Genomic DNA, 115343 nt, shown 5'->3' with positions numbered 1-115343 from the left:
CTCACGGCGGCTGTTTCTAAGGACGTTTTTGGGCTCCAGTCGACGGAGGTTTTCTGGCTCCATGGTTGGGCTGGAGGGGGCGTGAGGCGGTGTGATTCACGCCCCTGTAGCAAGGTGATTTGGCCCCACTTCGATCGAGTGGTTCCGCTGGCCCTGGAGGTGGGGTCTCGCGGTGGTTTGGGAGCCTCGGTCAGCCTGCCGTCAGCGTGCCCCCGACAGGTGCGTGGAGGCTGCCGGCCCGGCTCGACTCAGACCGTGGACCGCCCAGTGTCCGCGGTGGCTGGACGAGAACGGGCATTGGTCCGGCCGGCACTGGGACCCGGCGGCCGGACCCGGAACGGCTGCGGCCGGCCCCCGTCAGGGGGCCGGCCGCAGTTGTCGGCGAGGGTTAGCGGCAGTGCCGTAGCTAACCCTCAGCTTGGCGGGGCATGCGCAGGGACGCGTCCAGGATGGTCATGAGCTGTGCTGCACGGCTCTTGCCAGTCGGTGCCAGAGGGTATCTGTTCAGAACATCGATCAGGACGGGTGTGGCGCGTTGTCGAGCCTTCTCGATCAGCCGGAGCCCGACGGCGAAATCATCGTCCGCGTTCAATTCTCCAACGCGCGCGGCGCTTGCGGCGGCTCTCAGGATGTGACCCACTTGGGTGGCTTTCGCGATCGGATGGAGGTAGGCCGCAGAGGCGGCATCTCCCGCAGCGCGCGCAGCGAGCCGTGCAGTGTCCGTGGTCGCTTCCTTCGCCGCCCGGTGGGCGTCCAAGGAGGTGATGCGCTGAAGTTTGGTCCTTCTGGCGCCGTTCACGAACTCCCGCGCAGCGTTAATGGCTGCACGAGGCCGAGGATCGCCGGGGTTGGCCTCCTCGAACACCGGAAGAACTTCCTCAGCGCTCTCCAGAACGTAGTGGGCGACGACTCGCAGTTCGTCCATGGTCAGCTCGAAGTCCCCAGATCCGATCGTCACGGACCCGATTCTCGCATCGAGCGATCATCTGCGGTCTCAGACGGAGACTGTGGGACACAGCCTTGCCGAGGGTCGAGGCAAGGGTCAGCTGCGGCGCCGCCTGCGCTGGGTCTGGGTGAACCGGTAGGACTCGGTGCCGGTCTCAACGATGTGCGCGTTGAACGTGACACGGTCGACGATCGCGGTGCAGAGCCTAGGGTCGCTGAAGGTCTGCTTCCACTCGGAGAACGGTGCGTTCGACGCGATCGCGATAGCGCGACGCTCCTCTCGCTCGGTGAAGATCTGGAAGAGCAGCTTCGCCCCGGCTTTGTCCAGGTCGAGATAGCCGAACTCGTCCAGGCAGAGCAGGTCAACGCGCCCGTAGCGGGCGATGGTGCGCGAGAGCTTCTTCTCGTCGGCGGCCTCGGCCAGTTCATTGACCAGGCCGACCGTGGTCGTGTAGCGGACCTTCAGCCCGGCCTCGGCCATGGCGGTGCCGATCCCGATCAGCAGATGGGACTTGCCTGTGCCGGAGTCACCGATCAGGCAGAGCGGCTGTCCCGCCTTGACCCAGGCCGGGTCCGACAAGGTGCCGACGAGCTCGGGGGTGACGTTCGGGTTCTCCGTGAAGTCGAAGTCCTCCAGCCGCTTGGGCCTGGGGAAATTCGCTTTCCCTGACCAGCCGCGACTTGCGCCTCTCCTCGCGCTCGGCGCACTCGGCCTCCAACAGGTCGGCCAGGAAGTCCTTGTAGCTGGAGCGCTGGCGCATCGCCTCGGAGGCCATGTCCTGGACCCGGCTGCGGATCGTTGGCAGGTGGAGCGTGCGGCAAGCCTCATCGATCGCCGTGTCGACCACCTCCTCCGGCCCGGTGTCGCGGCGGGGCGAAGGGATCTGGGCGGCGGTCTCGGTCGTGGTCATGCGGTCCCCTTCGGTTGGCATTTCAGCAGCTGGTCGTAGTGCGAGACTGTCGGCAACGGTCGCTTGTCCTCGGGCAGCTGGGCCCTGCGGGCGGTCAGGGAGACCACCCCGCTGGGCTCCGCCCAGGGCGGCGGCTCGGTCTCCTCGCCGCTGTCCTCGGCCGATTCGGGGGCCAGAGCGGCCGTCTTGCGGGCTTCGACAGCGACCACGTCCGCAGTGGTGGCGCCCGCCCGGATCGCGGCGGCCATGCCCTGCTGGACAGTGGCCGCGGGCATGCGCCGGTGCAGCAGCAGAACCTCGATCAGTGCCCTGGTGCCGGCCGCGTCGCCGTGCGCCGATCGGGCCGCCGCCCAGAACGCCTCGTGCACTTCGGTAAAGGAGCCGTTCTCCCGCGCGGTGACCAGCGCGGTCGACCCGGCCATGGCCCCCGGCTTGACCAGCAGGATCTCCAAGTAGTGATCCAGCTCGTCGCGGAACTCCCCGCGCCTGGTCAGCCGGGGATGACGGGCAGCGACCTCCCGCTTCTCGAACACCAGCAGCTCGTTGCCCCGCAGCAGGACCCGCACGTTCTGGCCGATGAAGCGGGCCGGGACCGAGTAGTGGCACTGGCGGACGGTGATCCGGCTGCTGCGGTCGACCTTCGGCGTCAGCGTGATACCGCACTCGAACTCCTCGAACGGCAACGGCAGCAGAAGATCGGTCTCGGACACGAAATTGAACCCGATGCTGGTCAGCCGCCCGGACAGCATCCGCTCGTCCTCCTCCGCGTCGATCTCCCTCAGCCGTTCGTTGAGGGCCTCCAGCGAGGCGACGTCGGGAACGGGGACCAGATGCGTGCGCCGGAACCGGCCGCCCTCCTGCTCGACCCCGCCCTTCTCGTGGGCGCCTTCCTGGCCCGGAATGCAGTAGAACGCATCGAAGCCGTAGTGCGACCGGAACGAGGTCCACCGCTCCGACTCCACCCGGCTGCGGCCGGTGCACACCCGGTTGACCGCGGGCTTCAGGTTGTCGTAGCGGATGTGCCGGGACGGGACACCGCCCAGGACGTTGAATGCCTCGACATGGCCCTCCATGAACGACTCCTGGGCCTGCGAGGCATAGACCCGGTGGACAGCCTTGCCCGAATAGGACATCCGCAGCGTGAACAGGTGGCACTTGGTGACCTCACCGGCCAGCCGCACCCAGACGTCCGCGAAGTCCACCTCCGCTTCCTCGCCCGGCAGATGGACCTGCGGGACCATCCCCGCCAGGTGACGGCGTCCCTCCTGGTCCTCCACCTGGATCTGCGGCCGGCGGACCGCGACGTAATCGGACACGGTCGAGTAGGACACCAGGTCGAACCCGTGCTCCTGGGACAGGCGCTGGAAGATCCTGCGGGCTGTGTGCTTCTGCTTGCGCGGCGCGGCCAGGTCCTCCCGCAACATCGCGTCGATCCAGCCCTTGGCCGGGTCCAGCACCGAAGCCCGCGGCGTCGGCTGCTTCCTCGGCGGCGGAACAGCCGAGTTCAACGCCTGGCGAACCGTCCTGCGGTGAACCCCGTACCTCTCGCCCAACGTCCGCTGCGACACCTCCGGATCAACACGCTTGTCCCTCCGGATCGCGGCATACAGATCCGCCCGCGACAAACCCATCCCGGCCTCCCGACATGACCGTGACAACAAACCAGCACAGCCTCCGACAAGACCGTGATCGACTCACAAACCCTGCCGTCGCACAGAGGACGGAGCAGTGCATTCACTCCAAAGAGGGCATGGCGCACAGCCCCTCACGTCGGGTGGGGCCAGATCAACTTCTTACACCGTGGGGCCACTTTCCGTCCGTGCGGTGGAGCCCAAAGAAGTGCTTACAAACAATCAGTGGTCGGCGGTCCGGCGCCGGGTGCTGTCGCGTAGCAGGAGCCACGGTGTGGCCTCGCTTGCGCGGGGTCGAGCCGCGTCCGGCTGCAGGAGTGCGGCGTAGGCGGCTCGCCCTGCCCGTCCGGCGGCAGGCGTTCCGTTCTCCGAGCGGGAGGGCAGCGGTGGGTCTGTCATGCCCTTCCAAGCACTGTCTGCCTGCGAATTCATGAGCGGTGAATCCCCTCAGACCGAATAGGGTCATCGAGTGAAGTACACGCACGCGTGCGTGCATCCCCGGTACGGGTTGACCGTCCACTCGAACGGCATGCGCGAGGCACCCGGCACCCGGTTGAGGATTGAGCGGGCCCGCACCTCGTGGAAGGTGATGCCGCGGAACTCGGGCGCGTCGAAGGTGCGGGTGGTGACGGCGTCCGCGTCGAACAGCGCGGTGTCCGCCGCCCGGGCGTGGGCGGAGTCCGTGAGGTTCTCCCAGCGCATTGCGGCCTCCTCGGTAGCACTGCCCGACACAATAGAACACATGTTCCCTTGATCGTGCGGACGAGTCGCACGGGGCCGCTTCCCGCCCCCCGATTTGGTGGCCGGGCGGTGGGGTGATTGGCTTGCCCCGAACCCGAGAACCAGGCCCTGGAGGAACCCGATGGCGCAGGTCGAGGCGACGACGGAGCGGATCGTCGCAGCGGACGCGGAGACGGTGTTCGACACCCTCGCCGACTACAGCGGCACCCGCGAGAAGCTGCTGCCCGAGCACTTCAGCGAGTACGAGGTGCGTGAGGGCGGCGACGGGGAGGGCACCCTCGTGCACTGGAAGCTCCAGGCCACCAGCAAGCGCGTCCGTGACTGCCTGCTGGAGGTCACCGAGCCGACCGACGGCGAGCTGGTCGAGAAGGACCGCAACTCCTCCATGGTCACGACCTGGCGGGTCACCCCGGCGGGCGAGGGCAGGTCCCGGGTCGTCGTGGTCACCACCTGGCAGGGCGCCGGCGGCGTCGGCGGATTCTTCGAGAGGACCTTCGCCCCCAAGGGGCTGGCCCGGATCTACGACGCCATGCTCACCAGGCTCGCCGCCGAGGTCGAGAAGTAGCCAAAGGGCAGGAACGGGGCGGCCGTTGGCCTCCTCACCGGTTCGAGTGATCTCCGTGCGAAACCGCCGTACGTCCGTAACTCGTCGCACTTGTTCGCAGTTGTCGCCTCAGGCGGCAAATGTGAGCAGGTGTGACGAGGGGAGCGGTACATGGGCGGGGTCACTCTGGTGCAGGACGAACCGGTCGCCGCACCCCCGGCACCGCCCGAGCCCCCCGCTCCCGAACCGGAGCCGCACGCCGGGCTGAGCCCGCGCCGGGTGCGGCTGGTCTTCGTCGGGCTGATGCTGGCGCTGCTGCTCGCCGCCCTGGAGCAGATGATCGTCGCCACGGCGCTGCCCAAGATCGTCGGTGAGCTGCACGGCCTGGACAAGATGTCCTGGGCGATCACCGCCTACCTGCTCACCTCCACCGTCGGCCTGCCGATCTACGGCAAGCTCGGCGACCTCTTCGGGCGCAAGGGCGTCTTCCAGTTCGCGATCCTGGTCTTCGTCATCGGTTCCGCGCTCGCCGGACGCGCGCAGACCATGGACCAGCTCATCGCCTTCCGCGCGGTGCAGGGCGTCGGCGCGGGCGGCCTGATGATCGGCGTGCAGGCGATCATCGCGGACATCGTGCCGCCCCGCGAGCGCGGCCGGTTCATGGGCCTGATCGGCGCCGCCTTCGGACTCGCCTCGGTCGCGGGCCCGCTGCTCGGCGGCTACTTCACCGACCACCTCTCCTGGCGCTGGTGCTTCTACATCAACGTGCCCTTCGGCCTTCTCACCATGGCCGTCGTCGCCGTCGTCCTCAAGCTGCCCAAACCGCGGGTCACCCCGCGCCTCGACATCCTCGGCGCACTGCTGCTCGCCGCCGCCTCCACCTGCCTGGTGCTGCTCACCAGCTGGGGCGGCACCGAGTACGCGTGGGGCTCGAAGGCCATCCTCGGCCTCGCCGCCGGAGCGGCCGGGTCCGCCCTGCTCTTCCTGGTCGCCGAGCGCTTCGCGCCCGAACCGCTGATCCCGCTGCGCCTGTTCCGGGACTCCGTCTTCAACGTCACCGCCCTGGTCGGCCTCGTCATCGGCGTCGCCCTGTTCGGCGCCGCCAGCTACCTGCCGACCTTCCTGCAGATGGTCGACGGCGCCAGCGCCACCGAGTCCGGCCTGCTGATGCTGCCGATGATGGGCGGCATCGTCGGCGCCTCGGTCATCTCCGGACAGCTCATCAGCCGCACCGGGCACTACCGCGTCCATCCGATCCTCGGCAGCGCCCTGTCGGTCGTCGGCATGTGGCTGCTCTCCCGCCTCGACACCGACACGCCCCGCCTGCACTACAGCATCTGGATGGCCGTCCTCGGCGCCGGCATCGGCATGGTGATGCCGGTCCTCGTCCTCGCCGTGCAGAACTCCGTGCGCCCCGCCGACCTGGGCACCGCCACCAGCGCCAACAACTACTTCCGGCAGATCGGCGGCAGCGTCGGCGCGGCCGTCTTCGGCACCCTCTTCGCGGGCCGGCTCACCGACGCCCTGGCCGACCGGGTCCCCGCCCAGGCGGGAGTCCGGCTCCCCGACGCCGAGGCCATCACCCCACAGCTCGTCCACTCCCTGCCCCCGGCGCTGCGCGACGCCTACATCGGGGCGTACGCCGACGCCATGCCGCGGATCTTCCTCTACCTGGTGCCGGTGCTCGTCCTCGGGCTCCTCATCGCCCTCTTCCTCAAGGAGAAACCACTGGTGTCCCACCACGCCCCCGTCACCGAGCCGGAAGCCGTCCAGCCCGCGCGGCCCGGTGCCCAGGTCCCGCCGGCCCGGACGCCCTACGCCGCCGGCATCCCCGTCTGCGGCACGGTGCAGCATCCCGACGGCACCGTCGTGCCCCGCGCGGCGCTCACCCTCATCGACGTCGGCGGACAGCAGATCGGCCGGGGTGCCAGCGGCGACGACGGACGGTACGCGCTGGCCACGCCCGGCTCCGGCGCGTACGTCCTGATCGCCGCGGCCGGCGGCCACCAGCCGCAGGCGGTCTCCGTGACCGTCGGCGAACGCCCGGTGGAGCTGGACGTGGTCCTCGGCGGTGCCGGACGCCTGGCCGGCAGCGTGCTGACCGCCGACGGCAGCCCCGTGCGCGACGCGATCGTGACCCTCACCAACGTCCACGGCGAGGTCGTCGCCACCACCCGCAGCGGCCGCGAGGGCGGCTACGCCATCACGGAGCTGGTGGCCGGCGAGTACACCCTCGCCGCCAGCGCCCCCGCCTTCCGCCCGGCCGCGCTGCCGGTCAGCGTCCAGGCCGCCCGGGAGACCCGCCAGGACGTCGAGCTGGCCGGCGGCGCCGTGCTGCGCGGCACCGTGCGGGCGGGCGGCGGACGGGCCGTGGAGGACGCGCGGGTGACGCTGCTCGACGCCGCGGGCAACGTGGTGGACACCCTGACCACCGGTCCGGACGGCACGTTCCGGTTCGTGGACCTGTCGTCCGGCGAGTACACCGTCATCGCGGCCGGATACCCGCCCGTCGCGACCGTGCTCCAGGTGGCCGGGGGCGGCCGCACGGAACGCGACCTCCAGCTCGGGCACGAGGACTGAGACCGGTCACCGGCGTGCGGGCGCGCGCCGGTGTGTTCGCGCGCCACCAATTCCCCTGTTGCCGCACATGGTCACCGGACACCGCCGTACGGTGGTGACGGCGACACAGATCTTGCGGAGCCGTGGGCAGAGAGGGCCTGACGCCATGGACCATGGCACCGAGCGGGACGCACCTCCCGGCCGTCCGGCCGGGCCTGACCCCGTACCGGCCGACCCCGTGGCGGCCGACCCCGTGGCGGGCCGCGTCCCGTTGGCCGTCGTCGTGGTGGACCGCGACGGCCTGGTGTCCCACTGGAGCCGGGGCGCGGGGCGGCTGTTCGCCCTGCCCAAGGAGGAGGCGATCGGCCGCCCCGCCCCCGATCTGCTCCCCGTCTCGGGCGTACTCCCCGGGGACGGCTCCGACGACGGGGCCGAGCACGACACGGCGTACGGCTACGACGCGGCCTTCGACGGCCTGGGACCCGGTCTGGAGTCCTCCCTCGAAGGACGGCTGTCCTACCCGGCGGCCGGCCGGGCCCGCCTGACCGTGCCGGCCGACGACCGCGTCGACGTGCTCTGGTGGGCGTACCCGCTGGTGGGCCCCGGCCGGGAGCGGCTGCTCGTGCTGGCCGCCGACGCGGACGCGCTGCGGCGGGACCGCGCCCACGGGAGCGGCGAGGCGACCGTCGTCGAACGGATCGCCCCCGGCTTCGCCCTGCACACCGACTTCCCGGGCGCCGACGAACTCGCCCGCCGCCTCCCCGAGATCCTGCCCAGCACGAGCGTCGGCGAGAGCGCCCGCATCGTGGCGCAGGTCCTCGAACTGGGCTATCCCGTTCTGGAGTTCAGCCGGCACGACCGGGTGCCCGTCACTCCCGACTGGGGCGTCCCCCGGCGTGCCGAGCGCCGGGCGCGCCGGGAGCGGGCCGCACGGGCACTGGCGGCCGGCGAGGCGGTGCCGGACGAGCTGCGGGACGAGGCCGGGGATCTGGAGTACGCCGCGGTCCGCGAACGCCTGGAGTTCCTCAACGAGGTCAGCGGCGCGATCGGCACCTCGCTCGACCTGTCCCGGACCGTCGTCGAGGTCAGCAGGGCCGTCGTCCCCCGCTTCACCGACGTCGCCGGTACCTATCTGCGCGAACAGGTCGTCGCCGGCGAGGGTTTCCCCGACGGTGTGCCCGACACGACGACGATGTGGCACCGGGTCGCCCTTGAGCACACCGACGAGCCCGGCCGCTGGGACGACGTCGTACCGGTCGGCGAGGCCATGCCGTTCCCGGCGCACACCCCCTTCTTCCAGTGCATGACCAGTGGCGAACCGGTCCTGGTGCCCCGCATCACCGAGGAGATGGGCCACGCCATCGCCTCCCAGTTCGAGAAGCGGGACATCCGGCCGCTCATCACGGGCCGCTCGATGCTGCTCGTGCCTCTGAAGGCACGCCACGTCGTGCTCGGGTTCATGATCCTGCTTCGGCACCCGGAGCGGCCCGTCTTCAACGACATGGACCGGGTCACCGGCGCCGAACTCGCCGCCCGCGCGGGTCTCGTACTGGACAACGCGCGCATGTACACCCACCAGGAGAACGTCGCCGAGACACTCCAGGACAGCATGCTGCCGAAGATCCCCGCGCGCATGGCCGGCTGCGACATCGCCACCCGCTACCTGCCGGGCACGCTGCTCGGCCGGGTCGGCGGTGACTGGTTCGACTCGGTCAAGCTGCCCGGCGCCCGCACCGCGCTCGTCGTCGGCGACGTCATGGGCCACGGCCTCAACTCCGCCGCGATGATGGGGCAGTTGCGCACCGCCGTCCAGACCATGGCCGGGCTCGACCTGCCCCCGGCCCAGCTCCTGCGCAATCTCGACGACCTCGCCCAGCGGCTCGGCGACACCCACCTCGCGACCTGCCTGTACGTCGTGTACGACCCCATCGCCGGTGAGCTGCACCTCGCCAACGCCGGCCACATCCCACCCGTCCTGGTCCGTGCCGAAGGCGGCGCCGGTGAGCTGATCGACCTGCCGACGGGGGCGCCGATCGGCGTCGGAGGCGTGCCCTTCGAGTCGGTGTCCGTGCCGGTGGCGCCCGGCGACCGGCTGGTGATGTGCACCGACGGCCTGGTGGAGGTGCGCGGCGAGGACATCGGCGTCGGCCTCGCCACTCTCTGCGAGTCCGCCGCGCACCCTGCCGCGTCCATGGACGACGCCTGCGACACCATCATCCGCGCCCTGGGCACCGGCGGCGGCCGCAAGGACGACGTCGCGCTGCTGATGGCCCGGCTGACCGGCATCGAGCCCGGCTCCGTCGCCGAATGGCGCATCGCCCGCGACCCGGCCGAGGTCGGACGGGCCCGCGCGGCGGTGCGCGAACAACTCCACGACTGGGGGCTGCCGAACCTGGCGGGACTCGCGGAGCTGATGGTCAGCGAACTCGTCACCAACGCCGTGCGCCACTCGCACGCCCGGCCCGTCGAACTCCGCCTGGTGCTCGCCGACACGCTGCTGTGCGAGGTGGACGACGACGACCACGACCTGCCGGCGCTGAGGAGCGCGGGCGCCCACGACGAGACCGGGCGCGGACTGCGCGTCGTCAGCACCCTGGCCCGCGAATGGGGCGCCAGCCGCACCGACGCGGGCAAGACCGTCTGGTTCGAACTGACCCTGCCCCGGCGCTGAACGCCGCACGCCGCGCTGGGGGCGCACTCCGGGCACGTCCGGTGAAGGTATGCGCCGGGAGCTTGTGGCCGTGCGCGGGGCGCGGTACACCGTACCCACCCGTCGTCGTCGACGGGCCGTACGTCGTCGCACCTGGGGAGACGGGCATGAGCGTGACGAGCCGGTACCGGGACGCCTGGGAGAGCTTCTGGAGCGAGGCCCCCGACGGCCAGGGGGCGGTGTTCTGGGACGCGGAGCCGGTGCTGACCGCCGGTCGCCACCTGGCCCACTTCGAACCCCACCTGACCGACCCCGGCCTGCCGCTGATCGACCTCGGCTGCGGCAACGGCACCCAGACCCGCTACTTCGCCGAACGCTTTCCGCACGTCGTCGGCGCCGACCTCTCCGCCGCCGCCCTCGACCACGCCCGCCACGCCGATCCGGCCGGCCGGGCCGCCTACCGGCAGCTGGACGCCGCCGACAAGGCCGAGGCGGAGACACTGCACGCGGAGCTGGGCGACGCCAACGTCTATGTGCGGGGCGTGCTGCACCAGTGTGAGCCCGACGACCGGCAGCCCCTGGCCGACGCCCTCGCCGCGCTCCTCGGCGAACGTGGCCGCGCCTTCCTGGTGGAGCCCTCCCAGGCGGCCAGGACCGTTCTGACGGGGCTGGCCCAGGGCCCCGCCGGCCCGCCGGCCAAGCTCGCCCCCGTCCTCCGCCACGGCCTGACCCCCGGCGCGGTCCCCGACGAGGCGGTGCCGGAGCACCTCCGCGCGGCCGGGCTCTCCGTCCTGGCGAGCGGTGAACTCCCGCTGATCACCACGGAGTACACGGGGGAGGGCACCCGGATCGAGCTGCCGTCGACGTGGGTGGTGGCGGGGGCGCGGACGGAGTAGCGAGCCGGCCGCGGCCGCCCGGCCGGATCAGCGCAGCCCGGCGAACAGGTCGGTCTCCGGTACGGCCGCACCGGTGGCGTCATGGACACGTACGAAGGTCTCCGTGCCCATCAGCTCGCCGAACCTCTCCTTGCCCATCTTGAGGAAGAAGATGTTCTCGCCCTGACTGGCGTGCGCGGCCAGCGCGTCGAACTTCTGACCACTGAACGCGGTGGCGTCCACCCAGGTGGTGACCTCGTCGTCCGGGAGCCCGATCTCGGCCAGGGCGGCGGTCTCGGCGGGGTCCGGCTCCGGCATGTCCTCCTGGAACTCGCTCATGATCTCGCCGAAGCGCCGCACCATCGAGTGGGGCATCGTCGTCCAGTACACCTTGGGTGTCAGGTCGGTCATCTCCAGCGCCGCCATCGTGATGCGGTGGGCCTGGATGTGGTCGGGGTGACCGTAGAAGCCGTTCTCGTCGTAGGTGACGACCACATCGGGGCGGTAGTGCCGCATGAGTTCCGCGAGCCGGGCGGCGCCCTCCTCCACGGGGGTCCGCCAGAAGGATCCGGGAGCGTCGTTGCTCGGCCAGCCCATCATTCCGGAGTCGGCGTAGTCCAGCGTCTCCAGATCGCTGATCCTCAGAGTGTCGCAGCTCGCCCCGAGTTCCCGGCGGCGCATCACGGCGACGGCCGCCGGATCATGTCCCGGGTCACCCGGTTTGACACCTCCCGGCCCGTCACCGCAGGCGCCGTCGGTACACGTCACGAGAACCGTGCGGATGCCTTCCGCCGCGTACCGCGCGAGGATTCCGCCGGTCCCGGTGGCCTCGTCGTCGGGATGGGCGTGCACGGCCATGAGTGTCAGGGGCCGGTCGGTCATGAGGCAGTCCTCCTGCGGAAGTACGTCCGGTTCCGAGTGCGCGGCGGCGCCGCTCTCTCCGCCGGTCCAACGGTGCGGGTCGGTCCGACTGTTCCCGTCGCCGTCGTCCGGCCCCCGGGGAAAGCGGAAGCGGCCGGGTGAGTGGTCTGGACCTGTGGCTGTCGTGTGGTCCCTGGCCGGCGTATTCAGCGGCATGTAGCGTCATCCGCATGAAGATCCTCATCAGCGCCGACATGGAAGGCGCCACCGGTGTCACCTGGCCGGCCGACGTGCTGCCGGGGACGCCGCAGTGGGAGCGCTGCCGGTCGATGTTCACCTCGGACGTGAACGCCGCCGTGCAGGGCCTCTTCGACGGCGGTGCCGACGAGGTGCTGGTCAACGAGGCGCACTGGAGCATGCGGAACCTGCTCCTCGAGCGGCTCGACGAGCGGACGCAGATGCTCACCGGGCGGCACAAGGCGCTGTCCATGGTGGAGGGCGTCCAGCACGGAGACGTGGACGGCATCGCGTTCATCGGCTACCACGCGGGCGCGGGCATGGAGGGCGTCCTCGCCCACACCTACCTCGCCAACCAGCTCACCGGCGTGTGGCTGAACGACGTACGGGCCAGTGAGGGTCTGCTCAACGCGCACGTGGTCGCCGAGTACGGGGTGCCGGTCGTGCTGGTCACCGGGGACGACGTGGCCTGCGAGGACGCGCTCGGGTACGCGCCCGAGGCACGGAAGGTCGCCGTCAAGGACCATGTGTCGCGGTACGCGGCCGTGTGCCGTACGCCGGCCAGGACCGCCGCCGACATCCGGGCCGCGGCCGAGGAAGCCGCGGCGCTCGCGGTGCGGTACGAGCCGGTGAGCGGCGGACCGTTCACCCTCGCCCTGGAGTTCGACGCCGAGCACCTGGCGGCCGCCTCGACCGTGGTGCCCGGCGTGGCCCAGGTCGGGGAGCGGAAGGTGGCGTACACCCACGACACGATGTTCGAGGCGATCCGGACGTTCAAGGCGGTCACCACGATCGTCTCGGCGGCGGTGGAGGAGCAGTATGGCTGAGCACGCGGGGACCGACGCGCCTGAGCACGCGGGGACCGACGCGCCTGAGCACGCGGGGACCGACGCGCCTGAGCACGCGGGGACCGACGCGCAGGCGCCGGACGAGGTCGTCCGGTTCACGTCCGAGCTGATCCGCATGGACACCACGAACCGGGGCGGCGGCGACTGCCGGGAGCGCCCGGCCGCCGAGTACGCCGCCGCGCTGCTCGCCGAGGCCGGGATCGAGCCCACGCTGCTGGAGCGGACCGAGGGCCGCACCAACGTCGTGGCCCGCATCGAGGGCACCGACCCGTCGGCCGACGCCCTGCTGGTCCACGGTCATCTGGACGTGGTGCCCGCCGAGGCCGCCGACTGGAGCGTGCACCCGTTCTCCGGCGAGATCCGCGACGGCGTCGTCTGGGGACGCGGCGCGGTCGACATGAAGAACATGGACGCGATGATCCTCGCGGTGGTGCGCGCCTGGGCCCGGCAGGGGGTACGGCCCCGGCGGGACGTGGTGATCGCGTTCACCGCGGACGAGGAGGCCAGCGCCGAGGACGGCTCGGGCTTCCTCGCCGACCGGCACGCCGCGCTGTTCGAGGGCTGCACCGAGGGCGTCAGCGAGTCCGGCGCGTTCACCTTCCACGACGGTTCCGGCCGGCAGTTCTACCCCATCGCCGCCGGTGAGCGCGGTACGGGCTGGCTCAGGCTGACCGCGCGCGGGCGGGCGGGCCACGGGTCGAAGGTGAACGGGGAGAACGCGGTCACCCGGCTCGCCGCCGCGATCACCCGCATCGGCGAGCACGAGTGGCCGCTGCGGCTGACCCCGACCGTGCGCGCCGCCCTGACCGAGATCGCCGCCGTCTGCGGCGTCGAGACCGACCTGAGTGACGTCGACGCGCTGCTGGACAAGCTCGGCCCGGCGGCCAAGCTGGTCGAGGCCACCGTCCGCAACAGCGGCAACCCGACCATGCTGGACGCCGGTTACAAGGTCAACGTCATCCCCGGAGAGGCCGTCGCCCATGTCGACGGGCGGTTCCTGTACGGCGGGGAGGACGAGTTCCGCGACACCCTCGACCGGCTCACCGGGCCGCACGTGGACTGGGAGTTCGCCCACCGCGAGGTCGCCCTGCAGGCGCCGGTGGACTCGCCGACGTACGCCCGGATGCGCGCGGCGGTGGAGGCGTTCGCGCCCGAGGGGCACGTGGTGCCGTACTGCATGTCCGGCGGCACGGACGCCAAGCAGTTCTCGCGGCTCGGCATCACCGGATACGGCTTCGCTCCGCTGAAGCTGCCCGCGGGCTTCGACTACCAGGCCCTCTTCCACGGTGTGGACGAACGGGTCCCCGTCGAGGCCCTGCACTTCGGAGTCCGCGTCCTGGACCGTTTCCTGCGCACGGCCTAGCCGGCGGACCCGGGACCCGCCCGAACAAGGAGCTGGAGGAGAAGTGGGGCAGTCAGTGCGGACTCTGTCGTACGGATCGTGGCCCTCGCCCGTCGACGCGGCCCTCGCCGCCGCGCACGACGGACGGCCCGACGACGTCGGCTTCGTCGGCGACGAGGTGTGGTGGACCGCCCCACGGCCCACCGAGGGCGGGCGGCGCACCCTGGTGCGGCGCCGCGCCGACGGCACCGAGGAACCGGTGCTGCCCGCGCCGTGGAACGTGCGCAGCCGCGTCATCGAGTACGGCGGGCGGCCCTGGGCCGCGGTCACGACCGACGCGGGTCCGCTCGTGGTCTTCGTGAACTTCGCCGACCAGCGGCTCTACGCCTGCACGCCGGGCGGCGGCGAGCCGCGCCCGCTGACACCGCTGTCCCCCGTGGGCGGCGGACTGCGCTGGGTCGAACCCGACCCGCGGCCCGAGCGCGGCGAGGTGTGGTGCGTCCTGGAGGAGTTCACCGGCGACGGGCCCACCGACCTGCGCCGCGTCCTGGTGGCGGTGCCGCTGGACGGCTCCGCGGCCGGCGACCGTGACGCGGTCCGCGAACTCGCGGGCGAGCAACACCGCTTCGTCACCGGACCCCGCGTCTCGCCCGACGGGCGCCGCGCGGCCTGGCTCGCCTGGGACCACCCGCGCATGCCCTGGGACGGCACCGAGCTGATCGTCGCCGAGGTCGGCTCCGACGGCACGTTCCGGGACGCCCGGACCGTCGCGGGCGGGCCCGAGGAGTCGATCGCCCAGGCGGACTGGGCCCCGGACGGCGCCCTGCTGTACGCCTCCGACCGCACCGGGTGGTGGAACCTCTACCGGGACGGGCGGCCACTGTGCGTCCGCGAGGAGGAGTTCGGCGGGCCGCTGTGGAAGCTCGGGCAGCGCTGGTTCGCGGCCCTGGACAGCGGTCTGATCGCCGTCCTGCACGGCCGGGGCGCCGCCGTCCTCGGCATACTCGATCCCAAGACCGGTGAGGTCGTCGACGCCGCGGGCCCCTGGACCGAGTTCGCGCCGACCCTCGCCGCCCACGGGGAGAGGGTCGTCGGCGTCGGCGCCGGCGCGCACAGCGGCTACGAGGTCGTCGAGCTGGACGCCCGCACCGGCCGCGCCCGCGTGATCGGCGCCCCGCACGAGGACGCCGTGGACCCGGCGTACTACCCGCGGCCGCGGATCCGCACCTTCACCGGCCCGGGCGGACGTGACGTCCACGCCCACCTCCATCCGCCGCACAATCCCGGCTGCACCGCCCCGGACGGCGAACTCCCGCCGTACGTCGTCTGGGCGCACGGCGGTCCCACCAGCCGTTCCCCGCTCGTCCTCGACCTGGAGATCGCCTACTTCACCTCCCGCGGCATCGGCGTCGCCGAGGTCAACTACGGCGGTTCCACCGGCCACGGCCGGGAGTACCGCGGCCGGCTGCGCGAGCAGTGGGGCGTCGTCGACGTGGAGGACTGCGCGGCCGTCGCCCTCGCCCTCGCCGCGGAGGGCACCGCCGACCGGGAGCGGCTCGCCGTGCGCGGCGGCAGCGCGGGCGGCTGGACGTCGGCGGCGTCCCTGGCCACCACCGACGTCTACGCCTGCGGCACGATCATCTATCCGATCCTCGACCTGACCGGCTGGGGCACGGGGGAGACCCACGACTTCGAGTCGCGGTACCTGGAGAGCCTGATCGGCCCCTACGCCGAGGTCCCCGGCCGCTACACCGAGCGGTCGCCCGCCGAACACGCCGAGAGCGTCACCGCCCCGTTCCTGCTGCTCCAGGGACTGGACGACGTGATCTGCCCGCCCGTGCAGTGCGAGCGGTTCCTCGCACGCATGGCGGGCCGCGGAGTGCCGCACGCCTACCTCACCTTCGAGGGCGAGGGGCACGGATTCCGCCGGGCGGAGACCATGGCGCGCGCCCTGGAGGCCGAACTCTCCCTCTACGCCCAGGTCTTCGGCCTGACCCCGCCCGGCGTCCCGGCCCTGGAGCTGACCCGATGAGCGGAGTGGGAGAGGGGCGAGAAGCGGCCCGGCCGGCCCGGCTCGCCCCCGGCGCCCGGGTGGCCGTCGTCGCACCCGGCGGGCCCGTGCCCGAGGAGCGGCTCCGGGCGGGCCTGGACGTGCTGCGCGGCTGGGGCCTCGACCCGGTCGTCGCGCCGCACGTCCTGGACCGGCACGGCACCTTCGACTACCTCGCGGGCAGCGACGCCGACCGGGCCGCAGACCTCCAGGCCGCGTGGTGCGACCCGTCCGTGGCCGCGGTCCTGTGCGCCCGCGGCGGTTACGGCGTCCAGCGCATGGCCGACCTGCTCGACTGGGAGGCGATGCGCGCGGCCGGTCCCAAGGTGTTCGTCGGCTTCAGCGACGTCACCGCGCTGCACGAGGCGTTCGCCACCCGCCTCGGCCTGGTCACCCTGCACGGCCCGATGGCGGCCGGGACCGACTTCGTCGCGAGCGCGCGGGCGCGGGAGCACCTGCGGGCCACCCTGTTCGCCCCGGAGACGGTCCGCGTGATCGCCTCCGGCGGCACGGCGCTGGTGCCGGGCCGGGCCCGGGGCGTCACCCAGGGCGGCTGCCTCGCTCTGCTCGCCGCCGAACTGGGCACCCCGCACGCCCGGCCCGCCGCGCGCGGAGGGCTGCTGTGCCTGGAGGACGTGGGGGAGGAGGCGTACCGCGTCGACCGCTACCTCACGCAGTTGCTGCGCGCCGGCCGGCTCGACGGGGTCGGCGGTGTACTGCTGGGCTCCTGGGAGGAGTGCGGCCCCTACGAACGGCTGCGGCCCCTGCTGGCCGACCGGCTCGGCGGCCTCGGCGTGCCCGTTGTCGAGGAGTTCGGGTTCGGGCACTGCGAGGGAGCGCTGACCGTCCCGTTCGGCGTGACGGCGGAACTCGACGCGGACGCGGGCACCTTGACGCTGGACCGGCCCGCGCTGCGCTGACCGTCGTAGGCTGGCCCCATGCCGCACCCCCCGTCCCGCCACCTCGCCGAGGGCCCGCGTGTGGGCATCCGGCATTTCACCCACGCGGACGCCGCCGAGTTCACCGCCCGGGCCCGGCAGAGCAAGGACCTGCACCACCCCTGGCTCTTCCCGCCGGACAGCGTCCAGACGTACGAGGCCTACGCGGCCCGGCTGATCGAGGACCGCACCAAGGCCGGGTTCCTGGTGTGCGAGAGGGACCCGGCCGGGACGTCCCAGGACGCCTCCGGCGGCTCCATCGCCGGATTCGTGAACATCAACAACATCGTCGGGGGCGGCTTCCTCAGCGGCGCGCTCGGCTACGGCGCCTTCGCGCACGCGGCGGGCCGGGGACTGATGCGCGAGGGGCTGGACCTCGTGGTGCGCCACGCGTTCGGGCCGATGCGCCTGCACCGGCTGGAGATCAACGTCCAGCCGGGCAACGCCGCCTCGATCGCGCTGGCCCGCGCCTGCGGCTTCCACCTGGAGGGCTTCTCGCCGAGGATGCTCTACATCGACGGCGCCTGGCGCGACCACCAGCGCTGGGCGATCACCGCCGAGAACGTGACTCCCGGTTGATCCGCATCGTGTCCAGGTCCGTCACCGTCGACCTGAGATCGCGGAACCCGTGGCCGAGCCCGCGCAGCGCGCTCTCCGCCCGGTCCCCGGCGACGGCGCCGCCCGCTCCCCACCGCCCGCCGCGTCGGGCTCACTCACGCCCCGCTCTCACCCGTACGCGGGCCGACCGCCCGACCCCGAGCCCACGCCCGCACCGCGCCCCGGCGGACCAAACGTGAGCCACGTCGCCCCGGCCGGCCTGCGGAGCCCCTGTTCACCGCGCCGGTGAGCGGCTTCCATGGGGAACCGTGACCACGATCCGACGTGAGGTACTGACCCTGCCCGCCGCGCCGCTGGGCCCGGACAACCCCCTGCCGCCGCTGCGTCCCCTGGACGAGGCCCACCGCATCGACGACCGGGACCGGGCGGACCTGCCGCGCGACATGGCCCGCCGGGTCGACTACGAGCCACTGCGCAGCCTGCTGCCCGTCCAGGTCCGGGACGGCTACGACCGCGGTCGCGAACCGCGCGAGCTGGACGCGCTCGTCATCGAGAACGACCGGCTGCGGGCCACCGTCCTGCCGGCCCTCGGCGGCCGCATCGCCTCCCTCCACCACAAGCCGACCGGCCGCGAACTCCTCTACGTCAACCCCGTGCTCCAGCCCGCCAACTTCGCCCTGAACGGCGCCTGGTTCTCCGGCGGCATCGAGTGGAACATCGGCGCCACCGGCCACACCACCCTGTCCTGCTCACCCGTGCACGCCGCGCGCGTCCCCGCTCCCGGTGGCGGGGAGATGCTGCGGCTGTGGGAGTGGGAGCGGCTGCGCGACCTGCCCTTCCAGGTCGACCTGTGGCTGCCGGAGGACTCGGACTTCCTCTACGTCGGCGCCCGCGTCCGCAACCCGCACGAGCGCCCGGCGCCCACCTACTGGTGGTCCAACATCGCCGTCCCCGAGGACCGCCGTGTCCTCGCCCCCGCCGACGAGGCCTGGCACTTCGGCTACGAGCGGCGCCTGCGCCGGGTGTCCGTGCCGCGGTACGGGGGCGTCGACCGGACGTACCCGCTGAACAGTACGTACGCCGCCGACTACTTCTACGAGGTGCCGGACGGCCGGCGCCGCTGGATCGCCGCCCTCGACGAGCACGGCCACGGGCTGGTGCAGACCTCGACCGACGCGCTGCGGGGCCGCAAGCTGTTCGTGTGGGGCACCGGACCCGGCGGGCGCCGCTGGCAGGAGTGGCTCACCGAGCCCGGCACCGGCGGCTACTGCGAGATCCAGGCCGGACTCGTCCGCACCCAACTGGAACACGTCAAGCTGGAGGCGGAGAGCGAGGTGTCCTGGCTGGAGGCGTACGGGCCGCTCGACGCCTCGCCCGAGGGCGACTGGCACACCGTGCTGCGCGGCGCCGAGGAGCGGCTGGAGGCCGCCCTGCCGCGGGCCGACGTCGACGCCGCGTACGACGCCTGGCGGCCGTACGCCGACGGCGAGCCCGGCGAGCGTCTGGCCACCGGGTCGGGCTGGGGCGCCCTCGAAGTGCTGCGCGCAGGCTGGAAGCTGCCCGGCACCCCCTTCGGCGAGGACACCCTCGGCGGGGAACAGCGGCCCTGGCTGCACCTGCTGCGCGCCGGGTCGCTGCCCGAGCCGGAGCACCACGAGCCGCCCGGCGGGACACCGGTCGCCAGGCCCTGGCGGGACATGCTGGAGACCACGGCCGCCACGCCGGTCGCCGAGTACCACCTCGGCGTCGCGCAGTGGCACGGCGGCGACCGCGCCCAGGCGGTGCGCAGCTGGGAGCGCGGCCTCAAGACCGCCGCCGACCGGTGGCCGTTGCTGCGCTGCCTCGCCGTCGCCGACCAGGAGGGCGGTCACCACGAGCGCGCCGCCGCCCAGTACGCTCAGGCTTTCGACGACCTGTGCGCACGCCGACCGGACGGGACGGCCGGGGCCGGCGGGGCGGACACGCGCGGACGGTGGACGGCCGTCGCCGCGGCGCTCGGCCGGGAGGCGATCGGGGCGCTGCTCGCCGTCGGGCGCACGGCGGACGCCCGTGCCGTGTGGGAGCGGCTCGACCCCGTGACCCGGTCCCGTGGCCGCTTCAGGCTCACCGAGGCGGAGCTGCTGGCCGCGGAGGGCCGGCGCGAGCGGGCGCGGGCCGTGTTCGACGAGGGCTTCGAGGTCGCCGACCTGCGGGAGGGCGACGAGGCCATCGGCCTGCTGTGGGCACGGCTCGACGACGCGCCGCTCCCGGCCCGCTACGACTTCCGGATGCGGCCGGACGCGGGGTGAGCCCGCCCGGCCGCCCGGCCGTTCGTGAACCTACGCCGCCCGCCGGTCCACGTACTCGTAGATCGCCCCGTCCGGATGGCGGGCGATCAGGTTGCGGCCCGCGGGAGTGGGGACCGGGCCGGCGATGATGTCGGCGCCCAGCGAGCTGAGGACGCGACGGGTCTCCTCGACGTCCGTCACGGCGATCGTCGCGGCCACCTTGCGCAACACCTCGAGCTGGGACTCGGGTCCGCTCATCAGCAGGAAGCAGCCCACGGCGGCGACTTCGACGCCGCCGCGTTCGAAACGAAGGGCCTCGCCGCCGGCCAGGCCCTCGTAGAAGGGAATCGCCTTGTCCAGGTCGTCGACGTAGACGCGCAGTGTGGCTCCCAGAATGTCCATACGGACGAGCCTAGTTGGGTCCACCGGCCGCCCGCCCCCGGTCCGCCCATGGAAGTCGTGCCCGCGGGTACCCGCGACGTATGGAACGCATGGATCACTTGGAACACCTCGACAGGCAACTGGTCGACGAACTGGCGCAGGTGGCACGCGAGACCGTGCGCGACGAACTGCGTGAGCAGACCCGCAGGCAGCGCCGCAAGGCCACGCTGTACGCCGCGTCCGGAGCCGCCGCCCTGTACGCGGGCGCCGCCGTCGCGCTCACGGTGGGCCTGGCGCTCGCCGTCGTACTCCCGGCCTGGGCCGCCGCGCTGATCACGGCCGTCCTCCTGGGCGTGGTGGCCTACCTGCTGCGCGGCGCGGCCCGGCCCCACGCCTCCGGTCCGGCCTCCGCCCACGGCAGTGGGCACGAGCACGTCGCCGGCGGTGGCCCGCCCGCCGCTCCGCCCGGCGGACTCGGCATGCCGTACCCGCCGATGCCGCCCGTCGCGCCCGGCGGCGTGGGCGGCGCGACCGCCGCCCCGGGCGCGGGGACGCCCGCACCCGGCGCTACCGGGCCTGCGGCGCCGCGCCAGGACGACATCGACCCCGAGACCAGGCACCACCGCGGCTGACCGGCCGCGAACGAAGCGGAGGAGGCCGGAACAACGGAACAGGGGTGCGCCCCGCACGGAAGGCATCCGTGCGGGGCGCACCCCTGTTGCGTGGCGCGCGTCAGGTGCTCTGCTGGAGCTGCGGCAGCACCTTGGTGCGGTAGAGGTCGAAGAAGCCGCGCAGGTCCGGGCCGATCTGGTTGACGTAGACGCGGTCGAAACCGGCGTCGGCGAACTGCTTCAGCTCCGCGACGTGCTCGTCCACGTCGTCGCCGCACACCCGGCTGTCCCGCACCATGTCCTCGGTGACCAGGGTCTGTGCCTGCTCGAAGTGCTTCGGCGAGGGCAGCACCTGGCCCAGCTCGCCGGGCAGCTGCTCGTTGGCCCACAACCGGTGCACGGTGCGTACGGCCGCGTCCTTGTCGGTGTCGTAGCAGACCTTCGTGCCCCCGCTGACCAGCTTTCCGCCGCCCCCGCCCTTGCGGTACTGCTCCACCATCGAGGCGTCCGGCATCATCGTGATGTAGCCGTCGCCGACCCGGGCCGCCAGCTTCGTCGCCGCCGGTCCGAAGCCCGAGATGTCGATCGGGACGGGCTCGTCCGGCACGGTGTACAGGCGGGCGTTCTCCACCGTGTAGTGCGTGCCGTGGTGGTTGACCTCCTCGCCGGTGAGCAGCCGGCGAATGATCAGGATGGCCTCCTCCAGCATCTCCAGGCGTACGTGCGCGGCGGGCCAGGCGTCGCCGAGGATGTGCTCGTTCAGCGCCTCGCCGGTGCCGACGCCGAGCCGGAACCGGCCGTCCGTCATCACCGCGCTGGTCGCCGCGGCCTGCGCCACCACCGCCGGGTGGATGCGCACGGTCGGGCAGGTCACCGCCGTCTCCACGGGCAGCGACACCGCGTCGGACAGCGCGCCGATCACCGACCACACGAACGGGCTCTGGCCCTGTTCGCCGTTCCACGGGTGGTAGTGGTCCGAGATCCACAGTGCCTGGAATCCGGCCTGCTCGGCCATCCGCGCCTGCTCGATGAGTTCCGCGGGACCGTACTGCTCGCACGAGAGGAAATAGCCGTACTCGGGCATGGGGGGTTGCCTCCGGACAGGGAGCGGGTGGGTCCGGGGCCGGGTACCCGGCCCCGGGACCGGAAACCGGCGGCGCGGCGGCTTCCTCGCGGACGTGCCACGGCGCTCCCGCGGACGTTTGGACGCCCGGGCCCAGGGGACGCGGAAGGCTCACGAGGTACGCGACAGCCCGGAGGCGAACCGTGAGCCGACCCCGCATCGTGATCGTCGGTGCCGGCTTCGCCGGGTACCGGACGGCCCGCACCCTGTCCCGGCTGACCCGGCACCAGGCCGACATCACGCTGCTCAACCCGACCGACTACTTCCTCTACCTTCCCCTGCTGCCCCAGGTCGCCGCCGGAGTCCTGGAGCCGCGCCGGGTCAGCGTGTCCCTGTCGGGGACGCTGCCGCACGTGCGGCTGGTGCTCGGCGAGGCCGACGGCATCGACCTCGACGGGCACACCGTGCACTACACCGGCCCGGAGGGCGAGGACGGCACGCTCCGCTTCGACCGGCTGGTGCTCGCTGCCGGCAGCGTCAACAAGCTGCTGCCCGTCCCCGGTGTCGCCGAGCACGCCCACGGCTTCCGCGGGCTGCCGGAGGCCCTCTATCTGCGCGATCACGTGACCCGGCAGGTGGAGCTGGCCGCGGCGGCGGAGGACCGGGCCGAGTGTGCGGCGCGGTGCACGTTCGTCGTGGTGGGGGCGGGATACACCGGCACTGAGGTCGCCGCGCACGGTGCGATGTACACCGACGCCCAGGTCCGCAGGCACCCGATGCGCACCGGCATGCGGCCGCGCTGGATGCTCCTGGACGTGGCGCCCCGGGTCATGCCCGAGATGGACGAACGGCTCTCCCGCACCGCCGAGCGGGTGCTGCGGCAGCGGGGCGTCGACGTGCGGATGGGGACCTCCGTGCAGGAGGCCACGCACGACGGGGTCGTGCTGACCGACGGTTCGACCGTCGACACCCGCACCCTGGTGTGGTGCGTGGGCGTGCGGCCCGACCCGCTGGTGGAGTCCCTGGGGCTGCCCGTGGAACGCGGCCGGCTGCTCGTCGACCCCCACCTCCAGGTGCCGGGGCGGCCCGAACTGTTCGCCTGCGGCGACGTCGCCGCCGTGCCCGACCTGGACGAGCCGGGCCAGTACACACCGATGACCGCGCAGCACGCCTGGCGGCACGGCAAGGTATGCGCGCAGAACGTCGCCGCTTCGCTCGGCATCGGGGAACGGCGGGCCTACCGTCACCGGGACCTGGGATTCGTCGTCGACCTCGGTGGCGCCAAGGCCGCCGCCAACCCGCTCGGTCTGCCGATGTCCGGCCCGGCGGCGGGCGCGGTCACCCGCGGCTACCACCTCGCGGCGATGCCGGGCAACCGGGTCCGGGTCGCCGCCGACTGGCTGCTCGACGCGGTACTGCCCCGGCAGGCCGTCCAGCTCGGTCTCGTACGGTCCTGGTCCGTGCCGCTGGAGTCGTCGTCGCCCGAGGTGGCGCGGGTGCCGGGGCGCCCGGAGCGGACCGGGACGGACCCCCGGCCCGCCGGGCGGAGCCCCGGCGGCGAGCCGCGCGAGCAGCAGCCGGGTGGTGAGCCCGCGAGGAGTCAGCCGGGTGGTGAGCCCGCCAGGAGTCAGCCGGGTGGTGAGCCCGCCAGGAGTCAGCCGCACGGTGAGCGTGCGAAGCGCAGCCGCTCCGACTCACCCCGTGCGTCCGGCAAGCCTCGCCGCACCGTCGAAGCCGCCGGACCAAGCCCCGCCCCCGGTCCCGGCAAGCCGGGCAAGGCGTCCCGGACATCCGATGGAAGCCCCGCCGGCGAACGGCCCACCACCCGCCCCGGACCGAGCCGGTCCGCCGGCCCGCCCGCCGCCCCCGAACCCCCGGCGGGCCAACCGCCCCCCGGACCCGACATCGCCCCCGGCCCCGTCAAACGCACCGACGGACGTGCCGTGGAAGGAGACTCATGAACACCGGTGAACTCGTCGACCTCGGACAGCAGTTGCGCGTCGACAGCGTACGGGCGTCCGCCGCTGCGGGCTCCGGGCATCCGACGTCGTCGATGTCCGCCGCGGACCTGATGGCCGTACTGCTGGCCAACCACCTCCGCTACGACTTCGAGCGCCCCGCCCACCCCGGCAACGACCGCTTCGTGCTCTCCAAGGGACACGCCTCACCCCTGCTCTACTCCGCCTTCAAGGCGGCCGGCGCCATCGACGACGAGGAACTGCTCACCTTCCGGAAGCTGGGCAGCCGCCTGGAGGGGCACCCCACGCCGCAGCGGCTGCCGTGGGTCGAGACGGCCACCGGTTCGCTCGGCCAGGGCCTGCCCGTGGGTGTCGGCATCGCGCTGTCCGGCAAGCGTCTCGACCGTACCGACTACCGCGTGTGGGTGCTGTGCGGTGACAGCGAGATGGCCGAGGGGTCGGTGTGGGAGGCCGCCGAGCACGCCGGGCACGAGCGCCTCGACAACCTCACCGTGATCGTCGACGTCAACCGGCTCGGCCAGCGCGGCCCCACCCGGCACGGCCACGACCTCGACGCGTACGCACGCCGTTTCCGGGCCTTCGAGTGGCACACCATCGAGGTCGACGGCCACGACGTCGACGCCATCGACCGCGCCTACGGCGAGGCCCTGTCCACCAGGGGTCAGCCCACCGCGATCATCGCCCGCACCCTCAAGGGCAAGGGAGTGAAGGCGGTGGAGGACCGCGAGGGACAGCACGGCAAGCCGCTGCCCGAGGCAGAGGAGGCCGTCGCCGAACTCGGCGGTCCCCGCGACCTCAGGGTGCGGGTGCACGAGCCCGAGGCCGCGCGGGCCCTGCACTCCACGGGCACCGGACAGATCGAGCTGCCCCGCTACGACAAGGGCGACGAGGTCGCCACCCGCAACGCCTTCGGCGAGGCGCTCGCCGCGCTCGGCACCGCGCGCGGCGACGTCGTCGCCCTCGACGGCGAGGTCGGGGACTCCACGCGGGCCGAGTTCTTCGCCAAGGAACACCCCGAGCGCTACTTCGAGTGCTACATCGCCGAGCAGCAGATGGTCGCCACCGCCGTGGGAATGGCGGCACGCGGCTGGGTGCCGTTCGCCACCACGTTCGCCGCCTTCCTGACCCGCGCCTACGACTTCGTGCGCATGGCCGCGGTCAGCGGCTCCGGCATCAACCTCGTCGGCTCCCACGCGGGCGTCGCCATCGGCCAGGACGGGCCCAGTCAGATGGGCCTGGAGGACCTCGCGATGATGCGGGCCATCCACGGCTCGACCGTGCTGTACCCGTGCGACGCCAACCAGGCCGCCCGCCTCGTCGCCGGGATGGCCGATCTGGAGGGCATCCGCTACCTGCGCACCTCGCGCGGCGAGAGCAAGGTGATCTACGGCCCCGACGAGGAGTTCCCCGTCGGCGGCAGCAAGGTGCTGCGCTCCTCCGACCGGGACCGGCTCACCCTCGTCGCGGCCGGCGTCACCCTGCACGAGGCGCTCGCCGCGGCCGACGCCCTCGAACGGGACGGCATCCCGGTGCGGGTCGTCGACCTGTACTCGGTCAAGCCCGTCGACCGCGCCACGCTGCGCGCGGCCGCCGAGGAGACCGGCTGTCTGGTGACCGTGGAGGACCACCGCCGGGAGGGCGGCATCGGCGACGCGGTCCTGGACGCGTTCAGCGACGGACGGCCCGTGCCCCGGCTGGTCCGGCTCGCGGTCAAGACGATGCCGGGCTCCGCGAGCCCGGCGGAGGAACTGCGTGCCGCGGGGATCGACGCCGAGTCCATCGAGGCGGCCGCACGGATGCTCGTGGAGCAGGCGATCGTTTCGTGAGCGCCGGCGGGGCACGGACCGTGCGGGCCGGCCGGCACACGGTGGAGGTCCACCGGCCGGACAAGGTGCTGTTCCCCGGGGGCGGCGGCGCGAAGGAGTACACCAAGGGCGATCTCGTCGACTACCACCGTGCCGTCGCCCCGTTCATGCTGCCGCACCTGCGGGGCCGCCCGTTGATGCTGGAGCGGCACCCGGACGGAGTCGACGGGCCGAGGTTCATGCAGAAGAACACCCCGGACCACTACCCGGAGTGGATCGACCGCGTCGAGGTCGGCAAGGAGGGCGGCACCGTCTGCCACACCGTCTGCGACGACTCCGCCACCCTCGTCTACCTCGCCGACCAGGCGGCGCTCACCCTGCACCGCTGGCTGTCCCGGACCGGGCGGGTCGACCGGCCGGACCGGATGGTCTTCGACCTCGATCCGGCCGGTGACGACTTCGAGGCGGTCCGGGAAGCGGCCCGGCTCCTGAGCGAGCTGCTCGACGAGCTGGAGCTTCCATCGGCACCGATGACCACCGGTTCCCGGGGACTGCATGTCGTCGTTCCGCTGGACGGCGGCCAAGACTTCGAGGACGTACGGGAGTTCGCGCGCGCAGTCGCCGACGTCCTGGCCGCGGCACACCCCGGCCGGCTCACCACCGCGACCCGCAAGAAGGACCGCGGCGACCGGCTCTACCTCGACATCCAGCGCAACGCCTACGCGCAGACGGCGGTCGCCCCGTTCACCGTCCGCGCCCGGCCGGGCGCCCCCGTGGCCACGCCCATTTCCTGGGACCAGCTGGACGACCCCGCCCTGCACGCCCGCCGCTGGACCGTCGCGGACGCCGTCGAGCAGGCCCGCACCAGACCCTGGGCCGGAATCATGAACCGCGCCAGGGCCCTGGGTCCCGCGCGGCGGCGGCTGGACGCCCTGCACGGCTGAGCGATCCGATCGGCCCGGGCCGCCCGGGCGAGGTTTGGCGAACAGGCTTGCGGCCATACGGAGGGGGAGGTGGCCATGTCGAACACGAAAAACACATCCGAATCGCAAGGCTCACAACAGAGTTCGCAGAAATCATCCCAGACATCACAAGCATCGCGTTCATCTCAAAAGTCCGAGACATCACAAGAGTCTCGGGAGCCGCGCCGTCCCAAGCCGATGGAGGTTCTGCGCGAGGCGCGCACCCAGCTTGCGGAGCTCACCGGTATGACCGCCGAGTCCGTGTCGTCCTTCGAGCAGACGGAGGAGGGATGGGCACTCGAGATCGAGGTCCTCGAACTGGAGCGGGTGCCCGACACCATGAGCCTGATGGCGAGCTACCAGGTGGAGCTCGACTCCGACGGGCAGCTCACGGGCTACCGGCGCGTCCGGCGCTACGAGCGCGGCCGGTCCGACGCGCGCGGCCGCTAGCCGCCCGACCCGACCGGCCGAACGTCTTCACACCCACCGACACGATGGAGGAACAACCGGCATGACTGTCGTACCGGCACAGCAGACCGGCGGCGGAGGCGGCAGCAGCGGCCTCTACGACGTGCTTGAGCTTGTTCTGGACAGGGGGCTCGTCATCGACGCGTTCGTGCGCGTCTCCCTGGTCGGAATCGAGATCCTGAAGATCGACGTCCGCGTCGTCGTCGCCAGCGTGGACACCTATCTGCGGTTCGCCGAGGCGTGCAACCGGCTCGACCTGGAGGCCGGGCCGCGCAAGGACCCGGGGCTGCCCGACCTGGTCGGTGAGATGACCGAGTCCGGTGCCCGCGGCAAGTCCAAGGGGGCGCTGTCCGGCGCCGCCGAGACCATCTCCGACGCGTTCAAGCAGGCCCGTGACGAGGGCGGCTCCGAGCGCGAGACCTCATCGCGTCCGCGCGCCCGCAAGGCCGCGCCCTCGCGCCGGAAGGAGGAGCAGGAGTGAGTACGTACGTCTACGGCATCACCGCCGCCACGCACCCCGCGCTCCCCGAGGGCACGAGAGGAGTCGGTGACCCGCCGCGCGAGGTGCGGGTCCTCAAGGAGGGCGGCCTGGCGGCCGTCGTCAGCGACGCGCCCGAGGGGCTGCGTCCCAAGCGCAGGGAACTGCTCGCCCACCAGAACGTACTGACCGAGATCGGCGCCGACGGCTGCGTGCTGCCCATGCGCTTCGGCAGCGTCGCCCCGGACGACGACGCGGTCACCGGAGTGCTCGCCGAGCGTGCCGAGCACTACGCGGAACGCCTGGAAGCGCTGGACGGCCGGGTCGAGTACAACATCAAGGCCAACCACGTCGAAGAGGCCGTACTGCACCACGTGATGGCCCAGAACCCCGAGATCCGTGCCCTCGCCGAGTCCAACAGGCAGGCTGGAGGCGGCAGTTACGAAGCCAAGATCCAGCTTGGCGAGATGGTCGCCGCCGCGGTCAAGGACAAGGAGGCCGAGGACGCCACCGATCTGGAGCGCGCCCTGGAGCAGGCCGCCGACGCCGTGAGCGTGGGCCCCGAGTCCACCGGCTGGCTGGCCAACGTGTCGTTCCTGGTGAAGCGGGAGACGGCCGACGAGTTCCTGGCCGCCGTCGAGCAGGCCCGCGGGCGGATGCCGCACCTCGAGGTCCGCGTGAACGGCCCGCTGCCCCCCTACAGCTTCGTCGAGCCCGGCCCGGCGGAGCCCGCGGGCACCGCGGCCGGCGGGGCGGACGCCGGAGCGGGGTGACGTCATGGGACTGATCTCGGAGATCCTGCTGCTGCCGCTCGCTCCGGCGCGCGGCAGCGCCTGGGCCATCAGGCAGGTGTTGAACGAGGCCGAGCGGATCTACTACGACCCCGCCACGGTCAGGGCCGAACTTGCCCGTCTGGAAGAGCAGTTGGAGGCCGGCGAGATCACCGAGGAGGAGTTCGACCGACAGGAGGACGAGCTTCTGGACCGGCTGGAGACCGCTACGCGCACGAGCGCGGGATTGGGCAACGGGACGGCGCCATGAATCGAGTGGGACTGGGCCTCGCGGTAGGGGCCGGATATCTGCTGGGACGCACGAAGAAACTGAAACTCGCGGTCGCCGTGGGCACCATGGTGGCCGGCAAGAAGATGAACCTGACCCCGAAGGGCATCGCCGAACTGGTCTCCGGACAGCTCCAGAACAACCCCCAGTTCAAGGAGATCGGGGATCAGCTGCGCACGGACCTGCGGGGTGTGGGCAAGGCCGCCTCGGGCGCCATGGTCGAGCGGCAGATCGAGGCGCTCGCGGACCGGCTGCACGGGCGCACCGCCGAGGTGCGCGACCAGCTCTCCGGCGTGGCGTCCAAGGCGCCCGGCGCCGGATCCGGCGACTCCCGCGACTCCGAGGACTCGGAGGACTCGGAGCAGGACGCGGAGTACGAGGACGAGCAGGCGGACGACGAGCCCGGGGAATCGAGGGAGCGGCGCGAGCCGCAGCGGGAGCCGCGGCGCCGGCGGCCCGCGAAGAAGGCCCCGTCCGAGGCACGGAAGACGGCCGAGGAGACCGCCGAGGAGACACCCGCGAAGCAGGCCGCGGCCAAGGCCCCGGCGAAGAAGGCCGCGGCGAAGCGGGCCCAGCCCGCCAGGAAGGCGGCCGGCAAGAAGACGGCCGGGGCCAGGAGCGCCGCGCGCGGCGCCGGTGGCCGGCAGCCGAAGGGCGGTGCTGAGCGATGAGCGACACCCTCGGTTCCGCGGCCTCCACGGCGGGAAAGGCCGCGAAGAAGAACCCGCTGGCCGACGTGGCGCGGAGCGAGGCGGCCGACCGCCTCAAGGCGGAGGTGCAGGACTACCTCGCCGCCCAGGTCACCCGGCTGCTGACCGGCGTCGGCACCAAGCTCGGCGAGACCACCGGCAAGCTCAACGACATCGCGGAGGGCAACAGCCCCGGATTCGGCCAGCTCGCCCTCGACGGCGGGCGCAAGCTCGCCGAGGGCAAGGGCCCGGTGCGGGCCGCCCTGGAGGTCGGCGCCGGCAAGGTGAAGGACAACGTGGCCGGTGCCTTCAAGAACCTCACCGGCGGCAAGGGCAGGAAGAAGGGCGGCGGGGGCCAGAAGCCGACCGTCATCATCGAGTACGTCGACGTGGGTGTGCCGCTGCGCACCGCCTACGACCAGTGGACCCAGTACCAGGACTTCAGCACCTTCGCCAAGGGCGTCAAGAGCGCGAACCGCGCCGACGACACGTCCTCCGACTGGCAGCTGAAGGTCTTCTGGTCCAACCGCAGCTGGAAGGCGAAGACCACCGAGCAGGTGCCCGACGACCGGATCTCCTGGACCTCCGAGGGCGCCAAGGGCTCGACCAAGGGCTTCGTCAGCTTCCACCGGCTCGCCGACAGCCTGACCCGCGTGGTCCTGGTCATCGAGTACTACCCGAAGGGCCTGTTCGAGAAGACCGGCAACATCTGGCGCGCCCAGGGCCGCCGGGCCCGGCTCGACCTGAAGAACTACGTCCGTCACATCACCTTCAAGGGCGAGGCGGACGACGGCTGGCGCGGCGAGATACGCGACGGCGAGGTCGTCCGCAGCCACGAGGACGCGGTGGCGGAGGAGGAAGAGGAGCAGGAGCAGGAGCAGGACCAGGAGCAGCAGCCCGAGGGCGAGGCGGACGCCGAGTACGACGAGGAGTCCGAGGGCGAGTACGAGGAAGAGCCCGAAGAGGCCGAAGAACCCGAGGGCGAGTACGACGAGGAGCCCGAGGAAGCGTACGAGGAAGAGCCCGAGGGCGAGTACGAGGAAGCGCCGGAGGGCGAGCCCGAGGAGCGGTACGACGAGGAACCGGAGGGCGAGTACGAGGAGGACAAGGAAGCCGGGGAGGACGAGGACGTGTCCCGTGACGGGTACGAGGACGCCGAGGGCGGGAGCCGTCGATGACCACCCCCAGCCGGCTGCCCGATCCCTACGGCCAGGGACAGAGCGCCAATCTCGCCGACATCCTGGAGCGGGTGCTCGACAAGGGCGTCGTCATCGCGGGCGACATCCGGATCAACCTGCTCGACATCGAGTTGCTGACCATCAAGCTGCGGCTCGTCGTCGCCTCCGTCGACAAGGCCAAGGAGATGGGCATCGACTGGTGGGAGAGCGACCCCGCTCTCTCCTCGCGCGCCCGGCGCGACGAACTGACGAGGGAGAACGCCGAGTTGCGCGAGCGTCTGAGAGAGCTGGACCCGGGCCGCGTACCGAGGGAGGCGCCGTGACCGGTCTGCGCTACGTCTACGCCGTCTGCCGCCCCTTCGACGCGGCCCTCCAGAGCCAGCTCACGGGGGTGGCGGGCGATCCGCCCCGGCTGCTGCCGCACGGCGACCTGGTCGCCGTCGTCAGTCATGTGCCCGAGGCCCACTTCGGCGAGGAGGCGCTGCGCGCCCACCTGGAGGACCTGGACTGGCTGACCGGTACCGCCCGCGCCCACCAGCAGGTCGTCGACGCGCTCACCGCCGTCACCACTCCGCTGCCGCTCCGGCTGGCCACCGTCTTCCGGGACGACAGCGGAGTACGTGTGATGCTGGAGGAGCGCGAGACGGCCTTCCGGCGCACGCTCGACCGGCTCGACGGACGGGTGGAATGGGGCGTGAAGGTGTACGTCGAGGCGGAGCCCGAGCAGCGGGCCGCGCCGGCGCAGCCCGCGCCGAAGCCCGCCTCGGGCCGGGACTACCTGCGGCAGCGGCGCCGGCAGACCCGGGCGAACGAGGACCTGTGGACCAGGGCCGAGGAGTTCGCCACGGGTCTGCACCGGTCCCTTTCCGAGCGGGCCGACGACGCACGGCTGCACGCGCCGCAGAATCCCCGCCTTTCCGGTGCCGCCGGACGGAACGTCCTCAATGCCGCCTATCTGGTACGCCGGGACGCGTCCGAGGAATTCGTGGAAATGGTGGACGGCACGAAGGACGACGCCCCGGGAATTCGAGTGGAACTCACCGGGCCCTGGGCGGCCTATTCCTTCGCCGGTGAGGAGGCTGCCGGTGAAGAGACCGCCGGCGGCGAAGACGCGGGGGAGGGGGAGGGGCCGTGACCGTCGTGGAACGCCGTGAGATCGCCCTCGTGGACCTGCTCGACCGGCTGCTGGCCGGCGGAGTCGTCATCACGGGCGACGTCACGCTGCGCATCGCGGACGTCGATCTGGTCCGCATCGACCTCAACGCGCTGATCAGCTCGGTCGACCGCAACGTTCCCTCACCGTTCGGGGACTGACGTGAACGAACATCCCGAGCCCCGCAAGCGGCGCCTCGACCTCGAACCCGACACGGTCGAGCGCGACCTGATCAAGCTGGTGCTGACGGTCGTGGAGCTGCTGCGCCAGCTCATGGAGCGCCAGGCGCTGCGCCGCGTCGACGAGGGCGACCTGAGCGAGGACCAGGAGGAGCGGATCGGTCTCACCCTGATGCTCCTCGACGACCGCATGACCGAACTGCGCGACCGCTACGGCCTGCGGCCCGAGGACCTGAACCTGGACCTCGGGCCGCTGGGACCGCTGCTGCCCCGGGAGTGAGCACTCCCGGGGCAGCAGCCTCGTCGCCTGTGGTGACCGCTCGCGGTTCACCTCAGGCCCTTCACCACCTGTACCAGCGGCCCCTGCCGCCGCCGGTCTTCGTCCCGCGTGCCAGGAAACCGATCAGCCACAGGACCACGACCGCCAGAGCGATCCACCAGAGAATCTTCACCGCGAACCCGACACCGAAAAGGACGAGCACGAGGAGCAGTACGAGCAGAAGCGGAACCATAGTGTTGCACCTCCTGTCGTACCGGTTTCCCGGAATTCCCCGGACAGGCGTCGGTCATGCTTCCTTTCGGCACAGGATTTCTCCGTGCAGGACGCCGAACCAGCCTTCCGGCCGTTTGCCCCACTCCCGCCAGGCCGCGGAGACGGCGTGCAGGCCTTCCGGCGTCGCATGGCCGCCCTCGGTGGCGCGCTCCGCGTACGCCGAGGCCAGGGTGCGGTCCGCCCACAGGCCGCTCCACCACTCCCGTTCCCCGGGGGTGGTGAAGGTCCAGGTGGCCGAGGTCGCCGTGATGTCGGTGAACCCCGCTTCGAGCGCCCAGGCCTTCAGCCGGCGTCCGGCGTCCGGCTCACCGCCGTTGGCGCGGGCGACGCGGTGGTACAGGTCCAGCCAGTCGTCCAGGCCCGGGGACGCGGGGTACCAGGTCATGGCGCCGTAGTCCGAGTCGCGGACGGCGATGATCCCGTTCGGCCCCGCCACCCTGCGCATCTCGCGCAGCGCCCGCACCGGGTCGCCCACGTGCTGGAGCACCTGGTGGGCGTGGACCACGCAGAAGGTGTCGTCCGGGTAGTCCAGCGCGTGCACGTCCCCGACCGCGAAGTCGGTGTTGCCCAGCCCGCGTCCGGCGGCCGTGGCCCGGGCCCGCTCCACGATCCGCGGTGCCCGGTCCACCCCGGTGACGTGGCCGTCCGGGACCAGTTCCGCCAGGTCCGCGGTGATCGTGCCCGGCCCGCAGCCGATGTCCAGGATCCGCATGTGGGGCCGCAGGGAGCCGAGCAGGTAGGCGGCGGAGTTCTCGGCGGTGCGCCAGGTGTGCGAGCGGAGCACGGACTCGTGGTGCCCGTGTGTGTAGACGGCGGTCTCGTGCGGCTTCGGCATGGTGGATCATCCCCTCTCCCGACGGTGTGGTCACCGTACGCCGGTCCACCGCATGTTGAGATACGCGTCTCACCATCTGGCTCGGCGGTGAGTCAGGAGAGCAGGCCGCCGCCGGGCAGCGGCCGGTACACCGTGAGCGCCTGGGGCAGTTTCTCCAGCGTCAGGTCGCCCTCCGTCTCCGTCAGCTCGCCGTCGAACGCCATCAGCGTGCCGGGCGCGACCCCCGACAGGCGCAGCCGCGGCACCTGCACCGCCGCATGGGCGGGCGAGCGGGTCAGCGGCCCCGCGAGGGCCGCGGAGAGCAGCCGCAGCGCGGGCCGACGGCCCCCGTGCACCACCCGCACGTCCAGCTGCCCGTCCGCCAGATCGAGCCGGCGGCCCGAGGCCAGTCCCCTGCGGTGGTACGTGCCGTTGCCCGCGAACAGCATCCACAGCGGGCGCCTGCGGCCGCGTACCTCCGCCTCCAGCGGGTGCCGGTCGGCGCGCAGCACCCGCACGGCCGCCACCACCCCGGCCGGCCAGCCGCCGATCCGCGGCGACCAGCGCTCCCGCTCGTTGACCAGTTCCGGGTACACGCCGAGGCTGAAGGTGTTCAGGAAGACGCCGCGCCGCCCGCCGGAGGCGAACCGCCCCACGTCCACCCGCACCCCCTCACCCCGCTCCAGCGCCCCGCACAGATCCCGTACGTCCTCCACGCCCAGGTCGTAGGCGAAGTGGTTGAGCGTGCCGCCGGGCAACACCGCCAGGGGCAGCCCGTGGCGGAGCGCCACCTCGGCCGCGGCGTTCACGGTGCCGTCGCCGCCGCACACGCCGAGCACCCGGGCATGATCCGCCGCCCTCTCCAGCTCCGCCCGGACGTCCTTCGGCTCGCACTCCACGACCTCCGCGTCGGGCAGCGCGTCGCACAGGGCCCGCACCCGGTCGGAGGTGCCCGAGCCGATGTTGGCCACCATGACCAGGCCCTCCCCGCCGGGGAGCGCCGGCACCTCGGCGCGCGGCCGGGCCGGCGCGACGTGCTGGGCGCGGGTGGGCACCATCGCCCGTACGGCGAACGCGGCGCCCGCCCCGAGCGCCGCACCGGCCAGCACGTCGCTCGGGAAGTGGACGCCGGTGTAGACCCGGGACAGGGTGACCGCGGCGGCCACCGGGGCCACCGCCGCGCCCCACGCCGGGGACTCCAGCGCGACACCGGTCGCGAAGGCCGCGGCCGACGCGGCGTGTCCCGACGGGAAGGACGTCGTGATCGGCTGCCGCTTCAGCTGCCGGACCAGCGGCACCGGGTCCAGCGCCGGACGGCGCCGGCGCACCGAGCGCTTGCCGAGGGTGTTGATCGTCAGCGAGGCCAGGCCCAGCGAGGCGAGGCCCCGGGCAGCGGCCCGGCGGGCCCTCGGAGTGCGGGACGCGGCCAGGGCGGCGCCCGCCGCGAACCAGAGCACCCCGTGGTTGGCGCTGCGGCTCAGCCGGGGCAGCAGGGGGTCGGCGCCGGGCCAGGTGCGCGCCGCGACGGCCTCGAACACACGCTGGTCCAGCCGCAGGAAGCCATTGCGGAGGAGACGTGGTCCTGGCATCGGGGCGGTGAGGTCTACGTCGGGGCTCATGGATCCCGCCTACCCGGCGGACGGCGATTCCTGCCGGTGGTCCGCGCCCCGTGCCGGGTGCGCGCGAGGCGTACGCGGCGGGCCGGACGAAATCGGTTTGCCCGGGGTGCGGCCGGAGCCGCAGAATCCGGTCCATGGGTCACCTCGAAGCCGCGCACCTGGAGTACCTCCTCCCCGACGGGAGGGCTCTGCTCGGCGATGTCTCCTTCCGGGTGGGGGAGGGGGCCGTCGTGGCCCTCGTCGGACCCAACGGCGCGGGCAAGACCACGCTGCTCCGTCTCCTGGCCGGGGAGCTGAAACCGCACGGCGGAACCGTCACCGTCGGCGGCGGCCTCGGCGTGATGCGCCAGTTCGTGGGCTCCGTACGCGACGAGACGACCGTGCGCGACCTGCTGGTGTCCGTCGCGCCGCCCCGGATCCGCGAGGCCGCGCGCGCCGTCGACGCCGCCGAGCACGCGATCATGACGGTGGACGACGAGGCCGCCCAGCTGACGTACGCGCAGGCACTCTCCGACTGGGCCGAGGTGCGCGGGTACGAGGCCGAGACCCTGTGGGACATCTGCACCACCGCCGCGCTGGGCGTGCCGTACGAGAAGGCCCAGTGGCGGCAGGTGGGCACGCTCTCCGGCGGTGAGCAGAAACGCCTCGTCCTGGAGGCGCTGCTGCGCGGCACCGACGAGGTGCTGCTGCTCGACGAGCCGGACAACTACCTCGACGTGCCGGGCAAGCGCTGGCTGGAGGAGCGGCTCGCCGAGACCCGCAAGACCGTGCTGTTCGTCTCCCACGACCGGGAACTCCTGGCCCGCGCCGCCCAGAAGATCGTCTCCGTCGAGCCCGGCCCCGCGGGCGCCGACACCTGGGTGCACGGCGGCGGCTTCACCACCTTCCACGAGGCCCGCCGCGAACGCTTCGCCCGCTTCGAGGAACTGCGCCGCCGCTGGGACGAGAAGCACGCGCAGCTGAGAAAACTGGTACTGACGCTGCGTCAGGCAGCCGAGAACAGCCCGGACATGGCCTCCCGCTACCGCGCCGCCCAGACCCGGCTGCGCAAGTTCGAGGAGGCCGGACCGCCGCCCGAGCCGCCGCGCGAGCAGGACATCAGGATGCGCCTGAAGGGCGGCCGCACCGGCGTCCGCGCCGTCACCTGCCAACAGCTGGAACTCACCGGCCTGATGAAACCCTTCGACCTGGAGGTCTTCTACGGCGAACGGGTCGCGGTCCTCGGCTCCAACGGCTCCGGCAAGTCGCACTTCCTGCGGCTGCTGGCCGGCGGCGACGTGGCGCACACCGGGGAGTGGAAGCTCGGGGCGCGCGTGGTGCCCGGACACTTCGCGCAGACGCACGCCCACCCGGAACTGCTGGGCCGCACACTCCTGGACATCCTGTGGACCGAGCACTCCCAGGACCGCGGCGCCGCCATGTCCCGGCTGCGCCGCTACGAGCTGACCCAGCAGGCCGAGCAGGCCTTCGACCGGCTCTCCGGCGGCCAGCAGGCCCGCTTCCAGATCCTGCTGCTCGAACTCCAGGGCGTCACCGCCCTGCTCCTGGACGAACCGACCGACAACCTCGACCTGGAATCGGCCGAAGCCCTCCAGGAGGGCCTGGAGGGCTTCGAGGGCACCGTCCTCGCGGTCACCCACGACCGCTGGTTCGCCCGCTCCTTCGACCGGTACCTGGTCTTCGGCAGCGACGGACGCGTCCGCGAGACCCCGGAGCCGGTCTGGGACGAACGGCGGGTCGAGCGGGCCCGGTAGGGTCCGTCCGGCAGCGCCGGAGGCCGGGCGGCCGCCCGGGAGCCCGGCCGTTCACTTCCAGCGCAGCAGCGCCCCCAGGCCGCCCACCGGCGCCCTGTCGGAGGTCTCCGGCGGCAGCACCGGCGTCACCGAGATCGCCGGGGCGCCGGTCGTCACCGCCGAGCGCAGCAGGGCGTCGTCCGCCCGTGCCGACCAGGAGTTCTGCTCGCCGAGCGTCTTCAGTTCCGTACGGCGCACCGCCAGCTGGTCGGCGTCCTCGCCGATCCACACCTCGCGGTGCGTGTCGGGGGCGTCCGGGATGACCAGCAGCTCGTCGATGCGGTGCTCCCGGGCGGCCTCGACCAGCGCGGGCACGCCCTCCGCCGCGCCGGCCCGGCCCTCGTCGTCCGGCGACCGGGCGGCCAGGAACCGCTCCAGATCCTCCCGGGCGCGCGCCCGGACGTGCTCCTCGCGCAGCCTTTCCACCTCGTCGTCCAGCAGCCTGCTGCCGGAGCCGTGCGAGGCCTCGGCGACGCGCTGCTGCAGGCGCTTGGGCAGCCGCTCGTGCACCGAGCGCCGCTCCCGGTCGTCACCCACCAGGATCAGCAGGTCGGCGCCCGTCTCCTCCTGGCACACGGCGAGCGCGTCCGCGATCTCCGCCGCGTTGTGCTCCCAGGTGTTCTCCACCCGCAGCTGGAAGTGGCGCTCCGACCAGTCCGCGCTGCTCGTGCGGTGCAGCGGCCACTGCCTGCCGGACACGCCACCCGCGTCCGAGCTGCCCAGCGCGCTGCGCAGCTCGAAGTCGGCGCCCTTGCGGTCGATGTACGCCACCACGCACAGCGGGTCCTCGCCGGCCAGGTCGAGCAGCGGTGCGACGTGCGGCAGCGGGGCCCAGTCGGCGGTGGTGCCGCCGTACGGCGGCCGGGCCAGCTGCGGGTCCAGGATGACCCGCCCGGCACACGCGAACAGGGCCCGCCCATGCGGGTCGGTTGCGTGGCGCAGCCCGTCCACCGCCTCCCGCACCGCCTGACAGGTGGCGTCGTCCGCGCCCTGCTCAGCCAGCTCCCGGGCCACCGCGGCGGCCGTCAGCTCACGTTCGTGAGGGGTGTCCTCCGTGTGCCGGGAGAGGTCGACGTAGACGGAGGCCCAGGGCCCCTGATGTTCGTAGAGGGGGTGCAGAAACGCGAGATCCATGTGGCTGCCCTCCCGGGTGCCGCTCGGGGGTCGTAGTGCTCCGGCGCGGGTACCCGGACCGCATGAACGAACACGAGACGCGGGACGACACCATGACCGGAGTGGACCCGGGCCGCCTGGACGACCAGCAGCTGATGAAGGAGCTGGAGACGATCCACCGCACGCGCCACGACACCCTGCTGTACGGGTCGAACGACGCGCTGCGGGCCCACAACGACCGCATGGCCCGGCTGGAGGGCGAGTGGCTGCGCCGCAACCCCCGGCGTCCGGTCGCCCCGGGCCGCACCCGTGAGGGAGCCAGGGAACGCGGCTGCGGCCAGGCCGCCACCCCCGGCGGCTGAGAGCGGCGGCGGACCACCGGAAGGGCGTCGGCCGCGCCCTTCCGGTGGCCCGCGTCGGCCGGTGGGCGTCGCCCGCCGGCCCGTCGGTTCCTCAGTCGGCCGCCTTGGCGAACTCCGCGAGGTAGGTCGCGCAGAACGCCTCGAGATCGTCCGGCTTACGGCTGCTGATCAGGACGTTGTTTCCGTGGTCGCAGACCTTCACCTGCTCGTCGACCCAGGTGGCGCCCGCGTTGCGCAGGTCGGTCTGCAGACTGGGCCACGAGGTCAGGACCCGGCCCCGCACGACGTCCGCCTCGACGAGTGTCCACGGCGCGTGGCAGATGGCGGCCACCGGGCGGCCCTGCTCGAAGAAGTCGCGGACGAACGCCACGGCCTTCTCGTCGGTCCGCAGGAAGTCCGGGTTGGCCACGCCACCGGGCAGGACCAGCCCGCCGAACGAGTCGGCGGAGGTGTCGCCCACCACCTCGTCGACCGGGAACGTGTCCGCCTTGTCGAGGTGGTTGAAGCCCTGGATCTCGCCGGACTGGGTGGAGACGAGCACGGGCTCGTGTCCCGCGTCCTTCGCCGCCTGCCACGGCTGGGTCAGTTCGACCTGTTCCACGCCCTCGGGCGCGGTGAGAAATGCGATGCGCATGAGGCTGTATTCCTTTCCGGCGCGTCGGACCCGTGTCGCCGTCCGGCGCGCGTATGTCGTTCGGCCCTGGGTGTCGTGCGGCCAGATGTCGTCCGGCCGTCCGGCCGTATGTCGTTCAGCCGTAGGTGGTTCGGCCGCGTGTCATCGGCCGTGTGCCGTTCGGCCGTGGTGCGGTGCGGTGCGGTCCGGCTCGGCTCCCGTCCGGGTGTCCGGGGCAGCGCTGCCGGGGGCGGCCAGGTCGCCGAGACCCACCGTGCCGACCGGCAGTCCGTCCTCCACGACCGGCAGCCGGTACACGGCGTGCTCGCGCATCAGCGCCTCCACGTCCGCCACCGGGTCGTTGGGCGAGACCAGCAGCGGGTTCCGGCTGCAGACCGTCCGGACACTCACCGCCATCGGGTCGAGTCCTTCCGCCACCGCCCGGACCGCGATGTCCCGGTCGGTGAGCATGCCCACGACTTCCTGCCCGTCCGCGACCACCACGTCACGGATGTGCTGCGTACGCATCAACCGCGCCGCCTCGACCAGGGAGGATCCGGGGCGGACGGCGGCCACGCCCGCAGTCATGACATCCTTCACGTACTCGGCCATCGAGGCCCGCCCTTCCCGGCGCCTACGCGCCCTGCGGCCCGGGCGGACCGGACCGGCCGTCCTCGGTGAGGGCCACCGCCAGTTCCTGGACGTTGTCGTAGCGCGCCTTGTGCGGCAGCCGGTCCAGTCCCTCGACGAGGGCGTCCGGCGCGTTGCCCCGGCGCAGTTCGCGGGTCAGTTCCCGCGGTCCCGCGGGGAAGCTGCCCCGCGTGAGGTTGCGGGCCAGTTCGAGCCGCAGGGCCTCCAGATACGTCGGTCCGCGGCCCGGTGTCACGGGTCCGTAGGTGACGTCCGGATCGTCCTCGGCGGCCGGTTCCGGGTCGTTCCACTCCTCGCTGCGGGTGGGGTGCCCGGACCTGAGCAGGCCCTGCAGTTCGTGCTTCATCTCGTCGTCGCGGTGGACGCTCATCCGGTCGCTGCCTCGCTGCATGTCTCCCTCCATCCTCAGGGTGCCGACCGCGTACCCGGACACCGCCGACCGACACGGAATCGCCCGGACGGGTCCCTTCCGATTTCCTGGAGGCGGGGTGCGTGCCCGGTCCGGGCCGAAAGGCGGCCGAGGACGGATCAGTAATCGAGAAGCGCGGGCCGTCGTGCCCCCTCTAGCGTGTGACCACTGAGGGCGTCACCTTCACCTAGCCCCCGACGGATGGAGACACGATGAGCAGCGTCAAGAGGACGGACCCCCGGGCGCCCGGGTCGCACGTCGCCGACGGCCACGACCTCATCCGCGTGCTCGGCGCCCGCGAGAACAACCTCAAGGACGTCAGCGTCGAGATTCCCAAGCGGCGGCTGACGGTGTTCACCGGCGTCTCCGGATCGGGCAAGAGCTCACTGGTGTTCAACACGATCGCCGCCGAGTCGCAGCGGCTGATCAACGAGACCTACAGCGCCTTCGTCCAGGGCTTCATGCCCACGCTCGCCAGGCCCGAGGTCGACGTCCTCGAGGGCCTCACCACCGCGATCATCGTGGACCAGCAGCGGATGGGCGCCGACCCCCGCTCCACCGTCGGCACCGCCACCGACGTCCACGCGATGCTGCGCATCCTCTTCAGCCGCCTCGGCGAGCCGCACATCGGCCCGCCCAGCGCGTACTCCTTCAACACCGCCTCGGTCCGGGCCAGCGGCGCGATCACCGTGGAGCGCGGCGACAAGAAGGCCGTGAGGGCGACCTACCAGCGCACCGGCGGCATGTGCACGCGCTGCGAGGGCCGCGGCACCGTATCCGACATCGACCTCACCCAGCTCTACGACGACTCCAGGTCGCTCGCCGAGGGTGCCTTCACCATCCCCGGCTGGAAGTCGGACAGCCAGTGGACCGTGCAGGTGTACGCCCAGTCCGGCTTCGTCGACCCGGACAAGCCGATCCGCGAGTACACCGAGAGGGAACTGCGGGACTTCCTCTACGGCGAGCCGGTCAAGGTGAAGGTCAACGGCGTCAACCTCACCTACGAAGGCCTCATCCCCAAGATCCAGAAGTCGTTCCTGTCCAAGGACAAGGAGGCGATGCAGCCGCACATCAGGGCCTTCGTGGAGCGGGCGGTCACCTTCACCACCTGCCCCGAGTGCGAGGGCACCCGGCTCAGCGAGGGCGCCAGATCCTCGAAGATCGGCAAGATCAGCATCGCCGACGCCTGCGCGATGGAGATCCGGGACCTGGCGGAGTGGGTACGCGAACTCGACGAGCCGTCGGTGGCCCCGCTGCTCACGGCGCTGCGGGACGCCCTCGACTCCTTCGTGGAGATCGGCCTCGGCTACCTCTCGCTCGACCGGCCGGCGGGCACCCTGTCGGGCGGCGAGGCACAGCGCGTCAAGATGGTCCGCCACCTCGGCTCCTCGCTCACCGACACCACGTACGTCTTCGACGAGCCCACCATCGGACTGCACCCCCACGACATCCGGCGGATGAACGATCTGCTGCTGCGGCTGCGGGACAAGGGCAACACGGTCCTCGTCGTCGAGCACAAGCCGGAGACGATCGCCATCGCCGACCATGTCGTCGACCTCGGCCCCGGCGCCGGCACGGAGGGCGGCACCGTCTGCTTCGAGGGCACCGTCGAGGGCCTGCGGTCGAGCGGCACCAGCACCGGCCGCCACCTGGACGACCGCGCCTCCCTCAAGGAGTCGGTCCGCAAGCCCACCGGCGCTCTGGAGATCCGCGGCGCGACGACGCACAACCTCCAGGGTGTCGACGCGGACGTCCCGCTCGGCGTGCTCTGCGTCGTGACCGGCGTGGCGGGCTCCGGCAAGAGTTCGCTGATCCACGGGTCGGTCCCAGCCGGCGCGGACGTCGTCTCGGTCGACCAGAGCCCGATCAAGGGCTCGCGCCGCAGCAACCCGGCGACGTACACGGGCCTGCTCGACCCGATCCGCAAGGCCTTCGCCAAGGCCAACGGTGTGAAGCCCGCCCTGTTCAGCGCCAACTCCGAGGGCGCCTGCCCCACCTGCAACGGCGCCGGCGTCATCTACACCGACCTGGCGATGATGGCCGGCGTCGCCGCCCCGTGCGAGGACTGCGAGGGCAAGCGGTTCCAGCCCGCGGTGCTGGAGTACCTCTTCGGCGGCCGGGACATCAGCGAGGTGCTCGCCATGTCGGTGGACCGGGCCGAGGAGTTCTTCGGCACCGGTCAGGCGCGCACCCCGGCCGCGCACCGGGTCCTCGAGCGGCTCGCCGACGTCGGGCTCGGCTACCTCACCCTCGGCCAGCCGCTCACCACGCTCTCCGGCGGCGAGCGGCAGCGGCTGAAGCTCGCCACGCACATGGGTGAGAAGGGCGGCGTGTACGTCCTCGACGAGCCCACCACCGGCCTGCACCTCGCCGACGTCGAGCAACTGCTCGGCCTGCTCGACCGCCTCGTCGACGCCGGCAAGTCGGTCATCGTCGTCGAGCACCACCAGGCCGTCATGGCCCACGCCGACTGGATCATCGACCTCGGCCCCGGCGCCGGCCACGACGGAGGCCGGATCGTATTCGAGGGCACCCCCGCCGACCTCGTCGCCGACCGCTCCACCCTCACCGGCGAGCACCTCGCCGCCTACGTCGGCGCCTGAGCGTGCCGACGGCCCACGGCACCGGCACCGCTACCGGCGGTGTCCGGCGCTGTGGGATCGTGGTCGCGTGACGACGCTGGAGGACCTGGCCCGGCTGCGGCGGGCCCGCGACCTGATGGACCGCGCGTACGCCGAGCCGCTCGACGTTCCGGCGCTGGCCCGCGTCGCCCTCATGTCGGCGGGCCACTTCTCCCGCAGCTTCCGCGCCGCCTACGGGGAGACGCCCTACAGCTACCTGATGACGCGCCGCATCGAGCGCGCCAAGGCGCTGCTGCGGCGCGGCGGCATGAGCGTCACCGAGGTCTGCTTCGCGGTCGGCTGTACCTCGCTCGGTTCGTTCAGCTCGCGGTTCACCGAACTGGTCGGCGTGAGCCCGAGCGCGTACCGGGACCGCGACCACGCCGACGGCGCCGACATCCCGGCCTGCGTCGCCAAGGTCCACACCCGACCGGTCCGCAGCGGTGGGTCGGTCGGGAACGGTGGGCCGGCCCGCGACGGTGGGTCGGTCAGGAACGGAGAAGCGACGCCCGTGCCACCGCCCGTAGCGTGACACGCATGGACATCAACCTCTCGCAGTGCTTCATCGCCGTGGACGACCACGACAAGGCGCTCGCCTTCTACCGGGACGTGCTCGGCATGGAGGTCCGCAACGACGTCGCGTTCGAGGGAATGCGCTGGGTGACCGTCGGCTCCCCGGCCCAGCCCGGCGTGGACATCGTCCTCGAACCCCCGCTCGCGGACCCCAACGCGTCGGCCGCCGACAGGGAGGCCATGGCCGAACTGCTGGCGAAGGGCCTGCTGCGCGGTGTCGTCTTCGCCACCGACGACGTCGACGCCACCTTCGAACACGTCCGTGCCGCGGGTGCCGAGGTCCTCCAGGAGCCGGTCGACCAGCCCTACGGCGTCCGCGACTGCGCCTTCCGCGACCCGGCCGGCAACATGCTGCGCTTCAACCAGCCACGGAGGGGCTGACCGGGTCCGGTCCCGCACGCGGAGATCCGGGTGTTTGGAGTGGCGGACCGGGGGCAGGCGCAAGTTCAGTGCTTCGGACAGGAGGCACGTCCGTGGGAGCGGCGCGACGCCGCCACGGATGCGTCCGTCCGGGGGCTGGACGCCCTCCCGCGGTGACCGCCCGACCCAAGGGCCGTGTGGTCGTACCGGTGCAGCCCGCCCCGGCCGCCGGAGGTTTCCCGACCCCCGGCCGCCTTCCGCGCGGGCCGCGCCGACCGGGCCGCCGCCCGGAGCGACGACGGGACCCCGCACTCCGAGGGAGCTGCGACGCACCATGCCGATCCACGCCAGCGTGAAGCACCCGCACGACGACGCACCCGACACCGCCGGCGCGTTCCGCCGGATCGCCACCCTTCCCGACGGTCCGGAACGCGACGCGGTCCGCGACCGGATCGTCGAGGCGTGGCTGCCCATGGCCGAACGGCTGGCGGGACGGTTCCGCAGCCGCGGCGAGAGCTTCGAGGACCTGCGCCAGGTCGCGGCCCTCGGCCTCGTCAAGGCCGTCGACCGGTACGACCCCGAGCGCGGCAACGCCTTCGAGAGCTACGCCGTGCCGACCATCACCGGCGAGATCAAGCGTCACTTCCGCGACCACATGTGGACCCTGCACGTGCCGCGCCGGGTCCAGGAACTGCGCAACCGCGTCCGCATCGCCCGCCAGGACCTGTCCCAGACCATCCCGGGACGGGCGCCCACCGTGACCGAGATCGCCGAGCGGGCCGATCTGAGCGAGGAGGACGTCCGGGCCGGGCTGGAGGCGCTGGAGAGCTTCACGGCCCTGTCCCTGGACGCCGAATTCCCCGGCAGCGAGGACGGCTACTCGCTCGGCGACGCCCTCGGGGCCCCCGACCCCGCCCTCGACACGGTCGTCGACCGCGAGGCCGTCAAGGAGCGTCTGGCCGCACTGCCCCCGCGCGAGCGCGCCATCCTCTACATGCGCTTCTTCGACGACATGACGCAGAGTCGCATCGCCGAACAGCTCGGCATCTCCCAGATGCACGTCTCCCGCCTGATCACCCGCTGCTGCGACCGGGTCCGTGAGCAGGTGCTCCGCGACCCGGACCCGGGAGCGTGAGGCGGGAACCGGTCCCGGCTCGACGGCGGACCGACGGCGCGAGCGCACGGGTGCGGGGAGGGCGGCTCGAAACCTCCGCGTCACCCGCCCGGACGGTCCGTTCGCGCGAACGGCGCATGGTGACGCGCGTGCCCGTGCCGGGCGGGCTGTGATGGCCGAGGGGCGCGAGTGCCGTGCCCCCGCAGCCGTCGCTCGAAGGAGCCCGCCCCATGCGCCGCACCGCCCGCGCCCTGTCCGTCGCCGTCCTGGCCAGTGCCGCCCTCGGCGTCTTCGCGGGGGCCGGCGCGGCCGACCCGGGCGTGCCGCCGCCTCCCACCGGCGCCGGGGAACCCGTCGAGCCGCCGGCCCCCGACGACTCGGGCGCCGTGCCCCCGCCGTCCGTCGACGAGGGCCTCCATCCGGCTGCCGGGCAAGCCGCCGCGCGGGTCACTCCGGCGGACGTGGCCCCGGGCGGCACCGTCACCGTCTCGGTCTCGTGCGGCCCGACCGGCGGGGCCGCGCCGGCCACGCTGGACGCCACGTCGGCGGCCTTCGACGCGGGCACCGTCGTCCTGCGCAAGGTGGCGGGCGACGAGGGTACGGCGTCCGGGCCGGCCTACCGGGGCACCGCGCGCATAGCCGCCGCCGAGGACTTCGAGGCCGAGGGGCCCACGGAGAACAGGACGGACACGGAGGACGCGCAGGGCGCCACGAAGGACTCGGACGGCGCCGCGGACGACTGGACCGTCGACGGCGCCTGCCCGGACGCCTCCGGCGGCGAGGGCGATCCGTGGAGCGCGACCATGACCGTGCCGGGGGAGGGCGTCGCGGGGGCCGCCGAGCCGGGGTGCCGGGAATCCGCCGAGCCGCGCGCGGGGACCTCCACGCACGGCACGGCCTGTGCGACCGCCGAGCCCGCGTGCCCCGAACCAGCCACCCCGCGAGGCGGTCCCTCCGCGCAGGGCACATCCTGCGGCGGCGCGACGGCGGAGCACGGGGTACGGGCGGGCACCGGCGGGACCTTCGGCGACTCGGTGCCCGCCCTGGTCGCCGGCGGCGTCCTGATCGCGGGCGCGTGCGGCGCGGCCGCGCACCGGCTGCGGCTGCGCGTGCGCGGGGAGGACGGGCAGCGCTGACGAGCACGGGCGCATCACGCGCTCGGCGTGTGATGCGCGCAACCGGAACCGGAGTGATGGCGGGGCCGCACGATGGGTACAGGGATCAACGACCGGCGAGCGAGCACACGGCGCGGCGGCGGCAGGGCACGGCACGGAGAGGCACCACGGACCGCGCGGAGGTACACATGCGGCGCACGGACCCCGGAAGCCCGGCCACCGGACCCGACGGCCGCGACACGGCGGGCCGCAACGGCGCGGGGCGTGCGGGCGCGGACCGTTCCGGCACAGGTCACGACCCCGTGGAACACGACCCCGTGGGACACGACGCCGCGGGTCGTGACCCCGTGGGCCGTGACGCCGCGGGCCGTGACGCCGTGGGTCACGGTCCCGTCCGTTACGGCCCCCACCTCCCCGACGACGGGCTGCCGGTGCTGCCCGAGCTGTCCGCCGTACTCGCCGCCGCCGCGGGCCGCGCCCGCGAGGAGCCGGCCGGTGGTGCCCCCGCCCTCCTGGACGCCGCGAGCGGCTACTGGGACCGGCGCGGCCTGACCACCGAGCCCGGCCACCTGGCCGCCGCCCCCGGCGCCAACGCCCTGCTGCTCGCGCTGACCGCCGCACTGGGCGGCGACGTCCTGGTGCCCCGCCCCTGCGCCGCCTGGTGGGCACCGTACGCACGGCTGCTGGGCAGACCCGTCTTCCACGTGCCGACGCCCGCCGAGTCCGGCGGCGTTCCCGACTCGTACGCCCTCCTGGAGACCGTCCGCCGGGTCCGCGCCGAGGGCGGCGATCCCCGCCTGCTCGTGCTGTCCGTCGTCGACGACCCGACCGGCACCGTCCCGCCGCCCGAACTGCTGCACGAGACCGTCGAGGCAGCCGCCGGCGAAGGACTGCACCTGGTCAGCGACGAAACCTGGCGCGACACCCTGCACGACCCGCACGCCACCGTGCTGCTCAGCCCCGCCGAGATGCTGCCCGAGCGGGTCACCGTCGTCACCGACCTGGCCGGCGCGCTGCTGCCGCCGGGCTGGCCGGCCGCCGTAGCCCGGTTCCCCGCCTCCGCCGCCGGGGACGGTCTGCACGCGCGCGTGCTCGACGTGCTCACCGCGCTCGGTGCCCGCGTCGCCGCGCCCGTCGCCGCCGCGGCCGGATACGCGCTCGACGAGCCCGAGCCGGTCACCGCCCGCCGGGCCGCCGCCGTACGCCTGCACGCGCGCGTGGCCGCCGCCGTGCACGCGGCCGTCGTCACCGCGGGTGCCACCGCGCGGCCCCCGCAGGCCGGCCGTCACCTGTACGCCGACCTCGGCCCGCTGCGCGACGCGCTCGGCGCCGAGGGGGTCGGCGACGCCCAGGAACTGGAGGACTTCCTCACCGCCCGGCTCGCCATGCCCGCTCCCGGCGGTCACCGCTTCGGCGACGACCTGCAGGCCCTGCGGATCCGGCTCGCCACCGGGCCCCTGCTCGGCGCCGGCACCGACGAGCAGCGCGCGGAATGCCTCACGTCCCCCGATCCGTTGCAACTGCCACACGTGCAACGCGCGTTGACCGGTCTGAAGTCGGTCTTCGACGGTCTACGCGACGCTCAGCGATGGGAGCCCCCTCGATGACGCAGCAGCCCCGGTCGACCACGAGCACGCCCGCCTCCACCGGGGGCGCCGACGTGTCCTCCGGGTCCCCGCCGCTCGCCGATCCCCGGCCGCCGGCCGAGCGCCGGGTGTGGCCGCGGACCTTCCACGACCGGCTGACCGCGCCGCTGCCCGGCCTGAAGGCCTTCGCCAGATTCGCCCGCGAGGGCGCGGTGAGACCCGGTCCCGCCGGCCTCGCCGACATCCCCAGGCTGCCCTACGCACCCGGTCCGCTGCCCCGCGTGGACGCCCGCACCGTCGCCGTCACCTGGGCCGGACACGCCAGCTGGGTGGTGCGGATCGGCGGCCTCACCGTACTGACCGACCCCGTCTGGTCCCGCCGCATCCTCGGCACCCCGGCCCGGGTCACCCCCGTCGGCGTCGCCTGGAGCGCCCTGCCCCGCGTCGACGCCGTCGTCATCAGCCACAACCACTACGACCACCTGGACGCCCCCACCCTGCGCAGGCTCCCGCGCGACACCCCCGTCTTCGCGCCCGCCGGCCTCGGCCGCTGGTTCCACCGCCGCCGCTTCACCAACGTCACCGAGCTGGACTGGTGGGAGGCGACCGAGCTGAACGGGGTCCGGTTCGACTTCGTCCCGGCCCACCACTGGTCCAAGCGCACCCTCACCGACACGTGCCGCACCCTGTGGGGCGGGTGGGTGCTCACCGGCCCCGACGGCCGGCGCGTCTACTTCGCCGGTGACACGGGGTACGGGCACTGGTTCGCCCGAATCGGCCGCCGCTACCCCGGCATCGACCTCGCCCTGCTCCCCATCGGCGCCTACGACCCCCGCTGGTGGCTCAGCGACGTGCACTGCGACCCGGAGGAGGCGGTGCGGGCCGCCCAGGACGTCGGCGCCCGGCACATGGCGCCGATGCACTGGGGGACGTTCGTACTGTCGGCGGAACCGGTACTGGAACCCCTCACCCGGGTACGCGCCGCCTGGCAGCGCGCGGGCCTGCCCCGCGAGCGCCTGTGGGACCTGCCGGTCGGCGGCTCCCGCGTGCTGCGCTGACCACGGCCGCACCAGCCCGACGCCCCGGTCGGGCGGCTGCATCCGCCCACCCCCCGGCCCACGGACGAGGCACCCGACGACACCCTCACGCATCGCCCCGCCGCTCACCCCGCCGTGCGCAGTCCTGCCATCGCGAGGTGAGCGCAACGACATGCGGCGGCTCCCGCATCTGCGCCCACAGCGACTGGAGACGCCCCGGCCTCGCGCCTCGCGCCTCGCGCCTCGCGCCTTGCCCTCCGGCCTCGCGCCTTGCCCTCCGGCCTCGCGCCTTGCCCTCCGGCCTCGCGCCTTGCCCTCCGGCCTCGCGCCTCGCACCTCGCGTCCCGTGCCCCGCACCTCGCGTCCCGCCCGCCGTGCGGTGGGACACCCCGCCCGGTGCCGCTCACGACACCGCGGGGGCGGTGGGTCCGGGTCGGCCCGGGGCTCCCCGGCCGACCGCCGGCGGCCTACGCCTTCGCCGGTCCCCGGAACCGTCGCCACACGCCCGGTGCCGTGCTGACCAGCACGGTGAGTGCGATCGCCGCGGCCACACCCTCCCACGGCCTGCTGAACAGCGCCCCGCTGAGAATCCCGATCAGCTGGTACGTCACCGCCCAGGCCAGGCAGGCCGGCAGGTTGCCCCGGGCGAAACGGCGCAGCGGCCACTCGGCCAGCAGGCAGGCGAGCATCACCGGTATCCGGCCGGCCGGCACCAGCCGGGAGAGCACCAGCACGGCGACGTCGTGCTCGGTGAGCTTGTCCCGCGCCTGCTCCAGCCGGTCCTCCGGCGCCCGCGACCGGATGGCCTCCAGCCAGCGCGAGCCGTTCTTCGAGCCGACCCCGCGACTGCCCAGCCAGTACAGCGCCATGTCCCCGCAGAACGCGGCCAGCGACGCCGTCGCGAACACCATCAGCATCGCGAACGGCAGCGTCTGGTGCATCGCCACCACCGCCGCCGAACTGACCAGTGCGCCCGTCGGCACCACCGGCACCAGGGCTCCGAACAGCACCAACAGGAACAGGGACGGATAGCCGAACGCCTGCTGCGCCGGCGCCGTCGGAATGCTCACCGCCGCAGCGCCGAGCCAGCTCACCGCGCGACCTCCACCCGCACACTCTCGCCGTGCCCCAGCCGGTGCACCGCCACCCCCGGCGCGCGCAGCGCCGACAGGCGCACGAACTCCTCGCCCGGCGTGTGGAACTCGTGGGGGCGCACGGCGGCCATCCCGATCGGCCAGTACGTGCCGTAGTGCACCGGCACCGCGACGCGCGGCGCCAGCCGGGCCAGCGCCTCGGCCGCCCGCCCCGCGTCCAGGTGCTCCGCACCCAGGTACGGGCCCCAGCCGCCCACCGGCAGCAGCGCCGCGTCGACCGGTCCGACTTCCTTCTCCATACCGTCGAACAGGTCGGTGTCCCCGGCGAAGTACGTCCGGGCCTCGCCTTCGACGACATAGCCGAGCGCGGGCACACGGTGCCGTCCGACCGGCAGCCGCCGCCCATCGTGCCGGGCCGGCACGGCCCGTACACGCAGGTCACCGACGTCCGTCACCTCACCCGGCGACACCTCGCCCACGTCCAGGTGCCGGAGCCGGCGCAGCCCCGGCACCGCCCGTCGTGCGCCCCGGGGCACGAGCAGGCGCGTGCCCGGCGCGAGCCGCGCGAGGGACGGCACATGCAGGTGGTCGGCGTGCAGATGGGACACCAGTACCACGTCCGCGCGCCACGCGTCCGGCGGCGGCACCGCGCCCCGCCTGCGGCGCAGATGGGCCAGCCGGCGGACGAACAGGGGATCGGTGAGCACCCGGATGTCCGAATCCTCGACCGTGCAGGTGGCGTGTCCCCACCACGTGAGCTCCACCGGCACTCCTTTGCCTCCTTCGCGCGACTGCCCGAAGCCTACGTCCAGGAGTAGGGTCGGCGGCGAAAACGGGGAGGTGACGGGAGGTGAGGGGGGACACCATGAGGCCGGTGCGGGTGACGGCGATCGCGAGTCTGACGCCGTTGGAACAGCTGGACGACGACCCCTTCCTGGTCGACTCCCGCAGCCAGCACGCCATGTGCGCCCGCTGGGCCGCTGAGCACGGCTACGTCGTCGCCAGGGAACTGCTGGTGCGCGGCCTGCGGCACGACCACGGCGCCCTGTGGGACGGAGTGCGTCCCGGGCACGACCTGTTCGTGGCCCCCAGCCACCGGGTGCTGGAGAGCGCGCTGTCCTCCGTGGAGGAGTTCACCGCGGAGTGCGCGCGGCGCGGCGTCCGCGTCGAGACCGTCGGCCACGCGGAACCGTCCTACGACGCCCGGATGAAGGCGTGCGTGCACCGCAGGCTGTCGATGCCGACGGCGGGATACGACGGCCGCTGACCGCCGCCGTGCGGTGTGAAGCGGACCCGGGGGGACAAACGGGCACTCCGGAGCGTTGTGGCAGGGTGGGGACGGCCCGCACGGACGACGGGCCGGGGACGTGAGGTGTGCGGAGCGTGGGTGGAGGCCGTTGGCGCCGGGTCGCCAGTCAGATCGGGCGGAGTGCCACCGTGTGGGCCGTGTCCACCCTCACCATGCTCGTGCTGGCCGGCATCCTGCCGGACTTCCGGCTCCAGTCGCCGGACGGTGACAGCGCCACCGACATCGCCGTGACCGCCGCGGTCGGCGCCGGCGCCTTCGGCCTGCTCTCCGCGCTGGCGTGGCCCCTGATGGTCCGCCTGCTGCTCCTGGTGCCGGCGCTCGTCCTCGGGCTGCTGGTCTTCTTCCTCAACGGCGGACTGCTGCTGCTCGCCATCGACGTGAACCCGGCCGGGAGCGGCGGTGTCGCCCCCGAGACGGCGGTCGTGGTGGCCGCCGTCATGTCCGCCGTCGCCTCCGCCACCGGCGGTGCCCTCGCCGTGCGCGACGACGACGCCTACCGGCGCCGGCTGTACCGCCTCGCCGACCGCCGCCGCGGATCGGGGCCACCGTGCCCGCCCGGCCCCGGCACCGTCTTCCTGCAGCTGGACGGCGTCGGCCACGACGTCCTCAGGGACGCCGTCGACAGCGGCACCCTGCCCACCGTCGCCCGCTGGCTCGGCCGCGACGGCGCCTCCGCGACCCATCGGCTCGACCTGTGGCACACCGACTGGTCCAGCCAGACCGGTGCCAGCCAGCTCGGCATCCTGCACGGCAGCAACCACGACGTCCCCGCGTTCCGCTGGTACGAGAAGGACAGCGGCGAGGTCATGGTCTGCAACCGCCCGACCAGCGCCGCCGAACTCCAGCACCGCGCCGTCCGGCGCACCGGTGACGGCGGACTGCTCAGCTTCGACGGCGCCAGCCGCGGCAACCTGTTCGGCGGCGGCGCCGACGAACAGGCCCTCGTGCTGTCCATAGCCACCCGCCGCCGCAGCCGTGAGACCCGCTCCAGGTCCGGCTACTTCGCCTACTTCTCCGACCCGGCCAACGCCGTGCGCACCGCGATGTCCTTCGTCGCCGAGGTGTTCCGCGAGATCGGCCAGTCCACCCGCGCCCGCGTGCACAAGGTCCGCCCGCGGGTCTCCCGCGGCGGCCTCTACCCCTTCGTCCGCGCCTTCGCGACCGTCGTCGAACGCGACGTAGTGGTCGCCGCGGTGATGGGCGACATGCTCGCGGGCCGTACCGCCGTCTACGCCGACCTGGTGGCCTACGACGAGGTGGCGCACCACTCCGGGCCGGGCGGCCGGGACGCCGCCAAGGTTCTGCGACGGCTCGACCGGGCCCTCGCGCTGATCGAGAACGTCGCCGACCACGCCCCGCGCTCGTACCGGATCGTCGTCCTGTCCGACCACGGCCAGAGCCCCGGCGAGACCTTCCGCGCCCGCTACGGCCTGACCCTGGGCGACCTGGTGCGGGCCGGCTGCGGACTGCCCGTGCCGCGCCGCGCCCAGCGCACCCGCAGCGGCGCCGAGGCCCGCAACACCGTGCGGGCCGCCCTGCACCGCCCGGTCGAGGAGGGCGCCGGACAGCAGCGGCCCGCCGACACCCCCTCCGGACGCGGCACCGAACCGATCGTGCTGGCCTCCGGCAACCTGGGCCTGGTCTCCTTCCCGGACGTGCCGCACCGGATGACCAGGGAGGAGATCGACGCCCGCCACCCCGCCCTGCTGCCGACCCTCGCCAACCACCCCGGCGTCGGCTTCCTGCTGGTGCGCAGCGAGGAACACGGCGGTGTCGTGCTCGGCGCGCGCGGCGCCGAGGTGCCCCTGGACCGGCTCGACGAGGACTCCGGGCCGCTCGCCCCCTTCGGGCCCGGCGCCGCCGACGCCGTACGCCGCACGCACTCCTTCCCGCACACCGCCGACATCATGGTCAACTCCTTCCACGACCCGGCCGACGGGGAAGTCCTCGCCTTCGAGGAGCAGATCGGCTCGCACGGCGGGCTCGGCGGTGCCCAGTCGCGTGCCTTCCTGCTGTCACCGGTCGTGCTGTCCGCACCGGCCGGCCGGGGCGAGGAGATCGTCGGCGCCGAGCGGATCCACCGGGTGCTCCGCCGCTGGCTGCGCGAGTCGAACGGCCCGCAGGTGCCCGTGGAGGGGGACGACGCTCCACGGCCGAACGCCGTCGAAGGCGCGCCTTTCCCCGTCGCGGACGGGTTCGTACAGGACAGAAGCGCCTGAGGGGGAACGACACCGGACCGTGCCCGGACACGGGCGTGGGCGCCCGCTGCGCGGCGGTCCACCAGGGTGCGCTGTCCCTCATGGCGGGCGTGCCGGTCCACGTGGTCACGGCGGCCCGGCGGCAGCGCGTCCCGCACGGAGACCGGTCTTCCGGGTGAGCCGGACCGGAGTGTGATCGGATGGGGGTGAGGAACCCGGGCACGGGCTCCCACCACCCCAGTACCGCAAGGGAATCCGGAAAGGATCCGCCGTGGCAACCACGCGCTCCGCACACACCGTCTGGGAAGGCAACCTGCTCGAGGGCAGCGGCGTCGTCACCTTCGACTCGTCCGGCATCGGCGCGCAGCCGGTGTCGTGGCCGTCGCGCGCCGAGCAGGCCAACGGCAAGACCAGCCCCGAGGAGTTGATCGCCGCCGCCCACTCCAGCTGCTTCTCCATGGCGCTGTCGCACGGCCTGGCCGGCGCCGGCACCCCGCCCACCAAGCTCACCACCTCCGCCGACGTCACCTTCCAGCAGGGTGAGGGCATCAAGGGCATCCACCTCACCGTGGAGGGCACCGTCCCGGGCATCGACAACGACGCGTTCGCCGCCGCCGCCGAGGACGCCAAGAAGAACTGCCCGGTCAGCCAGGCCCTCACCGGAACGACCATCACCCTGTCGGCGAAGCTCGCCTGACCCCGGCCGCGAGGCCCCCCCCGCCAGTGCTCCCTCGCGCCCCGGCGTCGACACCCCGAACCGGTGCCGCGACGCCGATGCCGTGGACACCCCGGCGGGGGGAACGAGCGGCGCGTGTCTCAGCCGAGCGGTGGTGCCGGCGACGGCGACGAAAGCACCGTGCTCCCGGAGGGGGCGAGCCCGCCCCCGGTGTAGGTCCAGGTGCTGCGCGCCAGCCCGGTCGGGCAGCAGTTGGCGTCGTCCGCGCCGTAGAACTGCTCGGTGACCGTGATCCCGCCACGGGTGATCTTCTCGACCCGGAGGAGGTTGGGCGGTTCACCGAGCCGGGGCTGCTGGCCGACGAGGGTGCCGATCAGGCGGAGCCGCCCGGCCGCACCGTCGAACACCAGGACGCCCATGGCCCGTTGCCCCGCGGCGGTGGAGTCGTGATTGGCACAGAGCACGGGCAGGGCCGCCTCCCAGGCGCCGTCCCCCGTGAGGTCCCCGTAGACCACCTCGTTGGTGAAGGCCCCCACGTCCTGGGGCATGTCGGGCTCGGGCCGGTCGAACGTCGAGGACACCCCGGTCGCCGTCCCGTCCCGGAGCCTGATGCCGCCCCGGTGCCTGCACAGGCCGCCCGGGATGGTCGCGTTGGCCCAGTCGTACCCGGACAGGTCGAGAGGGCGCCCCTCCCGCCTGCCGTCCGGCTCACCGGGTTTCGACGGCCCAGCGGTGCCGTAAAGCCACCAGGCGCCGCCCGCGAACAGGAGGGCGGCCACGGCCGTCACCACGGTGAGGAGTGTTCCCCGCCGTGCGGACCGGTTCGTCATCTGCCTCTCCTCGAACGGCTCGGAGTCTCGGGGTGCGCGTGAAGGCCGGAAGACCGCAAGGTCACGGTGAGACGGCTCCGGCGAGTGTCGCCGGATCGCCGGTGAAGGCCCGAGGGCCGGCCCGGACGAAGGCGCCGGCGGCCGGGGAGGCGGCGCCGCCCACGTACAACGCCCGGTAGGCGGAGTAGGGGTGGGACGGGTCGGCTCCCTCGGCCAGTGCGGTGAGCCGGAAGGGGGGACCCTGCTCCGGAACGCGCTGTACGACCGGCTCCTTCTCACCCGGCACCACGACGCGCAGCAGGAACGAGTACCGGCAGTCCTGGCGGCGTGTTATGACGTACAGGCTGAGCGTCTCGGTCTCCCCGGGGGCCAGGACGACGGACTTCCGGGCGAAGTAGTCCTGCCCCTCGGCGTCCGCGGCGAAGAGGGTCTGCGCGTCCAGGTCGTAGGCCAGGCTGATGTTCTCGTCCTCCCCGGAGCCGCCGACCGGGGCGTAGAAGAGGGTTCCGCCTCCCGCCGGGTCCCGGCAGTCGCGCTTCTCGACGTCGATGCGCGTGATCCGCACGGTCTTGGCCGCCGCCCCGCTGAGGGTGACGTCGACGCGGGCGTTCTCCGCCTGGACTCCCCGGTTCCGGTCGAGCCAGGACGAGAACGTCTTCGTCTTCGCGTCGCCGCCCCCGCGCCAGAACTGGTCGTGGTTGATCTGGTCGAGCTGGCCCGGCGTCAGGTCCAGGCGGAGCGGCAGGACGAAGCTCGCCGCCTGGCCGGAGGTGACGACATCGTCCACGGAGACCGGTTCGCCCGCCGGTTCGTCGGAGGACAGCGCCCACCACGTCACCAGCGCGGCCGCTGCCAGAAGCAGCACCGAGACACCGGTGCCCGTGACGCTGCGGGACACCGGCCACGGGCGCCGTGCGCCGTGCCGCCGCGCCGGCACGTCCCCGGCCTCTTCCGGCGCGGCACCGGCGGACGACGCGTCGGACCGCAGCCCTCGAACCGGCTCCGGCTCCGAGTCCGGCAGCGGTCCCGGGCCGTCGTGAGCCGTGGTTCCCGCGGCCCAGGGACGCGACCGCGCCGCGGCGTCGATCCGCTCCGCGTGGTCGTACAGCGTGTGCTGGAACAGCTTGAGCAGGGTCGTTTTGCGCTCTCTGACGGTACGGGGCGTCAGCTTCGACTTCGGGTCCGGGTGCAGCCACTCGCCGGCGATGCCCTGACGTACGTCCCGGTTGCCGCTGGAACCGGAGGCCCACCGGCCCGGTGACTGGTCCGGTGTCCAGGTGACCAGGCCGAACAGAGCGCCCACCGCGAGGGTGTTGCGGACCTCTTCACTTCGCCGCCGGTCGTCATAGGCGGTCTGTGCCTCCTGGACGATGTCCTTCAGAAGGCTGTAGAAGGCGCGGGCACGGTTCAGGGGAGTGTCCGCCGTCGGCACCGAGGCCGCGGGCAGCAGGGCGAGCAGATGCAGACAGTCCTCGATGACGGGTCTGGTCGCCTGCTCGTCGGCCAGGCGCGTCAGCTCCTGCAGATGTTCCGAACCGTGGTCGATGGACGACAAGGCCCCCCCGTTCGCCGTGCCCGGGCCTGCCCGGGAGGTTAGCGCAGTCGGTGGGACGCGGCACCGTATATGCGTGGACGTGCCGCCGGCCGACTGCCAGCCCGCTTCCAGCCCGGCCGCCGAAGCCGCGTTCTGGCAGGTCGGGGGCGGTTCCGGAATTCTTCCGCCGGGTCTCCGGCCAACTGGCGCGCACAGCAGCAGTGTTGTTGCCGGGCGGTGCACGAGGCATGGCCCTGGGGAGTGACCGGGACATCGGAGGATCTCATGCGGTACTGGGAGTACCTGGAAGCGGCGACGCCCGTCGCCGTCGGATACACGCTGGGGCGTCTGCACCAGTGGTCGCGGATGTGGCGCGGCACACCGCTGCGGCGCCGGCTGGAGAAGGCGGTGGACGCCTTCCGCAGGCCGCAATAGCCGGTGGGACCCGAGGAGGCGTCCGCGCGCGGCGGTCGACGGAGCGGCCGGGTCACGGCCCGTCGCTCGGGCCGCTCGGCCGCCCGTACGCTCCCAGCCCCGCCCGCCCGCTCCCGGCCCCGCCGGTCCGGGCGCGGCCCCGGCTGCCCGGGGCCGCGCGACCGGTGGACGACGTAGGACCGGGTCAGGTACCGCGGCGGCGCGCTGACACGCGTACCAGACGGGTGTACGGCGCCAGGGCGATCAGCACCGTCCCGACCACCGCGTGCACGTGGTACGGCACCGGAACACCTTCCATCGGCTCCGTCTCCGAGCCGTGCGGCAGTGCCCCGGCGTGCCCGAGGACGATCGGGTCGTTGGTCGTTGGTAGTTGTCGGTGTTGGTCGTGCGGTGTCGTCTCCTCGCGGCCTCGGTGGCGGGTCGCCGGGTCGTCGCCCGATCAGAAGCTCTCGCGGTACGCGCGCAGAACCTTCTCGGTGCGCTGGGTCGAGGCGGCGCGTGCCGTCATGTGGTCCAGGACCTCCAGGTGCGCCGAGACCTCGGCCCGGGAGTCCAGGTACAGCGCGCCCGTCAGGTACTCGGTGAAGACCATGTCGGGCAGCTCCGGCTCCGCGAACCGGAACAGCGTGAACGGCGCGTACGTCCCGGGGTGCGGCCCGTCCTCGAACTCGGCGACCTGCAACGTCACCCGGTCCCGGGCCGCGAACTCCAGCAGCTTGTCGAGCTGCTCGCGCATCACCCGCCCGTGGATGCTCACCGGGCGCCGCAGCACCGTCTCGTCCATCACCACCCACAGGTGGGGAGGGTCCGGGCGCTCCAGCAGCCGCTGCCGCTCCATGCGCAGGGACACGTGCCGCTCCACCGCGTCCCCGCCCGCGTTGCCGATCGTCCCGGCCTCCAGGACCGAGCGGGCGTAGTCCTCGGTCTGCAGCAGCCCCGGCACGAAGTGCGGCTCGTAGGAACGGACGATCCGCGCCGCGCCCTCCAGACTCACGTACATGCTGAACCAGTCCGGCAGCACGTCGTGGTACCGCTGCCACCAGCCCGGCTGATTCGCCTCCTCGGCGAGTGCGACGAACGCGGAGACCTCGTCCGCGGCGACGCCGTACGCCGTCAGCAGGAGCTGGACATACGGTATTTTCAGCGCGACCTCGGCCGTCTCCATGCGCCGCACCGTCGCCGGGGCCACGCGGAGCACCTTGGCGGCCTCCTCGCGCTTGAGGCCCGCTGTCTCCCGCAGTTCCTGCAGCCGTCTGCCGAGGACCACCTGGCCCACGGTGGGTGCGGCCCGCCGCTCGCTCACGCCACGCCTCCCCAACGCGCCCAAGTCACACCGCAGTCTGTCATGTTCCTCTGTCAGTCTCACAGGGGTGTTCGTGGATCAAACGCACTACCTGCCGGGTAGTCGACCGTTGAGGCCCGGAGCGGGACCGTGGAGCCACCGGGTACCGGTCCGGCGCACGGCCGGCACGCCCAGCACGCCCAGGACGGTCGGCACGCCCGGCACGGCCGGGGTGGTGCGGACGGTGCTCCGGGCGCCGCGGTCACCGGATGCGCGCTGCTTCGGTTCCTCGCCCTGAGGCAAAGTCAGGGCAGCGACGCGCGCAGGTACTCGGCCGTCGCCGGATCGGCCGGGAGGAGTGTCTCGACGGCCAGTTCGGCGACCGTCACGTCCATCGGGGTGTTGAAGGTGGAGATGGACGAGACGAACGACAGGACCCGGCCCCCGTGCTCGATCCGCAGCGGCAGCGCGAAGTACGGCGCCGGCTCCTCCGGCTCCTCGGCCGGCGCGGTGCCGGCCGCGCCCTCCCGCCAGGGCTCCGGCAGGGGATAGGCCGCCACCTCGTCGTGCAGCTCCCGCAGCGGCTCCGAGCGGTGCAGGGCGATCTGCCGCCCCATCTGCTCCAGCAGGTGCCCGCGCCACTCGCGCAGGTTGCGGATGCGGGGCGCCAGGCCCTCAGGGTGCAGGGTCAGCCGCATCGCGTTGAGCGGCGGCGCGAGCAGATGCTCCGCGACGCCCTCCGTCAGCATCGTGATCCCCCGGTTGGCCGCCAGCACCCGGTACGTCGCGTCGACGACCAGCGCCGGATACGGTTCGTAGCCCCGGATCAACCGCTCCACGCCCTCGCGCACCGCGCCCAGTGCGGGGGCGTCCAGCGGTGTCTCGGGGTAGTGCGGGGCGTAACCGGCCGCGAGCAGCAGCGCGTTGCGTTCCCGGACGGGGACGTCCAGGTGCTCGGCGAGGCGCAGCACCATCTCCTCGCTCGGCCGGGAGCGGCCCGTCTCGACGAAGCTGATGTGGCGGGCGGAGGAGTCGGCGCGCAGCGCCAGTTCCAGCTGGCTGACCCGCCGCCGCACCCGCCAGGCCCGCAGCAGCGGGCCCACGCCCCGGTCGGTGGGGACGGTGCCGGACACGAGTGCGGTCATGGGCCGAACGGTAGTCGACGGCGGGCCGCGCCGGGGGTGCCGTGCCTCCCGGCCGACCCTCCCGATCGGACCGCCTGACCAGCCCTCTCGACCAGGGCTCCGGTGGCCGTGCTGTGGCAGGCTGAAGGGGGCCCGCCCATCGGACCCCGTGCCTCGGACTGTCCGCCGGGCCCCGTCCACCGGACCCGTCCACCGGCCCCGTCCACCGGACCCGTCCACCGGCCCCGTCCACCGGACCCGTCCACCGGACCCGTCCATCGGCCCCGTCCACCTGACCCGACCACCGGAGCCCGCCCGTCGGGAACCGTCAGCAGAGGAGCGCAGCCCATGCCCGTCGAACCGCTGTCGCCGCAGGAGATCGAGGAGCGGCTGGCCGGGCTCCCCGGCTGGTCCCTCGACGCGGGCCGCCTCACCCGCTCCTACCGGCTCGGCTCGCACTTCGCCGCGACCGCGATGGTCGTCCACATCGCCCAGGTGCAGGAGGAACTCGACCACCACTCCGATCTGACCCTCGGCTACCACACGGTCGCCCTCGCCGTGCACACCCACAGTGCGGGCGGCGCGGTCACCGAGAAGGACATCGAGCTCGCCCGCAGGGTGGAGGACCTGGCCGCCGGTCACGGGGCACACTGACGGTGTGCTCGACTACGACAAGGAAGCGGAACGCTACGACGACTCCCGCGGCGGTGAGCCCCGGGCCGCGGCCGCCGCGGAGGCCGTGCTGAGCCTGGTGCCGCCGCGGTCCCGTCTTCTGCTCGACGTGGCCTGCGGCACCGGCATCGTCACCCGGCGCCTCGCCGCCGCACGCCAGGGCGTCCGAGTGGTGGGCGTCGACCTCGCTCCCGCCATGGCCGGACGCGCGGCCGCCCGGCTGCCCGGAGCCGTCGTGCTGGCCGACAGCCGCCGACTGCCCTTCCGGCCGCAGGAGTTCGACGCCGTCACCAGCGTGTGGCTGCTGCATCTCGCCGGGGGCGGCGACCATGCGCGGGCGATCGTCGGTGAGTGCGCCCGCGTGCTGCGGCCCGGCGGGGTGTACGTGACCACGGTCGACAAGGGCGCCTCGCACAACGTGGGCAGTGACATCGATGCCGTGCTCGCCACTCGTCCGCCCAGCACCGCCCACGACGCCGCCCGCCTCGTCGAGTCGTACGCCCGCGAGCAGGGCCTGCTCCCCGCGGGACGGGCCCGCTTCACCGGCCACGGCCAGGGCCGCAGCCCCCGCCGGACAATCGCGGACCTGCGGCGCGGCTGGTTCGTCACACTGCCGCCGGGCGAGCCGCTCGCGGAGGAGTTCGCCGCCCGGCTCGCCGCCCTGCCGGACCAGGACCGGCCCCGGCCCGACCCCGTCTTCACCCTCGCGGCGTTCACGAAGTCGTAGGCGGTGAGCGGCAACCCGGCCGCCCCGGGCGGCGACTGAGAGGCGGAACCCATCCGTCCTCCAGGAGGTTCGTCCCGTGAGGCACCCCCACACGTACCGCAGACGCCCGCTCGCCCCGGCCGCCGCACTCGCCGCCGCCGCGCTCGTCGGCGCGGGTCTGACGACGCTGGCCCCCGGCACCGCCGAGGCCGCCACCGCACGCCAGGTCGAGGCCCTCGACCGGGGCGTCGTCAGCGTCCACACCGGCGACGGCAACCTGGTCAGCTGGCGCTGGCTGGGCACCGACCCGGACGACGTCGCGTTCAACGTCTACCGGGCCGGCACGAAGGTCAACGCCGGGCCGATCACCGGCTCCACCACGTACTTCCACCCCGGTGCGCCCTCCCAGGCCGACTACACCGTCCGCGCCGTCGTGAACGGCACGGAGCAGGGCGACTCGGTCCACGCGATCCAGTTCCGGGCCGGCTACAAGGACGTCCCGATCAGCCCGCCGCCGGGCGGCACGACCCCAGACGGCGTCTCCTACACCTACGAGGCCAACGACGCCTCCGTCGGCGACCTCGACGGCGACGGCGCGCTCGACATCGTCCTCAAGTGGCAGCCGACCAACGCCAAGGACAACTCGCAGTCCGGCTACACCGGCAACACGGTCGTCGACGGGATCACCCTCGACGGCACCCGCCTGTGGCGCGTCGACCTGGGCCGCAACATCCGCTCCGGCGCCCACTACACCCAGTTCCAGGTGTACGACTACGACGGCGACGGCGAGGCCGAGGTCGCCATGAAGACCGCCGACGGCACCAAGGACGGCACCGGCGCGGTGATCGGCGGTCCCTCGGCCGACCACCGCAACTCCTCCGGCTACGTCCTGTCCGGCCCCGAGTACCTGACCATGTTCAACGGCCGGACCGGCAAGGCCATGGGCACCGTGGACTACGTCCCCGCCCGGGGATCGGTCGCCTCCTGGGGCGACTCCTACGGCAACCGCGTCGACCGCTTCCTGGCGGGCACCGCGTACCTGGACGGCTCCCGCCCCTCCCTGATCATGGCGCGCGGCTACTACACGCGCACGGTGATCGCCGCCTGGGACTGGCGGGACGGCCGGTTCACCCGCCGCTGGACCTTCGACACCAACTCCTCCACCAACAGCGGCAAGGGCTACGACGGCCAGGGCAACCACCAGTTGTCCGTCGCGGACGTCGACGGCGACGGCAGGGACGAGATCGTCTACGGCGCCATGGCCGTGGACGACAACGGCTACGCCCTGTGGACCACGAGGAACGGCCACGGCGACGCCATGCACGTCGGTGACCTCGACCCGTCGCGCGCCGGCCTGGAGGAGTTCAAGGTCGACGAGGACGGCTCCAAGCCCTCGTCCTGGATGGCGGACGCCCGCACGGGCCGCATCATCTGGTCCACCGGCGCGAGCGGCGACAACGGCCGGGGCGTCTCCGGCGACATCTGGTCGGGCAGCGCGGGCGCCGAGTCCTGGTCGTCCGCCGAGAGCGGCATCCGCAACCCCAGGGGCGCGGTCGTGAACAGCCGCAAGCCCTCCAGCGCCAACTTCCTGACCTGGTGGGACGGCGATCCGGTCCGCGAACTCCTCGACGGCACCCGCATCGACAAGTACGGCACCTCGGGCGACACCCGCCTGCTCACCGGCTCCGGCGTGGCCTCCGGCAACGGCACCAAGGCCACCCCGGTCCTGGCCGGCGACATCCTCGGCGACTGGCGCGAGGAGGTCGTCTGGCGCACGTCGAACAACACCGCCCTGCGCATCTACTCCACCCCGTACGACACGAGCACCCGCATCACGACCCTGCTCCACGACACCCAGTACCGCACCGCTCTGGCCTGGCAGAACACCGCCTACAACCAGCCCCCGCATCCGAGCTTCTTCCTCGGCGACGGCATGGCCACGGCCCCGAGGCCGTCGGTGCACACACCGTGACACGGGCCCGGCCCGACGATCAGTGCGGCAGTTTCACCACGTAATCTCCACATGAGGACCTCCCGGGGAGATGATGCGACACGCACCTGCGTCGCCCCCCCGGGGAGCATGAGTAACACCACCACACCACCGCCCACGCGCCCACCGGCGCCGAGACGGCGGCACGAGCGAGGGCGACACCGCCGTGGCCGAGGAGGAGACCGCCCCGGTCCCCGAGGAATCCGGCCCGGCCCCCGAGGAGACCGGTGCGGCCTCCGAGGGCGCCGGTGACGGCGTCCACGCGCCGGACGAGTCGGTCACCCACGGGTCCGATGCCGAGGCCGGCCCGTCCGGAGCGAGGCGTATCCCGCAGGCGGGCCCGAGACCGGGCTTCTCGCCCGACGGCCGGTCAACGTGCCGTGGGGCTGCGAGATGCCGAAGGGCGAGAAGCTCGTCCGGACCGGGGTCGTCCCCGCTACGAGTCGGAGACGGCCGTCTTCACAGGACAGGTCAAGTAGCGACCGAGCACGTCCGGCCGGCCAGCTCGAACACGGACGGTGCCGCGTTCGTACCCGACCGGCTCCCCGTGAAGCCGAAGCTCACCGAGGCGCCGGGTGCGACCGTGGCGTTCCAGGCGGCGTTCCCCGCCGTCACCGTCGTACCCGACTGGGTGTGCTCGGCGTTCCACATCCGGGCCACCTCCTGGCCGCCCGCGAACGACCAGCCGAGGGACCAGCCGTTCCAGGCCGACGCGCCGGTGTTGGTGAGCCGCACGTCCGCCTGGAAGCCGCCCGGCCACTGGTTCGTGATCGTGTACGTCACCTCGCAGGCGCCGGTGGGTGCCGGGCCGGGGTCCGGCCCGGGGTCGGTGCCGCCGTCGCCGCCCGCCGTGTCGCCGTAGACCACCCCGCGGCCGTTGGTCGCCACGTACACCCGGCCGTACACCCGCGGATCACCGGTGATCGCGGCACCGGTCCAGCCCCACTGGTGGGCGTCGTCGTTGACGCGGGTCCAGGTCGCGCCCTCGTCGGTGGAGCGGAAGATGCCGCGGACGCCGTCGATCTCCGCGCTGGTGAAGAGGGTCTGGTAGGAGGCGTCCGGGGCCGCCTTGCCGAAGCCGACGGTGTCGGCCGCGTCGACGTTCGGCAGCTTGGTGAAGGCCGCTCCGCCGTCCGTGGAGCGCCACAGCCCGTACGGGCCGTCCGCCGCCCCGCCGGCCAGCCAGATGTCCCCCTCCCCGCCCGGCAGCGCCTTGAAGCGGACGCTGTCGCCGGCGGGCAGGCCGGTCGCCGCCGAGGCCGTGAAGGTCGCACCGCCGTCCCTGCTGACGTAGAACTTCCCGGACTTGAAGCCGTAGAAGGTGGCGGGGTCCACGCGGTCGGACTCGACGACCGCGCCGGCCGGGATGCCGGTGGAGGCCTGCCAGGACGTGCCGAAACCGGTGGTGTGCTGCACGCCGGCGCCTTCGGGGCTCCACACGAAGCGGCCGCCGTCCGCGCCCGCCGCGACCGTGCCGCCGCCGCTCACCCCGGACGGGTCGGTGCCGCCGAACCAATGGGCTCCGTTGTCCGTGGAGAACGCGATGTGCGGCCCCGAGTCGAGGTTGCCGGCCCGGACCACCGTGTCCGGGTTCCTCTCCGCGAAGTCCAGGCTCGTGGTGGAGGTGAAGTTCGGCGAGGTGTACATCATCGAGGGGACCTCGGTCAGGCTCGTGTGGCGGAAGCCGCCGATGTCACCCAGCGCACTGAGCAGCGGGGCGCCCGACGGGGGCGAGGCCAGGTCGTTGACCGCCGTCTCCTCCAGGCCCCGGACCATGGGCTCGATCGCGAAGACGCCGCCCTCGTCGTCCCAGTTCGTGAGGTTCTCCGTGCCGTAGACCGTGGCGCCCGTCCCGTACATCATCCGGTCCGGGTCGAACGGGTCGATCTCCAGAGCCTCCGTCATCCAGCCCAGCTTCGGTGTCTGCTCGGGCGGCGTCGGGTTCGCGCCCCAGGTGAGCCACGGGGACGACGACACGTCCATCGTGTAGCGGTTCACGCGGTCGGGATACGACGTGTAGCTCCATGCCCGCGTCCAGGTGCCGCCGCTGTCCGTCGAGCGGAAGATCTGCGTGTCCGGCCACCAGGAGCTGTACGCGGTCGCCATCACCGTCCCCGGATGCTGCCGGTCGACCGTCAGGCCGCTGAAGCCGTAGGAGGTGTCCGCCTCCGCGACCGGGCTGACGTCCGTCCAGGTGCCCGTCGCCGTCGCGTACCGGTAGAGCCGGCCCTTGCCGCCGTCGTACGGGCCGCCCGTGTCGCTGTAGGCGAGGTACAGGTATCCGTTCTCGGTGTCCAGCACGCCCTTGTGGGCCAGGTAGCCCGTGGGCTGGCCGGCGATCCGCTCCCAGGTCGCGCCCGCGTCCGTCGAGCGGTAGACCGCGTTCTCCTTGTCGGCGACCCCGACGTAGACCGTCCTCGTGGCCGTGCCCGCGCCGCCCGTGGACTCGTCGAAGGCGACCCAGGTGATGCCCTGGTTGTCGGAGGCGTAGCCGGACGTGTCGCCGGGGTCCTGCGCGTAGTCGCCGGGGTTCGGGAAGGCCGTCACCTCGGACCAGGTGACGCCCGCGTCGGTGGACCGCCACAGGCCGTGGCCGCTGGGGGCGCCCAGGTAGAGCACGTCGTTGTCGTGCGGGTCGACGGCCAGGCGCTCGCCCATGCCGCGGCCCGGCATGTTGCCGCCCAGCTTGAACGGCAGGTCCGTCTTCTCCCAGGTCGCGCCCCGGTCGGCGGAGCGCAGCACCGCGCCGTTCTCCGGGTCCCAGTCGTTGGTGTACGTGCCGACCGCCGCGTACACCCGGTCGGGGTCGACCGAGTCGGAGGCGACGCTGACCACGCCCGTGTGGCCCCAGTCGTCCCAGCCGACATGGTCCAGCAGCGGGGTCCAGGTGTGGGACGCCTCCTGCCAGCGGTAGGCGCCGCCGATGTCGGTGCGGGCGTAGGCCAGGTCCTTCTCGGCGCGGCTGAAGACGATGCCGGGGACGAAGCCGCCCCCGTCGATGCGGGCGTTCTTCCACGTGTAGGTGTCGGCGGTGACGGCCGCCTGCGGTGCGTCGGCGGCCAGCGCGGTGGGCGGGCCGCCCGTCAGGAGGCCCGCCGCGAGGGCCAGCAGCACGGTGAGGATCCGGGTTCTTCGCACAGTGGGGAACCGTCCTTCCGTCAGGAGGAGAGCGCATGCGAGGACCGGGCGGCCCCGGCGTGGTCGGGGCCGCCCGGTCGAGTGGTCCCGTCGTCCGGTGACGAGACCGAGCACGCGGAGCCGTCAGGCGCCACCGGGAAGGAAGCGGTCCCCCCGCGCCCCCGAAGGGGCGCGGGGAACTGCGCGGCCGGCCACGCACCGGCCCCGCAGCAGAGGAACCGCCCGTCCCGCGGAGCGCCCAGCGGGGGCTATTCGAGCAGCTCCGCGTACGAGCCCATGGCGAGGGCTATGTCCGCCTGGGCCCAGAACCGGTGGTACGTGAACGTGGGCGCGGCGCCGCCCTGGAGATAGCTCTCGATCTTCGACCACGCCGGGTCGTCCTGGTAGAAGGAGCGGATCGAGGCGAAGGTCGACGAAGCGTCGATCGTGTCGCCGTTCGGCATGGTGCCGCTCCAGCCGCTCGGGACGTATATCCCGTCGTCGAACCGGTTGTAGTCGGCGCGGGTCTCCGGGACGGCGATGCCGAGCGCGTCCTGGTCGTTCTCCCACATGCCGTCGAGCAGTGCCTTGGCGGTCGAGGCCGCCTCCGTGTCGCCCGAGCGGTCGGCGTAGTACGTCAGGGTCTTGGCGTACGCCGCCGCCACGCCGACGTCGTCGGTGTAGTCCGCGACCGTGACGTGCAGGCCGCCGTTGTCACCGGGCGACGAGGCGTTCCAGGTGTCCGGCTGCCCCGACCACTGGAGCGTCGACGGAATCCGGAAGGTGCCGTCCGGGTTGACGGTCGTCTCGGACAGCGCCCAGTCCACCCACTTGTCCAGCACCGCCTTCGCGTCGGCGTCACCGCTCTGCTGGTAGTACTCGGCGACCCGCTCCATGGACCACGCCTGGAAACCGAACCACTGGTTGGACGGCGGGTCGTGGTAGACCGGCTTCTCGTCGTAGTACATGCCGTAGAAGGTCGGCGTGCCGGCCGGCGGTGTCGCGTAGCGGCCCGCCCAGCTGTTGGTGGCGCCGCCCGCGATGGCGCCTTCGTCGGACTGCAGCCAGCGGTAGAACTCCACCTGCCGGCCGAGGGACTTGGCCCAGTCCGACGCGCCGGTCGCCGACTTCGGCTTCAGGTCGGCGTCGGTGCTCAGCGCGTACGCGGCCAGCGGGTTCTGGTAACCGCCGTGGGTGTGGCTGGAGCCGATGCGCCAGGCCCAGCCCGCCGAGGTGTCCACCGCACCGCCCCAGGCGTAGTACCAGGACAGCAGGTAGTGCGAGGAGTCCTTGCCGGTGCCGGCCGGGCAGCTCGCCGGTCCCACGCAGTTGCCGATCTTCTTGAAGTACTTGTCGAACATGGCGTAGCGCAGGTAGTCGCCCATCTTCGCGGCCTTGTCGAGCGTCGCGGAGATCTCGTCGCTCCTGCCCTGCTCCCCGGCCCAGATGTCCGCCCAGTAGGCGGCCTGCACGGCTCGCGCGTCGGCGTCCGGGGCGTTGGTGAACTTCCACTGCTTGGCGTAGGAGGCGTCACCGGTGAAGAGGTCCAGGTAGCCGTTGGTGCCGCCGTACTTGAAGGCGTCGCAGGTCGGCTGCGGAACCGTCTCCCACACCGACTCCTGTGCGCCGCGCTGGAAGGTGTTGATGTACGACGGGCCGGTGTCCGAGGGCCCCGCCTCGCATTTGCCGGGCGAGTTGCCGTAGCCGTAGGTGTTGTCGACGTCCTGGAGCCAGTGCATGCCGTAGACGTCGTCCGTGCCGTACGCCGACTTCAGCTCACCGGCGATCGGGTCCGGGCCGACCGGCACGGTGCCGTCCAGCGGCGCCGGGTACTCGTTCGGCGTGTCCAGCTCGGGCGCGTACGTCGCCGGCTTCGAGGCGTTGTAGGCCGAGTTGGTCGGCTGGTCGGCGTGGGTGGGGATCATGTAGGTCTCCATGATCTCCCAGGCGTTGTTGAACTTCGCCCAGTCGCCGGTCACCTTGCCGTACATGGCCTGGAGCCACAGCAGGTAGCTGTACGCCTCGGACGTGGTCTCGTGTCCGTGGTCCGGCGCCTCGACGATCAGTGTCTCGACCGAGTGGTACGGGATGCCCTCGGGTGAGAAGTAGCCGTTCGCCGGGTCGGTGATCTTGCCGTACAGCTCAAGGAAGCGGGCGTCGTAGTCCTTCGCGGCGGCCAGCTGGGTCACGGTGACCGTGGCCTTGCCGTGGCCGGGTGCCGTCGACTCGAAGACCGCCGAGCCGGTGCCGGAGGCGTCGGCCGAGACGGTCACCCGCTGGGCGGTGTCCCAGTTCGACGGGGTGAAGGTGAGGCTCGCCCCACCGGTGGCGGTGAGGCCGGTGTTGCCGCTCACGCGAGACGTCGTGACGGTCACGTTCGCGGTCGGCTGCTTCGACAGCCTGACCTCGTACGTCCCCGACTCGCCCTGCTGGACGCCCAGTTGCCCGGGAGACGCGACCACGGTCGGTCCGGAGGCGACCGTGATGCCGACCGGTGTCGAGTCCGCGGAGGCGCCCAGGCTGTCGTAGGCCTTCGCCACCAGGGAATGACTGCCCACGGTCAAGCCGGAGGCGGAGTACGTGTAGGGCGAACTGGTGTCGGTGCCCAGCAGAGTGTCGTCGTCGTAGAACTCCACCTTGCCGATGGTGGCCCCGTCGGCCGCGGCCGCCGTGGCCGCCAGCGGCACCGCCTCGCCCCGCGAGTACACCGCACCCGCCTCCGGGCTGGTCAGCACGGTGATCGGCGGCTGGTGGGCGCCGGTGCAGGAGGTGCCGTTGACCGCGAAGTCCGTCGGCGCGGCGTTGCTGCCGCTGTACGTGAACTGCCCGCCGGTGGAGACTGCGGCGCCGGCGGCGATCCGCGCGTTGTACGGGGCGTTCTTCACGGTGACGTTCCGGCCGGACTGGGACCAGGCGCCGTTCCAGCCGTTCGTCAGCTTCTGGTTGCCCGCGTACGAGTACGTCAGCGTCCAGCCGTCGATGGCGTCCGAGCCGTGGTTGGTCAGCGTCAGCTCCGCGGTGAAGCCGGCGCCCCAGTCGTTGGTCTTGTAGTCCACGCCGCACTGAAGTGCGGCCGCCTGGGCCGGAGTCGAACCTGTGCCCAGCATCGTGAGGGGCAGTGCGAGCGCCGCCAGTGCGGCGGTCCACCATCGCCGCGCGGTGCGGCGTCTGCGTCTGTGTCCTGAGTGCATGGTGCTGGTTCCTCCTTGCGGCTCGGGGAGGGGGTGAGGGAGGAGCAACAAGCCTTGAACCAGTGGGAGCGCTCCCATAGTGGGGAGAGCGCCCTGTGCGGTCAAGATGTGTGAAGAGTCGAAAAGATTCGACGGGTCCGGCCGGGAGAAAGTCGGTAACTCCTCTGTTCTTTGCCGTCACTTGGCGCTACCTTCGCTGCACCAGTGGGAGCGGTTCCATCAGTCGACGCGTCCGAGACGGCGCGCCCGAACTGCAAGGAGTCGCTCATGCGACACCCCCCGCTCCACCCCCGCGTTCAGGACTTTTAGCCGCAGCCGCGGCCTGTCCGACGCTTCCTCGGCCGGCGTGCCGGCTCGCACCTCCCCCGGGCGATTCCACCGTGCCCGCGGGCCGTTCCTGATCTCCGATCACCCGGGCACCCCCATGCCGATCGGCAGTGGGCCGCGCCGACGGACGCGCGGCTCCGGACGACAGCACCCGCACCCCACGAAAGAAGGAACCCGCACTCATGACCCGTACCAGAACCGCGATGCTCGCTGCCCTGACGCTGGTCGCCGGCGCCTCCGGCACGGCCCTGGCCGCGCATTCCGCGAGCGCCGGAGCCGCGGCGGCCGCCTGTACCGTCGACTACAAGGTGCAGAACGACTGGGGAAGCGGCTTCACCGCTGCCGTGACCGTCGTCAACAACGGTGCCGCCACGTCCAGCTGGTCGCTGGGGTGGACGTACGCCGGCAGCCAGAAGGTCACCAACGGCTGGAACGCGAAGGTCAGTCAGAGCGGTGCCGCCGTCACCGCGGCCAACGAGTCCTACAACGGAACGCTGCCAACGGGGGGTTCGGCGAGCTTCGGCTTCCAGGCCACCTACAGCGGCAGCAACGCGATCCCGGCCACCTTCACCCTCAACGGCGTGACCTGCAACGTCGACGGAGGCCCGACCGACCCGACGGACCCCACCGACCCGACGGATCCGACCGACCCCACCGACCCGTCCGACCGGGTGGACAACCCCTATGACGGCGCCCAGGTCTACGTGAACCCCGAGTGGGCCGAGAATGCGGCCGCCGAGCCCGGCGGCGACCGCGTCGCCGACCAGCCGACCGGCGTGTGGCTCGACCGGACCGCCGCCATCGAGGGCGTCGACGGCGGCATGGGCCTGCGCGACCACCTGGACGCCGCGCTGGAGCAGAAGGGCTCCGGCGAGATGGTCGTCCAGCTGGTCATCTACAACCTGCCCGGACGCGACTGCTCCGCCCTCGCCTCCAACGGCGAGCTGGGCCCGACGGAGATCGACCGGTACAAGACCGAGTACATCGACCCGATCAAGGAGATCCTCGGCGACTCCAAGTACGCCGCGCTGCGGATCGTCACCACCGTCGAGATCGACTCGCTGCCCAACCTCGTGACCAACACCGGCAGCCGCGCCACGGCCGTTCCCGCCTGCGACACGATGAAGGCCAACGGCAACTACGTGAAGGGCGTGGGCTACGCCCTGAGCCAACTGGGTGACGTGCCCAACGTCTACAACTACATCGACGCGGGCCACCACGGCTGGATCGGCTGGGACGACAACTTCGGCGCCAGCGCCGACGTGATCAAGGAGGCCGCGACCGCCGAGGGCGCCACCGTCGGCGACGTGCACGGCTTCATCACCAACACCGCCAACTACAGCGCCCTGAAGGAGGAGAACTTCGGGATCGGCGACAGTGTCAACGGCACCTCCGTGCGCCAGTCGGGCTGGGTCGACTGGAACCGGTACGTGGACGAGCTGTCCTTCGCCCAGGGCTTCCGGAACGAGCTGGTCTCCAAGGGCTTCGACTCCGGCATCGGCATGCTGATCGACACCTCCCGCAACGGCTGGGGCGGCTCGGCCCGGCCCGCCGGACCCGGACCGCGGACCAGCGTCGACGCCTACGTCGACGGCGGGCGCTTCGACCGGCGCATCCACCCCGGCAACTGGTGCAACCAGTCCGGAGCCGGCCTCGGCGAGCGTCCGCAGGCCAGCCCCGCCGCCGGGATCGACGCGTACGTCTGGATGAAGCCCCCGGGCGAGTCCGACGGCGCGAGCGAGCTGATCGACAACGACGAGGGCAAGGGCTTCGACCGGATGTGCGACCCCACCTACGGGGGCAACGCCCGCAACGGCAACAGCCCCTCCGGCGCACTGCCGAACGCCCCGGTGTCCGGGCACTGGTTCTCCGCGCAGTTCCAGGAGCTCATGAAGAACGCCTACCCGCCCCTGTCGTGAGCGGGATTCCGCGCGGGATGCGCGGGTGAGCCGTCGGGGTCCGGTCCTCGCGGGCCGGGCCCCGGTGTTCCCTCCCCTTTTTGCGGAACCGGCAATGTCGGTTGCCCCGGAACGGTGAGTCGTCGCACTCTGACGGCACCGCGAACGGGAGGCTGACGACATGGCACATGACGACCATCACCACGACACGCACGGGCCCGGCCACGAGCACGGCCACGGACACCGGCACATGCACGACCACGGTGACATCGACTGGGCCGGGATGGCCCCGCTGCTGGAGGCGCAGGCCGAGCTGTACACGCCCCTGTACCGGCAGGCCCTGACCTGGCTGGCGCGTGAGGTGACCGAACCCGGCCTCGTCGTGGACGTCGGCAGCGGCCCCGGCGTCGTCTCCTGCCTCTTCGCCGACACCTTCCCCGGCGCACGCGTCGTCGCCGCCGACGGCGCCGGACCACTGCTGGAGCTGGCCCGCGCCCGTGCCGACCGGCTCGGTGTCGCCGACCGCTTCGACACCCTCGCCGGAGACCTGCCCGGCGCGCTGGCCGAGCTGGACTACCCCGCCGATCTGATGTGGGCCGGCCAGAGCCTGCACCACCTCGCCGACCAGCGCGCCGCGCTCGCCGCCCTCGGCGGGCACCTCGCACCCGGCGGCACGCTGGCGATCCTGGAGGGCGGCCTGCCCGCCCGGTTCCTGCCCCGCGACATCGGGATCGGGCGCCCCGGGCTCCAGGCCAGGATCCGCGCCGCGGAGGAGGACGCGTTCGCCGAGATGCGCGCGGACCTGCCGGACTCCGTGGCCGAGACCGAGGACTGGCCCGCGATGCTGACCGCCGCGGGACTGAAGCACACCGGCACCCGCAGCTTCCTGCTCGACCTGCCCGCGCCCGCCTCCGACGCGGCCCGCGACCACGTCACCACCTCCCTGTCCCGGCTGCGCGAGCGGATCGGCGAGCGCCTCGACACCGAGGACCGCGCCACCCTGGACCGGCTGCTCGACCCCGCGGACGAGGCGAGCGTGCACCGGCGCCAGGACGTGTTCGTGCTGGTGGCGCACACCGTCTACACGGCGGTACGGCCGCTCTGACGCCGGGCCGTCGCCGGGTCCGACGCGGGCACTTGACTTCGAGGGCGCTCGAACTGATGGACTCCGCGGTTCACAGGAGCCAGAGGTTCGGACACAGGGGTGACCGGCGGGCTGGACGGAGATGGTGCTCCGGGGGTGTGAACGCTCAGGAGTTGACGTCCGCCGGGTCCGGACCGACGCGCCGGTCCTCGTTCAGCGCGCTGATCGCCGCGAGGTCCTCGGTGTCCAGGGTGAAGTCGAACACGTCGATGTTCTCCGCGATCCGGGACGGCGTCACGGACTTCGGGATCACCACGTTGCCCAGCTGGAGGTGCCAGCGCAGCACGACCTGGGCCGGGGTCCGGCCGTGCTTCCGCGCGATCGCGACGATCGCGGGGACGTCCAGGACGCCCTTGCCGGAGCCGAGCGGGGACCAGGCCTCGGTGGCGATGCCCTGCTCGGCGTGCATCTCGCGGGCAGCCTGCTGCTGGAGGTGCGGGTGCAGCTCGATCTGGTTGACGGCCGGGATCACCGACGTCTCGGCGGTCAGCCGCTCCAGGTGCTCCGGCAGGAAGTTCGACACGCCGACGGCCCGGACCCGGCCGTCGGCGAGGAGCCTCTCGAACGCCTTGTAGGTGTCGACGTACTTCTCCCTGGCCGGCATGGGCCAGTGGATCAGGTAGAGGTCGAGGTACTCCAGGCCGAGCTTCGCCAGCGAGGTGTCGAAGGCGCGGAGGGTGGAGTCGTACCCCTGGTCGCTGTTCCAGAGCTTGGTGGTGACGAAGAGGTCCTCGCGCACCACACCGGAGGCGGCGATCGCCCTGCCGGTGCCCTCTTCATTGCCGTAGATCGCCGCTGTGTCGATGCTGCGGTACCCGGCCTCCAGCGCCCTGGCGACGGCCGTCTCGGCCTCGTCGTCCGGCACCTGCCAGACGCCGAAGCCCAGCTGGGGCATCTCGACGCCGTTGTTCAGGATGATCGGGGGGACCTTGCTGCTCACGAGCTCTTGATCCTTCGGTTGTGGTCAGGTGGTACTCATACCGTCAACGATCACGAGCCCCGCCGCATTCCGGACCGGGAACTCATGCTCGGTAGAGTGCCTCGACCTCGCTCCCGTATGCGTTCTCGATGGCCTTGCGTTTCAGCTTCAGCGACGGTGTCAGCAGCCCGTGCTCCTCGGTGAAGGGCTGGGCGAGGATGCGGAAGGTGCGGATCGACTCGGCCTGCGACACCAGCGTGTTGGCCGCGACGACCGCGCGCCGCACCTCGGCCTCCAGGTCGGCGTCGTGCACCAGGTCGGCCGGCGACATCCGCGGCTTGTTGCGCATCGTCAGCCAGTGCTCGACCGCCTCCTGGTCGAGGGTGATGAGGGCGGCGACGTAGGGGCGGTCGTTGCCGACGATGATGCACTGGTTGACCAGCGGATGGTCGCGCACCCGCTCCTCCAGCAGACCGGGGGAGACGCTCTTGCCGCCGGAGGTCACCAGGATCTCCTTCTTGCGGCCGGTGATGGTGAGGTAGCCGTCCTCGTCCAGGGCGCCCAGGTCGCCGGTGGCCAGCCAGCCGTCGTGCAGGGTCTCGTCGGTGGCCTTCGGGTTGTTCAGGTAGGCCTGGAAGACGTTGTCGCCGTTCAGCCAGATCTCGCCGTCGTCCGCGATGTGCACGGTGACGCCCGGGACGGGCAGCCCGACGGTGCCGTAGCGGGTGCGCTCGGGCGGGTTGGCGGTGGCGGCCGCCGTGGACTCGGTCAGACCGTAGCCCTCGTAGATCTGCACGCCCGCCCCCGCGAAGAACAGCCCGAGCCGCCGGTCCATCGCCGAGCCGCCCGACATGGCGTTGCGGATGCGTCCGCCCATCGCGGCCCGCACCTTCGCGTAGACGAGCTTGTCGAAGAGCTGGTGCTGCATCCGCAGCCCCGCGGACGGTCCCGGCCCGATGCCCCAGTCCTTCGCCTCCACCGCCTCCGCGTACTTCACGGCCACGTCGACGGCCTTCTCGAAGGGACCGGCCTTCCCCTCCTTCTCGGCCTTGCGGCGGGCCGCGTTGAACACCTTCTCGAAGATGTACGGCACGGCCAGGATGAAGGTCGGCCGGAAGGCGGCCAGGTCGGGCAGGAGCGCCGCGGCGTTGAGCTGCGGCTGGTGGCCGAAGCGGACCCGGCCGCGGATCGCCGCGACCTCCACCATCCGCCCGAAGACATGGGCGAGCGGCAGGAAGAGCAGCGTCGCGGCCTCGTCGCCCCGCTTGGAGTGGAACACCGGCTCCCAGCGCTCGATGACGGTGTCCGCCTCGTACATGAAGTTGCCGTGCGTCAGGACGCAGCCCTTGGGGCGGCCGGTGGTGCCCGAGGTGTAGATGACGGTGGCGACCGAGTCCGGCGTGACCGCCTGGCGGTGCCGGTGCACCACCTCGTCGTCGAGGTGCGCGCCGGCGTCGTACAGCTCCTGGACGGCCCCGGAGTCGAGCTGCCACAGCCCGCGCAGGTGCGGCAGGCGGTCGATGACCGTGGCGATCGTCATGGCGTGGTCCTCGTGCTCCACGACCGCCGCCGTCACCTCGGCGTCGTACAGCATCCACATGCACTGCTCGGCCGAGGAGGTCGGGTAGACGGGCACCACCTGGGCGCCGATCGTCCACAGGGCGAAGTCGAAGAGGGTCCACTCGTAGCGGGTGCGGGACATGATGGCGACCCGGTCGCCGAAGCGGATGCCCTGGGCCAGCAGGCCCTTGGCGAGGGCGAGCACCTCGTCGCGGAAGGCGCCGGCGGTGACGTCCCGCCACTGACCGGCATCGTCCTTGCGGCCGAGGGCGATGTGCCGCGGGTCCTCCCGGGCATGCTGGAAGACGACGTCGGCCAGACCGCCCACCGGTGGTGCCAACGCCAACGGAGGACTGGTGAACTCGCGCAAACCCCGCTCCCCGCTTTTCTGGTGACGCCCCCGCACAGCGCGGTGAAAGCTACCCCACCCGGCGCGGGGGCGGGAGGGGTGCCAAAATCGAACAGGGCTCATGTTCACGCTGGTCAGCGAGAGGAAATGCGCGCACATGGGGAAGGGTCGGACAGATTCCTGACGGTTGGGCGAGTTTCGGTGCCGTAATCTCCACCGAATCTGTACGGCCCGCTTACCGCCGGTAGGGCGCCGCCGGAGCGGCCTCCTCCTCATTCAGCGCGGGCGCCGCGGATTGCGTCACACCAGCCTTCCGGCCCGGGCAGCCGGCCCCGACCAGGACGAGCACCAGCACCCCGGCGACCGCCGCGACGGCGCCCGCGGCCACCGCCGCCGCGTTCAGTCCGGAGGCGAACGCGGCCCGCAGCGCGTGCTCACCGAACACGTCCCGCAGGGCGCCCGCCGCACCGCCCGCCAGACCGTGCGCCGCGTCGTGCGGCAGGGTGTCCTCCATCCGGGAGGTCAGCACCGTGCCGAACACGGCGATACCGAGCGCGTACCCGAGCTGCCGGAAGGTGTTGACCGCGCCCCCGGCCATGCCGGCCCGCTCCGCCGGGACCGCCGCCAGCGCGGCGCCCGCGATCCCGGGCGACACCAGGCCCGTTCCGACGCCCACCAGCAACAGCCCCGGGACCAGGGCGGAGGCACCGGAGCCCGCGTCCAGGAAGGCCATGCAGAACTGTCCCGCCGCGATCAGCAGCAGCCCGCCCCCGATGGTGAACCGCGCAGGCACCCCGTGCAGCAGCCGTCCGCCCGCGGCGGCCACCACGAAAGACGCCAGCGACAGCCACACGAACACCAGCCCGCCGCGCACCGGGCTCATCCCGAGCAGCGTCTGCAGCCATATGGAGGTGTACGCCATCACGCCGAAGGCCGCCGCGTTGAAGGCCAGCCCGCCCAGCATCACGCCCGAGAACGCGGGCCGCAGGAACAGCCGCGGGTCGAGCAGCGGATCGGCGACCCGGTGCTCCACGACGGCGAACGCGCCCAGCGCCACCGCCGCGAGCACGAAGGCGACGAGCGTGCCGCCCTCCGTCCAGCCGTGCGACCCGGCCCGCACCGCCCCGTACGTCACCGCACCGGCGAAGGCCGCGAACGTGGCCGTACCCGCCCAGTCCACGCGGCGCCCGCGCGCCCCGCGCGACTCCGGCACCACGCGCAGCGTCAGCCAGACCGCGGCCACGCTCACCGGCAGGTTCACCCAGAAGATCCACCGCCAGCCCGGACCGACCGTCAGCAGCCCGCCCAGCACCGGGCCCACCGCCGCGGCCGCGCCGCTGACCGCGCCCCACACGCCGAGCGCCATCGACCGCCGGCGCCCCTGGTAGACCGAGCCGAGCAGCGGCAGCGTGGTGGCGAACATCGCCGCCGCACCCACTCCCTGCAGCCCGCGCGCGGCGACCAGCATCCCGGGTCCGGTGGCCAGCCCGCACAGCAGCGACGCCGCCGCGAACAGCACCACGCCCGCCACGTGCACCCGGCGCCGTCCCAGCACGTCGGCCGCGGCGCCCAGCCCCAGCAGCAGCGCGGCCAGCGCCAGCGCGTAGCCGTCCATCACCCACTGCAGATCGCTCAGCGACGCGTGCAGCCCCCGGGCCATGTCCGGCAGCGCCACGACCGCGATCGTCACGTCCAGCAGCAGCATGAACGTCCCCAGGCACACCGCCGTGAGCGGCCCCCATGTACGCATGTTCCGTCTTCTTTCCTGTGTCGTCTTACCTGCGTCGTCTCAACCGTGTCGTCCGCGCAGGCGCCGAACCGCGCGTCGCGTCCGCCTGTGCGCTTGCGCCGTCCTCCGCGTCCACGTGTCCCCGTACGATGGGCCGTGCCCGGCAGATCGCACCGGTTCGCGGCAGCGAAGTGACGGAAACCGACGGGAGCGGCCGCCATGCGGATGGAATCCGACACCTTCGACGAGCTGGACCTACGCGTGCTGGACGCGCTGGAGGTCAACGGCCGCGCCTCCTTCAGCCGCATCGGGGCGGTACTCGGCGTCTCCGACCAGACCGTCGCCCGCCGTTACCGCAGGCTGTGTGCCGAGGGCGGGCTGCGGGTGGTCGCCGTCCGGGACGCCGAGCGGCTCGGCCTGGACCACTGGACGCTGCGGCTGCGCTGCGTCCCGGACAGCGCCCTGGCCATCGCGGACGCCCTCGCCAAGCGGCCCGACACCAGCTGGATCGGGCTGGCGGCGGGCGGCACCGAGGTCATCTTCGGCACCCGGCCGAGCAGCCCGGGGGACCGCGACGACCTGCTCCTCGGCAAGCTGCCGCGCACCCCGCGCGTCCTGGAGATCCACGCCTACCAGATCCTGCACCGCTTCTACGGCGGCCCCAGCGGCTGGCTCCACAAGTTCGGCGTGCTCGGCGACGACGAGATCGCCGCCCTGCGGCCCGGGCCGGGCCCGTCCGCGCCTGGCCCGGCCCGTATCGAACCGGAGGACGAACCGCTGCTCTCCGTCCTGGAGCGCGACGGGCGGGCCGGCTGTCCCGAACTCCAGCGGGCCACCGGCCGTTCCGAGTCAGCCGTCAAGCGCCGCCTCGCCGCGCTGCTCGGCTCCGGTGCGGTCTACATCGACGTGGAGTACCGCGCCGAGATCCTGGGCTACCCCACGGCCGCCGTCCTGTGGCTCACCACCGGCCCGGCCGCCCTCCACCGGGTCGGTGAGGCGCTCGCCGCCCACGACGAGATCGCCCACGCCGCCGCCACCGCGGGCCCGTCCAACATCATCGCCACCGCGGTGGTCCGCAGCACCGCCGACCTCTACTCCTACCTCAGTGGTCCGCTCGGCCGCCTGGAGGGCGTCCAGCACGTGGAGGCGTCGCCCTTCCTGCGCCGGGTCAAGCAGCTCACCTATCCGAGGCCCGCCCGCTGAGGCCGGTGCAGCCGGTCGCCGCCCGCCAGGATCGCCGCCGCCAGCGCGTCCGCGGCGCCCTGTGCCGAGGGGCGGCGCCGGCCGTGCACCAGTACGAAGTCGACGCGGCCCAGCTCGGGCAGCCCGGCCCGGTCCGGCACCCTTACGAGCCCGGGCGGGACGAGGCCGCGCGAGTGCGCCATCACGCCCAGGCCCGCACGGGCGGCCGCGATCAGGCCGTTGAGGCTGCCGCTGGTGCACGCGACGCGCCACGCGCGGCCCTGCCGTTGCAGGGCGTCCAGGGCCAGCGCGCGGGTGATGCCCGGCGGCGGATAGACGATGAGCGGCACCGGACGGTCCGGATCGAGGCGCAGCCGCTCCGCGCCGATCCACACCAGCCGGTCGCTCCAGACCGGCTCGCCCCGCGGGTCCTCGGGCCGCCTCTTGGCGAGCACCAGGTCCAGCTTCCCGGCCGTCAGCTGCTCGTGCAGCGTGCCCGACAGCTCCACCGTCAGCTCCAGGTCGACCTCGGGGTGCTCATGCCGGAAGCCCTCCAGGATCTCGGGCAGCCGGGTCAGCACGAAGTCCTCGGAGGCTCCGAACCGCAGCCGCCCGCGCAGCCGGGTGCCCGTGAAGAAGGCCGTCGCCTGCTCGTGCACCTCCAGGATCCGGCGCGCGAACCCGAGCATCGCCTCCCCGTCCTCCGTCAGCTCCACGGAATGCGTGTCACGGCTGAACAGCTGCCGCCCGGTGGCGTCCTCCAGCCGCCGCACGTGCTGGCTCACGGTCGACTGGCGCAGACCGAGCCGCCGGGCGGCCTGCGTGAAGCTCAGTGTCTGGGCCACCGAAAGGAACGTACGCAGGTGGGAGGGGTCGTACATTCCGCCAGCTTATCGGCGGGCGTGATGACAGTCAGAGCGGTGTACCGGATTCCCGATCACAGCGTGGGGGAGCAGGATGGAGCGGGGACCCGTGACCCCTTCGAGCGAACAAGCAGTGAGTACACAGAGAACGAGCAGAGAGCAAGTGGAGCACCGTGAGACGCCTGCGTTGGCCGCGTTGGATGCCGATCGACCCGTACCTCGTGCTGCTGCTCGGCACGGTCGGCCTCGCGGCGCTGCTGCCGGCCCGCGGCGCGGGCGCGGACGTCGCCTCCGGCGCCTCCACCGGCGCGATCGCGTTCCTCTTCTTCCTCTACGGTGCCCGGCTCTCCACCCGTGAGGCGATGGACGGTGTGCGGCACTGGCGACTCCATGTCACCGTGCTGGCCTGCACCTTCGTCGTCTTCCCGCTGCTCGGCCTCGCGTCCCGCGGTCTCGTCCCGGTGTTCCTGACCGACCCCCTGTACCAGGGCCTGCTCTTCCTCACCCTGGTCCCGTCGACCATCCAGTCGTCGATCGCCTTCACCTCCGTCGCCCGCGGCAACGTGCCCGCGGCCATCTGCGCCGGGTCCTTCTCCTCGCTGGCCGGCATCGTCGTCACGCCGCTGCTGGCCGCCGCGCTGCTGGGCAGCGGTGGGGGCGGGTTCTCCGCCGACTCGGTGGTGAGGATCGTGCTGCAGCTGCTGGTGCCGTTCGTGGCCGGGCAGGTGCTGCGCCGGTGGATCGGGGGCTTCGTCGCCCGGCACAAGAAGGCACTCGGGCTCGTCGACCGCGGCTCGATCCTCCTGGTCGTCTACACGGCGTTCAGCGAGGGCGTGGTCCAGGGCATCTGGCACCAGGTGAGCCCGGTCCGGCTGGCCGGGCTGCTGGTCGTCGAGGCGGTCCTGCTGGCCGTGATGCTGGCGCTGACCTGGTACGGGGCGAAGGGGCTGGGCTTCGGGCGGGAGGACCGGATCGCGATCCAGTTCGCCGGGTCCAAGAAGTCGCTCGCCGCGGGGCTGCCCATGGCGAGCGTCCTGTTCGGCGCCCACGCCTCGCTGGCCGTGCTGCCGTTGATGCTCTTCCACCAGACGCAGCTCATGGTGTGCGCGGTGATCGCCAAGCGCCGGTCGCACGATCCGCAGGCGGTCCCGCCCGGGGAGTCCGCCGACCCGGCGCGCACCGCGGTCGGCACCGCGAGCCGCTCCGGCTGAACCGCCCGCACGGCTCCGGTGACGGTCAGCCGCCCGTGTCCACCCGGTCCGTGGGGAAGCGCGGGCCGGTGTTCCCGGTGGCCGAGGGCGGATCACCGGCGGCGATCTCCTCGTCGGTCGGGGCCCGGTCCCACACGTACGCGTCGTCGAGGGCGCCGGCGCAGCGGGCCCGGCTGACGGACGCGGTCCGGCGGGTCGCCGGTGCGGGGGCAGACGGCTGACCGGGTCGAGGCGGGGCCCCTGCGGCGCAGGGGGCGCTCCCCGCCGGCCGGGGCCCCGCCGCCGTGTCGCGGGAAGACGGGTCAGCCCCGGGCGGCCGCGGCCCGCAGGGCGACGCGGTCCTCACCCGCGTACACGTTCATGGAGCTGCCGCGCAGGAAGCCCACCAGCGTCAGCCCCGTCTCGGTTGCCAGGTCGACGGCCAGCGAAGACGGTGCCGACACCGCGGCCAGCACCGGGATGCCCGCCATCACGGCCTTCTGCGCCAGTTCGAAGGAGGCCCGGCCCGACACCAGCAGGACGGACCTGGACAACGGCAGGCCCCCGTTCTGCAGGGCGCGCCCGACCAGCTTGTCGACCGCGTTGTGCCGCCCCACGTCCTCCCGTACGTCCACCAGCTCGCCGTCCTCGGTGAACAGGGCCGCCGCGTGCAGCCCGCCGGTCCGGTCGAACACCCGCTGGGACGCGCGCAGCCGGTCGGGCAGGCCCGCCAGCAGCTTGGGGGTGACGCGGACCGGGGGAGTGTCGGAGATGGGCCAGCGGGCCGTCGTCCGCACCGCGTCCAGGCTCGCCTTGCCGCACAGTCCGCAGGAGGAGGTGGTGTAGACGTTCCGCTCCAGCGTGATGTCCGGGACGGGCACGTGCGCGCCCGTCCGCACGTCCACCACGTTGTACGTGTTCGATCCTCCCCCGTCCGTGGCGCCCGCGCAGTAGACGATGTTCTGGAGGTCGGTCCGCTCGGCGAGCACGCCCTCGCTGACCAGGAAACCGGCCGCCAGCGCGAAGTCGTCGCCCGGGGTGCGCATCGTGATGGCGAGCGGTTTGCCGTTCAGCCGGATCTCCAGCGGTTCCTCGGCGACGAGCGTGTCGGGGCGCGTGGAGACGGCACCGTCCCGTACGCGGATCACCTTGCGTCGTTCCGTGACTCGTCCCATGTCCATGCCCCTCGTGCCGGTCAATCCAGGTTCTGTACGTGCTGGTAGCCGAAGCGGCCCTTGATACACAGGTTGCCGTGGGTCACCGGGTTGTCGTGCGGGGAGGTGACCTTCACGATCTCATTGTCCTGCACATGGAGCGTGAGGTTGCAGCCCACACCGCAGTACGCGCACACCGTCGTCGTCTCGGTCTGCCGCTCCTCGTCCCACGTGCCGGCCGCCCGCATGTCGAACTCCGACTTGAAGGAGAGGGCCCCCGTGGGGCACACCTCGATGCAGTTGCCGCAGTAGACGCACGCCGAGTCGGTCAGCGGACCGTCGTGCTCGACCGAGATCCGGGCGTCGAAGCCGCGGCCGGAGACGGAGATGGCGAAGCTGTTCTGCCACTGGCTCCCGCAGGCGTCCACGCACTTGTAGCAGAGGACGCACTTGCCGTAGTCGCGCACGTAGAGGTCGTTGTCGACGCGCGGTCCCTCTTCGACGCGGGCCGCGTCCGGGCCGAAGCGGCCGGGCCTCGCCTCGTACTCCTCGATCCACCGGGCGACCGCGGGGGTCGTGGAGAGGTCGACCGAGGAGGCGAGGAGTTCGAGGACGACCTTGCGGCTGTGCCGGGCGCGCTCGGTGTCCGTGCGCACCACCATGCCCGGCTCCGCCCGGCGGGAGCAGGCCGGCGCGAGGGTCCTGGCGCCCTCGACGTCCACCACACAGAGCCGGCAGGCGTTCTTCGGGGTGAGCGTGTCGCCCTCGCACAGGGTCGGGACGTCCTTCCCGGCCGCCCGGCAGGCGTCGAGGACCGTCGCCCCCTCGGGCACCCGGGCCTCCTGCCCGTCGAGGGAGAACTCCACCAGCCGACGCGGCACTCCGAGCGGTATCGCGGTCATTCGTACGCCCCCAGACGGTCGATGGCGGATTCCACGGCGTTCCACGCGGTCTGCCCCAGACCGCAGATCGAGGCGTCCCGCATCGCGCGGCCGACCTCCCGCAGCAGCGCGATGTCGTCGGCGGCTTCGGCACCCGTGCGCTCGGCGATCCGGTGCAGGGCCTCCTCCTGGCGCACGGTCCCGACCCGGCACGGCACGCACTGCCCGCACGACTCGTCGCGGAAGAACTCGGCGATGCGCAGGAGAAGACGGGGGAGCGGGACGGTGCCGTCGAAGGCCATCACCACTCCGGAGCCGAGGGTCGTGCCCGCCTCGCGGGTGCCTTCGAAGGTGAGCGGGACGTCCAGCTCGTCCGGGCGTACGAAGCCACCGGCGGCGCCGCCGAGCAGGACCGCGCGGAGGTTGTCCCGGACACCGGCGAGGGCGAGCAGCTCGCCCAGCGTCGCGCCGAAGGGGAGCTCGTAGACGCCGGGCCGGGCCACGGTACCCGACACGCAGAACAGCTTCGGCCCGGTGGACGCCGGCGTGCCGATCGCGGCGTACGCCTCGGCGCCCATCGTCAGAATCGGCAGGACGTTGACCAGTGTCTCGACGTTGTTCTCCACCGTGGGTCTGCCGAACAGGCCCTTCTCCACGGGGAACGGCGGCTTGGAGCGGGGCTCGCCCCGATAGCCCTCGATGGAGTTGAACAGGGCCGTCTCCTCGCCGCAGATGTACGCGCCCGCGCCCCGCCGGATCTCGATGTCGAAGGCGTAACCCCGGCCGAGGACGTCGTCGCCGAGCAGGCCGCGGGTGCGGGCCTGGGCGATGGCGTGGGTGAGGCGGGCGAGGGCGCGCGGGTACTCGCCGCGGAGGTAGAGGTATCCCTTGTGCGCGCCGGTCGCGTACCCGGTGATGGTCATCGCCTCGACCAGGGCGTACGGGTCTCCCTCCATGAGGACGCGGTCCTTGAAGGTGCCCGGTTCGGACTCGTCGGCGTTGCAGACGAGGTAGTGCGGGTGGTCGGGCTGGGCGGCCGTCGCCTGCCATTTGCGTCCGGTGGGGAAGGCGGCGCCGCCGCGGCCGACCAGGCCGGCGTCGGTGACCTCGCGGATGACGCCGGCGGGGCCGAGGGCGAAGGCGCGCCGCAGGGCGGTGTAGCCGCCGTGGGCCCGGTAGTCGTCCAGGGAGGCGGGGTCGGTGGTGCCGATGCGGTGGAGGAGGGTGAGGGCGGGGTCGCCGGCCTGGGGGACCGCCAGCGCGGGGGCGGGTTCGGCGGGGGCGCGCTCGGGGGCGGTGGCCGCGTGGACGGCGGTGTCCGGGGTCGCGGGGGCGCACACGGCCGTTGCGTGGAGGGTGCTCCGCCCCCGCCGCCCCTTCCCGCCACCGGGGACTGTGCCCCCGGACCCCCCTTCGGCCTGGACGGCCTCGGCCTCGAACGGCGGACGGGCTGGATCGCCCGCCCGGACGACCAAGGCGGCCGGGGCCCGTTCGCACAGGCCCAGGCACGGGCTGCGCTCGACCCTCACCCCGCTCTGCGGGCCCAGCCGTGCCTCCGCGTCCGCGCACAACTCGCTCGCCCCCGCCGTCGTGCACGCCAGGTCGGTGCAGACGTGCAGGACGGTCGCGGGGCGGGGGCGGACCGAGAACATGGCGTAGAAGGTGGCCACCCCGTACGCCTCCGCCGGGGGCACCGTCAGGCGGCGGCACAGGTAGTCCAGGGCGCCCTCGCTGATCCAGCCGACGCGGTCGTTGAGCGCGTGCAGACCCGGCAGCAGCAGGTCGCGGCGGTCCCGGGCCTCGCGTCCGCCCCGCGCCCACCTGAGGTCGGCGTCACAGCGGTCGGCGCCCTCCCAGGACGACTCGGGCGGGCCGAGCAGGGCGTCGACGGCCGCGCGTTCGTCGTCCGTGGGCTTGCTGTCACCGAAGCGCAGGTCCACCGGTGCTCACCTTCTCGATCCGGATCGCCGAGGCCTTGAACTCCGCCGTCCCGGCGATCGGGCAGTTGGCCTCGATGGTCAGCTGGTTGGTGTCCACCTCGTCGGGAAAGTGGAAGCTCATGAAGGCGAGCCCGGGACGCAGCGCGGTGTCGACCCGGACGGGCGCGAGCAGCGATCCGCGCCGCGAGGTCACCCGCACCTCCTCGCCGGCCACCACCCCGTAGCGTTCGGCGTCCTCCGGGCACAGCTCGACGGACTCGCCGCGGCGCAGCGGGGATGCGTAACCGCCGCTCTGTACACCCGTGTTGTAGGAGTCGAGCCGTCGGCCCGTGGTCAGCCGGATCGGGTACTGCTCGTCGGTGAGGTCCACGGGCGGGTCGTGCCGGACGATGCCGAAGGGGGCGGGCGGGCCGCGGCGCGCCGGGTCCGCGTCCCACAACCTGCCGTGCAGGTACGTCGGTTCCAGCTCGTCGGTGCTCGGGCACGGCCACTGGATGCCCTGGTGTTCATCCAGGCGGGCGTACGTCATCCCGTGGTGGTCGGGGGAGAGGGAACGCAGTTCGTTCCAGACCGCCTCGGCGCCGGTGTACTTCCAGTCGTGTCCGAGGCGGGCCGCGAGGTCGCAGAGGATGTCGATGTCCTCCCGGGCCTCCCCCGGCGGGCTCACCGCCCTGCGGACCCGCTGTACCCGCCGTTCGCTGTTGGTGGTGGTGCCGTCGGTCTCCGCCCAGCCGGCGGTCGCCGGGAGGACCACGTCGGCCAGTTCGGCGGTCCTGGTGAGGAAGATGTCCTGGACGACCAGGAAGTCCAGTGCCCGCAGGCGGCGTACGGCCTGTTCGCCGTCCGCCTCCGACTGGGCCGGGTTCTCGCCGATGCAGTAGACGGCGCGCAGGCCGCCGTCGTCCATGGCCTCGAACATCTCCGTCAGGGTGAGGCCGTGGCGCGGCTGGATGACGGTGTCCCAGGCCGACTCGAACTTCAGCCTCACCTCCGGGTCGAGCACGTCCTGGAAGCCGGGCAGCCGGTTGGGGATCGCGCCCATGTCACCGCCGCCCTGCACGTTGTTCTGGCCGCGCAGGGGTTGCAGCCCGGAGCCGTAGCGGCCCACGTGACCGGTGAGCAGGGAGAGGTTGATCAGCGCGCGGACGTTGTCCGTGCCGTTGTGGTGCTCGGTGATGCCGAGGGTCCAGCACAGCTGGGCGCGTTCGGCGCGGGCGTAGGCGTGCGCCAACTGGCGGACGGCGGCCGCCGGCACACCCGTCACCTTCTCGGCGAGGGAGAGCGTCCAGGGTTCGACGAGCGCCCTGTACTCCTCGTAACCCGTGGTCGCCCGCTCGATGAACGCCTCGTTGGCCAGGCCCGCGTGGATGATCTCACGGCCGACCGCGTGCGCCAGCGGGATGTCCGTGCCGACGTTCGGCCCCAGCCAGCTCTCCGCCCACTCGGCGGTGGAGGTCCGGCGCGGGTCGACGGCGTACATGCGGGCGCCGTTGTGGATGCCCTTCAGCACGTGCTGGAAGAAGATGGGGTGCGCGAAGCGGGCGTTGGAGCCCCACATCACGATCACGTCGCTGTGCTCGATCTCCTCGTACGACGAGGTGCCGCCGCCCGAACCGAAGGCGGCCGACAGGCCCGCGACGCTCGGCGCGTGACAGGTGCGGTTGCAGGAGTCGACGTTGTGGGTGCCCATGACCACCCGGGCGAACTTCTGCGCCACGTAGTTCATCTCGTTGGTCGCCCGCGCGCAGGAGAACATCCCGAACGCGCCGCGCGCCGCGGCCAGGCCCCGGGCCGTACGGTCCAGGGCCTCCTCCCAGGTCGCCCGGCGCAGCGGCGCGTCGCGCGCCTCCCGGACCAGGGGGTGGGTGAGGCGGGTGTAGGTCTTGGGGCTTCGGTCGCGTTTCCTCATGCGGCGCTCCTCAGCGCGAGCAGGTCCGACAGGGCGTGCACGGTGCGCAGGGTGGGCACCGGGACCCCGGTGATCTCCGCCAGTTCGACGACGGCCGCGAGCAGCACGTCGAGTTCGAGCGGCTTGCCGCGCTCCAGGTCCTGGAGCGTGGAGGTGCGGTGGTCGCCGACCTTCTCGGCGCCCGCGAGCCGGCGCTCGACGGAGACGCCGACCTCGCAGCCGAGGGCCCGGGCGACCGAAAGCGTCTCGGTCATCATGGTCTCGATGACCTCCCGGGTGCCGCCGTGCAGGCACATCTGCCGCATGGTGGCGCGGACCAGGGCGCTGATCGGGTTGAAGGAGATGTTGCCCAGCAGCTTCAGCCAGATGTCGCCTCGCAGGTCCGGCTCGACCGGGCACTTCAGGCCGCCCGACCGCATCGCCTCGCTGAACGCCAGACACCGCGCCGAGACCTCGCGGCCGGGCTCGCCGACCGAGAACCGGGTGCCTTCCACATGGCGTACGACGCCCGGCTGTTCCAGTTCGGTGGCCGCGTACACGACGCAGCCGACGGCCCGTTCGGGCGCGAGCACCGCACTGACCGCGCCGGCCGGGTCCACGCTCTCGAGACGGCGCCCGTCGTGGGGGCCGCCGTGCCGGTGGAAGTACCACCAGGGAATGCCGTTCTGGGCGGCCACGACCGCCGTGGTGTCGTGCAGCAGCGGCTCGATCAGCGGCCCGCACGCCGCGTACGAGTTGGCCTTCAGGCCCAGGAACACGTAGTCGGCCGGGCCGACCTCGGCCGGGTCGTCGGTGGCGCGCGGGTGCGCGGTGAAGTCGCCGCGCGGGCTGCGCACCCGTACTCCGTACTGCCGCATGGCCGCCAGATGCGGTCCACGGGCGATGAGGTGGACGTCGGCGCCCGCACGGTGGAGCGCGGCACCGACGTAGGCGCCGATCGCCCCGGCGCCGAGGACTGCGACCTTCATGGCGGGGGAGCTCCGTTCGGTCGAGGGATACCGAGGAACCGAAGAGATTCTGGAAGTGAGCCGACGATGTCGACGAAATATTGTCTACAGTATGGAAGTTGGTGCGGCAAGGCTTTGTGCAGCAGTAGTGGTTGTCTGTAGTTGTCTGCTCAACAGTCTTCTCAAGCGCTTTCCGCATGCCTACGGTTGGGGACTCATGAGTCCCCCCGTCGCACCCCCGGGCTGGAGCCGCTGGCTCGTTCCCCCAGCCGCGCTCTCGGTCCACCTCTCCATCGGGCAGGCGTACGCCTGGTCCGTGTTCAAACCGCCCCTGGAGTCCGCGCTCGGCCTCAGCGGCACGCAGAGCGCGCTGCCCTTCCAGCTCGGCATCGTCATGCTCGGGCTGTCGGCCGCGTTCGGCGGCACGCTCGTCGAACGGCACGGGCCGCGCTGGGCGATGACCGTCGCCCTGGTCTGCTTCTCGTCCGGCTTCCTGCTCTCCGCGCTCGGCGCGGCGGTGGAGCAGTACTGGCTGATCGTCCTCGGCTACGGCTTCGTCGGCGGCATCGGCCTCGGCATCGGCTACATCTCACCCGTCTCTACGCTGATCAAGTGGTTCCCGGACCGGCCTGGCATGGCCACCGGCATCGCCATCATGGGCTTCGGCGGCGGGGCGCTCATCGCCTCGCCCTGGTCGGCGCAGATGCTGAAGTCCTTCGGCACCGACAACTCGGGGATCGCCCTCGCCTTCCTCGTGCACGGGCTGACGTACGCCGTCTTCATGCTGCTTGGCGTGCTGCTGGTGCGGGTGCCACGGCCGAAGGAGCGGGCGGACGGCCGGCCGGTCCCGCTCGAGGGCGTCCAGGTCTCGGCGCGGGCCGCCGTGCGCACCCCGCAGTTCTGGCTGCTGTGGACCGTGCTCTGCATGAACGTCACGGCCGGCATCGGCATCCTGGAGAAGGCCGCGCCGATGATCACGGACTTCTTCGCCGACACCTCCACACCGGTGTCGGTGACCGCCGCCGCCGGATTCGTGGCCCTGCTGTCGGCGGCCAACATGGCGGGTCGGATCGGGTGGTCCTCCACCTCCGACCTGATCGGCCGCAAGAACATCTACCGCCTGTACCTCGGCGTCGGCGCGCTCATGTACACGCTGATCGCGTGGTTCGGCGACTCCTCCAAACCGCTGTTCGTCCTGTGTGCCCTGGTCGTCCTGTCCTTCTACGGCGGCGGCTTCGCCACCGCTCCCGCCTACCTCAAGGACCTCTTCGGCACCTACCAGGTCGGCGCGATCCACGGACGGCTGCTCACCGCCTGGTCCCTGGCCGGCGTCCTCGGGCCGCTGATCGTGAACTGGATCGCCGATCGCCAGGAGGAGGCCGGACGGCACGGCTCGGCCCTGTACGGTACGTCCTTCCTCATCATGATCGGGCTGCTGGTCGTCGGCTTCGTCGCCAACGAACTCGTCCGTCCCGTCCACGCCCGCCACCACGAACCCGCCACCGAGGCCCGCGCGCCGAAGGAGGGCAACGATGTCGTCCGACAGCAGCCAGAGTCCGCGTGACCTCCCCGATCCGCCGGACCGGCGGCCGCTGATCGCCTTCACCTGGCTCTGGGTGGGCGCACCGCTCGCCTACGGTCTGTACGAACTCGTCCGCAAGGCGACGCAGCTCTTCACCGGGTGAGAACGGGGGCCGGGACGCGGGGACGGCCGAGGGCGGCGGAGGACGCTGACCGAAGCCGACAACCGGGGCGCCCGTTTCCTGTCGTATCACCTGCCGCCGTACCCGTCGGTCACTGATCACACTGGTGGATCCCGTACCCCGAGGCAGCGAGGACTCCACCCATGCACCATGGCTCCCGCATCACCGCCGTCGGCCACTATCAGCCCGCCGGGATCCTCACCAACGAGGACCTGGCGGGCATGGTCGACACCAGCGACGAGTGGATCAGGAGCCGGGTGGGGATTCGTTCGCGCCGGATCGCCGGCCCCGACGAGCCGGTGGACGAGCTGGCCGGCCACGCCGCCGCGAAGGCGCTCGCGGCGGCGGGGCTGACCCCCGTCGACGTGGACATGATCGTGGTCGCCACCTCCACCGCGATCGACCGGTCCCCGAACACCGCCGCACGCGTCGCGGCCCGCCTCGGCGTGCCCGGCCCCGCGGCACTGGACCTCAACGTCGTCTGCGCCGGCTTCACCCACGCGCTGGCCACCGCCGACCACGCCGTGCGGGCCGGTTCCTCGGACCGGGCGCTGGTCATCGGCGCGGACAAGATGTCCGAGGTGACCGACTGGACCGACCGCACCACCTGTGTGCTGGTCGGCGACGGCGCGGGGGCCGCCGTGGTGGAGGGCTGCGCCCCGGGCGAGGAGGCGGGCGTCGGCCCCGTGCTGTGGGGATCGGTGCCCGAGATGGGCAACGCGGTCCGCATCGAGGGGACGCCCCCGAGGTTCGCGCAGGAGGGGCAGAGCGTCTACCGCTGGGCGACCACCCGGCTGCCGGCCATCGCGCGCCAGGCCTGCGAGCGGTCCGGTCTCGAGCCCGCCGACCTCGCCGCGGTCGTCCTGCACCAGGCCAACCTGCGCATCATCGAGCCCCTCGCCGCGAGGATCGGCGCGGTCAACGCCGTCGTCGCCCGCGATGTCGTCGAATCCGGCAACACCTCCGCGGCCAGCATCCCCCTGGCGCTGTCGAAGCTGGTGGAGCGGGGCGAGATCACCACCGGCGACCCGGTGCTCCTGTTCGGCTTCGGCGGCAACCTCTCCTACGCCGGACAGGTCGTCCGCTGCCCCTGAACGCCCCACGCCACCCCACGATGTGACGTGGCCTACACCCGGCCTCCTGCCCGGAGCTGCGCCGTAGACTGTAGACGAAAGACAATCAATACTTCGGGTACTGGTTGTTCCGGCCGTCGAGGGGGGACCGATGTTGTCCGCAGGACTGCCGCAGGGCGCGGTGCCCAGGCTCGAACGGCCCGGCCCGCTGCGGGACCGTGTCTACGAGGCACTGCTCGAACTCATCACCACGCGGGCCCTCCGGCCGGGCCAGCACCTCGTCGAGAGCGAACTCGCCGGTCACCTCGGCGTGTCGAGGCAGCCGGTGCGCGAGGCGCTGCAGCGGCTCAACACCGAGGGCTGGGTCGATCTGCGCCCCGCGCAGGGCGCGTTCGTGCACGAGCCGACGGAGGAGGAGGCCGACCAGCTCCTGACGGTCCGTACCCTGCTGGAGGCCGAGGCCGCGCGGCTCGCCGCGGCCAACGCCTCCAGCGCGGGGGTGGCCGCCTTGGAGGAGCTGTGCGAGGAGGGGGAGCGGGCCGTCGCCGCGGAGGACGTGGACGCCACCGTCGCCTTCAACGCCCGCTTCCACGGCAAGGTCATGGAGCTGGCGGGCAACGCCGTCCTCGCCGAGCTCGCCGCGCAGGTCGACCGCCGGGTCCGCTGGTACTACACCCCGGTCGCCCGGCAGCGTGGCCGGCAGTCCTGGATCGAGCACCGCAAGCTGATCGCCGCCATCACCGACCGGGACGAGCAGTCGGCGACCCGGCTGATGCGCGAGCACACGGAGCACACCAGGCGCTCGTACCACGCGCGGGGAGAATCCTGAGGTCGGAACCTGCTCCCGGCCCGTTCACAGGCCGCCCGGCGTCAAGGCCGGGCGGCCTCCTCGTGTCCTGACCCGGTGGCCGCCGCGCGCTTCTTTGTCCACTCAGAGGAGAAAGTTCGCAGCAATTCATGCGTGACTTCTTCCCACACTCGGCGCCCACTGCTACGTTCCCTCCGAAAGCAAGCCACGGGCGCAAGTCACGGTCGTGGCCGGAAACCGGCGGACTCGAGGCCGATCGAGGCGGGGAGGGGCTCGTGAGACGCATGACCGCACGACCCGCGAACGCCCACCAAGCGCGTCTGCTCCAGCTGTTGCGCGACGGCGGGCCCAACTCCCGTGCCCAGCTCGGCGACCAGGTCGACCTCTCCAGGTCCAAGCTGGCCGTCGAGGTGGACCGTCTGCTGGAGACGGGTCTTGTCGTGGCCGACGGGCTGGCCGCCTCGCGCGGCGGGCGCCGCAGCCACAACGTCCGACTCAACCCCGGACTGCGCTTCCTCGGCGTCGACATCGGCGCGACCTCCATCGACGTCGCCGTCACCAACGCCGAGCTGGAGATCCTCGGGCACATCAACCAGCCCATGGACGTGCGCGAAGGCCCGGTCGCGGTCTTCGAGCAGGTGCTCTCCATGGCCGCCAAGCTGCGGGCCTCGGGGCTCGCGGAGGGCTTCGACGGCGCCGGCTTCGGCGTCCCGGGGCCGGTCCGCTTCCCCGAGGGGGTGCCGGTGGCTCCGCCGATCATGCCGGGCTGGGACGGCTTCCCCGTACGGGAGGCGCTCAGTCAGGAACTCGGCTGCCCCGTCATGGTCGACAACGACGTGAACCTGATGGCGCTGGGTGAGCAGCACGCGGGCGTCGCCCGCACCCAGCACGACTTTCTCGTCGTCAAGATCGGTACCGGCATCGGCTGCGGCATCGTCGTCGGCGGTGACGTCTACCGGGGGACCACGGGCAGCGCGGGCGACATCGGGCACATCCAGGCCGTGCCCGACGGACGCCAGTGCGCCTGCGGCAACCGGGGCTGTCTGGAGGCCCACTTCAGCGGCGCGGCCCTGGCCCGCGACGCCATCGAGGCCGCCCAGCAGGGCCGCTCGGCCGAACTCGCGAACCGGCTGGAGGCGAACGGGGACCTCAGTGCCGCCGACGTCGCCGCCGCGGCCGCCGCGGGCGACGCCACCGCACTGGACCTGATCAGGGAGGGCGGCCGCAGCACCGGCCAGGTCATCGCCGGCCTGGTCAGCTTCTTCAACCCGGGCCTGGTGGTGATCGGCGGCGGGGTGACCGGTCTCGGCCACAACCTGCTCGCCGCGATCCGTACCCAGGTCTACCGCCAGTCGCTGCCCCTGGCGACCGGCAACCTGCCCATCGTTCTCGGGGAGCTGGGGCCCACCGCCGGAGTCATCGGCGCGGCCCGGCTGATCAGCGACCACCTGTTCTCACCCGCGTAGGCACTCTTCCACCCGCATAGGCACCTTCCGGTACCCGAGCACCACCAAGCACAGCGCTCTGCCCCGCCATGCCCTGCTCCACCCTGCCCCACCTCGCTCTGCGCCACCTCACTCTCTGCTCCACCCCGCCCCGCCCCGCCCTGCTCTGCCCTGACACCGGCCCGCACGCCCGCCGAGGGGACCTCACATGGCACCAGAACCACCGCTGCTCAGCATGTCCGGCATCACCAAGTCGTTCCCCGGAGTCCGGGCCCTCGACGGCGTCGACCTCGACGTCCAGGCCGGCGAGGTGCACTGCCTCCTCGGCCAGAACGGCGCCGGGAAGTCCACCCTCATCAAGGTGCTGGCCGGCGCCCACCAGCCCGACACCGGCACCATCCGCTGGCGCGGCGAGGACGTCACCCTGCGCTCACCCATCGCGGCCATGCGCCTGGGCATCGCCACCATCTACCAGGAACTCGACCTGGTCGAGCACCTGTCGGTCGCCGAGAACGTCCACCTCGGCCACGAGCCGACCGCCGCCGGCTTCGTCGTGCGGGGCCGGGCTGCCAAGGCCTCGACGGCAACTCTCCTCAAGCGGCTTGGCCACCCCGAGGTAGACCCGGGACGGCTGGTCGGGGAGCTGTCCGCGGCTCAGCAGCAGATCGTGTCCATGGCACGGGCGCTCTCGCACGACGTACGGCTGATCGTGATGGACGAGCCGTCGGCCGCCCTCGACCCGGACGAGGTCGACAACCTCTTCCGCATCGTCGCCGACCTCACCGCCGCCGGGGTCGCCGTCGTCTACATCTCGCACCGCCTGGAGGAGATCCGCCGCATCGGCGACCGGGTCACCGTCCTCAAGGACGGCCGGGCCGTCGCCGGCGGACTCCCCGCCGAGTCGACACCGACCCGCGAGGTGGTGGAGCTGATGACCGGACGCAACGTCGCCTACGTCTTCCCGGACCGGCCGGCCGCACCGCCGGCGGGCGGACCCGTGCTGAGCGTGAGGGGGCTGTCCCGCGAGGGCGAGTTCGCCCCCCTCGACCTGGAGGTGCGCCCCGGCGAGATCGTCGGCCTCGCGGGGCTGGTCGGCTCCGGCCGCTCCGAGATCCTGGAGACGGTCTACGGGGCCCGGAAGGCGAACACCGGCCAGGTCCTCGTCGACGGGCGTCCGCTCCGGCCGGGCAGTGTGCGCGCCGCGGTACGCGCCGGTCTCGGGCTCGCCCCCGAGGAACGCAAGGCACAGGCCCTGCTGATGCTCGAGTCCGTCACCCGCAACGTGTCGGTCTCCGCCATGTCCCGCTTCTCGCGCGGCGGCTGGGTCGACCGCGGCGCCGAACTGGGCGCGGCCCGCGCGGCGACCCGTGAGCTGTCGCTGCGGCCCGACAACCCCTCCGTGCCCGTGCGCACCCTGTCCGGCGGCAACCAGCAGAAGGCGGTCCTCGCCCGCTGGCTGCTGCGCGGCTGCCGGGTCCTGCTGCTCGACGAACCCACCCGCGGCGTCGACGTCGGCGCCCGCGCCGAGCTCTACGCCGTCATCCGGCGCCTCGCCGACGAGGGCCTCGCCGTCCTGCTGGTCTCCAGCGAGGTGCCCGAGGTTCTGGGTCTCGCCGACCGCGTACTGGTGCTGCGCGAGGGCCGCGTCGTGCACGAGGCCCCCGCCCGCGACCTCGACGAACACCGCGTACTCGACCTCGTGATGGAAGGAAGCCCGGCGTCATGACGCAGCACGTGTCCCCGCCACGGGGCGGCACCGGCAAGGCGGCACCGGTGGACGGTCCGTCCGCCCGGCGGGTCCGGTTGGGCCGCGCCGACGTCCGCACCCTCACCCTGCTCGGGGTGCTCGCCGTACTGGTCCTCATCGGCGGCATCACCCAGCCCGACGCGTTCCTCGACACCCGCAACCTCCAGCTGGTCCTCACCCAGGCTTCGGTGATCGGTGTCGTCACCGTCGGCATGACCTTCGTCATCGTCTCCGGCGGCATCGACCTGTCCGTCGGCGCCATCGTCGCCCTCGCCTCGGTGTGGGCGACCACGGTCGCCACCCAGGAGTACGGGTTCGCCGGCATCCTCTTCACCGCGATCGTGGTGGGAGTGGGCTGCGGACTGGTCAACGGGGTGCTCATCGCCTTCGGCCAGATGGTCCCGTTCATCGCCACCCTCGCCATGCTGGCCTCGGCGCGCGGACTCGCGCTGCAGATCACCGACGGCCGCACCCAGGTCGTCACCATCCCCAGCGTCCTGGACCTGGGCGAACGTGACTCCTACGTCCTCGGCATCCCGCCGCTGGTCCTGGTGTTCGCGGCCGTCACCGTCGTCGGCTGGCTGGTGCTCAACCGGACCACGTTCGGACGCCGCACCGTCGCCGTCGGCGGCAACGCGGAGGCCGCCCGTCTCGCCGGCATCGACGTCCGCCGCCAGCGGCTCTACCTCTACCTGCTGTCCGGGCTGTGCTGCGGCATCGCCGCCTTCCTGCTGATCGTCCTGGCCGGCTCCGGCCAGAACACCAACGGCAACCTCTACGAACTCGACGCCATCGCCGCCGCGATCATCGGCGGAACGCTGCTGACCGGGGGGCGGGGCCACATCCTCGGCTCCGTGCTCGGCGTCCTCATCTTCACCACGATCACCAACATCTTCGCCCTGAACAACCTGCAGAGCGACGTCCAGCAGATCGCCAAGGGCGCGATCATCGTCGCCGCCGTACTGGTCCAGCGCCGTACCGCAAGCACGCATTGAGGAAAGGGTTCACCGTCATGACGAAGCTCACGAGTCGCAGAGGGCTGTTCTTCGGAGCCGCCGCCGTGTCCGCCGGTGCCGTCCTCACCGGGTGCACGAGCAACGACCCCGACGACGGCGGCGACAAGGCCGCCGCGGACACGCGGCCGGCCGCCGACGACAGGCCGGGCAAGCAGGTCACGATCGGCTACGCCGGCCCCCAGGCCGACCACGGCTGGCTCAACGCCGTGAACGACAACGCCCACAAGCGCGCCGAGAAGTACTCGGACGTCACCCTGGAGGTCACCGAGGGTTCCAACGACACCGCCCAGCAGATCGGCCAGATCGAGACCCTCATCAACAAGAAGGTCGACGTCCTGGTGGTGCTGCCCGCCGACGGCAAGGCGCTCACCCAGGTCGGGCTGAAGGCCATGCGTGCCGGTATCCCCGTCGTCAACCTCGACCGCATCTTCAACAGCCCCCAGGCCTACCGCTGCTGGGTCGGCGGAGACAACTACGGGATGGGCCTCAACGCCGCCCACTACATCGGGGAGAAGCTCAAGGACACACCCGACGCCAAGGTCATCGAACTGGCCGGTCTGGACAACCTGGAACTGACCCAGCAGCGCACCAAGGGCTTCGACGACGGTCTGAAGAACTACCCGAACATCAAGAAGGTGGCCCGTCAGGCCGCCGAGTTCACCGTCGAGTCCGGCCAGGCCAAGATGGCCCAGCTGCTCCAGGCCCAGTCGAGCTTCGACGCCCTGTGGAACCACGACGACGACCAGGGCGTGGGCGCACTGCGCGCCATCGAGCAGGCCGGACGCGACGACTTCCTGATGGTCGGCGGCGCGGGCGCGCTGTCCGCCTTCCAGGCCATCAAGGCGGACAGCGGCGTCCTGAAGGCGACCGTGCTGTACCCGCCGACGATGGCCGCCTCGGCCATCGACCTGGCCCGTGCCCTCGGCCAGGGCAAGGGGATCAGCGGCCTCGCCGAGTTCGAGATCCCCTCGACCGTCACCTGCTACTCGGCCGTCGTCGACAAGGAGAACGTCGACCAGTACATGCCCACGGGCTTCAAGTGACGGTCGCCGCTCCGGCAGCGGCCTGACCAGCCGGCCGGGGCGGGGCCATCCCCACCGCGCCACCACGACGAGGAGGACATCCGCATGGGACAGCCGCAGCAGCCCGAGGGGGCCGGGGCATCGGCCGCCGGGACCGCAGCCGGCAGCGGGACCGATACCGGGCCCGACGACGGGAGCGGGGCGGCGACGGGGGCGTCCGCCACCAGACCGCCCCTGCGCGTCGGCATGGTCGGCTACGCCTTCATGGGCGCCGCCCACTCCCAGGGCTGGCGCACCGCCGGCCGGGTCTTCGACCTGCCGCTGAACCCGGTCATGACCGCCATCTGCGGACGGGACGCCGACGCCGTCCGCACGGCGGCCGACCGGCACGGCTGGGCGAGCACCGAGAGCGACTGGCGGGACCTGGTCGAACGGGACGACATCGACCTCGTCGACATCTGCACGCCCGGTGAAAGCCACGCCGAGATCGCCCTGGCCGCGCTCGCCGCCGGGAAACACGTCCTGTGCGAGAAGCCGCTGGCCAACACCGTCGAGGAGGCGCAGGCGATGACCAGCGCCGCCGAGCAGGCGGGACGGCGCGGCCAGCTGGCCATGGTCGGCTTCAACTACCGTCGGGTACCGGCCACCGCGCTGGCCCGGCGGATGGTCGCCGAGGGCCGCGTCGGCCGGCTGCGGCACCTGCGGGTGACCTACCTCCAGGACTGGCTGGTGGACCCGAAGGCCCCGCTCACCTGGCGGTTGCGCAAGGAGCTGGCCGGTTCGGGGGCGCTCGGCGACCTGGGCGCCCACATCGTCGACCTCGCCCAGTACCTGTCGGGGGAGCGGATCGCGGGCGTCTCCGCCCTCACCGAGACCTTCGTACGGGAACGCCCGCTGCCCGCCGGCGCCCCCCGGGGCCTGTCCGCGGGCTCGGCGGACGGGGTGACGGGGCAGGTCACCGTGGACGACGCCGCCGTCTTCACCGGCCGCCTCACCTCCGGCGCCCTGGTCTCCTTCGAGGCCACCCGGTACGCCACCGGCCGCAAGAACGCTCTGCGCATCGAGCTCAACGGCGAGCGCGGCTCGCTCGCGTTCGACCTGGAGCGGCTCAACGAGCTGTCGTACCACGACGGTACGGAACCGGGGGAGCTCGCGGGCTTCCGCCGGATCCTGGTCACCGAACCCGAACACCCCTACCTGGACGCCTGGTGGCCCCCGGGCCACGGACTCGGCTACGAGCACACCTTCGTGCACCAGGCGCGCGACCTCGTCCACGCCGTCGCCGAGGGCCGCGGGCCGGAACCCTCCTTCGCCGACGGGCTGCAGGTGCAGCGCGTGCTCGCGGCCGTGGAGGAGAGCGCCGAGAAGAACTCCGTCTATACCCCGATCACCCCCTGAGGAGGCCGGCAGCGACATGCCACGCAACTTCACTCTCTTCACCGGACAGTGGGCGGACCTGCCGCTGGAGGAGGTCTGCCGACTCGCCCGCGACTTCGGCTACGACGGCTTGGAACTGGCGTGCTGGGGCGACCACTTCGAGGTCGACAAAGCTCTCGCCGACCCCTCCTACGTGGACTCCCGGCACCAGCTGCTCGACAAGTACGGCCTCAAGTGCTGGGCGATCTCCAACCACCTGGTCGGCCAGGCCGTCTGCGACGCCATCATCGACGAACGCCACCGGGCGATCCTGCCCGACCGCATCTGGGGCGACGGCGAGGCCGAAGGCGTACGGCAGCGCGCCGCGGCCGAGATCAAGGACACCGCACGGGCCGCCGCCCGCCTCGGCGTCGACACCGTCATCGGCTTCACCGGCTCGGCCATCTGGCACCTGGTCGCCATGTTCCCGCCCGCTCCCGAGTCCATGATCGAGCGCGGCTACCAGGACTTCGCGGACCGCTGGAACCCGGTCCTCGACGTCTTCGACGCCGAGGGCGTGCGGTTCGCGCACGAGGTGCACCCCAGCGAGATCGCCTACGACTACTGGACCACCCGGCGTGCCCTGGAGGCGGTCGACCACCGGCCGGCTTTCGGCCTGAACTTCGACCCCTCGCACTTCGTGTGGCAGGACCTCGACCCCGTCGGCTTCCTGTGGGACTTCCGCGACCGGATCTACCACGTCGACTGCAAGGAGGCCCGCAAGCGCCTCGACGGCCGCAACGGGCGCCTCGGCTCCCACCTGCCGTGGGGCGACCCGCGGCGCGGCTGGGACTTCGTGTCGGCCGGGCACGGCGACGTCCCCTGGGAGGACGTCTTCCGCATGCTGGGCTCCATCGACTACCAGGGGCCCGTCTCCGTCGAGTGGGAGGACGCCGGCATGGACCGGCTGCAGGGCGCACCGGAAGCCCTGACCCGGCTCAGGGCATTCGACTTCGATCCGCCCAGCGCGTCCTTCGACGCCGCCTTCAACAGCTGATCGCGCGCCCCGACCGCAGGTCGGGGCCGGGGACCGGACCACCCGCCGGTCCCCGGTCCGGCCTGCCCGAATCCCGCTTTGTCCTGAGTTGGGAAAAAGTTGAACAAGTCCCGGCGCAAGGGGTGTTGGCCCCGGAAGAACGCGGTTACCGTCCCTGAAGTGTTCAGGACATTCACGCCTCCGGGGTGACGGCGCACCCCGGCGCCCGCATCGCACGTCTTCGCACCCATCCCGTACGGCCCACCCGTTCCCGGAGGGACTTCGTGCACAGAACCAGACTCAAAGCCACCAGGACCGCAAGGCGTCCCGGGCTTCGCACCGGCCTCGCCCTGTTCACCGGCCTGCTGCTGGCCGTGGGCACCCCGGCCACCGTCGCCGGCGCCCACCCCGGCCACCCGGAACACGACGAGACGGCAGCCGCCGCCGAGGGGCAGTTCCAGCAGGTACCGCTCGCCAAGGGCGAACCCGAGATGGGCGAGCCGATGTCGCTCGCCGTCCTCCCGGACCGCAGCGTCCTGCACACCGCCCGCGACGGCACACTGCGCCTGACCGACCAGGGCGGCGTCACCAAGGTCGCCGGCAGGATCCCCGTCTACAACCACGACGAGGAGGGCCTGCAGGGCGTCGGCATCGACCCGGACTTCAAGGACAACCGGGCGATCTACCTCTACTACGCCCCGCCGCTCGACACCCCCGCGGGCGACGCCCCGGAGAACGGCACCGCCGAGGACTTCAAGAAGTTCGACGGCGTCAACCGCCTCTCCCGCTTCGTGCTCAACGCCAACGGCACGCTTGACATGGCCAGCGAGAAGAAGGTCCTGGACGTCGCGACCTCCCGCGGCACCTGCTGCCACGTCGGCGGCGACATCGCCTTCGACGCCGACGGCAACCTCTACCTCTCCACCGGCGACGACACCAACCCCTTCGCCTCCGACGGCTACACGCCGATCGACGAGCGACCCGACCGCAACCCTGCCTTCGACGCCCGCCGCAGCGCCGGCAACACCAACGACCTGCGCGGCAAGCTCCTGCGCATCAAGGTCGCCGAGGACGGCTCGTACACCGTCCCGGAGGGCAACCTCTTCGAGCCCGGCACCGAGAAGACCCGCCCCGAGATCTACGCGATGGGCTTCCGCAACCCCTTCCGGATCAGCGTCGACAAGAAGACCGGCACGGTCTACGTCGGCGACTACGGCCCCGACGCCGGCGCCGCCGACCCGAACCGCGGCCCGGGCGGACAGGTCGAGTTCGCCAAGGTCACCAAGGCCGCCAACTTCGGCTGGCCGTTCTGCACCGGCGACAACGACCCCTACGTCGACTACGACTTCGCCACCAAGACCTCCGGCGAGACCTTCGACTGCGCCGCCCCGAAGAACACTTCGCCGCACAACACGGGTCTCACCGATCTGCCGCCCGCCCAGGCCGCCTGGATTCCGTACGACGACGACTCCGTGCCCGAGTTCGGCAGCGGCTCCGAGTCCCCGATGGGCGGCCCGGTCTACCGCTACGACGCGGACCTCGACTCCAAGGTGAAGTTCCCCGAGGAGTACGACGGCGACTTCTTCGCCGGCGAGTTCGGCCGCCGGTGGATCAAGCGGATCGAGCAGAACGGGGACGGGACGGTCGCGAAGATCAACGACTTCCCGTGGACCGGCACCCAGATCATGGACATGGAGTTCGGCCCCGACGGCGCGCTCTACGTCCTGGACTACGGCCTGTCCTGGTTCCAGGGCGACAAGGACTCCGCCCTGTACCGGATCGAGAACGCCGAGGACGGCTTCTCCCCGATCGCCGAGGTCAGCGCCAACAAGACGTCCGGCGCGGCCGGTCTCAAGGTCGCCTTCACCGCCACCGCCAAGGACGCCGACTCCCCGGATCTCACCTACGGCTGGGACTTCGGCGACGGCACCGAGGGAGAGGGCCTCACTCCCACCCACAAGTACAAGAAGGTCGGCACCTACACCGCGACCTTCACCGCCAGGGACCCCGAGGGCAACACCGGCAACGCGAGCGTCCGGATCGTGGTCGGCAACACCGAACCCAGAGTGAGGATCGACGTCCCGGGCAACGGCACCCTGGCCGCCTTCGGCGAACCCGTACCGTTCAAGGTGACCGTCACGGACCCGGAGGAGACGATCGACTGCTCCAAGGTCAAGGTCGCCTACAGCCTCGGCCACGACTCCCACGCCCACGAGCTGACCAGCGAGACGGGCTGTGAGGGCACCCTGAAGCCGCCCGCCGGGGACGGCGGACACGACCCGAACGCCGACATCTACGGCGTCGTCGGCGCCGGCTACACCGACGGTGGGGCCAACGGCCAGGAGGCCCTGACCGGCACCGCCCGCACCGTGCTCCAGCCGCTGCACCGCCAGGCCGAGCACTTCACCACCCAGCAAGGCGTGTCGACCATCGACAAGACCGGTGCCAACGGCGGCAAGACCGTCGGTGACATCAACGACGGCGACTGGATCTCCTTCAGCCCCTACAGGTTCGACGGCCAGAAGAAGATGACCGTGCGTGCCTCTTCCGGCGGCAGCGGCGGCTACATCGAGCTGCGCACCGGCTCACCCACCGGCAAGCTGCACGGCTCGGCGTACATCCCGCCGACCGGCGGCTGGGAGACGTTCCAGAACGTCGACGTACCGCTGCGGTCCCTGCCCAGGAAGACCACCGAGATCTACCTGGTCTTCAGGGGCGGCGACGGCGCGCTGTACGACGTGGACGACTTCGAGTTCTCCAAGGAGCCGTTCAATGCGGGCAAGAAGGTCCTGGTCTTCTCCAAGACCGCCGGCTTCCGCCACGACTCCATCCCGGCGGGCATCGCCGCCCTGAAGGAGCTGGGCACCCCCGCCGGCATCTCGGTCACCGCCACCGAGGAGGCCGGGCAGTTCACCACCGCCAACCTCGCCAAGTACGACGCGGTCGCCTTCCTGTCCACCACGGGAGACGTCCTGAACGCCGATCAGCAGAAGGCGTTCGAGAACTACGTCAAGAACGGCGGCGGCTACATGGGCGTCCACGCCGCCGCCGACACCGAGTACGACTGGGAGTTCTACGGAGGCCTCGTCGGCGCCTACTTCAAGTCGCACCCGGCCATCCAGAAGGCCACCGTCCGCGTCGAGGACCACGACCACCCGGCCACCGCGCACCTCGACGACACCTGGGAGCGCACCGACGAGCTGTACAACTACCGCACCAACCCGCGCGAGCAGGCCAAGGTCCTCGCCACCCTCGACGAGACGACCTACTCCGGCGGCACCATGAAGGGCGACCACCCGATCGCCTGGTGCCAGAGCTACGGCGGCGGCCGCTCCTTCTACACCGGCCTCGGCCACACCAAGGAGTCCTACGCGGACGAGACCTTCCGGGGCCACCTGCTCGGCGGCATGCAGTACGCCACCGGCCAGGTCAAGGCCGACTGCAAGCCGGCCAAGGGCTACCGGGACATCTTCAACGGCCAGACCCTGGACGGCTGGAAGCAGGCCGGCCCCGGCAGGTTCGACGTCAAGGACGGCACCCTGGAGTCCGAGGGCGGCATGGGCCTGCTCTGGTACCAGGCCAAGGAGCTGAAGTCGTACTCCCTCAAGCTCGACTGGAAGATGCGGGGCGACGACAACTCCGGCGTCTTCGTGGGCTTCCCGGCTTCCGACGACCCCTGGTCCGCGGTGGACAGGGGCTACGAGATCCAGATCGACGCCACGGACGCGGCGGACCGCACGACGGGTTCCGTCTACTCCTTCAAGTCGGCCGACATCAAGGCCCGCGACCAGGTTCTGCGGCCGCCCGGCCAGTGGAACTCCTACGAGATCAAGGTCCGGGGCGAACGCCTCCAGGTGTTCCTCAACGGAGTCAAGATCAACGACTTCACCAACAAGGACCCCGAGCGGAGCCTGACCGACGGCTACATCGGCCTTCAGAACCACGGAGCCGACGACCAGGTCTCCTTCCGCAACATCCAGCTGAGGGAACTGCCCTCCTAGGGCGACCCGCCCCGGTGGGGTGAGCCCCCTCCGGGGCGGACCGCCCCCTCCGGCGCGACCCGCCCCCCGGGGCAACCGGAACGGCGGCGGGCGGAGGACGCCGGACCTCCGCCCGCCGTCCCGCCGGGTCAGTGCACCCGGCACCCCGCTCGTTCCTCCGGCGCTCGCACCCGGTTCGCGTACGACAAGGAGGCTGCCCATGTCCGCCGAACCGTCCCCGCCCACCCCCTCAACGGCCCCGCGCTACGGGGTCTGGTTCATCGGGGCGCGCGGATCCGTCGCCACGACCGCGATCGCAGGCTGCGCCGCGGTCGCCGCGGGGCTCCACCCGCCGACCGGCATGGTCACCGAGACGGCGCCCTTCGCCGCGTGCGGTCTGCCATCGTTGTCGTCGCTCGTCTTCGGCGGTCACGACACCGTCGACTGCCCGCTGCCCAAACGCGCCGAACACCTCGCCGAGGGCGGCGTCCTGCCGCACGGCCTGCCCTCCGCGGTGCACGCCGAGCTCGTCGCCGCCGACCGGGAGATCAGGCCCGGCGGGCCCCTGCCGGGGGACACCGACCGGGATTCGGGCCGGGGCGACGAGGCACTGATCGACGTGTTCGCCACCGACATCCGCGACTTCGTCAGCCGTCAGGGCCTGGCCGGCGCTGTCGTGATCAACGTCGCCTCCACCGAGCCGGCCCCCGCCGACGGCACGCTGCCGCCCAGCTCCCTCTATGCGGCGGCCGCTCTGCGCGCCGACTGTCCCTACGTCAACTTCACCCCCTCAGCGGGCCTGCACCACCCTGCGCTGGCCCCGCTCGCCGAGTCCTCCGGCCTGCCGTACGCGGGCCGCGACGGCAAGACCGGGCAGACCCTGCTGCGGTCCGTGCTCGGCCCGATGTTCCTCCAGCGCGCCCTCGCCGTGCGCGCCTGGTCCGGCACCAACCTCCTGGGCGGCGGCGACGGTGCCGCCCTCGCCGACCCGGCGGCGGCGGCCGCCAAGAACGCCGGCAAGGCGCGCGTCCTCGCCGACACCCTCGGCGCGCCCGTCCAGGGCGAGGTCCACATCGACGACGTGCCCGCGCTCGGCGACTGGAAGACGGCCTGGGACCACATCGCCTTCGACGGTTTCCTCGGCGCCCGCATGATTCTCCAGACCACCTGGCAGGGCTGCGACTCCTCCCTCGCCGCCCCGCTCGTCCTCGACCTCGCCCGCCTGGCCGTCCGCGCCCGCCAGAAGGGCCTGACCGGCCCGCTGGGCGAACTGGGCTTCTACTTCAAGGACCCGGTCGGCGACGGCCCGTCGTCCCTGGCCGGGCAGTACACGGAGCTGAAACGCTTCGCCGTGCGGCTGTGCGACCGTGCCGAAGGAGACGCAGACGGCGGGCATGCCGGGGACGCCGGGGACGCCGGGGGCACTGGGAGCGCCGGGAGCGCCGGGAGCGCCGGGAGCGCCGGGAGCGCCGGGAGCGCCGGGAGCGCCGGGGGCACCGTGGACACTGGGAGCGCCGTGGACACCGGGGGCACCGGGGGCGCTGGGAGTGCCGGGGACACCGTGGGCACTGGGAGTGCCGGGAGCGCCGTGGGCACTGGGAGCGCCGGGGACGCCGGGGACGCCGGTGCCGGGGGACTCGGCAGCTACGCCGACGAGCGCGGGGGCGCCCGGCTCGACGACGGCGCCGACGAGCGCGGGGCACGGCGATGAGCCGCACCGTCGCCGCGGCGCGGGACACGGCCGGGTCGTCCGCGTCGGCCGGAACATCCGGGGTGGAGGGCCCGGCACCGGAGAACGCCTCACCGCCCTCCGGCGCCGGGGAGTCCCATGCCGCGTCCCGCCCCCACTCCGCCCGCGCGGGGGCGTGGGCGGAACTGCTGCGGCTGCCCGCCCTGTTCACCGTCCCCGGCGACGCCCTGGCCGGAGCGGCGGCGACCGGTGTACGCCCCGGCCCCCGCATCCTGCTCGCCATCGGGTCCTCCCTGTGCCTGTACGAGGCAGGCATGGCCCTCAACGACTGGGCCGACCGCGCCGAGGACGCCGCGGAACGCCCGCACCGCCCGCTGCCGTCCGGCCGCATCCGCCCGACCGCCGCTCTCGCGGCCGCCGGTGCCCTCACCGGCGCCGGACTGGCGCTGGCCGCCGGCGCGGGACGATCCGCCCTCGCGGTCGCCGCGCCGCTGGCAGCCGTCGTCTGGGCCTACGACCTCGCCCTGAAGCACACGCCGGCCGGTCCCGCCGCCATGGGCGCCGCCCGCGGACTGGACCTCCTCCTGGGCGCCGCCGCCACCGGCGGCGCCACCCGGGCCGCGCTGCCCTCGGCCGTGCTGCTCGGCAGCCACACCCTCGCGGTCACGGCCGTCTCCCGCCGGGAGACCACCGGCGGTTCCGTCCTGGCCCCGCTGACCGCCCTCGCGACGACGGGGGCGCTGACCTCGCTGGTCGCCCGCCGCCGCACCCGGCCCCCGGCAGGCCGGCGGGCAGCAGCCGCCCCCGGCCTGCCGGGCTCCGACCCGGCGCCCACTGCCACCGACGTCCTCACGGCCGCCCTGGGCGCCGCCTACGCCGCCACAGCGGCCCGGCCCTACTTCCACGCCGCGCTCAACCCGTCGCCCCCGCTCACCCAACGCGCCGTGGGCGGCGGCATCAAGGCCACGATCCCGCTCCAGGCCGCGCTCGCCGCCCGCTCCGGCGCGAGGACCACGTCCCTCCTGGTCGCGGCCCTCGTCCCGGCCGGCCGGCTGTTCGCGAGGAGGGCCGCCATGAGGAAGGTGAGCATCACGTGAGCCCCGCCCCGTACCGGAGGCCGGAGGAGAGCGACTCCGAAAGCACGGCCCCGGACCCGTCGAACGCGGCACGCCCCGCGCGGCAGCGGCATGCGGCCCCGGCCGCCTCCGCACCCGCCGGGCCGGGCCTGCCGTCGGGCCCGGACGGGAGCACGCCCGGGACGGCTGCGCCGGAGCCGCCGTCGGGCCCGGAGGCGAGGGCCGGGAGGCCCTCCGCCCCGGACGCGCGGCCGGACCGCGACGGCACCCCTCCGCCCGCGCTCCGCTTCGGCTACGGCACCAACGGTCTCGCCGACCTCCGCCTCGACGACGCCCTCGGCCTCCTCGCCGACCTGGGATACGACGGCGTCGGCCTGACCCTCGACCACATGCACCTCGACCCGCTCGCGGACGACCTGGCCGCCCGTACCCGCCGGGTCGCGGGGCGGCTGGACGCCCTCGGTCTGGGCGTCACCGTGGAGACCGGCGCCCGCTATGTGCTCGACCCCCGCCGCAAACACGGTCCGTCCCTGCTCGACCCGGACCCGCAGGACCGGGCCCGCCGTGCCGACCTCCTCGTCCGTGCCGTGCACGTCGCCGCCGGCCTCGGTGCCCACGCCGTGCACTGCTTCAGCGGCGTCACCCCGGCGGGCACGGACGAGGACACGGCATGGAAGCGGCTGGCCGAGACCCTCGCCCCGGTCCTGGACGCCGCCGCCATCGCGGGCGTCCCCCTCGCGGTGGAGCCCGAACCGGGGCATCTGCTCTCCACCCTCGCCGACTTCCACACCCTGCGCCGTACCCTCGGCGACCCCGAACATCTCGGTCTCACCCTGGACATCGGCCACTGCCAGTGCCTCGAACCCCTCCCTCCCGCCGACTGCGTGCGCGCCGCCGCCCCCTGGCTGCGCCACGTACAGATCGAGGACATGCGCCGCGGCGTCCACGAACACCTCCCCTTCGGTGACGGCGAGATCGACTTCCCGCCCGTCCTCGAGGCCCTCGCCGCCACCGGCTACCAGGGCCTGACCGTCGTCGAACTGCCCCGCCACTCCCACGCGGGCCCCCACTTCGCCGGACACTCCCTCCCGTTCCTGCGCCGGGCCGCGCAGGCGTCCCCCCGCACCAGCCGCTCGGGCGAGCCCTCCGCCACCCGCTGAAGGGAGCCACACCATGACGCAGCCACACGCCACCCCCGTCACCCCCGACCCCCAGGGCGCGGACGGCACCCCCGCCGGGCAGGACCCCCAGGGCACCACCCCCGCCCACATCCCGCCCGCCGACCTGCGCGCCGCCCTCTGCGCCCGGCTCGGCGGAGCCGCCCGCGCCTGGCTCGACCAGGCCCTGGACGAGGCCGCCGCCCACCCCGGCACCCACGGCCCCATCTCGGTGTGGGAGCTGCGCCTCGCCGAGGCCGGCCGCCGCTGCGGATCCGCCCACGCCGACGCCGCCCGGGTCCTGGTCCTGCACGCCGCCCGCGCCGACAAGGACGCCCTGTCCCGGGTCTACGCCCAGGGCACCGCCGACGAACGCCGCGCCGTCCTGCACGCGCTGCCCCACCTCGTGCCCGGCCCGGACGCCCTCCCACTCGTCGAGGACGCCCTGCGCACCAACGACACCCGGCTCGTCGCCGCCGCCCTCGGCCCGTACGCCGCCCGGCACCTGGACGCGCACCAGTGGCGGCACGCCGTGCTGAAGTGCCTGTTCACCGGCGTCCCCGTCGACCGGGTGGCGGACCTCGCCCGCCGGGCACAGGGGGACGACGAACTCGCCCGGATGCTCGCCGACTACGCCGCCGAACGCACCGCCGCGAGCCGCACCGTCCCCGAAGACCTGCACCGCGTCCTGGCCCTGACCGAGTCCGGGCCGTCCTCGCCCGGCACGGCCGACCCCCACGGCAAGGAGTCCTGATGCGCATCTTCGACCCCCACATCCACATGACCTCCCGGACCACCGACGACTACGAGGCCATGCACGCCGCCGGCGTCCGCGCCGTCGTCGAACCCTCCTTCTGGCTCGGCCAGCCCCGCACCTCTCCCGGCTCCTTCCGCGACTACTTCGACGCCCTCCTCGGCTGGGAACCATTCCGCGCCGCCCAGTACGGAATCGCCCACCACTGCACGATCGCCCTCAACCCCAAGGAGGCGAACGACCCCCGGTGCCTGTCCGTCCTCGACGAACTGCCCCGCTATCTCGTCAAGGACCGGGTGGTGGCCGTCGGCGAGATCGGCTACGACTCCATGACGCCCGCCGAGGACACCGCCCTGGCCACCCAGCTCCAGCTCGCCGCCGACCACGGCCTGCCCGCTCTCGTGCACACCCCGCACCGGGACAAGCTCGCCGGCCTGCGCCGCACCCTGGACGTGGTCCGCGAGTCCGCGCTGCCCACGGAGCGGGTGCTGGTCGACCACCTCAACGAGACCACCGTCGACGAGGCCAAGGACAGCGGCGCCTGGCTCGGCTTCTCCGTCTATCCGGACACCAAGATGGACGAGGCCCGGATGGTCGCCCTGCTGCGCGAGTACGGGCCGGAGCGGGTGCTGGTGAACTCCGCCGCCGACTGGGGCAGGAGCGACCCTCTCAAGACCCGCAAGGTCGGCGACCTGATGCTCGCCGAGGGCTTCACCGAGGACGACGTGGACCGGGTGCTGTGGCGCAACCCCGTCGCCTTCTACGGGCTCAGCGGACGGCTGGCACTCGACGTGACCTCGGGCGGCGCCACGCACGAGGGCAACTCCATCCTGCGCGGCGGGGAGTGAGCCATGCGCTTCCGGCACCCCGACGGCTCCACCGTCCACCTCGCCTACTGCACCAACGTCCACCCCGCCGAGACCCTCGACGGCGTCCTCGCCCAGCTCCGCGACCACTGCGAGCCGGTCCGCAGGCGCCTCGGGCGCGACCGTCTCGGCATCGGGCTGTGGCTCGCCCGCGACGCCGCCCACGCCCTGGTGACCGACCCCGCCGCCCTGCGCGGCCTGCGCACCGAACTCGACCGGCGCGGCCTGGAGGTCGTCACCCTCAACGGCTTCCCCTACGAGGGCTTCGGCGCCGAAGAGGTCAAGTACCGCGTCTACAAGCCGGACTGGGCCGACCCCGAACGACTCGACCACACCACCTCCCTGGCCCGCCTGCTCGCCGGGCTGCTGCCCGACGACGTCACGGACGGCACCATCTCCACCCTGCCGCTCGCCTGGCGCACCGCCCACGACGAGACCCGTGCCGACAAGGCCCGTGCCGCCCTGCTCACCCTCGCCGAACGCCTCGACGCCCTCCAGGAACTGACCGGCCGGTCCATCCGCATCGGCCTGGAACCCGAACCCGGCTGCGTCGTCGAGACGACCCACGACGCCATCGCCCCGCTGACCGCGATCGCCCACGACCGCATCGGCATCTGCGTCGACACCTGCCACCTCGCCACCTCCTTCGAAGACCCGCACACCGCTCTGGACGCGCTCACGGCCGCCCGCGTACCCGTCGTCAAGTCCCAGCTGTCCGCCGCGCTGCACGCCGAACACCCCGCCGACCCCGCGGTCCGCGAAGCGCTCGCCGCCTTCGCCGAGCCGCGCTTCCTGCATCAGACCCGCACCACCACACCGTCCGGCGGCCGCCACGGCACCGACGACCTCGACGAGGCCCTCGCGGACGGCGGCCCGCTGCCCGTCACCGCGCCCTGGCGCGCCCACTTCCACGTCCCCCTGCACGCGGCCCCCGCCGCGCCCCTCACCTCCACCCTGCCCGTACTCGAGGCCGCGCTGACCCGACTCGTCGGCGGCCCGCACCCGCTGACCCGTCATCTGGAGGTCGAGACGTACACCTGGCAGGCCCTCCCGCCCGAGCTGCGGCCCCGTGCCCGCGCCCAGCTCACCGACGGCATCGCCGCCGAGCTGACCCTCGCCCGCGACCTGTTGACGGACCTCGGCCTGAAGGAACTGCCATGACGCGACCCACCCCCTCCGACGGACCCACCCCCCTCCTCGTCCTGGACGTCGTCGGCCTCACCCCCCGCCTCCTCGACCACATGCCCCACCTCAAGCGGCTCGGCCAGTCCGGCTCCCGCGCACCGCTCGGCACCGTCCTGCCCGCCGTCACCTGCGCCGCCCAGTCCACCTTCCTCACCGGCACCCACCCCTGCGAGCACGGCATCGTCGGCAACGGCTGGTACTTCCGGGAACTCGGCGACGTCCTGCTGTGGCGCCAGCACAACGGACTCGTCACCGGCGACAAACTCTGGGATGCCGCCCGCCGCGCCCACCCCGGCTACACCGTCGCCAACATCTGCTGGTGGTACGCCATGGGCGCCGACACCGACATCACCGTCACCCCCCGTCCCGTCTACTACGCCGACGGCCGCAAGGAACCCGACTGCTACACCCGGCCCCCGGACCTGCACGACGAACTCACCGGCAAACTGGGCACCTTCCCGCTCTTCCACTTCTGGGGGCCCGGCGCCGACCTGGTCTCCAGCCAGTGGATCATCGACGCCACCCGGCACATCACGGCCACCCGGCATCCCGACCTGGCCCTCTGCTATCTCCCTCACCTCGACTACGACCTCCAGCGCTTCGGCCCCGACGATCCGCGCTCCCTGCGGGCCGCCGCCGACCTGGACACGGCGCTGGCCCCGCTGCTCGACGACGCCCGCGCCGAGGGCCGCACCGTGGTCGCGTTGTCCGAGTACGGCATCACCCCCGTCAGCCGGCCCGTGGACATCAACCGTGCCCTGCGCCGCGCCGGACTCCTGGAAGTGCACACCCAGGACGGCATGGAGTACCTCGACCCGATGGCCTCCCGTGCCTTCGCGGTCGCCGACCACCAGGTCGCCCACGTGTACGTCCGCCGCCCCGAGGACCTGGACGCGGCCCGCGCCGCCCTGGACGGGCTGCCCGGCATCGAGCAGCTCCTCGACGACGAGGGCAAGAAGGCCCAGCACCTCGACCATCCGCGCGCCGGCGAGCTGGTCGCCCTGGCTGAGCCGGACGCCTGGTTCACGTACTACTACTGGCTCGACGACGACCGCGCCCCCGACTTCGCGCAGCTCGTCGAGATCCATCGCAAACCCGGCTACGACCCGGTCGAGCTGTTCATGGACCCACTCGACCCCTACGTCAAGGTCAAGGCGGCCACCGCCCTGGCCCGCAAGAAGCTCGGCATGCGCTACCGCATGGCGGTCGTGCCCCTGGACCCCTCACCTATTCGAGGCAGCCACGGCCGCCTCCCCGCGAGCGACGACGACGGTCCGCTCCTCATCTGCTCCACCCCCCGCGCCGTCGGAGACCGCGTCGCGGCCACCGACGTGAAACAACTCCTGCTCCGGCTCGCCGGACTCGGCTGACGCGCCACCGGGCGCGGCCTCCGAGATCCGACTACTGAGAGTGAAACACACGGCACTGACAATGGCCCGCCCGAGTCGCATCGGCGCAGGCCACGACCCAGAAGGCAGGTACCCGTGACCCCGTTCACCGACCCCTCCCGCACCGACGCCGGCACCGACCCGGCCGCCGACGGCCCCGGCGAGAGCCTGCGCCGCACCCTCGGTGTGGACCGGCGCCGTTTCCTCAGCACCTGCACCGCGGTGGCGGCCGGAGCCGTCGCGGCTCCCGTCTTCGGCGCCGCGCCCGCCCTCGCCCACGGCCGGGGCAGAGACCACGGTCACGGTCATGGCCACGGCCACGGCCAGATCCTCGTCCCGGCGGACAAGCGCGGCATCATCCTCTACACCGTCCGTGACGCCACCGCCCGCGACCCCCTCGCCTCCGACCTGCCCTCCGGCTTCCGCGAGGTGTTCAAGCAGCTGGCCCGCCACGGTTACCGCCAGGTGGAGTTCGCCGGGTACAACCAGCACGCCAACGCGCCCGGCGGCGCCAGCCTGGAGTCCGTCGCGGGCGCCCGGCTGCTGCGCTCCTGGCTCGACGACTACGGGCTGCGGGCCCAGGGCAACCACGGCTTCATCCCGTCCTCCTGGCCGCTGACGACGGCGGACAAGGACACCTTCAAGAAGCACCTGGAGATCGCCAACATCCTCGGCATGGACCACATGGGCACCGGTGGCGACCCCACCGGCAGCTCGTACCGCGCCGACTGGGACGTGGCCGCCGACAAGTGGAACGCCCTCGGCGCGATCGCCCACCGGGAGGGCATCAAGCTCTACACCCACAACCACGACAGCGCCTACGGCTTCCTGCTGGACGGCGGTCCGCTGGACGACCAGAACCGGCCGACCCGCAGTTCGGGCATCCGGAAGCTGGAGTACTTCCTCAAGATCACCGACCCGAGGGTCGTCTGGCTGGAGATGGACATCTTCTGGGCGCACGTCGCCCAGTACAAGTTCCACACGTACACCGCCCACGACGGCTCCACCCGGGAGAACGTCTTCGACCCGGCCGGACTCGTCGTCCGCAACAACAGGCGCTATCCGCTGTTCCACGCCAAGGACGGTGTCGTCAGCACGACCAACGGGATGGGCTACGACATGGTGCCCTTCGGAACCGGGGTCATCGACTACACGACGTTCTTCTCACGGGTCGGACAGCGGAACTACCACAACCCGATGATCGAGGACGACAACTCCCCGAGCGCCACCGATCCCGCGCAGTCGCTGCGGGAGGCCAAGATCAGCTACGACAACCTGGCGGCCCTGCGCAAGTGCCGCCACTGACCCGCGACACGGACCGGGCGGCCCTTCCCGCGTGCTGCGGGAGGGGCCGCCCGGTCCGTGCGAAGGCGGCCTCGTCGGGTCATCCCTCGCCGAGCGGCCGCGGATTGGGTGTGATGCGCTTGTCCTTCGAGCGTCCCGGCGGTCGCAGGAACAGCGCCATGAATCCGGCGAAGATGGAGATGCTGCCTGCCAGGCTGAAGGCGCCGTTGTAGCCCCAGGCACCGACTACCACGGAACCCATGCCCGCGCCCAGGCCGGAGACGAGCTTCGAGCTGTAGACCATCCCGTAGTTGGTGGCGTTGTTGTTCACACCGAAGTAGTCCGCCGTCAGCGCCGCGAACATCGGGAAGATGGCACCGCCGCCGAAACCGGAGACGGCGGAGAAGAGCAGGAACAGCGGCAGGTTCCTGATCCCGGCCGACCAGATGATGCCGAACTGGGCGACGCCCAGGATCGCGCAGACGCAGAGCAGGCACTGCTTGCGGCCGTAGAGATCGGACAGCCAGCCGATGACACCGCGCCCGGTGCCGTTGACGATCGCCTTCAGCGACATGGCGGTGGCCACGATTCCGGCCGCGAAGCCCGCCTCCTCACCGATGTCGACCTGGAAGGCGATACCGAAGATGTTCACGCCGGAGGTGCAGGCGAGGCAGAACCACATCAGCGCCACCCGGCCGGTCCTCCAGGCCTCCAGCGGGGAGAACTGCTTGGCGGCCGGAGGGTTCCTCTCCAGCGAACGACGGGCCCGCGGGTCGTCCGGCGGGTTCAGCGGGTCGATGGAGGACGGCCACCAGTTCTTCGGCGGGTCCCGGAAGTAGAAGCCGGCGAAGGCCACTGTCACGGCGAGGAAGACACCGGCCGAGACCAGCACCCAGCGGAAGTTGGAGCCGTCCATGTAGCCGTGGAAGATGAAGACGAACGGCACCGAGCCGTAGGCGAAACCGCCGTTGACGAAGCCGGTCTTCCCACCCCTGCGCTCGGGGTACCACTTGCCGACCATGTTGACGCAGGTCGCGTACACCATGCCGGCACCGATGCCGCTGAACACGCCGAACCCGATGAAGGCGAGCGAGACGTGCGGCGCGAACGCCAGCGCCAGATAGCCGAGCAGCGTGCCCACCGAACCCAGCATCATCGCCCAACGCGCCGGCAGCTTGCCGCTCTCACGCAGCCGGCCCGCCGGAAAGGCGACCGCGGCCTGGCAGAAGATCCAGGCGGTCATCATCCAGTAGATGCTGCCGCTGGGCCAGTGGTGGGCCTCGTGGAGCGTGTCCTCGGCGGACGCGAACGCGTACTCGGCGGAGGAGATGCCCATCATGCCGATCCAGGGCAGAATCACCATCCACTTGCGCTTGCGCCCCATGATGTCGATGTCGGACTCGCCCACGCGATAGACGCGTCCGTTCCTGTCGGTCACCTCCCGGTGGACGGCGACCCGTGTGACGTCGGTGGTTGTCATGTCGTTTGCACCCCTTGCGTCGAAAGTTCTGGCCAGCGCCCCCTGTCCAATGCCTTTCGTGCGCGCGCGGGTCCTCGGGTCCGGCCGACGCGCACCCGTCGGCCGGACCCCCGCCGGCTCAGGTCATGAGCCGCCTCCCAACAGCCCCGCGGCCCGCGCCCACCGGTACTTGGCGCCCAGCACGGCCACCGGCTTCTCGGTCGTGTACGGATACGCCACGACCCCGCGCTCGAAGAGGTACTGGCACGCCTCCTCCACCTCGACGTCGCCCGCGAGAGAGGCCACCACGGGCTTCTCGACGCCGCGCTCACGGAACTCGGCCACCACGCGCGCGGTGAGTTCGGCGAACACCATGGGAGGCGTGACGATGGTGTGCCAGTAGCCGAGGACGAGCGCGTGGACGCGCGGGTCCTCCAGGCCGAGCCGGATCGTCGCCTCGTACGTCGACGGCGGCTCGCCCCCGGTGATGTCCACCGGGTTGCCCGCCGCCCCGAACGGCGGGATGTACGCGCGGAACGCCGTGTCCAGGTCGGGCGGTATCTCCATCAGCGACAGCCCGTTGTCCGTCACCGCGTCGGAGAGCAGCACCCCGCTGCCGCCGGCCCCGGTGATGATGACGACGTTGTCGCCCTGTGGAGCGGGAAGCACCGGCAACGCGCGCGCGTACTCCAGCATCTCGTTCAGCCCGGGCGCCCGGATGACGCCGGCCTGCCGGAGGATGTCGTCGTACACGGCGTCGTCCCCGGCGAGTGCCCCGGTGTGCGACCCGGCGGCCTTCGCGCCCGCCGCCGTACGACCCGCCTTGAGCACCACGACCGGCTTCCTCGGCACCGTCGCCCGCGCCGCCTCGACGAAGGCGCGGCCGTCCTTGAGGTCCTCCAGGTGCATCGCGATGCACTCGGTGTGCGGGTCCTCGCCGAACCAGGTCAGCAGGTCGTCCTCGTCCAGGTCCGACTTGTTGCCCAGGCCGACGATGGCCGACACACCGGTCTTCGTGGTCCGCGCGAAGCCCAGGATGGCCATCCCGATGCCGCCCGACTGCGAGGTCAGCGCGACGCCGCCCTTGACGTCGTAGGGCGTGCAGAACGTCGCGCACAGGTCCTGCCACGTCGAGTAGTAGCCGTAGATGTTCGGACCGAGCAGCCGGACGCCGTGGCGCTCGGCGATCGCCACGATCTCGTCCTGGAGGGCGTGTTCACCGGTCTCGGCGAAGCCGGAGGGGATGAGTACGGCGTTGGGGATCCGCTTGCGGCCCACCTCCTCGAGGGCCGCCGCCACGAACCGCGCGGGGATCGCGAAGACCGCCACATCCACCTCACCGGGAACGTCGGTGACACTCTTGTAGGCCTTGCGGCCCAGGATGTCATCGGCCCTGGGGTTCACCGGATGGATCTCCCCCGCGAAGCCGCCGTCGATGAGATTGCGCATCACCGAGTTGCCGATCTTCCCCGGCTCGTTCGACGCGCCGATCACCGCGACCGACGCGGGCTGCATCAGGCGGCGCATCGAGGTGAGGATCTGCTCGCGCGTGTACCGTCGCCGTTCCTTCGGCCTGTCGGTCGCGAGGATCACCCGGATGTCGGCGGCGACCGCGCCCTCGGGCGTGGCGATCACCGGGTTGAGGTCCACCTCGGCGATCTCCGGGAAGTCCGCGACGAGTTCGGAGACCCGGCGGATCTGCTCCGCCACCGCCCACCGGTCCACGCCGGCCCGTCCGCGCACCCCGCGCAGTACCTCAGCCGCCCGGATCGAGTCCAGCATGGACAGCGCCTCGTCGGCGTCCACGGGAGCCAGCCGGAAGGTGACGTCCTTGAGGACCTCGACCAGCACCCCGCCGAGCCCGAACGCCACCACCTTCCCGAACGTCGGGGTCCGTCACCGCCCCGACGATGACCTCCTGCCCCTGCGGCAGCAGCTCCTGGATCTGCACGCCCTCGATCCGTGCCGACGCGTCGTACGCGCGCGCGTTGTCGACGATCCGGCAGAACGCCCCCCGCACGTCCGCCGCGCCCTCCACCCCGACGACCACACCGCCGGCGTCGGTCTTGTGCAGGATGTCCGGCGACACGATCTTCATCACGACCGGCCCGCCGAACCGCGCCGCACACGCCACCGCCTCGTCGACGTCCCGCGCCAGCTCCTCACCCGGTACCGCGATCCCGTAGGCGTCGGCGAGCACCTTGCCCTCGGGCGCGGTCAGCGCGGTGCGCCCCTCGGCCCGTACGGACGCCAGGAGCCCGCGCACCCGCGCAACCCGGTCCTCGGCCATCACGTCAGATCACCCCGTTCGACTTGAGCAGCCGCAGTTCCTCGTCGCCGAGGCCCAGCTCACCGACGTAGACCTCTTCGTTGTGCTCGCCGAGGAGCGGCGAACTGGTCACCTTCACGGGGGAGTCCGAGAGCTTGAGCGGACTGCCGACGGTCACGAACTCGCCCCGCTCGGGATGGGGGACGGTCACGACCATCTCGTTGGCTGCCAGCGAGCCGTCCTCGATGATCTCCTTGGTGGACAGGATCGGCCCGCACGGGATGTTGTGGGCGTTCAGCCGCTCCAGCACCTCCCACTTGGGCAGGGTGGACGACCACTCCTCGATCAGCTGGAACATCTTGTTCAGCTTGGGCAGCCTGGCCTGCGGCGTCGCCCACTCCGGGTCCTCGGCCAGCTCCGGCCGGCCGATCAGCTCGGTCAGCGGCTGCCAGCCGACCGGCTGGACGATGACGTACACGTAGTCGTTCGGGGACCTGTCCCCGAGTGGTGGACACCTCTGAGCCCGGCCCCGGCAGGGGCCGGGTAGGAGGGATCTCTTATGGTGATGAAGGTCTACTCGCCCG

General features: G+C 72.5%; 97 protein-coding genes and 4 pseudogenes (1 of these 101 running past the window's edge). 64 read left to right on the top strand and 37 right to left on the bottom strand.

Going from position 1 to position 115343, the window contains the following annotated elements:
• Positions 1-459: the 3' portion of a methyltransferase domain-containing protein gene (locus ACGFYH_RS22095; protein WP_393804860.1), read on the top strand. The gene continues 825 nt to the left of window position 1, outside the view; 459 of the gene's 1284 nt are visible here — the last part of the coding sequence; its start codon lies off the left edge, out of view; its stop codon occupies positions 457-459.
• Here ACGFYH_RS22095 and ACGFYH_RS22090 read toward each other — a convergent pair.
• From ACGFYH_RS22090 to ACGFYH_RS22070, 5 genes and pseudogenes are all read right to left on the bottom strand, one after another.
• Complete coding sequence (locus ACGFYH_RS22090) at positions 407-958, bottom strand: putative immunity protein (protein WP_393804859.1); 552 nt, start codon at positions 956-958, stop codon at positions 407-409. The genes ACGFYH_RS22095 and ACGFYH_RS22090 overlap by 53 nt on opposite strands.
• An 84-nt stretch (positions 959-1042) precedes the next feature.
• Entirely contained in the window at positions 1043-1582 is a 540-nt protein-coding gene (locus ACGFYH_RS22085) for an ATP-binding protein (RefSeq protein ID WP_393804900.1), read from the bottom strand.
• Positions 1473-1856, bottom strand: coding sequence for an ATP-binding protein (locus tag ACGFYH_RS22080; RefSeq protein ID WP_393804858.1), 384 nt, complete (start codon positions 1854-1856; stop codon positions 1473-1475). Before ACGFYH_RS22080 ends, ACGFYH_RS22085 begins: the two co-directional genes overlap by 110 nt.
• The gene (gene istA / locus ACGFYH_RS22075; RefSeq protein ID WP_393804857.1) at positions 1853-3487 is read right to left on the bottom strand and encodes an IS21 family transposase; all 1635 of its coding nucleotides are present in this window, start codon (positions 3485-3487) and stop codon (positions 1853-1855) included. The genes ACGFYH_RS22080 and istA overlap by 4 nt, the downstream gene beginning before the upstream one ends.
• A gap of 474 nt (positions 3488-3961) precedes the next feature.
• A pseudogene (locus ACGFYH_RS22070) lies at positions 3962-4189 on the bottom strand (radical SAM protein); the annotation flags it as partial.
• A 160-nt stretch (positions 4190-4349) separates the two neighbouring features.
• Here ACGFYH_RS22070 and ACGFYH_RS22065 point away from each other — a divergent pair.
• The 4 genes from ACGFYH_RS22065 to ACGFYH_RS22050 all read left to right on the top strand — a co-directional run bounded on the left by ACGFYH_RS22065 (position 4350) and on the right by ACGFYH_RS22050 (position 10877).
• Entirely contained in the window at positions 4350-4793 is a 444-nt protein-coding gene (locus tag ACGFYH_RS22065; protein WP_393804856.1) for an SRPBCC family protein, read from the top strand.
• Between the two features lie 150 nt (positions 4794-4943).
• Positions 4944-7352, top strand: a complete 2409-nt coding sequence (locus tag ACGFYH_RS22060; protein ID WP_393804855.1) for an MFS transporter — start codon at positions 4944-4946, stop codon at positions 7350-7352.
• A gap of 145 nt (positions 7353-7497) precedes the next feature.
• On the top strand, positions 7498-10002 hold the full coding sequence (locus tag ACGFYH_RS22055; RefSeq protein WP_393804854.1) for a SpoIIE family protein phosphatase: 2505 nt from the start codon (positions 7498-7500) through the stop codon (positions 10000-10002).
• A gap of 146 nt (positions 10003-10148) precedes the next feature.
• The gene (locus tag ACGFYH_RS22050) at positions 10149-10877 is read left to right on the top strand and encodes a class I SAM-dependent methyltransferase (RefSeq protein ID WP_393804853.1); all 729 of its coding nucleotides are present in this window, start codon (positions 10149-10151) and stop codon (positions 10875-10877) included.
• 27 nt (positions 10878-10904) lie between these two features.
• On the opposite strand, the gene ACGFYH_RS22045 is transcribed toward ACGFYH_RS22050, so the two are convergent.
• Positions 10905-11738: a PIG-L family deacetylase gene (locus ACGFYH_RS22045; protein WP_393804852.1), complete on the bottom strand. Its 834-nt coding sequence runs from the start codon at positions 11736-11738 to the stop codon at positions 10905-10907.
• Positions 11739-11947: 209 nt separating this feature from the next.
• Between ACGFYH_RS22045 and ACGFYH_RS22040 the strand changes: the two genes are divergently transcribed.
• The 5 genes from ACGFYH_RS22040 to ACGFYH_RS22020 are packed head-to-tail and all read left to right on the top strand — an operon-like array spanning position 11948 to position 17711.
• Positions 11948-12781, top strand: coding sequence for a M55 family metallopeptidase (locus tag ACGFYH_RS22040; RefSeq protein ID WP_393804851.1), 834 nt, complete (start codon positions 11948-11950; stop codon positions 12779-12781).
• Positions 12774-14165 carry a M20/M25/M40 family metallo-hydrolase gene (locus ACGFYH_RS22035; protein WP_393804850.1) on the top strand — a complete coding sequence of 464 codons (1392 nt, stop codon included), beginning with the start codon at positions 12774-12776 and terminating at the stop codon, positions 14163-14165. The genes ACGFYH_RS22040 and ACGFYH_RS22035 overlap by 8 nt, the downstream gene beginning before the upstream one ends.
• Before the next feature lie 43 nt (positions 14166-14208).
• Entirely contained in the window at positions 14209-16176 is a 1968-nt protein-coding gene (locus ACGFYH_RS22030; RefSeq protein WP_393804849.1) for a prolyl oligopeptidase family serine peptidase, read from the top strand.
• Entirely contained in the window at positions 16173-17114 is a 942-nt protein-coding gene (locus tag ACGFYH_RS22025) for an LD-carboxypeptidase (RefSeq protein ID WP_393804848.1), read from the top strand. Before ACGFYH_RS22030 ends, ACGFYH_RS22025 begins: the two co-directional genes overlap by 4 nt.
• 18 nt (positions 17115-17132) lie before the next feature.
• A complete protein-coding gene (locus ACGFYH_RS22020; protein WP_393804847.1) occupies positions 17133-17711 on the top strand; it encodes a GNAT family N-acetyltransferase in 579 nt (192 codons plus the stop codon).
• On the opposite strand, the pseudogene ACGFYH_RS22015 reads toward ACGFYH_RS22020, so the two are convergent.
• A pseudogene (locus tag ACGFYH_RS22015) lies at positions 17683-17811 on the bottom strand (DUF6204 family protein); the annotation flags it as partial. The gene ACGFYH_RS22020 and the pseudogene ACGFYH_RS22015 sit on opposite strands and share 29 nt — an antisense overlap.
• A gap of 187 nt (positions 17812-17998) precedes the next feature.
• Between ACGFYH_RS22015 and ACGFYH_RS22010 the strand changes: the two are divergent.
• Positions 17999-19978, top strand: a complete 1980-nt coding sequence (locus ACGFYH_RS22010; protein ID WP_393804846.1) for a DUF5107 domain-containing protein — start codon at positions 17999-18001, stop codon at positions 19976-19978.
• Between the two features lie 30 nt (positions 19979-20008).
• Here ACGFYH_RS22010 and ACGFYH_RS22005 read toward each other — a convergent pair whose 3' ends face one another.
• Positions 20009-20359 carry a VOC family protein gene (locus tag ACGFYH_RS22005; protein WP_393804845.1) on the bottom strand — a complete coding sequence of 117 codons (351 nt, stop codon included), beginning with the start codon at positions 20357-20359 and terminating at the stop codon, positions 20009-20011.
• An 80-nt stretch (positions 20360-20439) separates the two neighbouring features.
• Between ACGFYH_RS22005 and ACGFYH_RS22000 the strand changes: the two genes are divergently transcribed.
• Positions 20440-20970, top strand: a complete 531-nt coding sequence (locus tag ACGFYH_RS22000) for a phage holin family protein (RefSeq protein WP_393804844.1) — start codon at positions 20440-20442, stop codon at positions 20968-20970.
• A gap of 100 nt (positions 20971-21070) precedes the next feature.
• Here the strand turns inward: ACGFYH_RS22000 and ACGFYH_RS21995 are convergent, their stop codons facing one another.
• Complete coding sequence (locus tag ACGFYH_RS21995; RefSeq protein ID WP_393804843.1) at positions 21071-22033, bottom strand: LLM class F420-dependent oxidoreductase; 963 nt, start codon at positions 22031-22033, stop codon at positions 21071-21073.
• A 182-nt stretch (positions 22034-22215) separates the two neighbouring features.
• Here ACGFYH_RS21995 and ACGFYH_RS21990 point away from each other — a divergent pair, with 182 nt between their 5' ends.
• From ACGFYH_RS21990 to ACGFYH_RS21930, 13 genes are all read left to right on the top strand, one after another.
• Positions 22216-23973, top strand: a complete 1758-nt coding sequence (locus tag ACGFYH_RS21990; protein ID WP_393804842.1) for an FAD-dependent oxidoreductase — start codon at positions 22216-22218, stop codon at positions 23971-23973.
• Complete coding sequence (locus ACGFYH_RS21985) at positions 23970-25817, top strand: transketolase (RefSeq protein WP_393804841.1); 1848 nt, start codon at positions 23970-23972, stop codon at positions 25815-25817. The genes ACGFYH_RS21990 and ACGFYH_RS21985 overlap by 4 nt, the downstream gene beginning before the upstream one ends.
• On the top strand, positions 25814-26740 hold the full coding sequence (gene ligD / locus ACGFYH_RS21980; RefSeq protein ID WP_393804840.1) for a non-homologous end-joining DNA ligase: 927 nt from the start codon (positions 25814-25816) through the stop codon (positions 26738-26740). The genes ACGFYH_RS21985 and ligD overlap by 4 nt, the downstream gene beginning before the upstream one ends.
• 75 nt (positions 26741-26815) lie before the next feature.
• A complete protein-coding gene (locus ACGFYH_RS21975) occupies positions 26816-27208 on the top strand; it encodes a gas vesicle protein (protein WP_393804839.1) in 393 nt (130 codons plus the stop codon).
• 61 nt (positions 27209-27269) lie between these two features.
• Positions 27270-27707, top strand: a complete 438-nt coding sequence (locus ACGFYH_RS21970; RefSeq protein ID WP_030178468.1) for a gas vesicle structural protein GvpA — start codon at positions 27270-27272, stop codon at positions 27705-27707.
• Positions 27704-28477: a GvpL/GvpF family gas vesicle protein gene (locus ACGFYH_RS21965; RefSeq protein ID WP_393804838.1), complete on the top strand. Its 774-nt coding sequence runs from the start codon at positions 27704-27706 to the stop codon at positions 28475-28477. Before ACGFYH_RS21970 ends, ACGFYH_RS21965 begins: the two co-directional genes overlap by 4 nt.
• A gap of 4 nt (positions 28478-28481) precedes the next feature.
• Complete coding sequence (locus ACGFYH_RS21960; RefSeq protein ID WP_393804837.1) at positions 28482-28745, top strand: gas vesicle protein GvpG; 264 nt, start codon at positions 28482-28484, stop codon at positions 28743-28745.
• Positions 28742-29434 (top strand): DNA primase, encoded by a 693-nt coding sequence (locus ACGFYH_RS21955; protein ID WP_393804836.1) that lies wholly within the window; start codon positions 28742-28744, stop codon positions 29432-29434. The genes ACGFYH_RS21960 and ACGFYH_RS21955 overlap by 4 nt, the downstream gene beginning before the upstream one ends.
• A complete protein-coding gene (locus tag ACGFYH_RS21950) occupies positions 29431-30630 on the top strand; it encodes an SRPBCC family protein (RefSeq protein ID WP_393804835.1) in 1200 nt (399 codons plus the stop codon). The genes ACGFYH_RS21955 and ACGFYH_RS21950 overlap by 4 nt, the downstream gene beginning before the upstream one ends.
• On the top strand, positions 30627-30953 hold the full coding sequence (locus ACGFYH_RS21945; protein WP_055419336.1) for a gas vesicle protein: 327 nt from the start codon (positions 30627-30629) through the stop codon (positions 30951-30953). Before ACGFYH_RS21950 ends, ACGFYH_RS21945 begins: the two co-directional genes overlap by 4 nt.
• A complete protein-coding gene (locus ACGFYH_RS21940) occupies positions 30950-31765 on the top strand; it encodes a GvpL/GvpF family gas vesicle protein (protein ID WP_393804834.1) in 816 nt (271 codons plus the stop codon). The genes ACGFYH_RS21945 and ACGFYH_RS21940 overlap by 4 nt, the downstream gene beginning before the upstream one ends.
• Positions 31762-31944 (top strand): gas vesicle protein, encoded by a 183-nt coding sequence (locus ACGFYH_RS21935; protein ID WP_393804833.1) that lies wholly within the window; start codon positions 31762-31764, stop codon positions 31942-31944. Before ACGFYH_RS21940 ends, ACGFYH_RS21935 begins: the two co-directional genes overlap by 4 nt.
• 1 nt (position 31945) lies before the next feature.
• Entirely contained in the window at positions 31946-32242 is a 297-nt protein-coding gene (locus ACGFYH_RS21930) for a gas vesicle protein K (protein ID WP_393804832.1), read from the top strand.
• Positions 32243-32303: 61 nt separating this feature from the next.
• Here the strand turns inward: ACGFYH_RS21930 and ACGFYH_RS21925 are convergent, their stop codons facing one another.
• The 3 genes from ACGFYH_RS21925 to ACGFYH_RS21915 all read right to left on the bottom strand — a co-directional run bounded on the left by ACGFYH_RS21925 (position 32304) and on the right by ACGFYH_RS21915 (position 34948).
• Positions 32304-32474: a hydrophobic protein gene (locus ACGFYH_RS21925; RefSeq protein ID WP_393804831.1), complete on the bottom strand. Its 171-nt coding sequence runs from the start codon at positions 32472-32474 to the stop codon at positions 32304-32306.
• Between the two features lie 54 nt (positions 32475-32528).
• Positions 32529-33350, bottom strand: a complete 822-nt coding sequence (locus ACGFYH_RS21920; RefSeq protein WP_393804830.1) for a methyltransferase domain-containing protein — start codon at positions 33348-33350, stop codon at positions 32529-32531.
• Between the two features lie 92 nt (positions 33351-33442).
• Positions 33443-34948 (bottom strand): bifunctional phosphatase PAP2/diacylglycerol kinase family protein, encoded by a 1506-nt coding sequence (locus ACGFYH_RS21915; RefSeq protein ID WP_393804829.1) that lies wholly within the window; start codon positions 34946-34948, stop codon positions 33443-33445.
• Positions 34949-35082: 134 nt separating this feature from the next.
• On the opposite strand from ACGFYH_RS21915, the gene ACGFYH_RS21910 reads away from it, so the two are divergent.
• Positions 35083-36702 carry an ATP-binding cassette domain-containing protein gene (locus ACGFYH_RS21910; RefSeq protein ID WP_393804828.1) on the top strand — a complete coding sequence of 540 codons (1620 nt, stop codon included), beginning with the start codon at positions 35083-35085 and terminating at the stop codon, positions 36700-36702.
• A gap of 51 nt (positions 36703-36753) precedes the next feature.
• Here ACGFYH_RS21910 and ACGFYH_RS21905 read toward each other — a convergent pair whose 3' ends face one another.
• Positions 36754-37875 (bottom strand): Vms1/Ankzf1 family peptidyl-tRNA hydrolase, encoded by a 1122-nt coding sequence (locus ACGFYH_RS21905; protein ID WP_393804827.1) that lies wholly within the window; start codon positions 37873-37875, stop codon positions 36754-36756.
• 62 nt (positions 37876-37937) lie between these two features.
• Between ACGFYH_RS21905 and ACGFYH_RS21900 the strand changes: the two genes are divergently transcribed.
• The gene (locus ACGFYH_RS21900; protein ID WP_393804826.1) at positions 37938-38216 is read left to right on the top strand and encodes a DUF6158 family protein; all 279 of its coding nucleotides are present in this window, start codon (positions 37938-37940) and stop codon (positions 38214-38216) included.
• Between the two features lie 91 nt (positions 38217-38307).
• Here ACGFYH_RS21900 and ACGFYH_RS21895 read toward each other — a convergent pair whose 3' ends face one another.
• The 3 genes from ACGFYH_RS21895 to ACGFYH_RS21885 form a co-directional block, all read right to left on the bottom strand.
• A complete protein-coding gene (locus ACGFYH_RS21895) occupies positions 38308-38850 on the bottom strand; it encodes a type 1 glutamine amidotransferase domain-containing protein (protein ID WP_393804825.1) in 543 nt (180 codons plus the stop codon).
• Between the two features lie 141 nt (positions 38851-38991).
• Positions 38992-39441: a CBS domain-containing protein gene (locus ACGFYH_RS21890; protein ID WP_393804824.1), complete on the bottom strand. Its 450-nt coding sequence runs from the start codon at positions 39439-39441 to the stop codon at positions 38992-38994.
• Between the two features lie 22 nt (positions 39442-39463).
• Complete coding sequence (locus tag ACGFYH_RS21885; RefSeq protein ID WP_393804823.1) at positions 39464-39871, bottom strand: DUF2795 domain-containing protein; 408 nt, start codon at positions 39869-39871, stop codon at positions 39464-39466.
• Positions 39872-40101: 230 nt separating this feature from the next.
• Between ACGFYH_RS21885 and ACGFYH_RS21880 the strand changes: the two genes are divergently transcribed.
• From ACGFYH_RS21880 to ACGFYH_RS21850, 7 genes are all read left to right on the top strand, one after another.
• Positions 40102-42492, top strand: a complete 2391-nt coding sequence (locus tag ACGFYH_RS21880; protein WP_393804822.1) for an ATP-binding cassette domain-containing protein — start codon at positions 40102-40104, stop codon at positions 42490-42492.
• Positions 42493-42559: 67 nt separating this feature from the next.
• Entirely contained in the window at positions 42560-43042 is a 483-nt protein-coding gene (locus ACGFYH_RS21875; RefSeq protein ID WP_393804821.1) for a helix-turn-helix transcriptional regulator, read from the top strand.
• A 5-nt stretch (positions 43043-43047) separates the two neighbouring features.
• Positions 43048-43464: a VOC family protein gene (locus tag ACGFYH_RS21870; RefSeq protein ID WP_393804820.1), complete on the top strand. Its 417-nt coding sequence runs from the start codon at positions 43048-43050 to the stop codon at positions 43462-43464.
• Positions 43465-43777: 313 nt separating this feature from the next.
• Complete coding sequence (locus ACGFYH_RS21865; RefSeq protein WP_393804819.1) at positions 43778-44578, top strand: RNA polymerase sigma factor SigF; 801 nt, start codon at positions 43778-43780, stop codon at positions 44576-44578.
• A 209-nt stretch (positions 44579-44787) separates the two neighbouring features.
• Positions 44788-45693 (top strand): hypothetical protein, encoded by a 906-nt coding sequence (locus ACGFYH_RS21860; RefSeq protein WP_393804818.1) that lies wholly within the window; start codon positions 44788-44790, stop codon positions 45691-45693.
• Positions 45694-45860: 167 nt separating this feature from the next.
• Positions 45861-47279, top strand: coding sequence for an aminotransferase class I/II-fold pyridoxal phosphate-dependent enzyme (locus ACGFYH_RS21855; protein WP_393804817.1), 1419 nt, complete (start codon positions 45861-45863; stop codon positions 47277-47279).
• Entirely contained in the window at positions 47276-48316 is a 1041-nt protein-coding gene (locus ACGFYH_RS21850; protein ID WP_393804816.1) for an MBL fold metallo-hydrolase, read from the top strand. The genes ACGFYH_RS21855 and ACGFYH_RS21850 overlap by 4 nt, the downstream gene beginning before the upstream one ends.
• Before the next feature lie 446 nt (positions 48317-48762).
• Here ACGFYH_RS21850 and ACGFYH_RS21845 read toward each other — a convergent pair whose 3' ends face one another.
• Positions 48763-49389 carry a DedA family protein gene (locus ACGFYH_RS21845; RefSeq protein ID WP_393804815.1) on the bottom strand — a complete coding sequence of 209 codons (627 nt, stop codon included), beginning with the start codon at positions 49387-49389 and terminating at the stop codon, positions 48763-48765.
• Positions 49386-50159: an MBL fold metallo-hydrolase gene (locus ACGFYH_RS21840; RefSeq protein WP_393804814.1), complete on the bottom strand. Its 774-nt coding sequence runs from the start codon at positions 50157-50159 to the stop codon at positions 49386-49388. Before ACGFYH_RS21840 ends, ACGFYH_RS21845 begins: the two co-directional genes overlap by 4 nt.
• A gap of 95 nt (positions 50160-50254) precedes the next feature.
• Here ACGFYH_RS21840 and ACGFYH_RS21835 point away from each other — a divergent pair, with 95 nt between their 5' ends.
• The 3 genes from ACGFYH_RS21835 (at position 50255) to ACGFYH_RS21825 (ending at position 53593) form a co-directional block, all read left to right on the top strand.
• Positions 50255-50656, top strand: a complete 402-nt coding sequence (locus ACGFYH_RS21835; RefSeq protein WP_393804899.1) for a hypothetical protein — start codon at positions 50255-50257, stop codon at positions 50654-50656.
• Positions 50657-50772: 116 nt separating this feature from the next.
• The gene (locus ACGFYH_RS21830; protein WP_393804813.1) at positions 50773-52917 is read left to right on the top strand and encodes an alkaline phosphatase family protein; all 2145 of its coding nucleotides are present in this window, start codon (positions 50773-50775) and stop codon (positions 52915-52917) included.
• Between the two features lie 250 nt (positions 52918-53167).
• Positions 53168-53593: an OsmC family peroxiredoxin gene (locus ACGFYH_RS21825; protein ID WP_393804812.1), complete on the top strand. Its 426-nt coding sequence runs from the start codon at positions 53168-53170 to the stop codon at positions 53591-53593.
• A 119-nt stretch (positions 53594-53712) separates the two neighbouring features.
• On the opposite strand, the gene ACGFYH_RS21820 is transcribed toward ACGFYH_RS21825, so the two are convergent.
• Together ACGFYH_RS21820 and ACGFYH_RS21815 are read right to left on the bottom strand one after the other, a co-directional pair.
• Positions 53713-54402, bottom strand: a complete 690-nt coding sequence (locus ACGFYH_RS21820) for a hypothetical protein (RefSeq protein ID WP_393804811.1) — start codon at positions 54400-54402, stop codon at positions 53713-53715.
• Between the two features lie 61 nt (positions 54403-54463).
• Positions 54464-55957, bottom strand: coding sequence for a hypothetical protein (locus tag ACGFYH_RS21815; protein WP_393804810.1), 1494 nt, complete (start codon positions 55955-55957; stop codon positions 54464-54466).
• Between the two features lie 264 nt (positions 55958-56221).
• Here ACGFYH_RS21815 and ACGFYH_RS21810 point away from each other — a divergent pair, with 264 nt between their 5' ends.
• On the top strand, positions 56222-56371 hold the full coding sequence (locus ACGFYH_RS21810; protein WP_393804809.1) for a hypothetical protein: 150 nt from the start codon (positions 56222-56224) through the stop codon (positions 56369-56371).
• Between the two features lie 184 nt (positions 56372-56555).
• Here the strand turns inward: ACGFYH_RS21810 and ACGFYH_RS21805 are convergent, their stop codons facing one another.
• The 3 genes from ACGFYH_RS21805 to ACGFYH_RS21795 form a co-directional block, all read right to left on the bottom strand.
• Positions 56556-56669, bottom strand: a complete 114-nt coding sequence (locus tag ACGFYH_RS21805; RefSeq protein ID WP_393804808.1) for a respiratory nitrate reductase subunit gamma — start codon at positions 56667-56669, stop codon at positions 56556-56558.
• 141 nt (positions 56670-56810) lie between these two features.
• Entirely contained in the window at positions 56811-57674 is an 864-nt protein-coding gene (locus ACGFYH_RS21800; protein ID WP_393804807.1) for a helix-turn-helix domain-containing protein, read from the bottom strand.
• 284 nt (positions 57675-57958) lie between these two features.
• Entirely contained in the window at positions 57959-58798 is an 840-nt protein-coding gene (locus ACGFYH_RS21795; protein WP_393804806.1) for a helix-turn-helix domain-containing protein, read from the bottom strand.
• A 327-nt stretch (positions 58799-59125) separates the two neighbouring features.
• Between ACGFYH_RS21795 and ACGFYH_RS21790 the strand changes: the two genes are divergently transcribed.
• From ACGFYH_RS21790 to ACGFYH_RS21780, 3 genes are all read left to right on the top strand, one after another.
• Positions 59126-59431, top strand: coding sequence for a 4a-hydroxytetrahydrobiopterin dehydratase (locus ACGFYH_RS21790; protein WP_393804805.1), 306 nt, complete (start codon positions 59126-59128; stop codon positions 59429-59431).
• Positions 59432-59435: 4 nt separating this feature from the next.
• Entirely contained in the window at positions 59436-60176 is a 741-nt protein-coding gene (locus ACGFYH_RS21785; protein ID WP_393804804.1) for a class I SAM-dependent methyltransferase, read from the top strand.
• A 76-nt stretch (positions 60177-60252) separates the two neighbouring features.
• On the top strand, positions 60253-62127 hold the full coding sequence (locus ACGFYH_RS21780) for a rhamnogalacturonan lyase (RefSeq protein WP_393804803.1): 1875 nt from the start codon (positions 60253-60255) through the stop codon (positions 62125-62127).
• Between the two features lie 489 nt (positions 62128-62616).
• Here ACGFYH_RS21780 and ACGFYH_RS21775 read toward each other — a convergent pair whose 3' ends face one another.
• Positions 62617-65283 (bottom strand): cellulose binding domain-containing protein, encoded by a 2667-nt coding sequence (locus ACGFYH_RS21775; RefSeq protein ID WP_393804802.1) that lies wholly within the window; start codon positions 65281-65283, stop codon positions 62617-62619.
• Positions 65284-65531: 248 nt separating this feature from the next.
• The gene (locus tag ACGFYH_RS21770) at positions 65532-68453 is read right to left on the bottom strand and encodes a glycoside hydrolase family 48 protein (protein ID WP_393804801.1); all 2922 of its coding nucleotides are present in this window, start codon (positions 68451-68453) and stop codon (positions 65532-65534) included.
• Between the two features lie 509 nt (positions 68454-68962).
• Between ACGFYH_RS21770 and ACGFYH_RS21765 the strand changes: the two genes are divergently transcribed.
• Both ACGFYH_RS21765 and ACGFYH_RS21760 read left to right on the top strand, forming a co-directional pair.
• Complete coding sequence (locus ACGFYH_RS21765; protein WP_393804800.1) at positions 68963-70699, top strand: glycoside hydrolase family 6 protein; 1737 nt, start codon at positions 68963-68965, stop codon at positions 70697-70699.
• Between the two features lie 160 nt (positions 70700-70859).
• On the top strand, positions 70860-71783 hold the full coding sequence (locus ACGFYH_RS21760) for a class I SAM-dependent methyltransferase (protein WP_393804799.1): 924 nt from the start codon (positions 70860-70862) through the stop codon (positions 71781-71783).
• A gap of 145 nt (positions 71784-71928) precedes the next feature.
• Here the strand turns inward: ACGFYH_RS21760 and ACGFYH_RS21755 are convergent, their stop codons facing one another.
• The 3 genes from ACGFYH_RS21755 to ACGFYH_RS21745 all read right to left on the bottom strand — a co-directional run bounded on the left by ACGFYH_RS21755 (position 71929) and on the right by ACGFYH_RS21745 (position 76400).
• On the bottom strand, positions 71929-72762 hold the full coding sequence (locus ACGFYH_RS21755; RefSeq protein ID WP_393804798.1) for an aldo/keto reductase: 834 nt from the start codon (positions 72760-72762) through the stop codon (positions 71929-71931).
• A gap of 82 nt (positions 72763-72844) precedes the next feature.
• A complete protein-coding gene (locus ACGFYH_RS21750) occupies positions 72845-74671 on the bottom strand; it encodes an AMP-dependent synthetase/ligase (protein WP_393804797.1) in 1827 nt (608 codons plus the stop codon).
• 214 nt (positions 74672-74885) lie between these two features.
• Entirely contained in the window at positions 74886-76400 is a 1515-nt protein-coding gene (locus tag ACGFYH_RS21745; RefSeq protein WP_393804796.1) for an MFS transporter, read from the bottom strand.
• Between the two features lie 198 nt (positions 76401-76598).
• On the opposite strand from ACGFYH_RS21745, the gene ACGFYH_RS21740 reads away from it, so the two are divergent.
• Positions 76599-77582 (top strand): Lrp/AsnC family transcriptional regulator, encoded by a 984-nt coding sequence (locus ACGFYH_RS21740; protein ID WP_393804795.1) that lies wholly within the window; start codon positions 76599-76601, stop codon positions 77580-77582.
• On the opposite strand, the gene ACGFYH_RS21735 is transcribed toward ACGFYH_RS21740, so the two are convergent.
• The gene (locus ACGFYH_RS21735) at positions 77561-78442 is read right to left on the bottom strand and encodes a LysR substrate-binding domain-containing protein (protein WP_393804794.1); all 882 of its coding nucleotides are present in this window, start codon (positions 78440-78442) and stop codon (positions 77561-77563) included. The two genes, ACGFYH_RS21740 and ACGFYH_RS21735, sit on opposite strands and share 22 nt — an antisense overlap.
• Before the next feature lie 182 nt (positions 78443-78624).
• Here ACGFYH_RS21735 and ACGFYH_RS21730 point away from each other — a divergent pair, with 182 nt between their 5' ends.
• Positions 78625-79635: a bile acid:sodium symporter family protein gene (locus ACGFYH_RS21730; protein ID WP_393804793.1), complete on the top strand. Its 1011-nt coding sequence runs from the start codon at positions 78625-78627 to the stop codon at positions 79633-79635.
• 302 nt (positions 79636-79937) lie between these two features.
• Here the strand turns inward: ACGFYH_RS21730 and fdhD are convergent, their stop codons facing one another.
• The 5 genes from fdhD to ACGFYH_RS21705 are packed head-to-tail and all read right to left on the bottom strand — an operon-like array spanning position 79938 to position 86466.
• Positions 79938-80789 (bottom strand): formate dehydrogenase accessory sulfurtransferase FdhD, encoded by an 852-nt coding sequence (fdhD, locus tag ACGFYH_RS21725; RefSeq protein WP_393804792.1) that lies wholly within the window; start codon positions 80787-80789, stop codon positions 79938-79940.
• Positions 80790-80809: 20 nt separating this feature from the next.
• Entirely contained in the window at positions 80810-81670 is an 861-nt protein-coding gene (locus ACGFYH_RS21720; RefSeq protein ID WP_393804791.1) for a 2Fe-2S iron-sulfur cluster-binding protein, read from the bottom strand.
• Positions 81667-83589, bottom strand: coding sequence for an NAD(P)H-dependent oxidoreductase subunit E (locus ACGFYH_RS21715; protein ID WP_393804790.1), 1923 nt, complete (start codon positions 83587-83589; stop codon positions 81667-81669). The genes ACGFYH_RS21720 and ACGFYH_RS21715 overlap by 4 nt, the downstream gene beginning before the upstream one ends.
• Positions 83570-85498 carry a molybdopterin oxidoreductase family protein gene (locus ACGFYH_RS21710; protein WP_393804789.1) on the bottom strand — a complete coding sequence of 643 codons (1929 nt, stop codon included), beginning with the start codon at positions 85496-85498 and terminating at the stop codon, positions 83570-83572. The genes ACGFYH_RS21715 and ACGFYH_RS21710 overlap by 20 nt, the downstream gene beginning before the upstream one ends.
• Complete coding sequence (locus ACGFYH_RS21705; RefSeq protein WP_393804788.1) at positions 85495-86466, bottom strand: 2-dehydropantoate 2-reductase; 972 nt, start codon at positions 86464-86466, stop codon at positions 85495-85497. Before ACGFYH_RS21705 ends, ACGFYH_RS21710 begins: the two co-directional genes overlap by 4 nt.
• A gap of 196 nt (positions 86467-86662) precedes the next feature.
• Here ACGFYH_RS21705 and ACGFYH_RS21700 point away from each other — a divergent pair, with 196 nt between their 5' ends.
• From ACGFYH_RS21700 to ACGFYH_RS21610, 19 genes and pseudogenes are all read left to right on the top strand, one after another.
• On the top strand, positions 86663-88009 hold the full coding sequence (locus ACGFYH_RS21700) for an OFA family MFS transporter (protein ID WP_393804787.1): 1347 nt from the start codon (positions 86663-86665) through the stop codon (positions 88007-88009).
• Positions 87978-88130, top strand: a complete 153-nt coding sequence (locus ACGFYH_RS21695; protein ID WP_393804786.1) for a hypothetical protein — start codon at positions 87978-87980, stop codon at positions 88128-88130. Before ACGFYH_RS21700 ends, ACGFYH_RS21695 begins: the two co-directional genes overlap by 32 nt.
• A 161-nt stretch (positions 88131-88291) precedes the next feature.
• On the top strand, positions 88292-89242 hold the full coding sequence (locus tag ACGFYH_RS21690; RefSeq protein WP_393804785.1) for a beta-ketoacyl-ACP synthase III: 951 nt from the start codon (positions 88292-88294) through the stop codon (positions 89240-89242).
• 130 nt (positions 89243-89372) lie between these two features.
• The gene (locus tag ACGFYH_RS21685) at positions 89373-90050 is read left to right on the top strand and encodes a GntR family transcriptional regulator (RefSeq protein WP_393804784.1); all 678 of its coding nucleotides are present in this window, start codon (positions 89373-89375) and stop codon (positions 90048-90050) included.
• Between the two features lie 263 nt (positions 90051-90313).
• Positions 90314-91495, top strand: coding sequence for an ROK family protein (locus ACGFYH_RS21680; protein WP_393804783.1), 1182 nt, complete (start codon positions 90314-90316; stop codon positions 91493-91495).
• 187 nt (positions 91496-91682) lie between these two features.
• Positions 91683-93200 (top strand): sugar ABC transporter ATP-binding protein, encoded by a 1518-nt coding sequence (locus tag ACGFYH_RS21675; protein ID WP_393804782.1) that lies wholly within the window; start codon positions 91683-91685, stop codon positions 93198-93200.
• Positions 93197-94216 carry an ABC transporter permease gene (locus ACGFYH_RS21670; RefSeq protein ID WP_393804781.1) on the top strand — a complete coding sequence of 340 codons (1020 nt, stop codon included), beginning with the start codon at positions 93197-93199 and terminating at the stop codon, positions 94214-94216. The genes ACGFYH_RS21675 and ACGFYH_RS21670 overlap by 4 nt, the downstream gene beginning before the upstream one ends.
• 17 nt (positions 94217-94233) lie before the next feature.
• On the top strand, positions 94234-95280 hold the full coding sequence (locus tag ACGFYH_RS21665; RefSeq protein ID WP_393804780.1) for a substrate-binding domain-containing protein: 1047 nt from the start codon (positions 94234-94236) through the stop codon (positions 95278-95280).
• An 84-nt stretch (positions 95281-95364) separates the two neighbouring features.
• Positions 95365-96657, top strand: coding sequence for a Gfo/Idh/MocA family protein (locus tag ACGFYH_RS21660; RefSeq protein WP_393804779.1), 1293 nt, complete (start codon positions 95365-95367; stop codon positions 96655-96657).
• 16 nt (positions 96658-96673) lie between these two features.
• Positions 96674-97672, top strand: a complete 999-nt coding sequence (locus tag ACGFYH_RS21655; RefSeq protein ID WP_393804778.1) for a sugar phosphate isomerase/epimerase family protein — start codon at positions 96674-96676, stop codon at positions 97670-97672.
• A 263-nt stretch (positions 97673-97935) separates the two neighbouring features.
• Positions 97936-101652 (top strand): ThuA domain-containing protein, encoded by a 3717-nt coding sequence (locus ACGFYH_RS21650; protein ID WP_393804777.1) that lies wholly within the window; start codon positions 97936-97938, stop codon positions 101650-101652.
• Positions 101653-101851: 199 nt separating this feature from the next.
• Positions 101852-103006: pseudogene (locus ACGFYH_RS21645) on the top strand (inositol-3-phosphate synthase); the annotation flags it as partial.
• Between the two features lie 332 nt (positions 103007-103338).
• Positions 103339-104418 (top strand): SCO3242 family prenyltransferase, encoded by a 1080-nt coding sequence (locus tag ACGFYH_RS21640; RefSeq protein ID WP_393804776.1) that lies wholly within the window; start codon positions 103339-103341, stop codon positions 104416-104418.
• Between the two features lie 128 nt (positions 104419-104546).
• A complete protein-coding gene (locus tag ACGFYH_RS21635; protein ID WP_393804898.1) occupies positions 104547-105557 on the top strand; it encodes a sugar phosphate isomerase/epimerase family protein in 1011 nt (336 codons plus the stop codon).
• Positions 105558-105570: 13 nt separating this feature from the next.
• Positions 105571-106308: an EboA domain-containing protein gene (locus ACGFYH_RS21630; protein WP_393804775.1), complete on the top strand. Its 738-nt coding sequence runs from the start codon at positions 105571-105573 to the stop codon at positions 106306-106308.
• Complete coding sequence (locus ACGFYH_RS21625) at positions 106308-107156, top strand: TatD family hydrolase (protein ID WP_393804774.1); 849 nt, start codon at positions 106308-106310, stop codon at positions 107154-107156. Before ACGFYH_RS21630 ends, ACGFYH_RS21625 begins: the two co-directional genes overlap by 1 nt.
• A 3-nt stretch (positions 107157-107159) precedes the next feature.
• Positions 107160-108335, top strand: a complete 1176-nt coding sequence (eboE, locus tag ACGFYH_RS21620) for a metabolite traffic protein EboE (protein WP_393804773.1) — start codon at positions 107160-107162, stop codon at positions 108333-108335.
• Entirely contained in the window at positions 108332-109729 is a 1398-nt protein-coding gene (locus ACGFYH_RS21615) for an alkaline phosphatase family protein (RefSeq protein WP_393804772.1), read from the top strand. Before eboE ends, ACGFYH_RS21615 begins: the two co-directional genes overlap by 4 nt.
• Before the next feature lie 114 nt (positions 109730-109843).
• Positions 109844-111052: a sugar phosphate isomerase/epimerase family protein gene (locus ACGFYH_RS21610; protein WP_393804771.1), complete on the top strand. Its 1209-nt coding sequence runs from the start codon at positions 109844-109846 to the stop codon at positions 111050-111052.
• 79 nt (positions 111053-111131) lie between these two features.
• Here ACGFYH_RS21610 and ACGFYH_RS21605 read toward each other — a convergent pair whose 3' ends face one another.
• The 3 genes and pseudogenes from ACGFYH_RS21605 to ACGFYH_RS21595 form a co-directional block, all read right to left on the bottom strand.
• Entirely contained in the window at positions 111132-112511 is a 1380-nt protein-coding gene (locus tag ACGFYH_RS21605; protein ID WP_393804770.1) for an OFA family MFS transporter, read from the bottom strand.
• Positions 112512-112634: 123 nt separating this feature from the next.
• Positions 112635-114780, bottom strand: a pseudogene (locus ACGFYH_RS21600) (acetate--CoA ligase family protein).
• Between the two features lie 4 nt (positions 114781-114784).
• The coding region (locus ACGFYH_RS21595; protein WP_393804769.1) for a CoA transferase at positions 114785-115343 on the bottom strand (559 nt) is incomplete at its 5' end.

The sequence above is a fragment of the Streptomyces sp. NPDC048392 genome (assembly GCF_043200575.1).
In the GTDB taxonomy this organism is placed as follows: Bacteria; Actinomycetota; Actinomycetes; order Streptomycetales; family Streptomycetaceae; genus Streptomyces.
The sequence above is the reverse complement of the archived record's forward strand: the minus strand, read 5'-3'. Positions and strand labels throughout refer to the sequence as shown.

Excerpts from the sequence above, each read along its gene's own strand:
- ACGFYH_RS22080 (WP_393804858.1), bottom strand. The coding sequence starts at position 1,856 with ATGACCACGACCGAGACCGCCGCCCAGATCCCTTCGCCCCGCCGCGAC.
- istA (WP_393804857.1), bottom strand. The coding sequence starts at position 3,487 with ATGGGTTTGTCGCGGGCGGATCTGTATGCCGCGATCCGGAGGGACAAG.
- ACGFYH_RS22065 (WP_393804856.1), top strand. The coding sequence starts at position 4,350 with ATGGCGCAGGTCGAGGCGACGACGGAGCGGATCGTCGCAGCGGACGCG.
- ACGFYH_RS22060 (WP_393804855.1), top strand. The coding sequence starts at position 4,944 with ATGGGCGGGGTCACTCTGGTGCAGGACGAACCGGTCGCCGCACCCCCG.
- ACGFYH_RS22055 (WP_393804854.1), top strand. The coding sequence starts at position 7,498 with ATGGACCATGGCACCGAGCGGGACGCACCTCCCGGCCGTCCGGCCGGG.
- ACGFYH_RS22050 (WP_393804853.1), top strand. The coding sequence starts at position 10,149 with ATGAGCGTGACGAGCCGGTACCGGGACGCCTGGGAGAGCTTCTGGAGC.
- ACGFYH_RS22045 (WP_393804852.1), bottom strand. The coding sequence starts at position 11,738 with ATGACCGACCGGCCCCTGACACTCATGGCCGTGCACGCCCATCCCGAC.
- ACGFYH_RS22040 (WP_393804851.1), top strand. The coding sequence starts at position 11,948 with ATGAAGATCCTCATCAGCGCCGACATGGAAGGCGCCACCGGTGTCACC.
- ACGFYH_RS22035 (WP_393804850.1), top strand. The coding sequence starts at position 12,774 with ATGGCTGAGCACGCGGGGACCGACGCGCCTGAGCACGCGGGGACCGAC.
- ACGFYH_RS22025 (WP_393804848.1), top strand. The coding sequence starts at position 16,173 with ATGAGCGGAGTGGGAGAGGGGCGAGAAGCGGCCCGGCCGGCCCGGCTC.
- ACGFYH_RS22020 (WP_393804847.1), top strand. The coding sequence starts at position 17,133 with ATGCCGCACCCCCCGTCCCGCCACCTCGCCGAGGGCCCGCGTGTGGGC.
- ACGFYH_RS22005 (WP_393804845.1), bottom strand. The coding sequence starts at position 20,359 with ATGGACATTCTGGGAGCCACACTGCGCGTCTACGTCGACGACCTGGAC.
- ACGFYH_RS22000 (WP_393804844.1), top strand. The coding sequence starts at position 20,440 with ATGGAACGCATGGATCACTTGGAACACCTCGACAGGCAACTGGTCGAC.
- ACGFYH_RS21995 (WP_393804843.1), bottom strand. The coding sequence starts at position 22,033 with ATGCCCGAGTACGGCTATTTCCTCTCGTGCGAGCAGTACGGTCCCGCG.
- ACGFYH_RS21985 (WP_393804841.1), top strand. The coding sequence starts at position 23,970 with ATGAACACCGGTGAACTCGTCGACCTCGGACAGCAGTTGCGCGTCGAC.
- ACGFYH_RS21975 (WP_393804839.1), top strand. The coding sequence starts at position 26,816 with ATGTCGAACACGAAAAACACATCCGAATCGCAAGGCTCACAACAGAGT.
- ACGFYH_RS21970 (WP_030178468.1), top strand. The coding sequence starts at position 27,270 with ATGACTGTCGTACCGGCACAGCAGACCGGCGGCGGAGGCGGCAGCAGC.
- ACGFYH_RS21960 (WP_393804837.1), top strand. The coding sequence starts at position 28,482 with ATGGGACTGATCTCGGAGATCCTGCTGCTGCCGCTCGCTCCGGCGCGC.
- ACGFYH_RS21955 (WP_393804836.1), top strand. The coding sequence starts at position 28,742 with ATGAATCGAGTGGGACTGGGCCTCGCGGTAGGGGCCGGATATCTGCTG.
- ACGFYH_RS21950 (WP_393804835.1), top strand. The coding sequence starts at position 29,431 with ATGAGCGACACCCTCGGTTCCGCGGCCTCCACGGCGGGAAAGGCCGCG.
- ACGFYH_RS21945 (WP_055419336.1), top strand. The coding sequence starts at position 30,627 with ATGACCACCCCCAGCCGGCTGCCCGATCCCTACGGCCAGGGACAGAGC.
- ACGFYH_RS21925 (WP_393804831.1), bottom strand. The coding sequence starts at position 32,474 with ATGGTTCCGCTTCTGCTCGTACTGCTCCTCGTGCTCGTCCTTTTCGGT.
- ACGFYH_RS21920 (WP_393804830.1), bottom strand. The coding sequence starts at position 33,350 with ATGCCGAAGCCGCACGAGACCGCCGTCTACACACACGGGCACCACGAG.
- ACGFYH_RS21915 (WP_393804829.1), bottom strand. The coding sequence starts at position 34,948 with ATGAGCCCCGACGTAGACCTCACCGCCCCGATGCCAGGACCACGTCTC.
- ACGFYH_RS21910 (WP_393804828.1), top strand. The coding sequence starts at position 35,083 with ATGGGTCACCTCGAAGCCGCGCACCTGGAGTACCTCCTCCCCGACGGG.
- ACGFYH_RS21905 (WP_393804827.1), bottom strand. The coding sequence starts at position 37,875 with ATGGATCTCGCGTTTCTGCACCCCCTCTACGAACATCAGGGGCCCTGG.
- ACGFYH_RS21900 (WP_393804826.1), top strand. The coding sequence starts at position 37,938 with ATGAACGAACACGAGACGCGGGACGACACCATGACCGGAGTGGACCCG.
- ACGFYH_RS21895 (WP_393804825.1), bottom strand. The coding sequence starts at position 38,850 with ATGCGCATCGCATTTCTCACCGCGCCCGAGGGCGTGGAACAGGTCGAA.
- ACGFYH_RS21890 (WP_393804824.1), bottom strand. The coding sequence starts at position 39,441 with ATGGCCGAGTACGTGAAGGATGTCATGACTGCGGGCGTGGCCGCCGTC.
- ACGFYH_RS21885 (WP_393804823.1), bottom strand. The coding sequence starts at position 39,871 with ATGCAGCGAGGCAGCGACCGGATGAGCGTCCACCGCGACGACGAGATG.
- ACGFYH_RS21880 (WP_393804822.1), top strand. The coding sequence starts at position 40,102 with ATGAGCAGCGTCAAGAGGACGGACCCCCGGGCGCCCGGGTCGCACGTC.
- ACGFYH_RS21870 (WP_393804820.1), top strand. The coding sequence starts at position 43,048 with ATGGACATCAACCTCTCGCAGTGCTTCATCGCCGTGGACGACCACGAC.
- ACGFYH_RS21865 (WP_393804819.1), top strand. The coding sequence starts at position 43,778 with ATGCCGATCCACGCCAGCGTGAAGCACCCGCACGACGACGCACCCGAC.
- ACGFYH_RS21860 (WP_393804818.1), top strand. The coding sequence starts at position 44,788 with ATGCGCCGCACCGCCCGCGCCCTGTCCGTCGCCGTCCTGGCCAGTGCC.
- ACGFYH_RS21855 (WP_393804817.1), top strand. The coding sequence starts at position 45,861 with ATGCGGCGCACGGACCCCGGAAGCCCGGCCACCGGACCCGACGGCCGC.
- ACGFYH_RS21850 (WP_393804816.1), top strand. The coding sequence starts at position 47,276 with ATGACGCAGCAGCCCCGGTCGACCACGAGCACGCCCGCCTCCACCGGG.
- ACGFYH_RS21835 (WP_393804899.1), top strand. The coding sequence starts at position 50,255 with ATGAGGCCGGTGCGGGTGACGGCGATCGCGAGTCTGACGCCGTTGGAA.
- ACGFYH_RS21820 (WP_393804811.1), bottom strand. The coding sequence starts at position 54,402 with ATGACGAACCGGTCCGCACGGCGGGGAACACTCCTCACCGTGGTGACG.
- ACGFYH_RS21810 (WP_393804809.1), top strand. The coding sequence starts at position 56,222 with ATGCGGTACTGGGAGTACCTGGAAGCGGCGACGCCCGTCGCCGTCGGA.
- ACGFYH_RS21805 (WP_393804808.1), bottom strand. The coding sequence starts at position 56,669 with ATGGAAGGTGTTCCGGTGCCGTACCACGTGCACGCGGTGGTCGGGACG.
- ACGFYH_RS21795 (WP_393804806.1), bottom strand. The coding sequence starts at position 58,798 with ATGACCGCACTCGTGTCCGGCACCGTCCCCACCGACCGGGGCGTGGGC.
- ACGFYH_RS21790 (WP_393804805.1), top strand. The coding sequence starts at position 59,126 with ATGCCCGTCGAACCGCTGTCGCCGCAGGAGATCGAGGAGCGGCTGGCC.
- ACGFYH_RS21770 (WP_393804801.1), bottom strand. The coding sequence starts at position 68,453 with ATGCACTCAGGACACAGACGCAGACGCCGCACCGCGCGGCGATGGTGG.
- ACGFYH_RS21765 (WP_393804800.1), top strand. The coding sequence starts at position 68,963 with ATGACCCGTACCAGAACCGCGATGCTCGCTGCCCTGACGCTGGTCGCC.
- ACGFYH_RS21760 (WP_393804799.1), top strand. The coding sequence starts at position 70,860 with ATGGCACATGACGACCATCACCACGACACGCACGGGCCCGGCCACGAG.
- ACGFYH_RS21745 (WP_393804796.1), bottom strand. The coding sequence starts at position 76,400 with ATGCGTACATGGGGGCCGCTCACGGCGGTGTGCCTGGGGACGTTCATG.
- ACGFYH_RS21740 (WP_393804795.1), top strand. The coding sequence starts at position 76,599 with ATGCGGATGGAATCCGACACCTTCGACGAGCTGGACCTACGCGTGCTG.
- ACGFYH_RS21735 (WP_393804794.1), bottom strand. The coding sequence starts at position 78,442 with ATGTACGACCCCTCCCACCTGCGTACGTTCCTTTCGGTGGCCCAGACA.
- ACGFYH_RS21730 (WP_393804793.1), top strand. The coding sequence starts at position 78,625 with ATGCCGATCGACCCGTACCTCGTGCTGCTGCTCGGCACGGTCGGCCTC.
- fdhD (WP_393804792.1), bottom strand. The coding sequence starts at position 80,789 with ATGGGACGAGTCACGGAACGACGCAAGGTGATCCGCGTACGGGACGGT.
- ACGFYH_RS21720 (WP_393804791.1), bottom strand. The coding sequence starts at position 81,670 with ATGACCGCGATACCGCTCGGAGTGCCGCGTCGGCTGGTGGAGTTCTCC.
- ACGFYH_RS21710 (WP_393804789.1), bottom strand. The coding sequence starts at position 85,498 with ATGAGGAAACGCGACCGAAGCCCCAAGACCTACACCCGCCTCACCCAC.
- ACGFYH_RS21705 (WP_393804788.1), bottom strand. The coding sequence starts at position 86,466 with ATGAAGGTCGCAGTCCTCGGCGCCGGGGCGATCGGCGCCTACGTCGGT.
- ACGFYH_RS21700 (WP_393804787.1), top strand. The coding sequence starts at position 86,663 with ATGAGTCCCCCCGTCGCACCCCCGGGCTGGAGCCGCTGGCTCGTTCCC.
- ACGFYH_RS21695 (WP_393804786.1), top strand. The coding sequence starts at position 87,978 with ATGTCGTCCGACAGCAGCCAGAGTCCGCGTGACCTCCCCGATCCGCCG.
- ACGFYH_RS21690 (WP_393804785.1), top strand. The coding sequence starts at position 88,292 with ATGCACCATGGCTCCCGCATCACCGCCGTCGGCCACTATCAGCCCGCC.
- ACGFYH_RS21685 (WP_393804784.1), top strand. The coding sequence starts at position 89,373 with ATGTTGTCCGCAGGACTGCCGCAGGGCGCGGTGCCCAGGCTCGAACGG.
- ACGFYH_RS21680 (WP_393804783.1), top strand. The coding sequence starts at position 90,314 with ATGACCGCACGACCCGCGAACGCCCACCAAGCGCGTCTGCTCCAGCTG.
- ACGFYH_RS21675 (WP_393804782.1), top strand. The coding sequence starts at position 91,683 with ATGGCACCAGAACCACCGCTGCTCAGCATGTCCGGCATCACCAAGTCG.
- ACGFYH_RS21670 (WP_393804781.1), top strand. The coding sequence starts at position 93,197 with ATGACGCAGCACGTGTCCCCGCCACGGGGCGGCACCGGCAAGGCGGCA.
- ACGFYH_RS21665 (WP_393804780.1), top strand. The coding sequence starts at position 94,234 with ATGACGAAGCTCACGAGTCGCAGAGGGCTGTTCTTCGGAGCCGCCGCC.
- ACGFYH_RS21660 (WP_393804779.1), top strand. The coding sequence starts at position 95,365 with ATGGGACAGCCGCAGCAGCCCGAGGGGGCCGGGGCATCGGCCGCCGGG.
- ACGFYH_RS21655 (WP_393804778.1), top strand. The coding sequence starts at position 96,674 with ATGCCACGCAACTTCACTCTCTTCACCGGACAGTGGGCGGACCTGCCG.
- ACGFYH_RS21640 (WP_393804776.1), top strand. The coding sequence starts at position 103,339 with ATGAGCCGCACCGTCGCCGCGGCGCGGGACACGGCCGGGTCGTCCGCG.
- ACGFYH_RS21630 (WP_393804775.1), top strand. The coding sequence starts at position 105,571 with ATGACGCAGCCACACGCCACCCCCGTCACCCCCGACCCCCAGGGCGCG.
- ACGFYH_RS21625 (WP_393804774.1), top strand. The coding sequence starts at position 106,308 with ATGCGCATCTTCGACCCCCACATCCACATGACCTCCCGGACCACCGAC.
- eboE (WP_393804773.1), top strand. The coding sequence starts at position 107,160 with ATGCGCTTCCGGCACCCCGACGGCTCCACCGTCCACCTCGCCTACTGC.
- ACGFYH_RS21615 (WP_393804772.1), top strand. The coding sequence starts at position 108,332 with ATGACGCGACCCACCCCCTCCGACGGACCCACCCCCCTCCTCGTCCTG.
- ACGFYH_RS21605 (WP_393804770.1), bottom strand. The coding sequence starts at position 112,511 with ATGACAACCACCGACGTCACACGGGTCGCCGTCCACCGGGAGGTGACC.